89 protein-coding genes (1 of these 89 only partly in view) are annotated in these 115,343 nt (G+C 72.9%); 55 read left to right on the top strand and 34 right to left on the bottom strand.

The window, feature by feature from the left end; translation table 11 throughout:
- The first annotated feature begins 607 nt into the window (after positions 1-607).
- Entirely contained in the window at positions 608-4,873 is a 4,266-nt protein-coding gene (locus tag ACGFI9_RS04270) for a carboxypeptidase regulatory-like domain-containing protein (RefSeq protein ID WP_393174724.1), read from the top strand.
- A 106-nt stretch (positions 4,874-4,979) separates the two neighbouring features.
- Here the strand turns inward: ACGFI9_RS04270 and ACGFI9_RS04265 are convergent, their stop codons facing one another.
- From ACGFI9_RS04265 to ACGFI9_RS04215, 11 genes are all read right to left on the bottom strand, one after another.
- The gene (locus tag ACGFI9_RS04265) at positions 4,980-6,044 is read right to left on the bottom strand and encodes an LLM class flavin-dependent oxidoreductase (RefSeq protein ID WP_393174722.1); all 1,065 of its coding nucleotides are present in this window, start codon (positions 6,042-6,044) and stop codon (positions 4,980-4,982) included.
- A gap of 107 nt (positions 6,045-6,151) precedes the next feature.
- Entirely contained in the window at positions 6,152-6,685 is a 534-nt protein-coding gene (locus ACGFI9_RS04260; protein WP_393174720.1) for an NAD(P)H-dependent oxidoreductase, read from the bottom strand.
- A complete protein-coding gene (locus ACGFI9_RS04255) occupies positions 6,682-7,746 on the bottom strand; it encodes an aldo/keto reductase (RefSeq protein ID WP_393174718.1) in 1,065 nt (354 codons plus the stop codon). The genes ACGFI9_RS04260 and ACGFI9_RS04255 overlap by 4 nt, the downstream gene beginning before the upstream one ends.
- 19 nt (positions 7,747-7,765) lie before the next feature.
- Positions 7,766-9,097, bottom strand: coding sequence for an LLM class flavin-dependent oxidoreductase (locus tag ACGFI9_RS04250; protein WP_393174716.1), 1,332 nt, complete (start codon positions 9,095-9,097; stop codon positions 7,766-7,768).
- A gap of 2 nt (positions 9,098-9,099) precedes the next feature.
- Complete coding sequence (locus tag ACGFI9_RS04245; RefSeq protein ID WP_393174714.1) at positions 9,100-9,837, bottom strand: ABC transporter ATP-binding protein; 738 nt, start codon at positions 9,835-9,837, stop codon at positions 9,100-9,102.
- Positions 9,813-10,649 (bottom strand): ABC transporter permease, encoded by an 837-nt coding sequence (locus tag ACGFI9_RS04240; RefSeq protein ID WP_393174712.1) that lies wholly within the window; start codon positions 10,647-10,649, stop codon positions 9,813-9,815. The genes ACGFI9_RS04245 and ACGFI9_RS04240 overlap by 25 nt, the downstream gene beginning before the upstream one ends.
- Complete coding sequence (locus tag ACGFI9_RS04235; RefSeq protein WP_393174710.1) at positions 10,646-11,710, bottom strand: ABC transporter substrate-binding protein; 1,065 nt, start codon at positions 11,708-11,710, stop codon at positions 10,646-10,648. Before ACGFI9_RS04235 ends, ACGFI9_RS04240 begins: the two co-directional genes overlap by 4 nt.
- The gene (locus ACGFI9_RS04230; RefSeq protein WP_393174708.1) at positions 11,711-12,223 is read right to left on the bottom strand and encodes a flavin reductase family protein; all 513 of its coding nucleotides are present in this window, start codon (positions 12,221-12,223) and stop codon (positions 11,711-11,713) included.
- A gap of 369 nt (positions 12,224-12,592) precedes the next feature.
- Positions 12,593-14,356, bottom strand: a complete 1,764-nt coding sequence (locus ACGFI9_RS04225; protein WP_393174706.1) for an FtsX-like permease family protein — start codon at positions 14,354-14,356, stop codon at positions 12,593-12,595.
- Position 14,357: 1 nt separating this feature from the next.
- Positions 14,358-15,080: an ABC transporter ATP-binding protein gene (locus tag ACGFI9_RS04220; RefSeq protein WP_393174705.1), complete on the bottom strand. Its 723-nt coding sequence runs from the start codon at positions 15,078-15,080 to the stop codon at positions 14,358-14,360.
- Positions 15,077-15,652 carry a PadR family transcriptional regulator gene (locus tag ACGFI9_RS04215; protein WP_393174703.1) on the bottom strand — a complete coding sequence of 192 codons (576 nt, stop codon included), beginning with the start codon at positions 15,650-15,652 and terminating at the stop codon, positions 15,077-15,079. Before ACGFI9_RS04215 ends, ACGFI9_RS04220 begins: the two co-directional genes overlap by 4 nt.
- A 262-nt stretch (positions 15,653-15,914) precedes the next feature.
- Between ACGFI9_RS04215 and ACGFI9_RS04210 the strand changes: the two genes are divergently transcribed.
- Genes ACGFI9_RS04210 through ACGFI9_RS04190 form a run of 5 tightly spaced genes read left to right on the top strand, consistent with a single transcriptional unit; the run spans position 15,915 to position 23,033 of the window.
- Positions 15,915-19,616, top strand: a complete 3,702-nt coding sequence (locus tag ACGFI9_RS04210) for a nitrate reductase subunit alpha (RefSeq protein WP_393174701.1) — start codon at positions 15,915-15,917, stop codon at positions 19,614-19,616.
- On the top strand, positions 19,616-21,235 hold the full coding sequence (gene narH, locus ACGFI9_RS04205) for a nitrate reductase subunit beta (protein WP_393174699.1): 1,620 nt from the start codon (positions 19,616-19,618) through the stop codon (positions 21,233-21,235). Before ACGFI9_RS04210 ends, narH begins: the two co-directional genes overlap by 1 nt.
- Positions 21,232-21,903, top strand: a complete 672-nt coding sequence (narJ, locus tag ACGFI9_RS04200; protein WP_393174697.1) for a nitrate reductase molybdenum cofactor assembly chaperone — start codon at positions 21,232-21,234, stop codon at positions 21,901-21,903. The genes narH and narJ overlap by 4 nt, the downstream gene beginning before the upstream one ends.
- The gene (gene narI, locus ACGFI9_RS04195) at positions 21,900-22,649 is read left to right on the top strand and encodes a respiratory nitrate reductase subunit gamma (RefSeq protein WP_393174695.1); all 750 of its coding nucleotides are present in this window, start codon (positions 21,900-21,902) and stop codon (positions 22,647-22,649) included. The genes narJ and narI overlap by 4 nt, the downstream gene beginning before the upstream one ends.
- 54 nt (positions 22,650-22,703) lie before the next feature.
- Complete coding sequence (locus tag ACGFI9_RS04190; RefSeq protein ID WP_393174693.1) at positions 22,704-23,033, top strand: carboxymuconolactone decarboxylase family protein; 330 nt, start codon at positions 22,704-22,706, stop codon at positions 23,031-23,033.
- Positions 23,034-23,185: 152 nt separating this feature from the next.
- Here the strand turns inward: ACGFI9_RS04190 and ACGFI9_RS04185 are convergent, their stop codons facing one another.
- Together ACGFI9_RS04185 and ACGFI9_RS04180 are read right to left on the bottom strand one after the other, a co-directional pair.
- Complete coding sequence (locus tag ACGFI9_RS04185; RefSeq protein ID WP_393174691.1) at positions 23,186-24,379, bottom strand: molybdopterin molybdotransferase MoeA; 1,194 nt, start codon at positions 24,377-24,379, stop codon at positions 23,186-23,188.
- Positions 24,376-24,615 carry a DUF6457 domain-containing protein gene (locus ACGFI9_RS04180; protein ID WP_393174689.1) on the bottom strand — a complete coding sequence of 80 codons (240 nt, stop codon included), beginning with the start codon at positions 24,613-24,615 and terminating at the stop codon, positions 24,376-24,378. Before ACGFI9_RS04180 ends, ACGFI9_RS04185 begins: the two co-directional genes overlap by 4 nt.
- Positions 24,616-24,716: 101 nt before the next feature.
- Here ACGFI9_RS04180 and ACGFI9_RS04175 point away from each other — a divergent pair, with 101 nt between their 5' ends.
- The gene (locus tag ACGFI9_RS04175) at positions 24,717-25,853 is read left to right on the top strand and encodes an RNA-guided endonuclease InsQ/TnpB family protein (protein ID WP_393174687.1); all 1,137 of its coding nucleotides are present in this window, start codon (positions 24,717-24,719) and stop codon (positions 25,851-25,853) included.
- A 140-nt stretch (positions 25,854-25,993) separates the two neighbouring features.
- Here ACGFI9_RS04175 and ACGFI9_RS04170 read toward each other — a convergent pair whose 3' ends face one another.
- A complete protein-coding gene (locus tag ACGFI9_RS04170; protein ID WP_393174685.1) occupies positions 25,994-26,284 on the bottom strand; it encodes a MoaD/ThiS family protein in 291 nt (96 codons plus the stop codon).
- A 296-nt stretch (positions 26,285-26,580) separates the two neighbouring features.
- On the opposite strand from ACGFI9_RS04170, the gene ACGFI9_RS04165 reads away from it, so the two are divergent.
- The 4 genes from ACGFI9_RS04165 to ACGFI9_RS04150 all read left to right on the top strand — a co-directional run bounded on the left by ACGFI9_RS04165 (position 26,581) and on the right by ACGFI9_RS04150 (position 30,425).
- Positions 26,581-27,747, top strand: a complete 1,167-nt coding sequence (locus ACGFI9_RS04165; protein ID WP_393175231.1) for a TIGR04053 family radical SAM/SPASM domain-containing protein — start codon at positions 26,581-26,583, stop codon at positions 27,745-27,747.
- Positions 27,748-27,825: 78 nt separating this feature from the next.
- Positions 27,826-29,421, top strand: coding sequence for a benzoylformate decarboxylase (mdlC, locus tag ACGFI9_RS04160; RefSeq protein ID WP_393174683.1), 1,596 nt, complete (start codon positions 27,826-27,828; stop codon positions 29,419-29,421).
- Between the two features lie 13 nt (positions 29,422-29,434).
- The gene (locus tag ACGFI9_RS04155) at positions 29,435-29,941 is read left to right on the top strand and encodes a putative zinc-binding protein (RefSeq protein WP_393174681.1); all 507 of its coding nucleotides are present in this window, start codon (positions 29,435-29,437) and stop codon (positions 29,939-29,941) included.
- 22 nt (positions 29,942-29,963) lie between these two features.
- Complete coding sequence (locus ACGFI9_RS04150; RefSeq protein ID WP_393174679.1) at positions 29,964-30,425, top strand: hypothetical protein; 462 nt, start codon at positions 29,964-29,966, stop codon at positions 30,423-30,425.
- 298 nt (positions 30,426-30,723) lie between these two features.
- Here the strand turns inward: ACGFI9_RS04150 and ACGFI9_RS04145 are convergent, their stop codons facing one another.
- Complete coding sequence (locus ACGFI9_RS04145) at positions 30,724-31,164, bottom strand: hemerythrin domain-containing protein (protein WP_393174677.1); 441 nt, start codon at positions 31,162-31,164, stop codon at positions 30,724-30,726.
- A gap of 124 nt (positions 31,165-31,288) precedes the next feature.
- Positions 31,289-32,086: a DUF2249 domain-containing protein gene (locus tag ACGFI9_RS04140; RefSeq protein WP_393174675.1), complete on the bottom strand. Its 798-nt coding sequence runs from the start codon at positions 32,084-32,086 to the stop codon at positions 31,289-31,291.
- Positions 32,087-32,169: 83 nt separating this feature from the next.
- Between ACGFI9_RS04140 and ACGFI9_RS04135 the strand changes: the two genes are divergently transcribed.
- The 6 genes from ACGFI9_RS04135 to ACGFI9_RS04110 all read left to right on the top strand — a co-directional run bounded on the left by ACGFI9_RS04135 (position 32,170) and on the right by ACGFI9_RS04110 (position 37,821).
- Complete coding sequence (locus ACGFI9_RS04135; RefSeq protein WP_393174673.1) at positions 32,170-32,874, top strand: helix-turn-helix transcriptional regulator; 705 nt, start codon at positions 32,170-32,172, stop codon at positions 32,872-32,874.
- Positions 32,871-33,998 carry a hypothetical protein gene (locus tag ACGFI9_RS04130; protein WP_393174671.1) on the top strand — a complete coding sequence of 376 codons (1,128 nt, stop codon included), beginning with the start codon at positions 32,871-32,873 and terminating at the stop codon, positions 33,996-33,998. The genes ACGFI9_RS04135 and ACGFI9_RS04130 overlap by 4 nt, the downstream gene beginning before the upstream one ends.
- Positions 33,998-35,278, top strand: a complete 1,281-nt coding sequence (locus ACGFI9_RS04125) for a hypothetical protein (protein ID WP_393174669.1) — start codon at positions 33,998-34,000, stop codon at positions 35,276-35,278. Before ACGFI9_RS04130 ends, ACGFI9_RS04125 begins: the two co-directional genes overlap by 1 nt.
- Positions 35,279-35,287: 9 nt before the next feature.
- Positions 35,288-36,628, top strand: coding sequence for a multicopper oxidase domain-containing protein (locus ACGFI9_RS04120; RefSeq protein ID WP_393174667.1), 1,341 nt, complete (start codon positions 35,288-35,290; stop codon positions 36,626-36,628).
- A 193-nt stretch (positions 36,629-36,821) separates the two neighbouring features.
- Entirely contained in the window at positions 36,822-37,247 is a 426-nt protein-coding gene (locus tag ACGFI9_RS04115) for a VOC family protein (protein WP_393174665.1), read from the top strand.
- A 10-nt stretch (positions 37,248-37,257) separates the two neighbouring features.
- Positions 37,258-37,821 (top strand): GNAT family N-acetyltransferase, encoded by a 564-nt coding sequence (locus ACGFI9_RS04110; protein WP_393174663.1) that lies wholly within the window; start codon positions 37,258-37,260, stop codon positions 37,819-37,821.
- Between the two features lie 43 nt (positions 37,822-37,864).
- Here the strand turns inward: ACGFI9_RS04110 and ACGFI9_RS04105 are convergent, their stop codons facing one another.
- From ACGFI9_RS04105 to ACGFI9_RS04090, 4 genes are all read right to left on the bottom strand, one after another.
- Positions 37,865-43,327 (bottom strand): carboxyl transferase domain-containing protein, encoded by a 5,463-nt coding sequence (locus tag ACGFI9_RS04105; RefSeq protein WP_393174661.1) that lies wholly within the window; start codon positions 43,325-43,327, stop codon positions 37,865-37,867.
- Positions 43,328-43,545: 218 nt separating this feature from the next.
- Positions 43,546-44,511 (bottom strand): ROK family protein, encoded by a 966-nt coding sequence (locus ACGFI9_RS04100; protein ID WP_393174659.1) that lies wholly within the window; start codon positions 44,509-44,511, stop codon positions 43,546-43,548.
- 4 nt (positions 44,512-44,515) lie between these two features.
- Positions 44,516-45,985 (bottom strand): M81 family metallopeptidase, encoded by a 1,470-nt coding sequence (locus tag ACGFI9_RS04095; protein ID WP_393174657.1) that lies wholly within the window; start codon positions 45,983-45,985, stop codon positions 44,516-44,518.
- Between the two features lie 12 nt (positions 45,986-45,997).
- On the bottom strand, positions 45,998-47,143 hold the full coding sequence (locus tag ACGFI9_RS04090) for an ROK family protein (protein WP_393174655.1): 1,146 nt from the start codon (positions 47,141-47,143) through the stop codon (positions 45,998-46,000).
- Between the two features lie 292 nt (positions 47,144-47,435).
- Here ACGFI9_RS04090 and ACGFI9_RS04085 point away from each other — a divergent pair, with 292 nt between their 5' ends.
- The 5 genes from ACGFI9_RS04085 to ACGFI9_RS04065 all read left to right on the top strand — a co-directional run bounded on the left by ACGFI9_RS04085 (position 47,436) and on the right by ACGFI9_RS04065 (position 54,030).
- A complete protein-coding gene (locus tag ACGFI9_RS04085; protein ID WP_393174653.1) occupies positions 47,436-49,241 on the top strand; it encodes a peptide ABC transporter substrate-binding protein in 1,806 nt (601 codons plus the stop codon).
- 77 nt (positions 49,242-49,318) lie between these two features.
- On the top strand, positions 49,319-50,278 hold the full coding sequence (locus tag ACGFI9_RS04080) for an ABC transporter permease (protein ID WP_393174651.1): 960 nt from the start codon (positions 49,319-49,321) through the stop codon (positions 50,276-50,278).
- Positions 50,275-51,198 carry an ABC transporter permease gene (locus ACGFI9_RS04075; RefSeq protein WP_393174649.1) on the top strand — a complete coding sequence of 308 codons (924 nt, stop codon included), beginning with the start codon at positions 50,275-50,277 and terminating at the stop codon, positions 51,196-51,198. The genes ACGFI9_RS04080 and ACGFI9_RS04075 overlap by 4 nt, the downstream gene beginning before the upstream one ends.
- A gap of 13 nt (positions 51,199-51,211) precedes the next feature.
- Positions 51,212-53,335 (top strand): dipeptide ABC transporter ATP-binding protein, encoded by a 2,124-nt coding sequence (locus ACGFI9_RS04070; protein ID WP_393174647.1) that lies wholly within the window; start codon positions 51,212-51,214, stop codon positions 53,333-53,335.
- Positions 53,332-54,030: a copper homeostasis protein CutC gene (locus ACGFI9_RS04065; protein ID WP_393174645.1), complete on the top strand. Its 699-nt coding sequence runs from the start codon at positions 53,332-53,334 to the stop codon at positions 54,028-54,030. Before ACGFI9_RS04070 ends, ACGFI9_RS04065 begins: the two co-directional genes overlap by 4 nt.
- 54 nt (positions 54,031-54,084) lie before the next feature.
- Here the strand turns inward: ACGFI9_RS04065 and ACGFI9_RS04060 are convergent, their stop codons facing one another.
- The 3 genes from ACGFI9_RS04060 to ACGFI9_RS04050 form a co-directional block, all read right to left on the bottom strand.
- Positions 54,085-54,816, bottom strand: a complete 732-nt coding sequence (locus tag ACGFI9_RS04060) for a DedA family protein (RefSeq protein WP_393174643.1) — start codon at positions 54,814-54,816, stop codon at positions 54,085-54,087.
- Between the two features lie 80 nt (positions 54,817-54,896).
- Entirely contained in the window at positions 54,897-55,595 is a 699-nt protein-coding gene (locus ACGFI9_RS04055; protein ID WP_393174641.1) for a response regulator, read from the bottom strand.
- Entirely contained in the window at positions 55,592-56,767 is a 1,176-nt protein-coding gene (locus ACGFI9_RS04050) for a sensor histidine kinase (RefSeq protein WP_393174639.1), read from the bottom strand. Before ACGFI9_RS04050 ends, ACGFI9_RS04055 begins: the two co-directional genes overlap by 4 nt.
- Before the next feature lie 131 nt (positions 56,768-56,898).
- Here ACGFI9_RS04050 and ACGFI9_RS04045 point away from each other — a divergent pair, with 131 nt between their 5' ends.
- The gene (locus tag ACGFI9_RS04045; RefSeq protein WP_393174637.1) at positions 56,899-57,597 is read left to right on the top strand and encodes a class I SAM-dependent methyltransferase; all 699 of its coding nucleotides are present in this window, start codon (positions 56,899-56,901) and stop codon (positions 57,595-57,597) included.
- On the opposite strand, the gene ACGFI9_RS04040 is transcribed toward ACGFI9_RS04045, so the two are convergent.
- Positions 57,523-59,955, bottom strand: a complete 2,433-nt coding sequence (locus ACGFI9_RS04040) for a low temperature requirement protein A (protein ID WP_393174635.1) — start codon at positions 59,953-59,955, stop codon at positions 57,523-57,525. The two genes, ACGFI9_RS04045 and ACGFI9_RS04040, sit on opposite strands and share 75 nt — an antisense overlap.
- Positions 59,956-60,150: 195 nt before the next feature.
- Here ACGFI9_RS04040 and ACGFI9_RS04035 point away from each other — a divergent pair, with 195 nt between their 5' ends.
- On the top strand, positions 60,151-61,578 hold the full coding sequence (locus tag ACGFI9_RS04035; RefSeq protein WP_393174633.1) for a sugar porter family MFS transporter: 1,428 nt from the start codon (positions 60,151-60,153) through the stop codon (positions 61,576-61,578).
- Between the two features lie 57 nt (positions 61,579-61,635).
- Here ACGFI9_RS04035 and ACGFI9_RS04030 read toward each other — a convergent pair whose 3' ends face one another.
- On the bottom strand, positions 61,636-62,232 hold the full coding sequence (locus ACGFI9_RS04030; protein WP_393174631.1) for a TetR/AcrR family transcriptional regulator: 597 nt from the start codon (positions 62,230-62,232) through the stop codon (positions 61,636-61,638).
- A gap of 203 nt (positions 62,233-62,435) precedes the next feature.
- On the opposite strand from ACGFI9_RS04030, the gene ACGFI9_RS04025 reads away from it, so the two are divergent.
- The 10 genes from ACGFI9_RS04025 (at position 62,436) to ACGFI9_RS03980 (ending at position 74,008) form a co-directional block, all read left to right on the top strand.
- Positions 62,436-63,218 (top strand): SDR family oxidoreductase, encoded by a 783-nt coding sequence (locus tag ACGFI9_RS04025; RefSeq protein ID WP_393174629.1) that lies wholly within the window; start codon positions 62,436-62,438, stop codon positions 63,216-63,218.
- Positions 63,218-64,000 carry an SDR family oxidoreductase gene (locus ACGFI9_RS04020; protein WP_393174627.1) on the top strand — a complete coding sequence of 261 codons (783 nt, stop codon included), beginning with the start codon at positions 63,218-63,220 and terminating at the stop codon, positions 63,998-64,000. The genes ACGFI9_RS04025 and ACGFI9_RS04020 overlap by 1 nt, the downstream gene beginning before the upstream one ends.
- The gene (locus tag ACGFI9_RS04015) at positions 63,997-64,980 is read left to right on the top strand and encodes an NADPH:quinone oxidoreductase family protein (RefSeq protein ID WP_393174625.1); all 984 of its coding nucleotides are present in this window, start codon (positions 63,997-63,999) and stop codon (positions 64,978-64,980) included. The genes ACGFI9_RS04020 and ACGFI9_RS04015 overlap by 4 nt, the downstream gene beginning before the upstream one ends.
- The gene (locus tag ACGFI9_RS04010) at positions 64,977-65,636 is read left to right on the top strand and encodes an HAD family hydrolase (protein WP_393174623.1); all 660 of its coding nucleotides are present in this window, start codon (positions 64,977-64,979) and stop codon (positions 65,634-65,636) included. The genes ACGFI9_RS04015 and ACGFI9_RS04010 overlap by 4 nt, the downstream gene beginning before the upstream one ends.
- A gap of 35 nt (positions 65,637-65,671) precedes the next feature.
- On the top strand, positions 65,672-66,427 hold the full coding sequence (fabG, locus tag ACGFI9_RS04005) for a 3-oxoacyl-ACP reductase FabG (protein ID WP_393174621.1): 756 nt from the start codon (positions 65,672-65,674) through the stop codon (positions 66,425-66,427).
- A gap of 17 nt (positions 66,428-66,444) precedes the next feature.
- A complete protein-coding gene (locus tag ACGFI9_RS04000; protein ID WP_393174619.1) occupies positions 66,445-66,897 on the top strand; it encodes a MaoC family dehydratase in 453 nt (150 codons plus the stop codon).
- On the top strand, positions 66,894-67,925 hold the full coding sequence (locus ACGFI9_RS03995) for a phosphotransferase family protein (protein WP_393174617.1): 1,032 nt from the start codon (positions 66,894-66,896) through the stop codon (positions 67,923-67,925). The genes ACGFI9_RS04000 and ACGFI9_RS03995 overlap by 4 nt, the downstream gene beginning before the upstream one ends.
- On the top strand, positions 67,925-69,160 hold the full coding sequence (locus tag ACGFI9_RS03990) for an acyl-CoA dehydrogenase family protein (RefSeq protein WP_393174615.1): 1,236 nt from the start codon (positions 67,925-67,927) through the stop codon (positions 69,158-69,160). The genes ACGFI9_RS03995 and ACGFI9_RS03990 overlap by 1 nt, the downstream gene beginning before the upstream one ends.
- 95 nt (positions 69,161-69,255) lie before the next feature.
- Complete coding sequence (locus ACGFI9_RS03985) at positions 69,256-70,437, top strand: aromatic acid exporter family protein (RefSeq protein WP_393174613.1); 1,182 nt, start codon at positions 69,256-69,258, stop codon at positions 70,435-70,437.
- Between the two features lie 289 nt (positions 70,438-70,726).
- Positions 70,727-74,008, top strand: a complete 3,282-nt coding sequence (locus ACGFI9_RS03980; protein WP_393174611.1) for an NACHT domain-containing protein — start codon at positions 70,727-70,729, stop codon at positions 74,006-74,008.
- Between the two features lie 7 nt (positions 74,009-74,015).
- On the opposite strand, the gene ACGFI9_RS03975 is transcribed toward ACGFI9_RS03980, so the two are convergent.
- From ACGFI9_RS03975 to ACGFI9_RS03960, 4 genes are all read right to left on the bottom strand, one after another.
- Positions 74,016-77,165 carry a patatin-like protein gene (locus ACGFI9_RS03975; protein WP_393174609.1) on the bottom strand — a complete coding sequence of 1,050 codons (3,150 nt, stop codon included), beginning with the start codon at positions 77,163-77,165 and terminating at the stop codon, positions 74,016-74,018.
- A 180-nt stretch (positions 77,166-77,345) separates the two neighbouring features.
- Positions 77,346-79,355, bottom strand: a complete 2,010-nt coding sequence (locus ACGFI9_RS03970) for a hypothetical protein (protein WP_393174607.1) — start codon at positions 79,353-79,355, stop codon at positions 77,346-77,348.
- A gap of 75 nt (positions 79,356-79,430) precedes the next feature.
- On the bottom strand, positions 79,431-79,631 hold the full coding sequence (locus tag ACGFI9_RS03965) for a hypothetical protein (protein WP_393174605.1): 201 nt from the start codon (positions 79,629-79,631) through the stop codon (positions 79,431-79,433).
- 199 nt (positions 79,632-79,830) lie between these two features.
- Positions 79,831-81,189 carry a GH25 family lysozyme gene (locus ACGFI9_RS03960; RefSeq protein ID WP_393174603.1) on the bottom strand — a complete coding sequence of 453 codons (1,359 nt, stop codon included), beginning with the start codon at positions 81,187-81,189 and terminating at the stop codon, positions 79,831-79,833.
- 369 nt (positions 81,190-81,558) lie between these two features.
- On the opposite strand from ACGFI9_RS03960, the gene ACGFI9_RS03955 reads away from it, so the two are divergent.
- The 3 genes from ACGFI9_RS03955 to ACGFI9_RS03945 all read left to right on the top strand — a co-directional run bounded on the left by ACGFI9_RS03955 (position 81,559) and on the right by ACGFI9_RS03945 (position 92,972).
- A complete protein-coding gene (locus ACGFI9_RS03955; protein WP_393174601.1) occupies positions 81,559-84,366 on the top strand; it encodes a family 78 glycoside hydrolase catalytic domain in 2,808 nt (935 codons plus the stop codon).
- Between the two features lie 74 nt (positions 84,367-84,440).
- Positions 84,441-89,090 carry a family 78 glycoside hydrolase catalytic domain gene (locus ACGFI9_RS03950; RefSeq protein WP_393174599.1) on the top strand — a complete coding sequence of 1,550 codons (4,650 nt, stop codon included), beginning with the start codon at positions 84,441-84,443 and terminating at the stop codon, positions 89,088-89,090.
- A 33-nt stretch (positions 89,091-89,123) separates the two neighbouring features.
- Positions 89,124-92,972 carry a family 78 glycoside hydrolase catalytic domain gene (locus ACGFI9_RS03945; protein ID WP_393174597.1) on the top strand — a complete coding sequence of 1,283 codons (3,849 nt, stop codon included), beginning with the start codon at positions 89,124-89,126 and terminating at the stop codon, positions 92,970-92,972.
- Between the two features lie 61 nt (positions 92,973-93,033).
- On the opposite strand, the gene ACGFI9_RS03940 is transcribed toward ACGFI9_RS03945, so the two are convergent.
- A complete protein-coding gene (locus ACGFI9_RS03940) occupies positions 93,034-94,065 on the bottom strand; it encodes a LacI family DNA-binding transcriptional regulator (protein WP_393174595.1) in 1,032 nt (343 codons plus the stop codon).
- 325 nt (positions 94,066-94,390) lie between these two features.
- Here ACGFI9_RS03940 and ACGFI9_RS03935 point away from each other — a divergent pair, with 325 nt between their 5' ends.
- The 14 genes from ACGFI9_RS03935 to ACGFI9_RS03870 all read left to right on the top strand — a co-directional run bounded on the left by ACGFI9_RS03935 (position 94,391) and on the right by ACGFI9_RS03870 (position 109,243).
- Positions 94,391-95,914: a sugar ABC transporter ATP-binding protein gene (locus tag ACGFI9_RS03935; RefSeq protein WP_393174593.1), complete on the top strand. Its 1,524-nt coding sequence runs from the start codon at positions 94,391-94,393 to the stop codon at positions 95,912-95,914.
- Complete coding sequence (locus ACGFI9_RS03930) at positions 95,911-96,972, top strand: ABC transporter permease (RefSeq protein WP_393174591.1); 1,062 nt, start codon at positions 95,911-95,913, stop codon at positions 96,970-96,972. The genes ACGFI9_RS03935 and ACGFI9_RS03930 overlap by 4 nt, the downstream gene beginning before the upstream one ends.
- Complete coding sequence (locus ACGFI9_RS03925) at positions 96,962-98,023, top strand: ABC transporter permease (protein WP_393174589.1); 1,062 nt, start codon at positions 96,962-96,964, stop codon at positions 98,021-98,023. The genes ACGFI9_RS03930 and ACGFI9_RS03925 overlap by 11 nt, the downstream gene beginning before the upstream one ends.
- Before the next feature lie 38 nt (positions 98,024-98,061).
- Positions 98,062-99,144 (top strand): rhamnose ABC transporter substrate-binding protein, encoded by a 1,083-nt coding sequence (rhaS, locus tag ACGFI9_RS03920; RefSeq protein WP_393174587.1) that lies wholly within the window; start codon positions 98,062-98,064, stop codon positions 99,142-99,144.
- A gap of 63 nt (positions 99,145-99,207) precedes the next feature.
- Complete coding sequence (locus ACGFI9_RS03915) at positions 99,208-99,561, top strand: L-rhamnose mutarotase (RefSeq protein ID WP_393174585.1); 354 nt, start codon at positions 99,208-99,210, stop codon at positions 99,559-99,561.
- Positions 99,558-100,739, top strand: coding sequence for an L-rhamnose isomerase (gene rhaI / locus ACGFI9_RS03910; RefSeq protein WP_393174583.1), 1,182 nt, complete (start codon positions 99,558-99,560; stop codon positions 100,737-100,739). Before ACGFI9_RS03915 ends, rhaI begins: the two co-directional genes overlap by 4 nt.
- 36 nt (positions 100,740-100,775) lie before the next feature.
- Complete coding sequence (locus ACGFI9_RS03905) at positions 100,776-102,809, top strand: bifunctional aldolase/short-chain dehydrogenase (RefSeq protein ID WP_393174581.1); 2,034 nt, start codon at positions 100,776-100,778, stop codon at positions 102,807-102,809.
- Positions 102,810-102,837: 28 nt separating this feature from the next.
- A complete protein-coding gene (locus ACGFI9_RS03900) occupies positions 102,838-103,044 on the top strand; it encodes a helix-turn-helix domain-containing protein (RefSeq protein ID WP_393174579.1) in 207 nt (68 codons plus the stop codon).
- Complete coding sequence (locus ACGFI9_RS03895) at positions 103,041-104,471, top strand: rhamnulokinase family protein (RefSeq protein ID WP_393174577.1); 1,431 nt, start codon at positions 103,041-103,043, stop codon at positions 104,469-104,471. The genes ACGFI9_RS03900 and ACGFI9_RS03895 overlap by 4 nt, the downstream gene beginning before the upstream one ends.
- Before the next feature lie 2 nt (positions 104,472-104,473).
- Entirely contained in the window at positions 104,474-105,247 is a 774-nt protein-coding gene (locus ACGFI9_RS03890) for a (Fe-S)-binding protein (RefSeq protein WP_393174575.1), read from the top strand.
- 109 nt (positions 105,248-105,356) lie between these two features.
- Entirely contained in the window at positions 105,357-106,757 is a 1,401-nt protein-coding gene (locus ACGFI9_RS03885) for a lactate utilization protein B (RefSeq protein WP_393174573.1), read from the top strand.
- The gene (locus ACGFI9_RS03880; RefSeq protein WP_393174571.1) at positions 106,754-107,383 is read left to right on the top strand and encodes a lactate utilization protein C; all 630 of its coding nucleotides are present in this window, start codon (positions 106,754-106,756) and stop codon (positions 107,381-107,383) included. Before ACGFI9_RS03885 ends, ACGFI9_RS03880 begins: the two co-directional genes overlap by 4 nt.
- Before the next feature lie 118 nt (positions 107,384-107,501).
- The gene (locus ACGFI9_RS03875) at positions 107,502-108,356 is read left to right on the top strand and encodes an alpha/beta fold hydrolase (RefSeq protein WP_393174569.1); all 855 of its coding nucleotides are present in this window, start codon (positions 107,502-107,504) and stop codon (positions 108,354-108,356) included.
- A gap of 95 nt (positions 108,357-108,451) precedes the next feature.
- Positions 108,452-109,243: a GNAT family N-acetyltransferase gene (locus tag ACGFI9_RS03870; protein ID WP_393174567.1), complete on the top strand. Its 792-nt coding sequence runs from the start codon at positions 108,452-108,454 to the stop codon at positions 109,241-109,243.
- A 41-nt stretch (positions 109,244-109,284) separates the two neighbouring features.
- Here the strand turns inward: ACGFI9_RS03870 and ACGFI9_RS03865 are convergent, their stop codons facing one another.
- The 3 genes from ACGFI9_RS03865 to ACGFI9_RS03855 form a co-directional block, all read right to left on the bottom strand.
- Positions 109,285-110,166 (bottom strand): redoxin, encoded by an 882-nt coding sequence (locus ACGFI9_RS03865; protein ID WP_393174565.1) that lies wholly within the window; start codon positions 110,164-110,166, stop codon positions 109,285-109,287.
- Between the two features lie 157 nt (positions 110,167-110,323).
- On the bottom strand, positions 110,324-111,100 hold the full coding sequence (locus ACGFI9_RS03860) for a nucleotidyltransferase domain-containing protein (RefSeq protein ID WP_393174563.1): 777 nt from the start codon (positions 111,098-111,100) through the stop codon (positions 110,324-110,326).
- Positions 111,097-111,654 carry a GNAT family N-acetyltransferase gene (locus ACGFI9_RS03855; RefSeq protein ID WP_393174561.1) on the bottom strand — a complete coding sequence of 186 codons (558 nt, stop codon included), beginning with the start codon at positions 111,652-111,654 and terminating at the stop codon, positions 111,097-111,099. The genes ACGFI9_RS03860 and ACGFI9_RS03855 overlap by 4 nt, the downstream gene beginning before the upstream one ends.
- Positions 111,655-111,804: 150 nt before the next feature.
- On the opposite strand from ACGFI9_RS03855, the gene ACGFI9_RS03850 reads away from it, so the two are divergent.
- A complete protein-coding gene (locus tag ACGFI9_RS03850) occupies positions 111,805-112,176 on the top strand; it encodes a nuclear transport factor 2 family protein (RefSeq protein WP_393174559.1) in 372 nt (123 codons plus the stop codon).
- A 99-nt stretch (positions 112,177-112,275) separates the two neighbouring features.
- On the opposite strand, the gene ACGFI9_RS03845 is transcribed toward ACGFI9_RS03850, so the two are convergent.
- Positions 112,276-112,617, bottom strand: a complete 342-nt coding sequence (locus tag ACGFI9_RS03845) for a universal stress protein (protein WP_393174557.1) — start codon at positions 112,615-112,617, stop codon at positions 112,276-112,278.
- Here ACGFI9_RS03845 and ACGFI9_RS03840 point away from each other — a divergent pair.
- The 3 genes from ACGFI9_RS03840 to ACGFI9_RS03830 all read left to right on the top strand — a co-directional run.
- Positions 112,526-113,005, top strand: a complete 480-nt coding sequence (locus ACGFI9_RS03840; RefSeq protein ID WP_393174555.1) for an FAD-binding oxidoreductase — start codon at positions 112,526-112,528, stop codon at positions 113,003-113,005. The genes ACGFI9_RS03845 and ACGFI9_RS03840 overlap by 92 nt on opposite strands.
- Positions 113,006-113,482: 477 nt before the next feature.
- Positions 113,483-114,232 (top strand): SDR family NAD(P)-dependent oxidoreductase, encoded by a 750-nt coding sequence (locus ACGFI9_RS03835; RefSeq protein ID WP_393174553.1) that lies wholly within the window; start codon positions 113,483-113,485, stop codon positions 114,230-114,232.
- A 135-nt stretch (positions 114,233-114,367) separates the two neighbouring features.
- Positions 114,368-115,343, top strand: partial view of a S8 family peptidase gene (locus tag ACGFI9_RS03830; RefSeq protein WP_393174551.1) — the 5' portion only. It continues 83 nt past the right edge of the window; the window shows 976 of its 1,059 coding nt (coding positions 1-976); it begins with the start codon at positions 114,368-114,370; its stop codon lies beyond the right edge, outside the window.

Here is a 115,343-nt window from a genome sequence, read left to right as displayed (position 1 = left end):
CCGTTTGCTGCGATCGGCGGTCACGCAGAGTATGACTGGCTGCCCATCAAATTCCCCCCGGGAACTGCCCATGGGAGAAGGAAAGCAACTTGCACAACGCAGGTCAATATCAAATGCTTGATCATTCAAAGATGAAGCTCGATATTGGCCCGATTTTGCCTCATACCTGCCCACCTTCTGCGCTTGAGAGAAGATCGCGACCCATCGACGATGATCACGGGAAGTCGCCTACCTGCGGTTTCCTCGCCCTGCGTCACTCGGCGGGTCCACCACACGTGGCCGCCGTCAGCTAGGAGGTCGTCGCCTGATGCACAAAACGCGAAATGGCCTGCGGAGAGCCGGACCGGTCGCCGTACTGGCCGCCGCCGCCCTGCTCCTTGGCGGTCTACCAGCGGCCGCTCAACCCCTCGATCCCGAACCCGCCGCTCCCGCACTTCCGGCCGCAAAGGCCGAAGTGCGTCAAGCCGCCAAACATGACCTGTCTCGGAAACTGCGCGAAATAGCTCCGAAACAAAAGGCCGGACAGGAATCGACAAGTGCGGTACAGCCCGCTCGATCGCTCAACCGGCAGGCGGCGGAGCTGACCGCCGAGGCAGGAAGCGATGCCGTGCAGCGAGGCTTCACCGCTTCTCAGGTACCTGAATTCGCCGCCAACTTCGAGGGCGTCGGCAACATCGACGGCGTGCTGCCGCCGGACACCAACGGCGACGTGGGGCCCAACCACTACGTGCAGATGGTGAACCTGCACTACGCCGTCTACAGCAAGACCGGCAGCCTGCTGCTCGGTCCGCTGCCCGGCAACGCCATCTGGGCCGGCTTCGGCGGGCCGTGCGAGACCCGCAACGACGGCGACCCCGTCGTGCTCTACGACGAGGCGGCCGACCGGTGGATGCTCACCCAGTTCGCCCTGCCCGGCGGGTCGTCGGGCATGCACCAGTGCATTGCCATCTCGCAGACCGGTGACCCGACCGGCGCCTTCTACCGGTACGACTTCCTGTACCACCAGACCCGGATGAACGACTACCCGAAGTTCGGGATCTGGCCGGATGCCTACTACATGACGGCCAACGAGTTCGCCCCGTCGTTCGTCGGGGCGGGCGCGGTGGCGTTCGAGCGGGAGAAGATGCTCTCCGGCCAGGCGGCCCGGATGGTGTACTTCCACCTCGGACCGGACTTCGGTGGCCTGCTGCCGTCCGACGCGGAGGGTCTCGCCCCGCCGGCCGGGGCGCCGAACCCGTTCGTCATGTTCGACGACGACGCGTGGGGCATCTCGCCCACCGACCGGCTCCTGATGTGGGACTTCAAGGTCGACTGGACCAACCCCGCGAACTCCACCTTCGGCAACAACCTCGCCCCGAGCCGATTCCTGGAGACAGCGCCGTTCGACTCGAACATGTGCAACTATGCCCGCACCTGCGTCCCCCAGCAGGGCACCTCGGCGAGGCTGGACGCGATCGCGGACCGGTTGATGAACCGGGCCGCCTACCGGAACTTCGGCGACCACGCCTCGATCGTGCTGAACCACACGGTCGACGCCGACGGCACGGACCACGGCGGCGTGCGGTGGTACGAGCTGCAGAGCACCGCGCCCACCGCCTGGCGCATCAACCAGCAGGGCACCTACGCCCCCGATGCCGAGCATCGCTGGATGGCCAGCGGGGCGATCGACGTCTCCGGCAACATCGCGTTCGGCTACTCGGCGTCGAGCAGCACCTCGTTCCCGTCCATCCGGATGGCCGGCCGGCTCTCCGGTGACCCGCTCGGCCAGCTCGGCCAGAGCGAGCGGACGCTGATCGCCGGAACGGGAGCGCAGACCCACTCGGCGGCCCGCTGGGGCGACTACAGCTCGATGTCGGTGGACCCGACCGACGGCTGCACCTTCTGGTTCACCTCCGAGTACCTGACCACCACCAGCTCCGCCACGTGGCACACCCGGGTCGGCGCGATGAAGTTCCCCAACTGCGTCGCCGGGCCGCACGGTGAGGTCACCGGCAAGGTCACCAAGTCCGACGGCGCGCCGATCGCCGGCGCTACCGTGCGCGTCGGCGGCAGCGGCACCGTCACCGACGACCAGGGCGGCTACAAGATGTCCCTGCCGGCCGGGCAGCACGAGCTGACCGCGTCGGCGTTCGGCTTCGCGCCGAAGACCCAGACGGTCACCGTCACCGACAGCGGCAGCGTGACCGCGAACTTCACCCTCGACGCCGTGCCGACGCGCAAGGTCTCCGGTGTGGTGAAGGACGGCTCCGGGCACGGTTGGCCGCTGTACGCGCGGATCGACGTGGCCGGCAGGCCGGGCGGACCGGTGTTCACCGATCCCGCCACCGGCGCGTACTCCGTCGACCTGCCCGGCGGCGAGTACGGGCTGACCGTCAAGGCGATGTACCCGGCCTACCAGCAGGGCACCGCCCAGATCACCGTCGGTGACGGCGACCAGGTGAAGGACTTCGACCTGGCCGTCCAGAACAGCTGCACCGCCGCCGGCTACAGGTTCAACTACGGCGCCCCGGTGCTCACCGAGGCGTTCGACTCCGGTACGACCCCGGAGGGTTGGAGCGTGGTCAACCGGACCACCAGCGGTGGCTGGGTGTTCACCGACCCGCGCAACCGGGGCAACCTCACCGGCGGCACCGGCAAGTACGCGATCGCGGACAGCGACGCGGCCGGCTCCGGCACGACCATCGACACCGATCTGATCACTCCCGCTCTGGACCTGTCCGCCGTACCGTCGCCGGTGCTGCGGTTCAACAGCGACTACCGGGCGCTCAACGGGTTCGCCAACGTCGAGGTCAGCATCGACGGCGGCACCACCTGGGTGACCGCCGCGAACTGGACGACCGCCAGCCGGCGCGGTCCGGTGCTCGAGGAGGTCCCGATCCCGCAGGCCGGCGGCCACGCCGACGTGCGGGTCCGGTTCCACTACCGGGGCAGCTTCGCCTGGTGGTGGGAGGTCGACAACGTCTCCCTCGTCAACCGGTCCTGTGACCCGGTTCCCGGCGGCCTGGTCGTCGGGCAGGTGCTGGACAGCAACACCTCGACGGGCCTCAACGGCGCCACCGTCACCAGCGCGGACAAGCCCGCCGAGAAGGCCACCACCGGGCCGACGCCGGACGACGGCAACCTTGGTGACGGCTTCTACTGGCTGTTCTCCTCGTTGACCGGGGAGCACCCCTTCACGGGGGCGAGCAGCAACTACGGGTCGGTCACCGCCACGGTGAACGTCGCGGCCGACGGGACCACCCGAGCGGACTTCTCGCTCAAGGCCGGCCGGTTGACCATCACCCCGCCGTCGCTGACCGGCACCCAGACGCTGGGCCAGGAGTCGACGGCGAGGACGACGATCACCAACACGGGCAACGCGCCGGCCAGCGTGGAGTTGTCCGAGCGGCGCGGCGGCTTCGAGATCCTCGGGCCGCGCGGCGCGCCGCTGCAGAACAACCTGGTCAAGGGCAGTGGCACCTCGATCGCCTGGCGGGGCGACAGCACGGCCGGCGACCCGGTCGAGCCGTCACCCTACGCGCCGCCGTGGGTCGACACCGCCAACTACCCGATCTCCGTGATGGACAACGCCGTCGCCGCGTACGACGGCAAGGTGTACTCGGTCGGCGGCGCCTCCGCCTCCGCCAACCTCGCCAACAGCTACGTCTACGACCCGGCCACGAACGTGTGGACCCGGATCGCGGACCTGCCCGCGGCGCTGGAGAAGCCGGCGGCGGCGTTCGTCGACGGCAAGCTGTACGTGTTCGGCGGCTGGGACTCGGCCGGCAACCCGTCCAGCAAGGTGTACGCCTACGACCCCACCACCAACGCCTGGCAGACCCGGGCCGCAGTCAACCCGGCGCCCCGGGCAGCCCCCGGCATCGCGGTGGCCGACGGCCAGATCTACCTGGTCGGCGGGTGCGTGGACGGAAGCTGCGCCAAGTCGAACGCGGTCGTCCGATACAACCCGGGAGCCGACTCGTTCACCACCGTCGCACCGTATCCGGTCGCCGTCGCCTGGCAGGGCTGTGGCGGGATCAACGGCACGGTCTACTGCGCCGGCGGCAACGGGCCGACGACCCTGAAGAGCACCTACGGCTACAACCCGGCCAGCAACACCTGGACCCAGCTGGCCGACCTGCCGGTCGACTTCTGGGGCGTGGCCGCCGACACCGCCAACGGGCTGCTCCTGCTGTCCACCGGTGTCATCAACAACTCCACCATCGTCACCAACCAGGGCTGGGCGTACGACCCGGCGGCCAATTCCTGGTCGGCGCTGCCCAACGCCAACTACGCCCGCTACCGGGCCGGGGCGGCGTGCGGGTTCGTGAAGGTCGGTGGATCGACCGGTGGCTTCACCCCGACGCCGCAGAGCGAGATGCTGCCCGGCTTCGACCAGTGCGCCACCGTCACCGACGTGCCGTGGCTGTCCGCGTCCCCGACCACGGCGACGCTGCAGCCCGGGGAGAGCGCCACGGTGACGGTCACGCTCGACGCCACCTCGGCGGCGGGCGTTGCCCAGCCCGGCACCTACACCGCACAACTCGGGGTCAGGTCCAACACCCCGTACGCGGTGGCGCCGATCGACGTGACGATGGTGGTGCAGCCGCCCAAGGACTGGGGCAAGCTGGCCGGCACCGTCACCGGGATCAACTGCCAGGGCAGCAGCGCCGCCCTGCGCGGGGCCACCGTCCAGGTCACCGGCAAGGGTGGCTGGACGTTCACCCTGAAGACCGACGCCAACGGCACGTACGCCATCTGGGCGCCGTCGGGCGCCAACTCGTTCGAGGTGATCGTGGCCCGGGACGGGTGGATCCCGCAGACCCAGAAGGTGAGCATCAAGGCGGGCAAGACGGTGACCACCGATTTCGCCCTCCGACCCGACACATGCTGACGGGTAGTTGAGCACCCGGACCCGCGCCGATCCGTCGGCGCGGGTCCGGCCCGTTCTTCAGACCTCCGGGACCGCCGTGGACAGCCGGCCTGCGCTCGCCCCACCCTCACCCGCGCAGCAGCGGCAGAAGCTGGTCGCCCTGGCGGCTGATCTCCGGCAGGTAGGGCGTGTCGGAGAGCACGAAGTGGGTGATGCCCAGCCCCTGGTACCTGCGCAGCGACCGCGCCACGTCGTCGGCGGAGCCGACCAGCCAGGTGGTGCCCGCTCCACCGCCGCCGAACCTGCCCGGAGCGGTGTAGAGGTTGTCGTCGAGCACCTCTCCGCGGGCGGCGAGGTCGAGCAGCCGCCGCTGACCGACGGCGGCCTGCCAGTTCTGGTCCCGCGCGGCGACGCCGATGCCCTTCGCCATCTCCGCCACCTTGGCTTCGGCGTCGGCCCAGGCCTGGTCGGTGGTGTCCCGCACCACCGTGGTGACCCGCAGCCCGAACTCCAGCGGGGCGTGCTCGCGTCCCAGCTTCTCGCCGAGCTGCTTGAGCCGCTCGATCCGCTCGGCCACGCCGTCGAGCGGCTCGCCCCAGAAGAGCTGGACGTCGGCCTCGGTGGCGGCCACCTCCTCGGCGGCGGGGGAGGCGCCGCCGAAGTAGAGCCGAGGGTGCCGGCGTTCGCCGCGGACGACCGGCCGGAGCGCCACCGTGGAGCCGGTGACGCTGAAGTGCTCGCCCTGGTAGGTGACGTTCTCCTCGGTCCACAGCCGGCGCACGATCTGGAGGAACTCCCGGGTGCGGGCGTAGCGGTGGGCCTGGTCGCCCTCACCGTCGCCGTACGCCGCCAGGTTGTCCTTGCCCGACACGATGTTGACCAGCACTCGTCCGCCGCTGAGGTGGTCGAGCGTCGCGGCGGCGGAGGCGAAGTTGGCGGGCCGCCAGTAGCCGGGGCGGATCGCGATCAGCGGCTGGAATGTCGTCGTCCGGGCGGCCAGCGCGGTGGCGACCGTGAAGGTGTCGGGCCGTCCCCAGCCGGTCCCGAGGAGCGCGCCGCCCCACCCGTGCTCCTCCAGGGCCCGGGCGTGGCTGGTGAGGGTCTGCAGGCTGTTGTGGTGCTCGACGACGTCGTCGCCGCGGTGGCCGGGCTGGACCTGATTGGGGATGTACCAGAGGAACTCCGGGCTCATCGGTGGTGCCTTCCTGCTCGATTGGGGAGGTGGCGGGAACGGGCGTTGCCCGCGGGGCGGAACGGTGACCCGGCCCGCTCCGCGCGTGCCTTGGTCACGCGATGGGGTCAGGCCGTCGTGACTGGGCGGTGGGCGATGGCGGCGGCGTGCCGGTCGGCCCATCGCGCGGCGATCTCGCGCGCGTCCGCCAGCCGCGACTCGGGCACGGCCAGCGGCGGCGCCGGGACCCGTGCGCCCAGTTCGACCAGCACGTCGCGCAGGGCCGACGCCGCCGCGTCGGCGTGCGCCGGCGAGGCGGCCACGGCCACCGGCACTGCGATCACGTCGGCCAGATCCCGGTGCCCGAACTGGTCGAGGAAGACCTTCAACAGCCCGGTGTAGCTGCCCTTGTACGCGGGCGTCGCGACGACCAGCAGCCGCGCCGACCGTACCGCCGCGAACGGGTCAGGGCCGGTCGTCGCCCCGTACGCCGGCTCCGGCCCGAACGACACTCCGACGACCTCGGCCAGCTCCAGCACCTGGACAGCGCCGGGCGACCCGCCCAGCCGATCCAGCAGCGCCCCGGTCACGGCTTCGGCGAGTCCTCGGGTACGCGACCCGGCGCGCGGGTTGCCCACCAGCACGACGACACCCGCGCTCACCGAGCTGCCCCGGCGGGGTGTGGCGCCGGCCCACCGCGTCGGCGCTGCGCCGGGTCGGCCAGCGACGGCGGCTGGTAGCCGGCGTCGGCGGGGTTCAGCGTGGTGCCCGGTGGCACGATGGCGTCGATGCGGTCCAGCACGTCCCGGGACAGCGTCACCTTGGCGGCTCCGAGCTGCGACTCCAGGTGCGCCAGGGTGCGTGGCCCGATGATCGCCGAGGTGACCGCCGGGTGCTCCAGGACGAACGCGATCGCCAGATGGATCAGCGACAGCCCGGCCTCGTCGGCGAGGGCGGCCAGCTCGTCGACGGCGGCCAGCTTGGCGGCGTTGGCCGGCAGGGCCGGGTCGAACCGGGCCGGGAACCGGCCGGCCCGGCGGGAGATCGGGGCCTCGAGCCCCGCGTGGTAGCGACCGGACAGCCAGCCGCCGGCCAGTGGGCTCCACGGGATCACCGCCAGCCCGTACCGCTGGGCCACGGGCAGCACCTCGCGTTCCACCCCCCGGGCCAGGATCGAGTACGGCGGCTGCTCGCTGACCACCCGCTCCCGCCCGCGCCGCTGCGCGATCCACTGGCCCTCCACGATGGCCGACGGCTCGAACGTGGAGGTGCCGAGGTAGCGGATCTTGCCCTCGCGCACGAGGTCGGTGAGCGTGCCCAGGGTCTCGTCGAAGTCGGTGTCCGGCTCCGGCCGGTGCGCCTGGTACAGGTCGATCCAGTCGGTGCGCAGCCGGCGCAGGCTGTTCTCCACCGCGCGGACGATCCAGCGGCGGGAGTTGCCCCGGTGCTGCGGGTTGTCGCCGACCTGGCCGTGGAACTTGGTGGCCAGGAAGACGTCGTCACGCCGTCCGCCGGCGAGGGCCTTGCCCACGATCTCCTCCGACTCGCCGTCGGAGTAGACGTCGGCGGTGTCGATGGCGGTGATGCCCTCGTCGAGCGCCCGGTGGATGATCCGGATGCTGTCCTCGTGGTCCGGGTTGCCCCGTTGCCCGAAGTTCATCGCCCCGAGCGTCAGCGAGCTGATCCGGACGCCGGTGCGCCCGAAGGGCCGGTTGTCGACCATGGATTCTCCGTTCCAGGGATCAGCGGGCGGTGGCCGCGAGCTGCCGGGTGAACTGGTTGGCGGGGCGGGGCAGCCCGTAGTGGTCGCGCAGGGTCGTCCCGGTGTACTCGGTGCGGAACAGCCCCCGGCGCTGCAGGACGGGCACGACGTGGTCGACGAAGGTCTCCAGCCCGGACGGCAGCACCGGCGGCATGATGTTGAAGCCGTCCGCCGCGCCGCTGCGATACCACTCCTCGATGGCGTCGGCGACCTGCTCCGGGGTGCCGGCGAAGGTGCGGTGCCCGCGCCCGCCGCCGAGCCGGCCGATCAACTGGCGTACGGTCAGCCGTTCCCGCCGGGCCAGGGTGACGATCAGCGTGTACCGGCTCTTGGCGCCCTCGATCTCGTCCTCGCTGGGCAGGTCCGCGGGGAGCTCCTTGTCCAGGTCGAGGTCCTCCGGCGCGACCCGCAACGTGGTGGCGAGCTGCTGCCGGGCGTACTCGGGCTTGATCAACCGGTCCAGCTCGTCCTCCAGCGCGCGGGCCTCGGCCTCGGTGGCGCCGATCGCCGGCACGATGCCCGGCAGGATCTTGATGGTGTCCGGATCGCGACCCGCCTGCGCGGCCCGTTGCTTGAGGTCGCGGTAGAACGCCTGGGCCTCGGGGAGCGTCTGCTGGGCGGTGAAGACGGCCTCGGCGTACCGGGCGGCCAGCTCCTTGCCGTCCTCGGACGACCCGGCCTGCACCAGCAGCGGGTAGCCCTGCGGCGAGCGGGGGACGTTCAGCGGGCCGGCCACCCGGAAGTACCGCCCGACGTGCTCCGGCGGGTAGAGCAGGTCGTCGTCGCCCCACCGGCCGGCGTCCTTGTCGCCGAGCGGCGCGGCGTCGTCCCAGCTGTCCCAGAGCTTCAGCGACACCTCGACGAACTCGGCGGCCCGCTCGTACCGGTCGCGGTGGGCGGGCAGCTCGTCCAGGTTGAAGTTGCGGGCCGCCTTCTCGCCGGCCGTGGTGACGATGTTCCAGCCGGCCCGGCCGCCGCTGATGTGGTCCAGCGACGCGAACCGGCGGGCCAGGTTGAACGGCTCGTTGTACGTCGTGGAGGCGGTCGCGATCAGCCCGATGTGGCTGGTCGCGCCGGCCAGGGCGGTCAGCAGCACGGTGGGTTCCAGGGTGCCGCCCGGCCGCCGGCCGATGCTGTTCCACAGCACCGGGCTGTCGGCGAGGAAGAGCGAGTCGAGCTTGCCGCGCTCGGCGATGCGGGCCAACCGGGTGAAGTGCGCGACGTCGGTCTGTGCGAACGGGTCGCTCGCCGGCAGCCGCCAGGCCGCCTCGTGGTGGCCGACGCCCATCAGGAACGCGTTGAGGTGCAGCATGGTCATCCTTCCGTCGGGTCGAGGCCGAGCGCCCGCAGCAGGGACTCCCGGTAGGCGAGGAACTGCGGTTGCCGGTGCGAACGCGGCGCCGGCAGGTCGATGGCGAGGTCGACCGCGATGCGGCCCGCGTCGAGCAGCAGCACCCGGTCGGCCAGCGTGACGGCCTCGTCGACGTCGTGCGTGACGAGCAGCACCGCGGGCCGGTGCCGGGCGCACAGCTCGCGCAGCAGGTCGTGCATGCGCAGCCGGGTCAGCGCGTCCAGCGCGCCGAAGGGCTCGTCGGCCAACAGCAGCTCCGGCTCGGACACCAGGGCCCGGGCCAGCGCCACCCGCTGCTGCTCACCGCCGGACAGCTCACTGGGCCAGGCCCGCTCGCGTCCGGCCAGTCCGACCTCGGCGAGGGCCGCCCGGCCGCGCTCGGGCGCGTCCGACCCGCGCAGGCCGAGGACGACGTTGCCCAGGACGCGCTGCCACGGCAGCAGCCGGGCGTCCTGGAAGACGACCGAGGAGTTCTCCGGTACGTCGACCAGGCCCGAGCCCGTGACGTCGCCGTCCAGGCCGGCGAGCGCCCGCAGCAGAGTGCTCTTGCCCGAGCCGCTGCGGCCCAGCAGCGCGACGAATTCCCCCGCGCCGACCTCCAGGTCGAGGCCGTCCAGGACGGTCCGGTCACCGAAGCCGCGCACCAGTCCCTGGACCCGTACGGGGCGGGTGGCGGTCAGTCCGCCAGCGTGCGTCGCCACGACAGCGCCCTCCTCTGCACGAGTCGGACGGCGCCGTCGGACAGCAGCCCGAGCAGCCCGTACAGCACGAGCCCGACGATGATCACGTCGGTCTGGCCGTACTGGCGGGCCAGCTCCATCATGTAGCCGATGCCGCTGGTCGAGTTGATCTGCTCGACCACCACCAGGGCCAGCCACGCGCCCACCACCGCGAACCGCATGCCGAGCAGGAAGCCGGGCAGCGCGCCGGGCAGCACGATCCGGCGGAGGAAGACGCCCCGCCGCAGCCGCAGCGACTCGCCCAGTTCGACGTACCGGCTGTCGATGCTGCGCAACCCGTTGTGGGTGTGGATGTAGACGGGTACGAGCACGCCCAGCGTGATGGTGGTGACCTTCATCTGCTCGCCGATGCCGAGCCAGAGGATGAGCAGCGGCACCAGCGCGAGGGCCGGGATGGCCCGTTTGATCTGGATCGGGCCGTCGAGGATGGCCTCACCCCACCGGCTCAGCCCCGCGACCAGGGCGAGCACCGTGCCGATGACGGTGCCGATGGCGAGGCCCAGGGCGGCCCGCTGCGCCGAGACGGCCAGGTTGTCCGGCAGGCGGCCGTCCGCGATGAGGTCGCCCGCCGTCGTCACCACGGTCCAGGGTGCCGAGAGGGTACGGGAGTCGAGCCAGCCGGTCGCCGAGCCGAGCGCCCACGCCGCCAGCAGCAGGAGCGGGCCGGCCGCCGCCCCGAACGGGATGGGGCGGCCCGGCTTGAGCCGGCGTCGCGGCTTGCGGGCGGGCGCGGCCGCCGCCGCCCGGGGCCGGGTGAGGACGGAGGCGGTCACCGGGCACCTCCCGCGGCGAGGGCGTCCGCGGCGACGGATTCGTACCGCCGGTCGTACAGGTCCTCGGCCTTGAGTGGCCTGTTCCCGGTCTCCTTCGCCAGCAGGTCGATGGTCTCCTGGTGCCGGGCGATGGCCTCGGTCCAGCTGGCCGGGATGTCGGCCACGCCGGCGTTCTCGACCAGCCACCTGCCGTCGTCGGCGCTGAGGCCCTGGTCCTTGACGTAGTACCGCTCGATCCACTCGTCCGGGTTGGCCTCCCGCCACCGCCAGGCCCGCGCCCACGCCCGCACGTACTCGCGGATCGCGGCCGCCTTCGCCGGGTCGGCCAGCACGCTGACCGGCGCGTACAGGTGGCCGGGATCGTCCCGCAGGCCGTGCGCGATCGTGGTGGCGCCGTCCCGGCCGTACTTGGCCTCGTAACGCCTGATCTGCACGCCCCCGATCGGGGCGACCTCGACCTGGCGGCTGGCGAGCGCGGTCGCGTAGACGTCGCCGGTGCTCGGCAGCTCGATCAGCGTGACGTCCTGCTTGGTCAGTCCGGCCTTGTGCAGGACCCGCAGCACCAGCGCGCCCTGTGCCTGCCCCGGGCTGTACGCGATCTTCTTGCCGCGGATGTCGGAGAGCGTGGCGACGGCGACGCCGGGCGCGATGCCGAGCCGGTAGATGGCGTGGTTCAGCGGGTCCTGCCGGAACTTCGACGCGACGATCTTCGTGGGAATGCCGGTCCAGTGGGAGTGGATCGGCGGGATGTCCGCGACCGACCCGAGGTCCAGGGCGTCGGCCCGGAACGCCTCCAGCGTCTGCGGGCCGCCGCTGATGTTGGCGAACTCCACCTGGAAGGTGAACTTCTCCACCTCGCCGGAGAACTCGAGCGCCTTCTGGTGCTCCTTGTCGCCCACCACGAGCTTGGTGCCCTTCGGGACGGACTCCGGCAGCGGCGCGCCGGCGGCCAGCACCGCGTCGGGCGTTTCGTCGCCGGCGCAGGCGGTCAGGCCCAGCGCGACGGCGCCGAGGGTGGCGGACAGGAACGCCCGGCGATCGAAGAGGGGTGACGACTTCACTTACGACTCCTTCGTGGATGGCTGCAGGGCGGCGTACCGCCCCATGTGGTAGAGCAGCGGGGCGCCCTCGCCGTGGCGGCCGGTCAGCGGCTCGGCGAGCACGATCGCGTGGTCGCCGGCGAGCACGCGCTCGGTCACCCGGCACAGCAGCCAGGCGACCGGCTCGTCCAGCAGCGGCACCCCGTACGGGCCGGGGCGCCAGCCGGGGTGCGCGGCGAACCGGTCGATACCGCTGGTGGCGAACGTCCGCGCGACCTCGCGCTGGTCCTCGCCGAGCAGGTGCACCGCGACGTGCTCCGCGCCGGCCACGGTCGGCCAACTCGACGACGACCGGGCCAGACAGAACGACACCAGCGGCGGGTGCAGGGACACCGAGGTGAACGAGGTCGCGGTGAACCCCACCGGCGGGTCGCCGGCGGCGGTGACCACCGCGACCGACGCGGCCTGCCGGCGTAGCAGGGCACGGAACGTGTCCGGGTCGACCGGCGCGAGCGGTTCGTCGATGACGGTCATGACGTTCCTCCTGATCGAGAACGACGGGTGTGCGCCGGCCCGCCCAGGTGGGTGCGGGGCGGCGTCGAGCGGCCGTTGATCGGGTAGCGGACACGCGGCGGCTCGTCGTCGAGCCGGTGGCGTGGCGACAGGGGAGAAGTCAGGGATGCGCGCTCAGCGGCAACAGCCGCGCGCGGTGGTCCAGCCACGGCAACAGCCCCGGGACACCGCGACCGCGGTGCCGTCGAGGGGGCTCACCTGGCTGATCATGGCTCCCACGCTAACCCACAATCCCTACGGGGTAAATAGGGTTTCAGACACTGGGACGCACCACTCGGACCCGGAAGCGGAGCTGCCGGAGCGTCGAAGAGATCGGGCCGTCGACGGCCGTCAGGTCGGTGTGGACTGGAGGGTGTCCGCGACCGGGCGCCGGGCGGCGGCCGTGGCGGGGATGGCGGTGAGCACGGCGATGGCGAGCAGGACTCCGAGTGCGGTGGCGAGCAGCCAGGAACCGGGTGGGTGCTGGACCTCGTCGGTGCTGAGTGACGCAACAAGCCCGATGCCGGTCGGGATCCCCACGGCGACGCCGGGTATGGCGGGAAGCAGTTGCGCTGCCGCCAGGCCCACCCCGGTCTGCGCGGGCGTGGCACCGAGCGTCCGTGCGACGGCCAGCGGCTGCCGGGCGTCGAGTACCACGGTCCACGTGCTCACGACGGCGTTGATGAGCGCAAGGACGCACAGCACGACGGTGAGCAGGAGCATGGCCTGCTCGCCCCGTTCCCACCGGGGATTGGCGAGTTGCGTGTAGCCGAGATCGAAGTGCACTACACGGGTGTTTTCCATGAGTATGGCGACGAGCGTGGTCGTGGTGATCAGGGTGTTCACCATGACGAGTCGGGCTCGGCGCGGCCGGCGCGCGTTGATGCGCACTCCGATCAGCAGGGCGGTGGGCAGCCGGCGCGACAGCCAGATGCGCCACCGCCGGCGCTGCGGCGGCGTTGCGGCGTCGGCCAGTGCGTGAACGGTGCTGGTGGCGGCGGCGCGCACCACCGGTATCAGAGTCGCCGCCACAGCGATCGTGAGGGCGAGGGCCGTGACGGCGATCACTATGCGCAGCGCGGGGGGTTGGGCGTTGACGGAGCCGATGAGTCCGGCGCTGGGGCGGATCAGCACGGGTGCGGCGAACCAGCCGGCGGCCAGGCCCGTGGCAGCGGCGGCGAGCCCGATGACGAGGTATTCGGCGAGGTGGACGGCGGCGATCATGGCTGGTCCGGCGCCGACGGCCTTGAGCAGCCCCACCCGGCGGCGCTGGCCGATGATCCGGCCCGCGACGATGCCGGCGACGCCGGCCAGCGCAAGGCCGGTGAGCAGCCAGCTGCCGACGAGCAGCACCGTCCGCGCGTCGCTGTACAGGCGACCGTTGAGGTAGCTGATCTCCTGCCAGGTGGTGAGTTGGTCGCTGACGGTGTACGTGGTGCTGGCCGCCGGCTCGGCGAGTTTGAGGTTCAGGGTGTAGGACAGCGGCTGGCTGCCCGCGAGCGTGGCGATGTCGCTGTGGTCGACCCAGACCAGGCCGCCGCGCTCGACCAAAATGCTGCCGGAGTAGTGCCACCCGGCGTACGGATATGTCGCTCTCGCGGCGGTGACCGCAGTCCCGATCACGCGCAGCGGATGGCCGTCGATGTTGACCGTGTCGCCGATGCGGATGCCAAGGGCGTCGGCGAAGGCGCGCTCGACGACCACGCCGCCGGGGCGTACCCAGGTGCCGTCGGTCACGGCGGGCCGGTCGGTCGACACGGGTGTGGTGTCCCGGCCCTCGACGACGGCGTGCGCGGACTTGCCGCGGGCCGTCATCGTCAGGTAGGCGATCGGGAAGGGCCCGCTGTGGTCGGTGACGCCGGCCGCGGTGGTCAGCGATGCGAGTTCGTCCAAGGCGGCCTGGCCGGTGGCCCGGGGTGTCACGATCACGTCCGGGCCGGCGGTGGCGGTCCGGGTCTGCTGGTACGGCCGGTCGGCGATTTCGTTGAGGGTGAGGCCGAGGGTCAGCGTCGCGGTGGCGGCGGTGATGGCGAGCAGGAGCAGTACGGTCTCGGTGCGCCGCCGGCGCAGGTCACGCACCAGCAGCCGGCAGACGAGCAGCAGGCGGCCGGCCACGTCAGCGCCACCCGCCGTAGACCGTGCCGGTGACGGCGAGCTGGCTGTCGTCGGCGAACGCCCCGTCCCGCATGGAGATCACCCGGTCGGCGACCGCGGCGATGCGCGCATCGTGGGTGACCACCACCAGCGTCTGCCCCGTCGTACGCAGCTCCTCGAACAGCCGCAGCACCTCCAGGGTGGCGGCGCTGTCCAGGTTCCCGGTCGGTTCGTCGGCCAGCACGACCAGCGGCTCGTTGCTCAACGCGCGGGCTATGGCGACCCGCTGACGCTGGCCGCCGGACAGCGCCGACGGCAGGTGCGCGGCGCGGTCGGCGAGCCCGACCCGGTCCAGCAGGTCCAGGGCGCGCCGGCGGGCCCGGCGGGGCGGCTGACCGGCCAGCAACGCGGCCAGCTCGACGTTCTCCACCGCGGTGAGTTCGTCCATGAGGTGGAAGGACTGGAAGATGAAGCCGACGTGGTGGCGCCGTAGTCGGGCCAGGGCCCGCTCGCTCATCCCGTCGATCCGGTGCTCGGCCAGCCAGATCTCGCCGTCGGTGGGGCGTTGCAGCCCGCCCAGCAGGTGCAACAGGGTCGACTTCCCGCAGCCACTGGGACCCATGATCGCCAGCGTCTGCCCGGCGGGCACGTCCAAGTCGACCTCGTCGACCGCGCGGACCAGCGCACTTCCCCGGCCGTACCACCTGGTCACCCCGCGCGCCCGCAGCAGCGCCGATCCGCTCACGCGGCATCACCAGGCCGGCCCTCGCTGCGCTCGCTCATGGGTGCCTTCCGTCCGGTCCGGTCGCGATCGGTCCACATGCGTTCGCACGCCTCCAGCCACTCCAGGTCGGCCCGCAGCCGCAGCACGACCCCCTCCAACAACAACCCGACGACCGGATCCACCGACCGCTCCAGAGCCGCCCGCTGGGCATCCCGCAACCGGCGCAGCACCTCACGCCGCTGCGCATCGACCAGCGCCACCGGATCGGCCAGCCGGCCAGCAGCAGCGGCCACCAGCTTGAGATGGAATTCGCTGAGGTCCGGCTTCGGCCAGCTCACCTCGGCCAGCCACGCGGCGACCCGTTGCTGCCCGGCCGGAGTCAGCGCGTAAACGCGCCGGTCGGGCCGGTCCGGCAGACCCTCGGCCCGCTCCGACGTCACCAGCCCCGCCTTCGCCAGCCGGGTCAGCGTCACGTAGATCTGCCCGGCGTTCATCGACTCGCCGAGCGGGCCGAGCGCGCCACGCATCCGGCTACGCAGCTCGTAGCCGTACGCCGGCTCCTTCGCCAGCATGGCCAGCACCACATCCTGCACCCGGGAACACCTCCGTCGACCGACATTAGATAACCGTTAGCCATAGCCTTGTCAAGCAAGACGGAAGGGGCGCGGCGGACCACAGCCGGCTGCCGTCCGCCGCCGCGCTGGCTCGGCGCCGGGACTTTGGTCCCGGTACCTCGGGACCGCAGCCTCCCGATCTTCGGGTTGATATCGCGGACGCTGGTCGGCAAGGCACGCTGCCGCGTGCCGTCGACGGCTCCCGGGTTGTCGTCCGCGCCACACCGAAGGAGTGACCGACGTGTCACCGCACCGCCTGCCAGACGCCGCCCGCACCCCTGCGACGGACCAGGTACCCGGTGCGGCGCCGCTGCTGGCCGCCCGTCGGTTCCTGACCAGGGAGACCGTCGGCGACCACGGCCGGACGCTACACCAGGTCGACGGCAACGAGTGGGATCACTTCTACCGGGACCGGTGGCGGTACGACCGGGTGGTGCGCTCCACCCACGGCGTCAACTGCACGGGCTCGTGCTCGTGGAACGTCTTCGTCAAGGACGGCCTGATCACCTGGGAGCACCAGGCCACCGACTACCCGACCACCGGCCCGGACTCGCCGGACTACGAGCCGCGCGGCTGCCCCCGAGGGGCGTCCTTCTCCTGGTACGAGTACTCGCCGTCACGGGTGCGCCACCCGTACGTGCGGGGCGTGCTGGCCGAGATGTTCCGCGACGGCCTGCGGCGCCTGGGTGACCCGGTGGCGGCCTGGGCCGAGATCGTGGAGAACCCGCTCAAGGCCCGCGCGTACAAGACCCAGCGGGGACGGGGTGGCTTCGTGCGCGCCAGCTGGGACGAGGTGATCACGATGGTCGCCGCCGCCCACGTCTACACGACCAGGACGTACGGGCCGGACCGCGTCGTGGGCTTCTCGCCGATCCCGGCGATGTCGATGGCGTCCTTCGCCGCCGGCACCCGCTACCACGCCCTGCTCGGCGGCACCCTGTTGAGCTTCTACGACTGGTACGCCGACCTGCCGGTCGCCTCGCCGCAGATCTGGGGCGACCAGACCGACGTGCCCGAGGCCGGCGACTGGTGGAACTCCACCTACCTGATGATGTGGGGCTCGAACATCCCGGTGACCCGCACCCCGGACGCCCACTTCCTGGCCGAGGCCCGCTACCGCGGCACCAAGGTGGTCGCGGTCAGCCCCGACTACGCCGACAACGTCAAGTTCGCCGACGACTGGCTGGCGCCGCATCCGGGCACCGACGGGGCGCTGGCGATGGCCATGGGCCACGTCGTGCTCACCGAGTTCTTCCGGGACCGCACGGTGCCCTACTTCGTCGACTACGTGCGCCGCTACACCGACCTGCCCTTCCTGGTCACCCTTCGCCGGTCCGGGAGCGGCGCGTGGGCCGCGGACCGCTTTCTCACCGCGTCCGACCTGGGTGAGGCCGACGGCGCGCACAAGACCGTCCTGGTCGACGAGCGCACGGGTGAGCTGGTCGTCCCGAACGGGTCGCTGGGCTTCCGGTACGGCGAGGCCGGCGAGGGCCGCTGGAACCTCGACCTCGGCGACGTGGTCCCGGCGCTGGGGCTGCTCGACCTCACCGACGAGGCGGTCGAGATCGACCTGGCCCGGTTCGACGTCGGCGACACCGAGGGCGGCGCCACCATGCGCCGCGGCGTGCCCGTCATGCACGTCGGCGAGCACCTGGTCACCTCGGTCCACGACCTGGTCATGGCCCAGTACGGGGTCCGCCGTGGCGACCTGCCGGGCGAGTGGCCCACCGGGTACGACGACGCGGACGCGCCGAACACGCCGGCCTGGCAGGAACGGATCACCGGCGTGCCGGCGGCGCTGGCCGCGCGCATCGGCCGGGAGTTCGCCCGCAACGCCGAGCGCAGCCGAGGCCGGTCGCTGATCGTCCTGGGCGCCGGCGCCAACCAGTGGTTCCACTCCGACATGACCTACCGGGCATTCATCTCCCTGGTCACCCTGACCGGCTGCCAGGGCGTCAACGGTGGCGGCTGGGCGCACTACGTCGGGCAGGAGAAGGCCCGACCGATCACCGGCCAGCAGCACATGTCCTTCGCGTTCGACTGGCAGCGCCCGATGCGGCACCAGGCCAGCACCCCGTTCTGGTACCTGCACACCGACCAGTGGCGCTACGAGCGGGTGCCGGCCGACGAGTTGTCCTCGCCGCTGGGCACCGGCCGGTTCGCCGGTATGTCCTTCGCGGACACCGTCGCCGCCGCGCAGCGGATGGGCTGGAGCCCCGGCCATCCGGCGTTCAACCGTAACCCCCTCGACCTGACCGACGAGGCGGCGGCGGCCGGCGTGCCGGTGCGGGAGCACATCGTCGCCGAGCTGAAGGCGGGCCGGCTGCGCGGCGTGGCCGAGGACCCGGACGACCCGGCGAACTTCCCGCGCTGCCTGACCCTGTGGCGGGCCAACCTGCTGGGCTCGTCCGGCAAGGGCAACGAGTACTTCCTGCGGCACCTGCTCGGGGTGGACTCGTCGGCCAGCGCCGAGGAGTGCGACCCCGACCACCGGCCGCGCGACGTGGTCTGGCGCGAGGAGGCGCCGACCGGCAAGCTCGACCTGCTCACCGCGATCGACTTCCGGATGACCAACACCGGCCTGCACGCCGACGTGGTGCTGCCCGCCGCCACCTGGTACGAGAAGCACGACATCTCCACCACGGACATGCACCCGTTCGTGCACGCGTTCAGCCCGGCCGTCGACCCGCCCGCCGACGCGCACACCGACTACGACACCTTCCTCGCCCTGGCCGACAAGGTCAGCGAGCTGGCCGTCACCCACCTCGGGGTGCGCCGCGACGTGCTGGCCGTGCCGCTGCAGCACGACACCCCGGACGAGCTGGCCATGCCGGGCGGCCGGGTGCGGGACTGGAAGGCGGGCGACTGCGAGCCGGTGCCGGGCGCCACCATGCCGAAGCTCATCGAGATCGAGCGGGACTACCGGCAGATCGGCGCGAAGATGCGGGCCCTCGGCCCGCTGCTCGACACGCTGGGCACCACCACCAAGGCGCTCACCGTCGACGTCACCGCCGAAGTGGAGTACCTGCGGCACCAGAACGGGGTGGTCACCGACGGGCCCTTCGCCGGACGGCCGTCGCTGGCCACCGCCGACCGCATGTGCGAGGCGATCCTGGCCCTGTCGGGCACCACCAACGGTCGGGTGGCCGCAGCCGGCTTCGACGCGCTGGAGAAGCGGACCGGCCAGCCGTTCGCGGACCTGATCGCCGGGCACGAGCACGACCGGATCACATACCCGGACACCCAGCGGTCGCCGCAGCCGGTCTTCACCAGCCCGGAATGGTCCGGCTCGGAGAAGGGCGGCCGCCGCTACTCGCCGTTCACCCTCAACGTGGAGCGGCTCAAGCCCTGGCACACGATCACCGGCCGGCAGCACTTCTTCGTCGAACACGACTGGGTGGCCGAGCTGGGGGAGCAGCTGCCGGCCTTCCGCCCGCCGCTGAACATGGCCCGGCACTTCGGCAGGCCGGGCGAGCTGGTCGACGGCGGGTTGACCGTACGCTTCCTGACCCCGCACGCGAAGTGGTCGATCCACTCGATGTACCACGACAACGAGCTGATGCTGGCGCTGTCCCGGGGCGGGCCGGTGATCTGGATGAGCGTGCCGGACGCCGCCAAGATCGGCGTACGGGACAACGACTGGATCGAGGCGCACAACCGCAACGGCGTCGTGGTGGCCCGGGCCGTGGTCAGCCACCGGATGCCCGAGGGCACCGTCTTCCAGTACCACTCGCCCGAGCGCACGGTCAACGTACCCAAGGCGGAGAAGAGCGGCCGCCGGGGCGGCTACCACAACTCGATGACCCGGCTGCTGGTCAAGCCCACCCACCTCGCCGGTGGACACGCCCAGCTCACCTACGCCTTCAACTACTACGGCCCGATCGGCAGCCAGCGCGACGAGATCACCGTGATCCGCCGCCGCGCGCAGGAGGTGGAGTACTGATGAAGATCCGTGCGCAGGTCGCCATGGTGATGAACCTGGACAAGTGCATCGGTTGCCACACCTGCTCCGTCACCTGCAAGCAGACCTGGACCAACCGGGAGGGCACCGAGTACGTCTGGTTCAACAACGTCGAGACCAAGCCGGGCATCGGCTACCCGAAGCACTACGAGGACCAGGACCGCTGGCACGGCGGCTGGCAGCTCGACGACAAGGGCCGACTGAAGCTGCGCTCCGGCGGCCGGATCAAGCGGCTCAGCCGACTGTTCGCCAACCCGGACCTGCCGTCGATCGACGACTACTACGAGCCGGTGACCTTCGACAAGGACATCCTGGTCAACGCGCCCGCCGGCCTGAAGGACACCCCGGTCAAGCGGCCCCACTCGGCGCTGACCGGCGAGCCGGTGGCGGTCAACTGGGGTGCCAACTGGGAGGACAGCCTGGGCGGAGCGCACGAGCACGCGGGCGGAGATCCCAACCTCGCCCGGATGCCGGGCGAGGCGGCGGCGAAGGTCAAGTTCGAGTTCGAGAAGACCTTCATGTTCCACCTGCCCCGCATCTGCGAGCACTGCCTCAACCCGGCGTGCGTGTCGGCCTGCCCCTCGGGCGCGATGTACAAGCGCGAGGAGGACGGCATCGTCCTCGTCGACCAGGACCGCTGCCGGGGCTGGCGGATGTGCGTGTCGGCCTGCCCCTACAAGAAGGTGTACGTCAACCACGCCACCGGCAAGGCGGAGAAGTGCACCTTCTGCTTCCCCCGGATCGAGGCGGGACAGCCGACCATCTGCTCGGAAACCTGCGTGGGCCGGCTGCGGTACCTGGGCATCGTCCTGTACGACGAGGACGCCGTGCTCGCCGCCGCCTCGGTGGCCGACGAGCGTGACCTGCTCGACGCCCAGCGCGCCGTGTTCCTCGACCCCGCCGACCCGGCCGTGCGGCAGGCCGCCCGGGAGGCCGGCATGCCGCAGGACTGGCTGGACGCCGCCGAACGGTCCCCGGTCTGGCGGCTGATCAGCGAGTACCAGGTGGCCCTGCCGCTGCACCCGGAGTACCGGACGCTGCCCATGGTCTGGTACATCCCGCCGCTGTCGCCGGTGCTCGACGCCGTCGGCGAGGCCGGGCGGGACGACACCGACGCCGACGACGTCTTCCACACCATCCGCGAGCTGCGCATCCCGGTGGAGTACCTGGCCGAGCTGTTCACCGCCGGCGACGTCGAGGCGGTCGCCGGCGTCCTGATGAAGCTCGCCGCCATGCGCTCCTACATGCGCGCCCGCACCCTCGACGGCACGGTCGCGACCGACCTGCTCGACGGCATCGGCATGACCGCGGACCAGGTGGAGGCCATGTACCGGCTGCTGGCCGTCGCCAAGTACGACGAGCGCTACGTCATCCCCGTCGCCCACACCAAGGACGCCGCCGCCCTCGAGGCCCAGGCCGCCGCCCAGCCCGACTGCGCGCTCGACTGCGCGGGCGGCCCGGGGATGACCACCGAAGCCGCCGTGCAGCGCTTCCACCTGGTCGACGGCGACGAGGTGCGCCCCGGACGCCCTGGCGTCCTCGGCCGCCGCGCCGACGGCCGACTCGGCCTCACCATCAACCCGCTGGGAGGCCGCTCATGACCGCCCCGACCGACCGGGCCCGCATCTTCGAGCTGGTCTCGCTGCTGCTCACGTACCCCGATGACGAGCTGCTGGGCGCGGGCGCCGAGCTTCGCGCGGCGGCCGCCCGGGTCGCGGACGAGACCGTACGCGGGCAGCTCGAGGAGTTCCTCGACTGGCTGCTGCACGCCACCCCGATCGAGGCGCAGCGGCACTACGTGCAGACCTTCGACCTGCGCCGCCGCTCCGGTCTCTACCTCACGTACTACCTGCACGGGGACACCCGCAAGCGGGGGATGGCGCTGCTGGTGCTCAAGCAGCGGTACCGGGCGCACGGCCTGCGGCTCGCCGACGGGGAGCTGCCCGACCTGCTGCCGGTGGTGCTCGAGTTCGCCGCGACGGTGGGCCCGGGCGACGGCGAGGCGCCGCTGCGCGAGCACCGGCAGGGCATCGAGCTGCTCCGCGCCGCGCTGGCCGAGTCCGGCACCCCGTACCGGTTGCTGCTGGACGCCGTCTGTGCCGTGCTGCCCGAACTCACCGACGCGGACCGGGCCGCCGTCGCGGCGCTCGCGGTCGACGGACCGCCGGTGGAGACCGTCGGCCTGGAGTCCCTCGGCCACGGTCCCGACCTGCACGCCGCCGCGCTCGCCCCCTACCCCGCCTGCTCCCCGTCGGAGGTCGCACGATGAGCACCCTCGTCTGGATCGTCCTGCCGTACCTGTGCCTCGCGGTCTTCGTCGCCGGCCACGTCTGGCGCTGGCGTCACGACCAGTTCGGCTGGACCACGCACACCAGCCAACTGCTGGAGAGCCGGCTGCTGCGGCTCGGCTCGCCGCTGTTCCACCTGGGCGCCTTCGGCGTCATCGGCGGGCACGCCATGGGTCTGGTCGTGCCCGCGTCGGTGACCGGGAAGGTCGGGATCAGCGAGCACGTCTACCACCTCACCGCGGTGTGGGGCGGCACGGTGACCGGCGTGATGCTGGTCGCCGGCCTGGCGCTGCTGATCGCCCGGCGCTTCGTCAACGGGCGGGTCCGCCACGCCACCACCACCATGGACAAGGTGCTCTACGCCGCGCTGGCCGCCATGGTGGCGCTCGGCATGACCGCCACGGTGGGCACGAACCTGCTCGGCGAGGGCTACGACTACCGGGAGACGATCGCCGTCTGGTTCCGGGGGATCTTCTGGTTCCAGCCCGACCCGGCGCTGATGAGCGAGGCACCGCTGGTCTACCAGCTGCACGCGATCGGCGGCTTCCTGTTCCTGGCGCTGTGGCCGTTCACCCGGCTGGTGCACGTCTGGTCCGCGCCGCTGGCGTACCTGTGGCGTCCGTACGTCGTCTACCGCGCCCGGCGGGGCGCGGTGCCCCCGGCGCAGCCCTCCCCGGCCGCGCTGCGCGACGCCGCCCGCCTGCCCATCTCGAGCGGCCGGCCCTGATCCCCGAGCCGGCCGTCGTACGGTGTGAGGGTCGACAGCGGTGGTGGAGGTGACATGGAAGAGGACTACCTGCCCGGCATCTACGTGCAGTTCCTGGAGCGCTTCCCGGAGGTCGCGGAGGCGCAGGGCGCGCTGGCGCGCACGATCCGCGAGCGGAACCCGTTCGACGACCGGACCGACCGGCTGATCAAGCTGGCGATGGCGATCGGCGCCGAGGCCGAAGGCGCGGTCCGGTCCAACGTCCGTAAGGCCATGGCCCACGGGGCGAGCCTGGACGAGGTACGTGCCGTCGCCCTCGCCGCCATCACCACCTGCGGCTTCCCGACCGCCATCGCGGCGCTGAACTGGATCGAGGACGTCACGGCGGCAGCCGCTGACTCCTGACGACGGCGGGGTCCCGGACCGGCCCCTCCTGAACCCCACCCGATGGTGGCGGCGGCCGGAACCCCCCTCCGGCCGCCGCCACCGCAGGTACGCGAGTGGTTCGGCCCCGGCACTCGCCGAGTGCCGGGGCCGAGCGGAGTCGCGGGCTGTGCTCACCGCCCCAGGCGGAGCAGTCCCACCGGAGCCGTGCCCCGCCAACCGGTCGGCACCACGGCGAAGGCGTCCGCGCCGGCGGCGCCGCTCAGTTGGCCGGACTGGCCGCCCTCGACGACGTGCAGGACCTGCGCCGACCGTCGGACCGGCAGGATCCGGGTGTGCCGCTCATCGGCCGGCGGCGCACCGACGAGCGTCCCGGTCTCCAGTTCGGTCAGCGGCAACCCGGTGAGCCCGGCCAGCAGCGGTTCCACCAGGGTGAGCGCCGCGACGAGCGCGGCGTACGGGTTGCCGGGCAGCCCGACGATCCACTTCTGTCCCACCTGGGCGAGCACCTGCGGGTGGCCCGGCCGGCATGCGACGCCGTCGATGTGCACCGTGGCGCGGAGATCGTGCAACGCATCGTGCAGTCCGTCCGCGGGCCCGACCGACGAGGCGCCGCACACGATCGTCACGTCCGCGTCGCTGGTGCTGTCGGCGACCGCGGCGGCGAACCAGTCGGGCTCGTCGCCGACCATGCGGGAGTCGAGCAGCTCTGCCCGCCATGACGTCAGCAGCGGCGGCAGCATCGGACCGATCGCGTCCCGGACCTGTCCCCAGCGGGGCGGTCCGGCGGCCACCAGCTCGTTCCCGCTGACCACCATCCGTACTCTCGGCCGGGCGCGCACGGTGAGCGTGTCGAGACCGACGCTGGCGGCCAGGCCCAGCGCCGGCGCCGTGATGGCGCTGCCCGCGGGAAGGAGCTCCTGCCCCCGGCGGGCGTACTCGCCGCGGCGCCGGACATGCGGGCGGTCGCCCGGCGGCGCCCACACCGTGTCACCGCGGCGCTCCGCGGTCTCGTAGGGCACCACACGCTCCGTCCCCTCGGGTACGGGAGCGCCGGTGGCGACCTCGACGGCGGTCTGCGCGGCCAGCGGCGGCGGGACGTGGGTGTGGCCGGCGAGCACCCGGGCGACGACCCGCCACGGACCGGGGCCGCGCACGGCGTACCCGTCCATGGCGGCGTTGTCGAAGCCCGGTGACGGCACCTCCGCGCGAAGCGGTGCCGCCAGGGCGCGGCCGGCCGCCGACGCCAGCGGCACCTCCTCCGCGGGCAGGGGAGAGGGCAGGTCGTGGGCGAGGCGGCGCGCCTCCGCCCACCCGGTGCTCCGGGCCCGCTGCTCCTTGGGCCGCGGCGCGGCGGCGGTGGTCACCGCGTCTCCGGCCGAACCAGGGCGGCGACGGCGACCCGCGCCACGTCCGGGTCCGCGCCGCGCCCGACGGCCACCCCGATCAGGTACGCGGCCAGTGGCGCCGCCGGCCGGCAGACGCCGTGCGCGGTGTCCCGGACCAGGTCCAGGACCGCCCGGCACTCGTCGGTCGAGGGGGCCGGCAGGTCGAGCGCCGCCGCGGCGGTGGTGAGCCAGTCGGTCAGCTTCGGGTCGCTCATCGGAATTGCGGCGTGGAAGCCCGGCCGTTTAGGGCAGGAAGGACACGCCGCCGCCTCCCCTCGATGCTTGTCTTACATGGACGGTCGCTAGACTGTGAGGCATGGGTGAGGTGGTGAAGCGGGCTTACAAGTACCGCTTCTACCCGACCCCTGAACAGGCGGGGCAGTTGAACCGGACCTTCGGGTGCGTGCGTCTGGTATACAACCGGGCGTTGGAGGCCCGCACTCGGGCGTGGGGGGTTGACCGTCAGCGCACCACGTACGTTCAGTCGTCGGCGTGGCTGACGGAGTGGAAGCGCACCGATGACCTGGCGTTCCTGAACGAGGTGTCGTCGGTGCCGTTGCAGCAGACGTTGCGGCATCTGCAGGCCGGGTTCGCGGCGTTCTGGGACAAGCGGTCCCGGTACCCGAGGTTCAAGTCCAAGCGCAAGTCGCGGGCGTCGGCGGAGTACACCCGCTCCGCGTTCCGCTGGCGTGACGGTCAGCTCACTTTGGCCAAGATGGACGCCCCGCTGAACATCGTCTGGTCGCGGCCCCTGCCCGAGGGGGCGGAGCCCTCCACGGTCACCGTGTCCCGCGACGCCGCCGGCCGGTGGTTCGTGTCCCTGCTGGTCGAGGACCCGACGGTGAAGACGCTGCCGCCGGTCACGGCCGAGGTTGGAGTGGACGCGGGCATCACCAGTCTGCTCACCCTGTCCCACCCTCTTGCCGGAATGAGCGACGAGCAGGGCAAGGTGGCCAACCCGCGTTACGGGCAGGCCGACCGGCGCAAGCTGGCCAAGGCGCAGCGGAACCTGGCCCGCAAACAGGACGGCTCCGCGAACCGGGCGAAGGCCCGGCTCAAGGTGGCCCGGATTCATGCCGGTATCGCCGACCGGCGGCGGGACCACCTGCACAAGCTGACCACCCGACTCGTCCGTGAGACCCAAACGGTCGTGATCGAAGACCTCAGCGTGCGTAACATGCTCCGCAACCGCCGCCTGGCCCGCGTCATCTCCGACGCGGCCTGGTCCCAGTTCCGCAGCATGCTGGAGTACAAAGCCCAGTGGTACGGGCGTGAGGTGATCCCCGTCGACCGGTGGTACCCGTCGTCCAAGACCTGCTCGGCATGCGGGCGAATCAACACCACGCTCGCCCTCAACGTGCGCACCTGGACGTGCCCGGGCTGCGGGGTCGAGCACGACCGGGACATCAACGCTGCACGCAACATCCTCGCCGCCGGGCTGGCGGAGAGGTAAAACGCCTGCGGAGCTGATGTAAGACCTCAAGGGAAACCTCCCGGAAAGGCAGTCGGCGACGAAACAGGAAACCTCACGGGCGACCGTAGGAATCCCGGCCCCTTCAGGGCCGGGAGGATGTCAACGAATCTCCTTGCGGGTCAGCCGCCGGCGAACGGCGGAAGCACGTCGACCGTGGCCGGTGACGGCAGAACGGCGTGCCGGTCACGCCACTGGGTGCCGTTCACGAGGAAGCTGCAGGTTCGCAGTGCGGCCCGCAGCCTCGGCCCGTGTGCCTCACCCATCCGGTCGAGCAGCTCTGCCAGGGTGCTCGCCGGGTGGTCCTCCTCCGACGTTCCGGCGGCGGCACGGGTGCCGCCGAAGTACCGCACCCGGATGCCGGTCACCGGGCCCGCGTCGTGCCGGTCACCCGGCTCGTAGCTCGTCGACATACGCACTCCCACAGACAGCATCGAGGTCCGCGCCGGCCGGTCCCAGGGACACGTCGCCGGAGGTCGCCCCAGCCAGCCTGCCGGCGCGCTACGCCGCCGGACCGGGCCGAAGGTCCCGAGATGGTGGGGCGTTTCTGCCCCTGGTCGGTCCCGGCCCGGGACAGCTGGGGCCAGGTGGCCCGCCGACCCGGGTCACCGGTCCCTGGCCCGTGGCGTTCCCGCGAGGCAGCGTCCCGGTCGTGACACACGCGATCACGGCGAGCGAACCGCAGCGCCCGGAGCGGGCGGGCAGGTCCGTGCGGCTACCCCGGCAGGACGTGCGGGAGCGGCCCTTCATCGTCATCTGGGAGGCCAGTCAGGCGTGTCCGCTGGCCTGCCTGCACTGCCGCGCCTCGGCGCGCCCGCTGCGTGACCCCGCCGAACTCGACACCGAGGAGGCCACCACGCTCATGGCCCAGGTGGCGGCCTTCGGCCGCCCGGCACCGCTGTTCGTGATCACCGGTGGTGACCCGTTCCAGCGACCGGACCTGGCGGAACTCGTGCGCCGGGGCACCGACCTGGGCCTGCCGGTCTCCGTCTCACCTTCCGGTACCCCGACCCTCACCCGGGCCGCCCTGGCCGGCCTCCGGGACGCCGGCGCCCGGGCCATCTCGCTGAGCGTGGACGCGGCCACCGCCGCCGGGCACGACGGCTTCCGGGGCGTGCCCGGTGTCTGGCAGCTCACCAACCGGGCCTGGCACGACGCGCTCGACCTGGGGCTCAAGGTCCAGATCAACACCACCGTCACCCGCGACACCGTGCCCGACCTGCCCGCGATCGCCGCCCACGTACGCGAGCGGGGAGCGTTGTTGTGGAGCGTCTTCTTCCTCGTGCCCACGGGGCGGGGCCGGGCGCTGGCCGGCCTGGACGCGGCGCAGACCGAGGACGTGCTGAACGTGCTCTACGACCTCGGCGAGACGGTGCCGGTGAAGACCACGGAGGCGCACCACTTCCGACGAGTCTGCCTGCAGCGTGACACGCTCGCGCGGCGCGGGGAGGACCACGTGGCGGCGCTCGGGTTGGGGCCGATGTATCGGGACCTGCGCGCCCGACTGCGGGAGCACGGACTGGTCGGCCGGGCCGACCGGGTGCGTCGGGCGCCGCTGCGGGTCAGCGCCGGCAACGGCTTCGTCTTCGTCTCGCACCGCGGGGACGTCCACCCCAGCGGGTTCCTCCCGGTGCCGGCCGGCAACGTACGGCAGCGGTCGCTGGTGGACATCTACCGCGACTCCGAGCTGTTCACCGGTCTGCGCGACCCGGGACGGCTGCGGGGCCGCTGCGGTGCCTGCGAGTTCCGGGCCGTCTGCGGAGGGTCCCGCGCCCGGGCGTACGCGATGACCGGCGACGTCTGGGGCGAGGACCCGTCGTGCGGCTACCGGCCCGGGACGTTCCCCGGCGCGGACGGGCTCGCCCTCGATACCTGAGCCGCCACGGCCGTCCGGCCCGTTCCGGCCGGGCCTTCCGCCGCTGCCGACGGCGGTTCCACCGGGCCACGCTCAGCCATGATCTCCGTACGAGAGGCGGCCTTCGACGTCTTCCGGTCGCATCACCTGACCACCGTGTTCGGCAATCCCGGCTCGACCGAGCTACCCATGATCGCCGACCTTCCCCCGGACTTCCGCTACGTCCTCGGCCTGCAGGAGGGTGTGGTGGTCGGGATGGCCGACGGCTACGCGCAGGCCACCGGGCGCCCCGCGCTGGTCAACCTGCACAGCGCGCCGGGCGTGGCGACCGCGATGGGTGCGCTGGTGAACGCCGCCGCGGCCCGCACCCCGCTGGTGCTGACCGCCGGGCAGCAGGTTCGGGCCCTGCTCACCGGGCCCGCGCTGCTGACCAACCCGGAGCCGACCGTGCTGCCCCGGCCCCTGGTGAAGTGGAGCGTCGAGCCGCCCCGGCCGCAGGACGTCCCCGCTGCCCTGGCCCGGGCCGCGCACCTGGCCGCCCTGCCGCCGCGCGGGCCCGTGCTGGTCTCGCTGCCGATGGACGACTGGACGGCGGAGGTCGAGGTCGACCGGGTACGCGTGCTCGCCGAGCGGCGTGTCATCGTCGGCGGCGGCGTCGACGTCGACCTCGTCCGACACCTCGCCGCCCGGCTGGCCGCCGCCCGCTCGCCGGTGCTCCTCGTCGGCGCGGGCCTGGACAGCCCGGCGGGGTGGGCGGCGGCGGTCCGGCTGGCGGACCGGTGCCGGCTGCCGGTCCACTGGGCGCCGCTGGAGCCGCGGTGCGGCTTCCCCACCACTCACCCGGCGTTCCAGGGCGTCCTACCGGCGACCGAGGCCGGCGTGGGCAAGGCGCTGCGCGGGCACGACCTCGTCCTGGTGGCGGGGGCCAGCGCGTTCCGCTACTACCTCTACTTGCCGGGCCAGCTGTTGGGACCCGACGCCGAGCTGGTGCTGCTCACCGACGACCCGGACGAGGCGGCACGCGCGAGCCTCGGGCAGGCGGTGCTGACCGATCCGGTGGCCGTGCTGGCGATGCTGGCCGAGCAGGCCGGTGCGCGGACCGCGCCCCGCGTTCCGGGGCCCCGCCCGCAGCCGGTCGAGGACCCGGCCGGTCGGCTGAGCGCCGCCGGCGCCTACGCGGCCGTCGCCCGCGTGCTGTCGCCGGACGGTGTGCTGGTCTGCGAGTCCGTGTCGAACATGCGTGACTGCCAGGATCAGATCCGCCTGCGCCGCCCCGGCAGCTACTACAGCCCGGCCGGGGCGAGCCTCGGCTTCGGCGTTCCCGCCGCGATCGGCGTGCAAATGGCGCAGCCGGACCGGCCGGTGACGGCCGTGGTCGGTGACGGGGCGTTCCAGTACGCGCTGCCGGCGCTCTGGACCGCCGTCCGGTACGACGTGCCGGTGACCGTCGTCGTGCTGCGCAACGACCGTTACGCGGTGCTGGAGGACTACCGGGACTTCCTCGGGCTGGGCGAGGTGCCCGGTCTGCGGGTGCCCGGCATCGACACCGTGGCCCTGGCCCGGGCGTACGGGGTGACGGCACGGCGGGCGGCGGACGGCGGAGAGCTGGCGGCCGCCCTGCGGGAGGGCCTGGACCGGCCCGGCCCGACCTTGATCGAGGTGCCGATCGACGGCGCCGCGGAGAAGCACTGGTGAGAAGGGAAGCCCTGTGACGCAGCCGAGTGATTCCCGGACGGAGACCGACGATCCCGGGGGCGGCCGGGACCGCGAGTCCCGTCGCCGGTCGCGGCGTGACCTGCCGGTCGTGTACTCGTGTTCCGGATGTTCGAGCGCCGCGCAGCTCGCCAATGCCCTCGCCGTCCGTCTCGACCGGTCCGGTCTGGCCGAGATGTCGTGCGTCGCCGGCCTCGGCGGCGACGTGGCGCCGCTGCTGCGGTTGGCCCGCTCCGGCCGTCCCCTCCTGGCGCTGGACGGCTGCCCGCTGGTCTGCGTGGCCGCGACCCTGCGTCGGCACGGGCTCACCCCGGACGGGCACGTCGTGCTCAGCGACCACGGGGTACGCAAGCGCCGGCACGTCGACCCCGACGACGCGGACCTGCGTCGGTTGTGGCCGCTGGTCACCGACGCGGCGCGGGGCTGCGCGTCGTCGAAACCCGACCGGCCGGGACCTGGGTCCCGATCGATGTCGGGACCTGCTGCCCTCCCGGGCGGCTGATCGCACGGAGCAAGGTCTTCGTATGATCACCCTCCTCACCCTCGCCGGCGTGCTGCTGCTGGTCGCCGGACCGTTCATGATCGCCCAGGGCGTCCTCGGCCGGCGCGGCGTCGCCCACGAGCTGACCAGTCAGCGGATCGCCTTTCCGGCCACCGGCCTGCCGGCGCCGCTCGCCCGGTACGCCCGTTCCCCGGTGCGCACGGGGATCCAGGCCCGCGCCTACTCGGAGCTCATCGCCGACCACGTGGCCCAGGCCACCGGCGGCCGGACGTACGCGGAGATCGCCGAGGAGTGCATGGGCGCGGGCCGCGGGGACCAGCGGCTCGACCGGCTGCGGCAGACCGCCTTCATGGGGGAGACCCTGCGTGGGGCGTTGCTCGGGGCCTACCAGGCGTGGCAGGTGGCCGCCCTGGTCACGGGGTTGGGCGCGCTGGTGATGCTGATCGGGGCGGTCTTCCTCGTCCTCGCCGCCCACCTGCGCTGATCCGCGGTCCCGGCCCGGGTGGGGCCGGGACCCCAGCCACGTCAGGCAGGCGGACGCGGGCGGCGGGAACAGCGGGGTTCCCGGGCAGGGGAGGGGCCGGCGCCACGGCGACCGGCCCCTCGGGCAGGACCGGCGGGCGGGCGCGGCCACCTCGCCCGCTCCGGCGAGGTGGCGGGAGCGCCGGGTCAGGCGGGGCGACCCGGTTGGTGGAAGGCGTATCGGACGTGGCCGCCCGCCATCGGTACGGCGAGCCGGCTCCGAGCCCGGACGTGCCGGGTTCGCCGGTGCGGGCTCGCGCTCACCGGGCGTCCGTCCCGGCCGGGGTGATCCGGTCCCAGGCGGGAATGGGCAGCGCGATCACCGCGGCGGGGAACAGCCCGTGCTCCTCGTTGTCGATGTGCCGGTGCAGCCGGTCCAGCGCGGCGAGCATCGCCGGCCAGTCCGGCGCGGCGCGGTCGATGCCGCCGAGCACCTCGTGGATGTCCCGGTGCTCGGCGCACAGCTGGGTGACCGCCTCGGCGAGGCTGCCCTCGGCGCGCAGCTCGGCGAAGAGCCCGTCCTCCTCGGTGGTGGTGTGCGGCAGCAGCAGGGCAAGCAGCTCGTCGAGCGCGGCCAGGGCGGCCGGCGTGCCGGAACCGATGGCGGTGCGCAGGCGGCCGGCGGCGTTGGCGATCGCCTCGTGCTCGGCGGAGAGCCGGCCGATCAGCGGAAAGTCCCGGCAACCGCAGTAGTTGCACACGAACCCCACCTCCCCTCGACCGTGTCCAGGCTGCCCGGCGGGAACCGCTCGGAACAGGGTCGAAGGACCCGGCGGGCCGGGACGGCGGGCCCTGACCACACCGTCCCGGCACCGGCAGACTTGCTCAGGCCGGGACCGGCTGCCGGGACAGCCGGACCTGCCAGGTGTCCGGGCCGTCCTGGAGCCACTCGGCGAGCATGCCGCCCCGGTAGCGGACCTCGATCTCGGCGAGCAGCGGTCGGGGTGCGTGCGGGGCGACGAGCACCAGCGCCCCGCCGACCGGCAGCGCGTCCAGCGCGGCCAGCACGGTCGCGTGCCGGCGGTCGTGCGGCAGCAGCCGGACGTCCAGCCGGGGGTCGATGCTCAACAGCGGCGCCGGGGCGTCCGCCGGGGCGCGGTCGCCACCGCACCCGCAGGTCCCGCCGCAGCCACCCGCCGAATCCGAGGAGCCCAGCAGATCGTGCATGCCGTCGAGCAGCGTCGCCAGGGACACGTCGGCGGCGTCCACCAGCAGCGGGACGATCAGATCGTTCTCCTTGGCGAGGTGGACGGCGAGGACGCCGGCGAGGGCGCGCGCCGTGGCGGCCAGCCGTACCGGCTCCTGCGTGGCGTCGAGTTCGGCCACCAGGTCGCCGATTGCCGCGTGCTCCGCCCGCATGCCCCGGATCAGCAGCGCGGCTTCGGCTCGATCGGCGGCCACCGGGTACAGCGCGGTCTCCTCCGCGTTCGCGTGGGGCAGCAGCTCCTCGCGCAGCCAGCCGAGCAGGTCCGCGCGGGCGGCCTGCGTCCGTACGTCGTCTCCGTTCTCCGCTGCCGTCAGGAGCCGGCGGACGTGCCGGTCGAGCACGGCCGCGAGCTGGGCGTGGTGGCGGACCACGGCCTGGGCGGCGGTCCGGTCGGCGGTGGTGCGTGAGTGGGACATGAGGACTCCCCGGAGTTTTCACTACGAACGACGTTGTAACGTTAACTACCGTGGAAACCACGAGAACAGGGCCGATCGGCGAAATGATCGACACGCAGCGGCATCGGGCGCTGGGCACCGCGAGCCGGGTCTCCATCCTCGACATCGTCAGGGCCTCCGACGGTGGCGTGACCATCGCCGAGGTGGGGGAGCGGACCGGCCTGCACCCGTCTACCGCCCGCGCCCACCTCGATCGGCTGGTCGACGCCGGACTGCTCGTGAAGGCCCGGGCCAGCGGCGGCCAGCCGGGCAGGCCGGCCTGGCGCTACCGGATCGCCATCGCGGAGGCGCCGGCGCCCGCGCCGTACCGGGCCCTGGCCGCCGCCCTGCTCGACCACCTGTCCCGCCGCACCGGAGGTGACGTACGGGCCGAGGCCACCCGGGCCGGGCAGGACTGGGGCCGGCACCTGGCCGCGGCCACCCCACCCGGCGGGGACCCGACCGACGTCCTCCTCGGCGTGCTGCGCGGCCTCGGCTTCAGCCCCCGCGTGCACCACACCGACGCCGGCCGGACCGAGATCCACCTGCACACCTGTCCCTTCCTCGAACTGGTCAACCGCAACCCCGACGCGATCTGCAACCTGCACGTCGGAGTCGTGCGGGGGGCTCTCGAACACGCCGGAGCCCCGCCCGCCGGTGCCGTGGTCGAGCCGTTCGGCGCGCCGGACGCCTGCGTGGTCCGCCTGACCATGCCGGAGGTCAACCCCCGGGCCCGGCGCCGGCCGCCCGTCGACGCGGACCCCCGATGACCGCCCGGCCGGGCCGGCTGCGCTGGCGGGCCCCCGTCCTCGCCACCGGCGGATTCGCCCTGCTGACCGGCCTGTACGCCGCACTGCTGCTGCTCGACCTGCCGCTGCCCGCCCCGTCGGCGCCGCTGGAGCAGGTGCACGGCCCGCTGATGGTGCTCGGCTTCGTCGGCACCCTGGTGGCCCTGGAGCGGGCCGTGGCGCTCGGCTCTCGGTGGGCACTGCTCGCGCCGGCCTGCTCCGGGGTGGCCGCCCTCACTCTCGTCCTGACCGGTCCGACCCTGGCCGCGCGACTGCTGCTCATGCTCGCCGCGGTGCTGCTCCTGCTGATCTACCGCCGGCTCTGGCAGCGGCAGCCCGGTCCCGCGCTCCTGGCCCAGGGCCTCGGCGCGTTCGCCTGGTACGCCGCCACCCTCCTGTGGCTCGCCGGCGCCACGGTGCCGGAGTTCGTCCCGTGGCTGGCCACCTTCGTGGTGGCGACCATCGCCGGGGAACGCCTGGAACTGGCCCACCTCGCCCTACCCCGGTACGGCGTCCCCTGGTTCGGCGCCGCACTAGGCGCGCTCACCGCCGGGGTCACCGCGAGCACCCTCTGGCCCGGCGTCGGGGCGCAACTGTTCGGCGTCGGCCTGCTCGCCACCGTCGGGTGGCTGGTGGTCCACGACGTCGCCCGCCGCACCGCGCGCTCCGTTGGCCTGCCCCGCTACGTCGCGGTCGGGCTGCTGGCCGGGTACGCCTGGCTGGCGCTGGCCGGCCTGCTGTGGGCCGGTGCCGGCCCGGCCACCACCGGCCCCCGCTACGACGCCACCCTGCACGCCGTCTTCCTCGGTTTCACCATGTCGATGATCTTCGTGCACGCGCCGGTCATCCTGCCCGCGGTGCTGCGGCGGCCGTTGCCCTACCACCCCTGGCTGTACGCGCCGCTGGCCCTCCTGCACGCCAGCCTGCTGGCGCGGGTCGTCGTCGGTGACGCGCTGGGCGTACGACCGGTCTGGGTCGTCGCCGGCGTGCTCAACGTGCTGTCCGTGCTCGCCTTCCTCGCCTGCGTCCTGATCGGCGCCGGGAGCGCGGGTCGCGCCCGGCCCCGATCCGTCGCCCCCGCCGCGCCGGCCCTGGCGGGGCGTTGATGGACGTCCTCCCCTCGCGCCCGAGGACGCCGGACCCGGCGGCCGGGCGCATCCCACCGGCCACCCCCGCCGTCGGCGACGGCCAGGCTCGGGCCGCCGGGCGGTCGGCCTGGCACCGTCGGGCCGGACTCCTGCCGCTGGCGTACCTGGCGGGGCTCGTGGGCCTGGGATTCGTCCACCCGTTCCTGCCCATCTGGCGCTGGCTGGCGATCCACCTGCTCCTGCTCGGCGCCGTGACCAACGCGATCGTCATCTGGTCGGCGCACTTCAGCACGGCACTGCTGCGTACGCCGCCGCCCGCCCGCCGCCGGGGCGAGGCCCTCCGGCTGGCCGCGTTGAACGTCGGCGTGCTGGCCGTCCTGACCGGCGGGGCGGGCGACCGGCCGTGGCTCGGGGTGTCCGGCGCCGCCCTGGTCTTCGCCGCGCTGGTCGGGCACCTGGCCTGGCTCGCCGGCCACCTGCGCCGGGCGCTGCCCTCCCGCTTCCGGGTGACCGTCCACTACTACCTGGTCGCCGGCCTGGCGCTGCTCACCGGCATTCCGGTCGGCGCCGGGATGCTGGTGAGCGACGGCAGCCACCAGGCCCGACTGCTGCTGTTCCACGCCCACGTCAACCTGCTGGGCTGGATCACCCTCACGGTCCTCGGCACGCTGCTGACCCTCTGGCCGACCATGCTGCGCACCCGGATGGCCGACACCGCCGTGCGGGACGCCGTCCGGGCGCTGCCGCTGGCCGCCCTCGGGCTGGCGCTCCTCGGACTCGGCCTGCTCACCTGGTGGCGGATGGTCACCGCCGTGGGACTGGCGCTGTTCCTGCTCGGCGTGCTGGTGGCGGTGCGGCCGGCGGTGGCGGTGGCCCGCACCCGTCCCCCGTACGCCTTCGCGAGCTGGTCGCTGGCGGCCGCCACCGGATGGCTCCTGGTCGCCCTGGCGGTCGAGGCGGCCACCCTGCTGCCGGCCGCCGACGCCACCACGGCGGCGGACAACTTCGGCGTGGTGCTCGTTCCGCTGCTGGTGGGCTTCGTCGGACAGGTCCTCGTCGGATCGTTGAGCCACCTGCTGCCGGTGGTCCTGGGCGGCGGCCCCGGCCCGGCCCGAACCCGCGCCGCCCTGCTGGACCGGCACGGTCCGCAGCGGGTCGCGATGACCAACGCCGCCCTCGCGGTCTTCGCGCTGCCCAGCCCGCCGTACGTCCGCATCACCACGTCCCTGCTGATCCTCGCCGCGCTGGTGCAGTTCCTCGTGCCGGCCGCCCGGGTCCTGCTCACCACCCGGAGGTGACCCGTGTCCGTGTCGAGCACGCCCGGCCGATCCCTCGCCGGTGCCACCACCGGCATCGCCCTCGTCCTGATCGCCGTGCTGGTCGGGGTGGCCGCCCAGCGCGTCACCACCGGCCCCGCCGAGCAGCGATCGACGGCTGCCGGTGCCGTCCGGCCGACCGGACACACCACGACGGTGGACGTGGTCGCCGAGGGCATGCGCTTCCATCCCGCCCGGATCGAGGTGCCGCCCGGTGACCGCCTCGTCGTGCGGCTGACCAACCGGGACCACCGCCGCCACGACCTCGTCCTGGGCAACGGCGCCCACACCGGGCTGATCGGCAACGGCGAGTCGGCCCGCCTCGACGCGGGCGTCATCGGCGGGGTCACCGAGGGTTGGTGCTCACTGCCGGGCCACCGGCAGGCGGGCATGACGCTCGAGGTCGTGCCGACCGGCGCGGTAGCGGCGCCGGCCACCGCCGGCGCCGCCGCGCCCGACCGGCCGGTCGACGTCATGGCCGACCCCGGCCCGGCCTTCACCGCCCGGGACGCCGCCGCCCCACCCGCCCCGCCGGGCCGGCTGCACCGGCGGGAACTGCACGTCCGGGAGGTGGTCCGGGAGGTCGCGCCGGGGGTACGGCAGCGGCTCTGGACGTTCGACGGGACCGTGCCCGGGCCGGTGCTGCGGGGCCGGGTCGGCGACACGTTCGAGATCACCCTGGTCAACGACGGCACCCTGGACCACGGCATCGACTTCCACGCCGGCGCCGTCGCCCCCGACGAGGTGATGCGCCCGATCGACCCGGGGCAGCGGCTCACCTACCGCTTCACCGCCACCCGGGCCGGCATCTGGATGTACCACTGCTCGACCATGCCGATGCTGCACCACATCGGCAACGGCATGTACGGGGCGGTGATCATCGACCCGCCCGACCTGCCCCCGGTGCAGCGGGAGTACGTCCTGGTGCAGTCCGAACTCTACCTGGGCCCGGACGGGCAACCGGGCGACCTGGCGAAGATGCAGGCGGAGCGGCCCGACGCCGTGGTGTTCAACGGCTACGTCGCCCAGTACGCCCACCGCCCGCTGCCCGCCCGGGTCGGCGAGCGCGTCCGGGTCTGGCTGCTCGACGCCGGCCCGAACCGGGACACGTCCTTCCACGTGGTGGGCGCGCAGTTCGACACCGTCTATCGCGAGGGCCGCTGGGAGAGCCGGCCGACCGACCCCGGTGGGGCCCAGGTGCTGTCGCTCAGCCCCGCCGCCGGCGGTTTCGTCGAGTTGACGTTCCCGGGCCCCGGGCACTACCCGTTCGTCAGCCACTCCATGGTGGACGCGGAGCGCGGCGCGCGCGGCATGTTCGAGGTGCGGTCCTGACCACCACAACCACCGGCACGGGTCGTGGGCGCCGCGGGCCCGCGGTGCGGCCGGCGGTGGGACGCCCCTTGTGCGGCCGGGCCCACCCTGGTTAGAAGGAAGGGCGACGCCCCACCGGGTGCGGCAGCGGCCGGCCCGTTGCCGCATCCAGGAGCACGTGCCCACCGACGCCGGTCATGAGAAGGAGCAGTCGATGCCGACCCGTCCCGGCTTCCACCTCGCGATACCGGTCGATGACCTGACGCGGGCCCGCGCCTTCTACGGCGGCGTACTCGGGCTCGCCGAGGGGCGCTCGGCCGGCGCCTGGGTCGACTGGAACTTCTACGGCCACCAGGTGGTGACCCACGTGGTATCGGCGGCGCGGTCGGGCGACGCCGGCCGCAACCCGGTCGACGGACACGACGTACCGGTGCCGCACTTCGGGCTCATCCTGTCGATCGAGGACTTCCACGCCCTGGCGGAGCGGATCCGCGCCGCCGGCGCCGAGTTCGTGATCGAACCGTACCTGCGGTTCGCCGGCGAACCGGGGGAGCAGTGGACCATGTTCTTCCGCGACCCGGCCGGCAACGCCCTGGAGTTCAAGGCGTTCCGGGACGAGTCGCAGATCTTCGCCGCGTAGTGGGGACGACGTGGACAACGCCGAGGTGGCCGACATGACTGAGCTCGGACCCGTCGCCTGGCCGCCTGAGCCGATCCGGACCGAGAGGCTCGTGCTCCGTGAGTCCGAGGCGCGGGACCGTTCGGCGTTCATCGAGCTGCTGGCGTCGCCAGAGGTGCACACCTACCTCGGCGGCCCCCGGCCGCGTGACGAGCTTGAGCGTGAGATGCCCGGGGTGCCCGAGCGGTGGCCCGGGAGTTTCGTCGTTGATCTCGACGGGGCGATGATCGGCCAGATCCTGCTCAGGAGAGCAACGGGGCACCGTCGCCCGGCTGCCGCGGGGAAGGCCGATCTCGGTTACCTGTTCCTGCCGGAGGCGTGGGGATTCGGGTACGCCGCCGAGGCGTGCGCGGCGGCACTCGACTGGTTCGACGGCGTCCTTCCCGGCGAGCCGGTGGTGCTCACCACCCAAACCGCCAACGTGGGCTCGATGCGCCTCGCGGCAAAGCTGGGGTTCACCGAGGTGGAGCGGTTCCAGGCCTGGGACGCCGAGCAGTGGCTCGGCCTGCGGTCCCCGGTCAGGCCGTCGCGCTGATCGACGACGGCCTGACCGGGCGCTTGCTGATCGCCCCGGCCGGTCAGCCCAGACGGGACTCGATGGCCTCGATGATCCGCGGGCGGAGTTCGGCGGCGCTGATGACGGCGTCCACTGAGCCGACCTCGACCGCGCGCTGGATGTTGTGCACCCGGTCGAACTCCGTGGCGACCTCGCCGAGCTTCTCCGCGCGGACCGACGCGCGGAGCTCGTCGAGTTCGGCGGTCAACGCGGCCCGCTCGGCGCCGGAGGCGGCCGCGACGCGGGCCTCCAGGTCCCGCACCCGGGGGTCGGCCGCGGTGCGGGCGTTGACGTCGCCGGAGAACACCACCGCGGCGGCGGGCGCGCCGCCGAGCACCGAGGCGAACGAGCCCTCCAGCGCCAGCACGGTCATGTTGGGGTTCAGCGCCTTCGAGAACACCACGAACGCGCCGCCGTGGTACCGCGAGATCACGCAGAACACGATGGGCCCGCGGAAGTTCACGATCGCGCGGCCGATCTCGGCCCCGTACTCCAGTTGCAGCTTGCGCATCGACTCGGGTGAGCCGTCGAAGCCCGACAGGTTCGCCAGCACCACCAGCGGCCGGTTGCCGCTGGCCGCGTTGATCGCCCGCGCGGCCTTCTTCGACGACCGCGGGAACAGCGTGCCCGCGGTGTAGGTGTCCGGGCCGTCGGTGGGCGGGAAGCCGCGCCGCGGCACCGACCGCGACTCGATGCCGAGCAGGCAGACCGGGATGCCGCCCAGGTGCACGTCCTGCACCACCGCGGTCTCCGCGTCGGCCATGCCCGCCCAGCGTTCCAGCACCGGGTGGTCCTGGTCGGAGAGCGCCCGCATCACGGTCCGGATGTCGAACGGCTTCTTGCGGTCCGGGTTGGCCGTGGCGGAGAAGATCTCGCCGACGGTGGTGAAGTCGCTGCCGGCCACGGCGTGCGGGAAGGCGGAGATGTCCCGGTCGATCGGATCGGTGGTGGTCGCCCGTCGCGGCGCGTCCTCCCCGGGCGCGACGTACGTGTGGTCGTAGTGCGCCATCAGCACGTCCCGCGCGGCGGGCAGGTCCGGCGCCCAGTACTGCGCCTGGCCGTTCGGGCCCATCACCCGGTCGTAGCCGCCGATGCCGAAGTTGTCCTCGGCGGACACACCACCGGAGAAGTCGAGCGACTGCTTGCCGGTGAGCACCATCGCCGAGTCCGGCGTCATCACCAGGATGCCCTTGGTGTGCATGAGCATCGTCGCCTCGGCGTTCCAGTACGGCTGGGCGCCGACGTTGATGCCCGCGACCACGATGTTGATCTCACCACCGGCCTGGGTGAACTCGACGATCCGCTTGAGCGCCGCGGCCACCCAGTCCATGTTCTCCGTGCCCGAGGTCATGGAGATCCGGGCGCCGGCGGAGAGCGCGTACCACTCCAGCGGCACCCGCATCCGCTCGGCCAGGTCCAGCGCGGCGATCACCCGACGGCACTCCGGCTCCGACAGGGCACCCAGCGACTTCGTGGGGTCGCCGAGCAGCACGACCCGGGTGACCCCCTGCGGGTGCCGCGGGGTCGGCGTGGTGACCACGCCGGCGACGATCGCCGCGCTGTTGCGCCCCTTGGGCCGGTCGACCGGCACCAGCGCGTGGTCGGCGTCGAGGTCGTGCTCGACGAACTCGCCGAGCAGGCCGGTCAGCTCGTACGGGTACACGGTGTTGCGGCTGCTCGCGCGCAGCACCTTGAGCCGGTAGTCGTCGAGCGGCTCGACCGGTTCGACCGGCGGCTCGCCGATGGTGAGCCGGGCGGTGCCGGTGGCGTCGAAGGAGATCCGTACCGCGATCTTGGTCAGCTCGCCGGTCGCGCGGTCGCGCTGGCGCGCGATGAACAGGATCTCCTCCAGGCCGGCGCCCGCCGTCGTCGGGCGTACCCGCCCGGCGATCATCTCCATCTCCTCGCGGGTCAGTTCGCTCGGCGGCCAGACGTAGATCACGATCCGGTTGGTGTTGAACCGGGTCTTGGACGGACGGCGCGACTGCGCGCGGCGGATCGAGTCGAGGCACGCCGCGACCGTGTCCTCGGTCGTCGGCAGCGCGACCAGTCGCCCGTCCTGCTCGCGCAGCTCGGTCAGGTCGCGCACCTGGGCGAACGCCACGAGACGCTGGTCCGACGGGTTCTCCCGGGCCACGCACTGGAAGAGGTAGACCTCCTCGTCCGCGGACGGCAGCCGGGTCAGGTCGAACTTGTGCAGCCGCTCCAGCTGCATCCGCTGCGCGATGTACGGGTGCAGACCGCGGATCAGCCGCTCCTCGGTCATCCCGCCGCTCGCCGGGCGGAACGTGAAGTGGTGGTGCATCACCGCGCCGCCGCGACCTGCGACGGTGGTGGTGAGCCGGCGGACCTGGTGCGGCAGCGGGTGCGCGTTGATGACCTCCAGCAGCGCGGCCACCATCGCGTCGTAGTCCTCCGGCTGGTTCTCCCAGGCGAGGTAGATGTCGGCGTCGAGGGGGTCCTCGCCGCCGGCCAGTTCGGCGAGCCCGCGCAGCGCGCCGCCCAGCGCGTCGAAGCGCACCGCGGCGGAGACCACGCTCGAGTCGGCGCGCTCGGCGACCACGAAGGTGCAGCCGGCGACCCGCCGGGTACGGACGGCGGTGAGCGCCTTGTTGCCGTAGTACCGCCGGGTCAGCACCTCCAGCATGACCGCGTTGTCGAGGTGGTCACGGACGAGCCGCTGGCCGAGCAGCCGGACCAACGGTTCGGTGCTGCGCACCATCTCCCCGATGCGTTCGGCGCGGTCCGGCGCGTCCGGGTGCGCGTCCAGGTGGCGCAGGTGCTGGCGGACCTCGGCGTAGACGCGGGCGCGGTTGCGGCGCAGCAGCGGCTGGGCGAACCAGGCGAACACCACGCCGCGGGCGAGGTCGGCGACCACAGGGAAGCGGACCTGCGTCGCGGCCACCAGCCGCTCCAGTACGAGACCGGCGGGCTCGCGCAGCGTCTCGTCCGGCGGCGGCTCCTGCAGCCACGCCCGCAGCAGCGCCGCGACGACCGTGGCGTCGGCGGACGCGCGTTGCTGGGCGAGGAAGATCCGGAACACCGCGGCTTCGAGCTCCGGGGAGCGCTCCAGGTCGGTGACCCCGTAGTGCCCGAGCGCCTTGGCGAGCCGGGCCTGGAACGCGCTCGGCAGCCCGGCCCGCTCGACGTCGAGGCTCTGCAGGTAGGTGTGGAAGTACTCGCGGGCGCTGTGGATGTGGCCGGCGCCGCCGTCCTCCCCCGTCGGCCGGTTGCGGCTCAGCTCGGCGAGGTCGGCGAAGACGTTGACGAGTGCGAGCTCCTCGACCAGCGGCCGGTGGCCGTCCTCGGTGGCCGCCCGCCGCGCGGTCAGGTAGTCGTCGAGCACCCGGCGGTCGTCGTGCGGGTCGACGTCGAAGCCGAGCAGCAGGCCGCGCAGGTCCTCCTGGCCGCGCGCGGCGCGCTCCCGCGCCGGGATCCGCTCGGGCGCGGCGGGCAGGTCCAGCTCGACGGAGGCGCCGGCCGGGTCGTCGGCGGCCTCGTCGGCCTCGTCGGCGAGCGGCTCCAGCCGCAGCAGCGGCGCGCCGGCCTCCACCTGGCTGCCCACGGAGACGGCGCATTCCTTCAGCCGTGCCCTGAACGGCGCCCGCAGCACGGTCTCCATCTTCATGGCTTCCAGCACCAGCACCGGCGCGCCCGCCTCCACCTCGGCGCCGATCTCCAGCGGCGTGGCGACGACCAGCGCGGGCATGGGGGAGCGGAGGACGCCGCCCTCGTCGCGGCTGACCCGGTGCGTGACGCCGTCCACCTCGACCAGGTGGATCGGCCCGTGGGTGCCGGTGAGCAGGCGGTACCGGGCGCCGTTGACGACGATCTGCCCGGTGTGCCGGTCGAAGCGGTCGAGCGTCACGTCGGCGGTGCGGACGTCGCCGCCCGCTTCGATGCCGACCCGGAACCGGTGCGCGCCGACCCGCGCCACGCGCATGCGGTAGCCGACGCCCCGCAGCTTCAGGTCCAGCGGCCGGCCGCTCTTGTGCTGCACCTGCGGACGCCCACCCGACGCCGTCGACAGCAGCCGCTGCCGCTCGACGCGTTCCTCCTCCTCGTACGCCTCGATCGCGGCGGCCGCCAGCGCGACGGCGGAGTGCCGGTGCCCGACCAGCCGGCCCTCGGCGCGGACGCGGTCGATCCAGCCGGTGTCCGCGCTGGCGTCGATCACCTCGGGCTGGTCGAGCAGGTCGAGCACGAAGCTCTTGTTCGTCGCGCCGCCCTCGATGATCACCGTGGTGTTCGCCATCGCCCGGCGCAGCTTGCCGAGCGCCTCGTCGCGGTCGCGGCCGTAGGCGATGATCTTCGCGATCATCGAGTCGAAGTCGGCGGGGATGGTGTCGCCCTCGCTGACGCCGGTGTCGACCCGGATGCCCGGACCGGCGGGCAGGTCCAGCCGCGCGATGCGACCCGGGGAGGGCGCGAAGTCGCGGTCGGGGTCCTCGGCGTTCAGCCGGGCCTCGATGGCGTGCCCGCGCTCCACCGGCGGGGCGCCTTCCAGCCGACCGCCCGACGCCACGTGCAGCTGCGCCTTGACCAGGTCGAACCCGGTGGTCAGCTCGGTGATCGGGTGCTCGACCTGCAGGCGGGTGTTGACCTCGAGGAACGCGAACAGCCGGTCGCCCGGGTGGTAGAGGAACTCGACGGTCGCCGCACCCCGGTAGCCGACCGCGACGGCCAGCCGCTCGGCCGACGCCTTGAGCTCGGCCGCCTGCGCCGGGCTGAGCACCGGCGACGCCGACTCCTCGATGACCTTCTGGTTGCGCCGCTGCACGGAGCAGTCGCGGACGCCGAGCGCCCACGCGGTGCCCTGGCCGTCGGCGATCACCTGGACCTCGACGTGCCGGGCGCCGGTGACCAGGCGCTCCAGGAACACGATGCCGCTGCCGAACGCCCGCGCCGCCTCCTGGCTGGTGCGCTCGTACGCGTCGGCGAGTTCGGCGTCGTTCGTGATCACGCGGATGCCGCGCCCGCCGCCGCCGGCGGTCGCCTTCAACATCAGCGGGTAGCCGATCTCGGTCGCCGCCGCCAGGGCGGCGTCCAGGGTCTCGACGGCGCCGCGGCTCCACGGCGCGACCGGCACGCCGACCTCCTCGGCGATCAGCTTCGCGCCGATCTTGTCACCGAGCTGGCGCATGGCCTCCGCGCTCGGCCCGACGAAGGTGACCCCGACCTTCTCGCACAGCTCCGCGAACGCCGGGTCCTCGGCGACGAAGCCCCAACCGACCCACGCGGCGTCGGCCCCGGTCTCCACCAGCGCGCGTTCCAGCACCTTCAGATCGAGGTACGGGCGCGCGGACGCGGGACCGAGATCGTAGGCGATGTCCGCTTCGCGGACGAACGTCGCGGTGCGATCGACGTCGGTGTACAGGGCGACGGTCTCGATCCGCGTTCCGGTCTCCGCGGCCAGTTCTCGGACCGCGTGGATGAGCCGCATCGCGGCCTCACCACGGTTGACGATGGCGACTCGGCTGAACACCCGACCGACCCCTCCGGTAGACCCACGACGTACCCGCCGAGGGACGAACAGCCCCCGGCAGAGATCCACCCTTCCGCCTGCCGGCGGGCAGCGCCATGTCGTAACCACCGAACCCTGGGCGGCACGGTTTGTAGGAACCCCACAAAACTTTTTGGCCGCCACCGCCTCCGATGAGAGGCGGTGGCGGCCGACGAATGACCGGGATGCGGCTGCCGGCGTCAGGCGACCGAGGGCAGGGGCTCGGGTGCGCCCCAACCGTCGGGAACGGGCAGGCCGGCCTCCCGGCGGGCCAGGACGGCAGCCCCGACCTGTGCGGCCTGGGCGCCGAAGGCCGAGCGCAGCACCGGGGGCGGGGTCCGCCAGACCAGCGCCGCGCGCAGGGCGGAGCGTACCGGGTCGAAGAACAGCGCGCCCGCGTCGGCGAGGCCACCGCCGAGCACGATGCGGGCCGGGTCGAGGGTCAGGGTGAGGGTGGCCAGGGCCGTCCCCAGCGCCTGGGTCGCGTCGTCCCAGACGGCGCGGGCCACCGGATCGGTGCCCACCGCGTCGGCGATGGCTCGGCTGTCCAGCCCCGGCGTGCCGCCCCGCCGGGCATACCGCCGGGCCAGCCCGCCGGCGGAGGCGTACACCTCCAGGCAGCCCCGCTGCCCGCAACTGCACGGCTCCCCGCCGGGGTAGACCGGCATGTGGCCGACCTCGCCGGCCGAGCAGGTCGCGCCCGTCACCGGCGCGCCGTGCACCACCACGGCGGCGGCGATGCCGGTACCCAGCGGGAGCAGCAGGAAGTTGTCCAGTCCACCGGCCGCTCCGGCCACCGCCTCGGCGACGCCGGCCGCCCGCGCATCGTGCCCGACCGCCACGGGCAGGCCGAGGTCGGCGCCGATGAGGGCGCGCAGCGGCACGTCCCGGAACCGGAGGTTGGCCGCGTACCGCACCACGCCGTCGGCCTCGTCCACGATGCCGGGGGTGACCACGCCGATCGCGGCGGGCGCGGCGCCGAGGGTCAGGGCGTCGTCGCGCAACCGGCGGCACAGGGCCCGTACCGCTCTGACCGGGTCGTCGTCCGCCCGCGACGGCACGACCAGCGAGTGCCGGAACCGGCCGTCCGCGCCGACCACGGCCCCCTTGATGGTCGTCCCCCCGACGTCGACGGCGAGGACGGACCGGCCTTCGGGCTGCGTCACGCGATCACCCGGTCACCACGGCGAGGTCCGCGGTGAAGTCGCGGTCCAGCGGAAACACCGGCCGCAGCACCTTCTGGTACGGCAGCCGCACGAGGTCCTGGTCGACACCGCCGGGCGTCAGCGCGAGCAGCCAGTCCCCGGCCGCGTCGAACAGTTCGGGCTCGAGATAGCCGATCTTCACCACGACGAGATCGACCGCGTCGACCTCGATACCGAGCCGCTGGTAGGACTCCAGCAGGCGGTACTGCATCCGGCGGGACGTGACCAGGACGCTCAGCCCGCCGACCCGTACGCTGACGCACCGCCCGCCGTCGGGATCGTCGGCGACCGCCTCCAGGATCCCGTCGAGGGGGAGCGGGCCCGGGTCCCGGGAGTCGATCCGCCCGCCGACCGTGACCCGTACCGGTGAGCCGAGCGGCTGGTCGGCGACCTGCGCCACGGCCTGCGGGTCGACCAGCGAGGCGAAGACGGCCCGGCAGGAGCCGTCGCGGATCTCGGGGCGGGCCAGCATCCGCTCGAGGGCGAAGGTGACGTCGTCGGCGCCGCCGGCGCCGGGATTGTCGCCCGAGTCGCTGATGAAGAACGGTCGCCGGGCCGGGTCGGCGACCGCGGCCAGGGCGGTGTCGAGGCACTCGTCCATCGAGCCGGTGGGGGCGACGAAGGCGAACTCGTCGCGCGCCGCCCAGAAGTGCCCACCCAGCTCACGCGCCGCCTCCGTGGCGGCGGTGGCGTCGGTGCCGGTGACCACGACCGCCCCCCGGCAGCGCGGCTGGTCGGCCCAGGCGAACCCGATCCAGATCGCCGCGTCGACGACGCCGTCCCGGGCCTCGATCTCGGGGATCCGTGCGTAGAGTCCCCGGGCCGGCTCCTCGCGGGTGCTGGTCATCTCGCCCGGCAGCAGGATCGGCACGTGCACCAGGGCCTTGTGCGGACGCCGCCCGCGGCGCAGCGCCTCGACCAGGTTCCGGGCGGCGCGCTCACGGGTCTCCCACACGTCGACGTGCGGGGCGGTGCGGTAGCAGGTGAGCAGGTCGCAGGCGTCGAAGAGCACCTGCGAGACGTTGCCGTGCAGATCCATCGCCGCGGAGATGAACGGCTCCGGCCCGAGCACCGACCGGATGGCGGTGACCAGTTCGCCCTCCGCGTCGTCGCTGCCGACGACGCTCATCGCACCGTGGAAGTCCAGCAGCATGCCGTCCAGCGGTCCGGCCGCGGCGAGCTGCTCCACGATCTCCGCGGCCCAGGCCCGGTACGCCGCCGGGTCCACCGCCCCGCCGGGCAGCGCGCGGGCGTGTACGAGCGGGGTCCACTCGACGTCGACGGCCCAGGGCCGGGCGGGGGAGAGCCAGTCGTATCGCGCCAGCAGCGCCTCGCCCCGGGTGACCTCGAAGTCGTCGGCGGTGCTCAGGTGGGGCGAGAACGTGCTGGATTCGATGTGGATGCCGCCGATGGCGACGCGGAGGGGACGGGGCACGGGTGTTGCTCCTCAGGAGGGTCGTACGTCGGCCGTGGTGCGCAGCAGGTGCCCGAGGCCGACCAGGGCCGCATCGGGGCCCGCGACGCTGGCTTCGATGGACAGGGACTGGGTCATGGACGGTAGGCAGCGCTCGTAGAGCATGCCGCGGGTCGCGGCCACGTATACGTCCAGGCTGGACAGCGCGCCGCCGATGACGACGGCGTCGGGGTTGAGGAAGTTGACCAGGCCGGACAGGGCCACCCCGAGCAGCCGGCCGGCATGGCGGACCATCGTCACCACGGTCGGGTCGGCGTCGCTGACCGCCGCGACGATGTCGCGGACGGTGGTCGCCGACGAACCCTGCTCGGCCAGCTGGCGGGCCAGGGCGGCGCCGCTGGCGACGGTCTCCAGGCAGCCCCGGCTGCCGCAGGAACACTCCCGCTCGCCGCTGTCCGCCACGCGTACGTGGGTGACGTCGCCGCTGAGGCCGCGACCGCCGCGGTAGATGTGTCCGTCGCTGACCAGGGAGGCGCCGATGCCGGTGCCGGCCTTGACGTAGATCATGTCGCCGGACTCCTGGCTCCGGGTGACGTACTCGCCGATCGCCGCCGCCTTGGCGTCGTTCTCGACGACCACCGGCACCTGGAAGCGCTCGGCGAGGTGGGGTCTCGCGTCGACGCCGCTCCAACCGGGCATCCGGGCCGGGCCGACCAGCCGCCCACCGGGGAACTCGACCGGGCCCGGCAGCGCGACGCCCACCCCGAGCAGCGCCTGGTCGGGCGCGGTCGCGGCCTGGAGCCGCGCGAAGGTCGCCGCGACGACGTCGAAGACCTCCTCGGGCCCGGCGGCGATGTCGATCGCCACCTCCTCGGTGGTGCGCAGCCCTCCGCCGGGCGCGCAGAGCCCCACCCGGGCGTGCCGGCCGCCCAGCTCCGCGACGCCGAGGACGCCCTTGGTCTCCCGCAGGCGCAGGATCCGGGGGCGTCGTCCCCCGGTGGACCGACCCATCCCCTCCTCCACGATCACGCCGTCCTCGAGCAGCCGGCGTACCACCGTGGTGACGGTCGACGGGGCGACCTGCAACGCCTCGATCAGGTCGGCGCGGGAGGTGGCCGCGCCGCTGGACAGCAGGCTGAGGGTCTGCTCGCGCAGCGTGGCGGAGATCGATGGTTCCAAGATGGCTCTCCTTGTTCAGGCGGTCCTCCGGCGCCGCCTCAGTGTGTCGCAGTGCCACGGCCGCGGTGCGCTCCGGAGTCCACGCGAAGAGTATCGGTCGATCCTTCGCCGGCTTAGATCGTACCCCGTCCAAAGTTAGCGAATAAAGAGGGTAATTTTCGTTGACTCAACACTTCGGCGCGGATACATTCTCCGCGTCGAACGTCGAGGAGCAGCACCAGGCGGCTGGACGCGCGGCACCGCCGCTAGCGCCCGGAGACGCGGGGCACCTGCACGTCAATCGAGGAGATTCATGAGGAGCAGATTTCCCGGGCGCGCCCTCCGGGGCGTGGTGGCGGTGGCCGGCGCGGTCGCCCTCGGAGCCGGCCTGGTCGCCTGCGGCGGCGGTAGCGGCTCGTCGAAGGCCGGCGGCAGTCAGGGCAAGGACGCCGTCACCGTCGCCTTCCGTACCCCCAACTGGATCCTGCCGATCTCGGCGCCCGGCTTCACGCAGGGCGAGAACGCCATCTTCGGCCAGGCCCTGTACCGGTCCCTCTACCAGTACAAGCTGGACGGGACCGCGCAGTACAACATCGACCCGCAGCGCTCGATGGCGGAGCCGCCGGTGGTGAGCGACGGCGGCAAGACGCTGACCATCACGCTGAAGGACAACACCTGGTCCGACGGCAAGCCGGTCACCACCAAGGACATCCAGTTCTGGTATGACCTGGTCACCGCGAACAAGGACAAGTGGGCGTCCTACCGGGCCGGCGGCTTCCCGGACAACATCGCGAAGTGGTCGGTCAAGGACGACAAGACCTTCTCGATCACGACCACGAAGGTCTACAACACCGCGTGGTTCGTCGACAACCAGCTCAACAAGATCACCCCGATGCCGCAGCACGCCTGGGACAAGGACTCCGCCACCGGGGCCGTGAGCGACCTGGCCAGCACGCCGCAGGGCGCCCGGAAGGTCTTCGACTTCCTCACCGCCGCGGCCAAGGACCCCAAGACGTACGACTCCAACGAGCTGTGGAAGGTCAACAGCGGCCCCTGGAAGCTGGCGAAGTACGTGCCGAACGGCGAGGTGACCCTCGCCGCCCAGCCGAACTACTCGGGCGCGGACAAGCCGAAGCTGGCCAAGATCGTGCTGCGGCCGTTCACCGGCGACGACTCCGAGTTCAACGTGCTGCGCGCCGGTGACATCGACTACGGCTACGTGCCGGCGGCCAACCTGTCCCAGAAGGACTACCTCACGTCCAAGGGCTACACGGTCTCCCCGTGGTACGGCTGGTCCGTCACCTACCTGCAGCTGAACTTCAACAACCCGAAGACCGGGGTGCTGTTCAAGCAGCCATACCTGCGGCAGTCGATGCAGATGCTCATCGACCAGCCCACGATCAGCAAGGTGATCTGGTCCGGCACCGCCGCGCCGACCTGCGGCCCGGTGCCGGCCAAGCCGGGCACCAACGGCACCGACGCCGCCGGCTGCGTGTACTCGTTCGACCCGGCCAAGGCCAAGGAACTGCTGGAGAGCCACGGCTGGAAGGTGACCCCGGACGGGCAGACCACCTGCCAGGCGCCGGGCACCGGGCCGAACCAGTGCGGCGACGGCATCGCCGCCGGCACGCCGCTGAACTTCACCGTCACCAGCCAGACCGGCTTCGCCGCCACCACCAAGATGTTCGCCGAGATCAAGTCGCAGATGGCCAAGCTCGGCATCCAGCTGACCATCAAGGAGGTGCCCGACTCGGTCGCGGTCACCCCGGCCTGCAAGCCGACCGAGGCGACGTGCTCGTGGGACATGTCCTTCTTCGGCTCCCAGGGCAGCTGGTACTACCCGGCCTTCGCCAGCGGTGAGCGGCTCTTCGCCACCGGCGCCCCGGTGAACCTGGGCAGCTACAGCAACCCGGAGGCCGACAAGCTCATCGAGGCCACGCAGTTCTCCGGCGACGAGGGCGCGCTCAAGGCGTACAACGACTTCCTCGCCAAGGACCTGCCGGTGCTCTGGATGCCGAACCCGGTGTTCCAGGTCTCCGCGTACCGGTCCGGTCTGCAGGGAGTCGAGCCGCAGGACCCGATGAACTTCATGTACTTCCAGGACTGGTCCTGGAAGTGACCGATCACTGATCGTCCCGGCCCCGGCGGCGCGCACCGCGCCGCCGGGGCCCCGACCGGGGAGGAGGAACCGTCCAGGTGGTCCGGTACCTCATCACGCGCCTGGGTCAGGCCCTCGTCGTCGTCGTGCTCGTCACCGTGATCGCGTTCCTCATCCTGCACCTGCTGCCGGGGGGCGCGGCGCGAGCCACCCTCGGCAAGGAGGCGACGCTGGAGCAGTTGGCGGCGTTCAACCACGACATGGGTTACGACCGGCCCTGGATCCAGCAGTACGGCATGTACGTGCAGCGCCTGCTGCGCGGCGATCTCGGCTACTCGTACCAGCTCAACCAGTCGGTCGTCGAGGCGATCAGCCAGCGGCTGCCGAAGACCATGGTGCTGTCGCTGCTGTCGACCCTGCTCGCCATCGTGCTGGCCATCCCGCTCGGGGTGATCCAGGCGGTACGCCGCAACCGCTGGCCCGACTACGCGATCACCTCGCTGTCGCTGCTGGCGTACGCCACGCCCATCTTCTTCATGGGCCTCATGATGATCATCCTCTTCTCGCAGGTCTGGCCGATCCTGCCGCCGGAGGCGCCGCAGGGGTTCACGGTGGCCGAGGTGCTCGCCGATCCGGCCGGGCTGGTTCTGCCCACGGTCACCCTGGCCATCGTCACCATCGCGGTCTACTCGCGGTACGTGCGCTCCTCGATGGTCGACAACCTCAACGAGAACTACGTCCGCACCGCCCGCAGCAAGGGACTCTCGGAGCGGCGGGTGGTGCTGCGGCACACCCTGCGCAACGGGTTGTTCCCGGTCATCACGCTGCTCGGCATGTACCTGCCCGCGCTGTTCAGCGGGGCGCTGGTCGTCGAGTCGCTGTTCAACTTCCCCGGCATGGGGCAGCTGTTCTGGCAGGCGGCGCTGAAGCGTGACTTCCCGATCCTGCTCGGGGTCACCGTCATCATCTCGATCGCGACGGTCGTCGGCGCGCTCGTCGCCGACCTGCTGTACGCCGCCGTCGATCCCCGGGTCCGACTTCGCGGGAGCGCGTCATGAGCACACTCTCCGAGGCGGTCCGGCCCGGTGCCGCCGCCGACCAGCCGGCCGAGGCGGCCGAGGCGCCGGTGCGCGGCCTCTGGCGGCAGGGGCTGATCGTCTTCTGCGAGAACCGGCTCGCCCTGGTGGGCCTGGGCCTGTTCGTCCTGCTGGCCGGGATCTGCTTCCTCGGCCCGCTCTTCTACCACACCGACCAGGTGCACACGGACCTCACCGCCGTGCACCTGGCCCCGGGCGAGCAGGGGCACCCGCTCGGCACCGACGGGGTCGGCTACGACCAGCTGGGGCGGCTGATGCTCGGCGGGCAGACGTCGATCATCGTCGGGCTCGCGGCCGGGATCCTCGCCACCGCCCTGGGCACGCTCTGGGGCGCCGTCGCCGGGTTCGTCGGCGGCTGGCTGGACGCGGCGATGATGCGGGTGGTCGACGCCCTGATGTCGATCCCGTCGCTGTTCCTCTTCATGCTGCTCGCCGCCATCGTCACCCCGAGCGTGCCGATGCTCATCGTCATCATCGGCGCGTTCGCCTGGCTGGGGCCGGCCCGGCTGGTCCGGGGCGAGGCACTGACCCTGCGCTCCCGCGAGTACGTCCACGCCATGCGGGGGATGGGTGGCACCGGCGGCCGGGCGGTACGCCGGCACATCGTGCCGAACGCCATCGGGACCGTGATCGTCAACGCGACCTTCCAGGTCGCCGACGCGATCCTCTACGTCGCGTACCTGTCCTTCCTCGGCCTCGGCGTGCCGCCGCCGGCGGCGAACTGGGGCGGGATGCTCTCCGACGGCCTCGCGGACACCTACAGCGGCCACTGGTGGCTGCTGTACCCGCCCGGCATCGCCATCATCCTCATCGTCCTCGCCTTCAACTTCATCGGCGACGGGCTGAGGGACGCCTTCGAGGTCCGCCTCCGGCGGCGGTAGCAGGAGCAGGAAAATGAGCGAATCGACCGATCCGACCGTCCGCAACTCCTCGGCGGCAGCGCCCCGGCCCCTGCTGGAACTGCGCGATCTGGACACGGACATCGCGCTGCGGCGCGGTACGGTGCACGCCCTCGACGGGGTCAGCCTGGAGGTCATGCCGGGGGAGACCCTCGGCGTGGTGGGGGAATCGGGCAGCGGCAAGACCATGACCGCGCTGTCGATCATGGGTCTGCTGCCGCCCGGCGGCCGGGTGTCCGGGGGGCAGATCCTCTTCGAGGGCCGGGACCTGCGATCGTTGCCCCCCGACGAGGTACGCCGGATCCGTGGGGTCCGGATGGGCATGGTCTTCCAGGACCCGCTCACCTCGCTCAACCCGACCATGCGGATCGGGGCCCAGGTCGCCGAACCGCTGCGGGTGCACGAGGGCGTCGGCCGGGCGGAGGCGCGGGAGCGGACCGTCGAGATCCTGCGCCGGGTCGGGATGCCGCGTCCGGACCGGATCGTCGACAACTACCCGCACGAGCTCTCCGGCGGGATGCGGCAACGGGTCGCCATCGCGATGGCGCTGGTCTGCTCCCCGCGCCTGCTCATCGCCGACGAGCCGACCACGGCGCTCGACGTCACCACGCAGCGGCAGATCCTCGAACTCATCGACGACCTGCGGGAAGAGTTCGGGATGGCCGTCATCCTGGTCACCCACGACCTCGGGGTGATCGCCGGCCGCGCCGACCGGGTCGCCGTCATGTACGCCGGACGGGTCGTGGAGACCGCCGCGACCGGGCAGCTGTTCCGCTCGCCCCGGCACCGCTACACCGAGGCGCTGCTGGAGGCGCTCCCCGAGTCGGCGATCCGGGAGGCCGGTCGGCACGCCCGGCTCTACAGCATCCCGGGACTGCCGCCGGACCTGTCCCGGCCGCTGACCGGCTGCCGGTTCGCGCCCCGCTGCCGGCACGTCACCGACGAGTGCCGGACCGGCGAGATCCCCCTGTCGGCCGGCGCGCACCAGCACGCCTGCCTGCACCCGGTGCCCGCGGCGCCCGCCCAACCGGTCACCGTGGCCGCTCCGGCGCGGGTCGAGCCGGCGCCGGCGGACCCGGCGGCGGCCCCGGCCCGGGACGAGCCGGCGGCGACGCCCGTCCTGTCGGTGCGGGACCTGGTCAAGAACTACGCGGCGCACGGCCGTGGGCTCGTGCGCCGCGGCGCCGGGCAGGTGAGCGCCGTGGCCGGCGTCTCCTTCGAGGTCGGCCCGGGGGAGACCTTCGGGCTGGTCGGCGAGTCCGGCTGTGGCAAGTCCACGGTGGGACGGCTGGCCGTCGGCCTGGAACGGCCGAGCGCCGGGCAGATCCTGCTGGACGGCACGGACATCGCCGGCCTGACCGGGCGGGAGCGCCGCCGGATGCACCGGCAGGTCCAGCTCATGTTCCAGGACAGCTACGCCGCGATGAACCCGCGGATGCGCGTCGACGCCATCCTCGCCGAACCGCTCGAGATCCAGAAGGTGGGCGACGGGGCGGCCCGGCGGGCGCGGATCGCCACCCTGCTCGACCAGGTGGGGCTGTCGCGGCGGGTGCTGGAGCGCTATCCCCACGAGTTCTCCGGCGGCCAGTTGCAGCGCATCGGGCTGGCCCGGTCGCTGGCCCTGCAACCCCGGCTGATCGTCGGCGACGAGCCGGTGAGCGCGCTGGACGTGTCGATCCAGGCGCAGGTGCTCAACCTCATGCGGGACCTGCAGCGCGAGCTCGGCCTGGCGTACGTCTTCATCAGCCACGACCTGTCCGTGGTCGACTACATGGCGGACCGGATCGGCGTCATGTACCTCGGCAAGCTTGTCGAGGTCGGGCCCGCCCGGGAGGTGGTCCGGGCCGCCCGGCACCCGTACACGCAGGCGCTCATCGACGCGGTCCCCTCCATCACGCCGAACGCGGCGACCGCGCGCGAGGGCATCACCATCCGGGGCGAGCTGCCCAGCGCGCTGAACCCGCCCACCGGGTGCCGGTTCCGGACCCGCTGCCCCCTCGCCCAGGAGATCTGCGAGACGGAGCCGCCGCTGGCCGGCGACGGGCACCAGGTCGCCTGCCACTTCCCGCTGCGTCCCGAGTCGACCGCGGCGTCCGCGCGGGCCGGGGCGGCCGCATGACCACGGTGGAGATCTGCGTCAGCGACGTGCCGACCGCGCTGGTGGCCGAGGCGGCCGGCGCCGACCGGCTGGAGCTCTGCGCCGACCTCGGCCAGGGCGGCACCACCCCCAGCCTGGGGACGGTGGCGGTCGCCCTGCGGACGCTGCACCGGGTGGGCGTACGGGTCATGGTGCGGCCCCGGGGCGGCGACTTCCGGGTGAGCGAGGTCGAGGAGCAGGTCATGCTCGCCGACATCGCGGCCATCCGCGGCCTGCCCAATCCGCACGGCATCGAGGTCGGGGTGGTGGTCGGCGCCCTCACCGCTGGCAGCCGCCTCGATCTGGCCGTGCTACGGCGCCTGATCGAGGCGGCGGGGCCGCTGCCGGTGACCGTGCACAAGGCCTTCGACGAGGTCGACGACCAGCTCGGGGCGATCGAGGAGCTCATCGGCCTCGGGGCCGACGCGGTGCTCACCTCGGGTGCCGCGCCCACCGCGCTGGCCGGCGCCGGCCGGATCACCGCGCTGCGGCAGCGGGCCGGCGACCGGTTGCGGGTCGTCGTCGGCGGCGGCGTCCGATCGCACAACGTCCGGCAGGTGCTCGCGGAGACCGGGGCGCGGGAGGTGCACCTGCGGGCACCGGTGCGGCGCGACGGACGCGAGGCCACGGACGGCGACGAGGTACGCCGGGTCGTCGCCGCCACGCGGACCCGCTGACGGCGGCTCCAGGTTCGACCGACTCCCGGGTCGGGCCGTACGGGGCCCGGCGCCTCAGGACCGGTCCACACCGCCTCGGCCAGCCGGCGCGCTCTGGTCCGGCCGGCGGGAGCCACCGCGCCGGAGAACGGACCGGCGGCGGCCGCGAACCGGCCCGGGACAGCCCCGCGCCGGCGGCCGTGGGCGGCCCGTCCGGCGTACCCGGAACCGGTGGCCGCCGAGCGCGGCGGCGACCGCCGCGACGACCAGCACCCCCGCGGCGGCCGGTAGCGCGGCCGGCACCCCGCCGGCCGCCCAGCCGAGCAGCACCGTGCCCGGCACCCACACCGCCACCGCCAGGGCGTCGAAGAGCACGAACCGCCGGTACGGCAGCCCGGCCGCCCCGGCCACCCTGGGCACCAGGGTGCGCACGAACGCGGTCCACCGGCCGAGCAGCACCGCCGGCCCGCCCCGGGCGGCGACCAGGGTCTCGGCCCGCCGCCAGCGGTGCTCGCCCACCCACCGGCCCAGCCGGCCCCGCCGCAGCCGCGGCCCGAGCAGCCGCCCTTCCAGGTAGCCGAGCTGGTCCCCGGCGAACGCCGCGAGCGTGGTGACGGTGAGCGCGACGCCCAGGTCGAGCCGACCGGCCCGGGCCAGCAGGCCGACCGTCAACATGGTGGTGGCGGCCGGCAGCACCAGGCCGACCAGCAGGCCCACCTCGGCGGCGAGCACGGCCGCGGCGGCCAGCAGGACGTAGCCCGGCGGCAGGGCGTCGAGACGGTCCACCAGGGAATCCAGGAAGGTCACCTCCCCAGCGTGCCGCAGCGGGGCGACCCCGCCGTCCTTCCGCAGGCCGGTCCGGATCCTCCCGGCGGCCGAGCAAACCCCTAGGGTTCGCCCGGACCCCGCACCGGATTGAAGTCGTCGTCGACCAGGCCGAGCCGGTTCGCGAGCACCGCCGCCTGCACCCGGTTGCGCAGCGCCAGCTTCTCCATCGCGGCGGACACGTGCGTCTTGACGGTGGTCACCCCCAGGTGCAGCCGGGCGCCGATCTCCGCGTTCGACAGTCCGGCGCCCACCAGGGCCAGCACCTCCCGCTCCCGGGCGCTGAGCAGTCGCAGGCCCGCGGCGCGCCCATCCGGGTGGGGCCGCCGTTCCCGGTCGTGCGCGGCGAGCGCCCGGCCCAGGACGCGGGCCAGCACCGGCGGTGCCAGCAGCGCCTCCCCCCGCGCCGCCCGCCGCACCGCGTCCACCAGCTCCTCCGGGGCGCCGTCCTTGACCAGGTAGCCGAGCGCGCCGGCGCCGAGCGCGCCGTACACGTTGGCGTCGTCGGCGAACGTGGTCAGCACCAGCACCCGGGCCGACGGCTGGCGGTCCAGGATCCGCCGGGTCGCCTCGATGCCGTCCATCCGGGGCATCCGCAGGTCCATCAGGATCACGTCCGGCCGTAGCCGTTCGGCGAGCCGCACCGCCTCGTGACCGTCCCCCGCCTCGCCCACCACCTCGAAACCCCCGGCCGTCCGCAGCAGCAGGCCGACCCCGGCCCGGACGAGCGTCTGGTCGTCGACCACGAGCACCCTGATCATGCGTTCTCCCTGATCGGCAGCCGTGCGCGCAGCCGCCAGCCACCGCTGTCCGTGGCCGCCGCGGTGAGCGTGCCACCGAGCAGGCCGACCCGCTCCCGCATCCCGTTCAACCCGTACCCGGACGCGGGCAGCGCCGGACGCCGCCGCACCGGCCCGCTGTCCAGCACCTCCAGCAGCAGCGCGCCGTCGGCCACCCGGACGTCCACCGAGGCGACCGCCCCCGGCCCGGCGTGCTTGAGGGTGTTGGTCAGCGCCTCCTGGACCACCCGGGCTGCCGTCGTACCCACCACCAGCGGCACCCGGCCCAGCGCCGCCGGGACGGTCACCTGGACCGCCACGCCCGCCTCGCGTACCCGCCGGGCGGCGTCCCGGATCACCTGCGCCGGCTCCACCTGAGGCTCGGCCGGCTCGACCGCCTCCGGGTCCCGGAGCACCTCCAGCAGCTCCCGCAGCTCGTCCAGCACCTGCCCGGCCGTGTCGCGCAGCTCGCCGAGGGCGGACACCGCCTCCTCGGTCCGGCCGGTGTGCTGCACGGCGTACCGGGCCGCGCCGGCGCGCAGGGCGACCGCCGCGATGTGGTGGGCGACGATGTCGTGCAGGTCCCGAGCGATGGCCGCCCGCTCGGCGAGGCGGGCTGCCCGGTTCTCCGCCGCGCGGCGTTCCTCCACCTCCCGGGCCCGCTCCTCGGCCGCCGCCGCGGCGTGCCGCACCCCTCGCAGGTAGCGGCCGAACGCCACCGGCGCGGCGGCGACCCCCGCCAGCATGACCAGACGGATCAGCCCCGGGCCGCCAGAGAGGACCCCGGCATCGCCCTGCCGCAGGACGTCCACCAGCGTCACCCCCAGGAACAGGGCGTACCCCGCCGCCGTCGCCGACCGGCCGCACCGGCACGCGACGTAGCCCAGCGCGACCGCCCCGGCGAGCTGCGGCGTGCCCGCCCCGGCCGGCGCCACCGCGTCGGCGACGAGCAGCAGCGCCGACTCCGCGACCAGGACCGGCCCGGGCCATCGGCCTACGGCCATCAGGGCGAGCCCGGCGAGAACCGGGAAGACCCCCGCCCACTCCTGGCGAGCCGACCCGGGCCGGGCGAGCCAGGTACCGGCCAGCCCCAGGCCGGCCGCGACCAGCCCGAGCAGCGGCTCCCGCCACCAGTCGCGTCGCCCACCCGTCACCTGGCCAACCATACGGAGGGCCGGTGCCCCCACCGGCCCTCCCATCGGCCGCCGCGCCTCCTCCGGGTGGCCGGTACGCCGCCCGCCGGCACGAGGTCCGCGCCGCCGTCGCGCGCCTAGCGTCGACCGGCATGATCAGCGACGCGCCGACCTTCCTCGCCCAGTTCATCCGGCACCCGCTCGCCACCGGCGCGGTGCTGCCCAGCGGGTCGACGCTGGCCCGGGACATCACCGCGGCGGTGCCCCGGCTGGGCCAGCCCCTCGTGGTCGAGCTCGGGCCCGGGACCGGGGCGTTCACCCGGGCGATCCAGCGGCGGCTGGCCGGCCGTGGCCACCACCTGGCGGTCGAGCTCAACCCCACCTTCGCCGCCGGCCTGACCCGCCGGCATCCCACCGTCGAGGTGGTCCGCGCCGACGCCGCCACGCTGGGGGAGTTGCTGGCGGAGCGCCGCCTGGCGTCCGCCGACGTGGTGGTCAGCGGGCTGCCCTGGGCCGCGTTTCCCGCCGGACGGCAGCGGGCGATCCTCGACGCCGTGGTCGGGGCGCTCGGCGCGGGCGGGGTCTTCACCACCTTCGCGTACCGGCACGCGCTGCCGACCCGCCCGGCGCGGCGCTTCCACCGGCTGCTGACCACCGTCTTTGACGAGGTGACCACGGGTCGGACGGTCTGGACCAACCTGCCGCCGGCCCTGGTCTACCACTGCCGCCGCCCGCTCCGCCTCGACCCCTGGCCCGCCGGGCCGCCCACTCCCGGGTCAGCCGAAGGGCTTGAGCGGTCGGGCATCGGCCAGGATGGCCGAGGGTCGTGGTTCGCGCAGCTGTCGCCGTAGCTCGACGGCCCGCCGGGAGTCGATCACCAGGACGGCGGCGGTGACGCCGGCCAGGATGGTGAGCACCCAGAGCGGCGGCAGCGGGCTGGTGATCGGCGCGAGGGCCGCGATGACCAGGATCCCGAAGCTCCGCACCCGGCGGATGCCGTGCCGGACGCGCCACCAGAATGCCTGGTCGGCCAGGAGATAGAGGACGACTCCGGTGAAGAGGGCCAGGTGCCCGAGCCGGAGGTGCGCACCTGGCGGGTGGCTGATCGCCCCCAGGAACTCGTGCAGGCCGAAGGCGAGCAGGATCAGTCCGGCGATCATGGGCAGGTGCAGGTAGGTGTAGGCGTCCCGGGCCAGCGCCGCGCGCTGCAGGCCGGGCAGGGCCTGCACCGTCCGGTGCCCGACGACCGCATCGGTGTCGAAGTACGCCCACCAGAGGCTGGACAACAGGACCATGCTGACCGCGATGGCGGCGATGACCGACCAGGAGATCGGACGACCGAACACGGCCACGCCGATCGATATGATGGCCTCGCCCAGCGCGATGAGGACGATGAGTTCGTACCGATCGGTCCAGTGCCGTGCGGAACCGATCTGCCAGAACCTCGCCCCGCCGAGGTAACCGCTGGAGAAATCCACGACAACGGCCGCGATCCAGAGGGCGGCTTCGAGCTGATCGGCCCCGTGTGGTCGCGAGACGGCCAGCGCGGCGAGCAGCAACAGGATCAGCGCCGTCACCGTCGGGACGCCGACCCGCCACAGCTGGGCGCGTAGCGCCGCGCCGGCGACCCGACGGAGCGCGGCCAGGTGCAGCACCCGGAGCGCGACGTAGCAGAGCACAACGATCATGGGGCCCGGCAGGCCGCCCGGCACGCGGTCGAACGCCTGCGGGGTGGCGATGCCGATCGTCAGGGTCAGCGCCACGATCAGCAGGACGCTCAGCCGGGTGAGGATGGACTCGCTGCGCAGGGCGTTCCCGAGCCCCGCGTAGGTGCACCAGGCCGCCCACAGCAGAGCGAGTACCGCCAGCCCCTGGGCGACCCCGAGCGCGGAGGGATGCCGGGCGATCAGCACGGTGACCTGGATGAACGCGTACACGACCACCAGGTCGAGGAAGAGTTCCTTCGGCGTGACGCCGGTGCCGGCGGCGCGGGCCGCAACCCGCGCGACCGTGTCGTGCAGTGCGCGGTGGCGTCGGCGGAACACGGAGAGGTCGACCAGCACCATGCTGACGAGCACGGCGGCGAGCAGTCCCACCACGGCCACCGCCGGCAACTGGAGCGCCACCGGCACCAGGGCGATGACCAGGACGATGCCCAGCAGGGGGCTGCGACCGAGCAGGCCGATGGTGCGGCGCTCGAGGGCCGTCAGGCTGAGGAGGTAGAGGAGGGCACCTCCGTAGAGAACGAACACGCTCAGCCGGTCCCACCGGTGCGCGGTGGCGGGCTCGACCGCACTCAACGCGCGTTTGAGGCCGAGCGCGAGCAGGACCAGCCCGACGATCATGGGTGCGTGCAGCAGGCTGTACGCGTCCCGCCCCAGCGCCGATCTCCGGCCTGCCGATCCCTGCTCCAACGCCTGTTCGGCGGCGAGCCCGGCGATGTCGAAGTAGCGCCACCACAGCACCGCCACGATGACGAGGCTCAGCGCCGACCCGGTGATGACGGCCCAGGTGATCGGTGGGCCCCCGTTCAGGCCCCGGCTGGTGCCGATCGAGATGATCGTCTCGCCGAGGGCGATGAGCACGATCAGCCGGTGCCGCTCGGTCCAGTGCCGCACCGACACGATCCGCAGGGCGCCCACCCCGATCGCCCGGACGCCGATGAAGTCGATCACCGCGGCGATGAGGAAGAAGGCCAGCCGCACCACCCCACCGTCCACCCCCGCGGGCAGGTGATGCGGCAGCAGGGCGCCGCACAGCAGCAGCGCCGCGCTGGCGCCCAACGGCAGCCACATCCCCAGCGCCAACCGCCGCATGTCCTGAGTGCCCCAGGCCGTGTAGGTCAGGATCAGCGCCGCCACCAGCCGAGCCAGCACGACGGCGACCACGAAGATCAGTGGTCCGAAGAGCGCCCCCGGCCGATCGACGAAGGCCACCGGCGTCGCGATACCGATCAGCAGGATGGTCGCGGCCACCCCGAACATGATCGGCCGGATGATTCCCCACCGGACCCGGACGACGTTGCCGACCAGGGTGTACGAGGTCCACGCCCGCCACAGCAGCAGGAGCACCACCACGCCCCGCAGCAGGCCCTCGAGCTGGAACGTCTCCGCCATCAGGTCCGTCACGCTCAGGAACGCGGACACGAACACCAGGTCGAGGAACAGTTCCAGCCGGGTCACCCCGGAGCTCGCGGTCCTGAACTCCACCTGCCCGGGGAGTCGCGCGCGGCGCCGCCCCGACCTCCCTCGCCGCCCGCCGCCGATCACCCACCCACTCTGCCAACCGGGCTACGGCCGGACCGGCAGTTCGACGGGGCTCGCCCGGCGGGTTCGGCCGGGCGTGGGTGCCTGGGTTGCCGCAAACGGGGACATTCGCGATTCGGCTTCGGCAGGATGAACCGCATGGACCGACGGGGCGTCCCGTCCGACGACGCCTCCGACCCACCCACCCGGAAGCGTGGCGGGGCGATGCTGGTGGCCGCGGCGGCAGCCATCGGCGGTTTCCTCTTCGGCTACGACACCGCGGTGGTCAACGGTGCGGTGGACGCGATCCGGGAGTCGTTCCGCCTGTCGGCGCTGGTGCTGGGGGCCGCCGTCTCCGCAGCCCTGCTGGGCGGTGCGATCGGTGCGTGGTTCGCCGGTCCCCTGGCCGACCGGATCGGTCGGGTGCGGGTCATGCAGCTCACGGCGGTCGTGTTCGCGGTCAGCGCCGTCGGCGCGGCGCTCGCGGTCGGCCCGATCAGCCTGACCGCCTGGCGGGCCGTCGCCGGCATGGCGGTCGGTGCGGCCAGCGTGATAGTGCCCGCCTACATCGCCGAGATCGCGCCGGCCGACAAGCGCGGCCGGTTCGGCTCCCTGCAGCAACTCGCCATCGTGACGGGGATCTTCGCGGCGTTGCTCGTCGACTTCGCCCTGGCCACCTCGGCGGGTGGCGCCAGTGGCGACGTGCCGTGGGGCGGGACGGCGTGGCGCTGGATGTTCGCCTCGGCCGCCCTGCCCGCGGCGCTCTACGGCCTGTTGGCGCTGCGGATGCCCGAGTCTCCGCGCTACCTGGTCCGGCGCGGGCGCACGGCGCAGGCACGCGAGGTGCTGGAGCGGTACGTCGGCGACGGGGTCCGCCTCGGCGAGATCGACCGGTCCCTGGCCGGTACGAAGCAGACCATGAACCTGTCCGATCTGCGCGGCGCGACAGCTCAGGAGCGCCGGTTCGGCCTGCTGCCGATCGTCTGGACCGGCATCATCCTGGCGGCGCTGCAGCAACTCGTCGGCATCAACGTGATCTTCTACTACTCCACCACGCTCTGGCGCGCCGTGGGCTTCGCCGAGAGCGACGCGCTCGTGACCAGCGTGATCACGAGCGTGATCAACATCGCGGGCACGCTGCTCGCGATCGCCCTCATCGACCGGGTCGGGCGCAAGCCGTTGCTGACCGTCGGTGCCATCGGCATGGCCGTCACCCTGGCCACCCTTGCCTGGTGCTTCAGCCGGGCCAGCGGGACGGGCGACAACCTGACCCTTCCGCCCGGTGTCGGTGTCGTCGCTCTCCTCGCGGCCAACCTCTACGTCGTGTTCTTCGCGGCGAGTTGGGGACCGGCCCTGTGGGTGCTGCTCGGCGAGATGTTCAACAACCGGATCCGGGTCACCGCCGTGGCGGTCGCCGGGTCCGCGCAGTGGATCGCCAACTGGCTGGTCACGATCTCGTTCCCCAGCCTCGCCGGCATCAGCCTTCCCCTCGCCTACGGCATCTACACGGCCTTCGCGGCCCTCTCCCTCGTCTTCGTCCGACGCTTCGTCCGCGAGACCAAGGGACGGGAACTGGAGACGATGTGACCGCCCGCCGGCGTCGTCGTCCCGGCCGGCGGTGCCCGTCGTTCGGGGCGCTGGGCCTCAGCGGGCGCCGACGATGCGCAGCGCCATCTCGGCGTACCGGGCGGCGATGTGCTCGGGGCTCCAGCCGCCGTCGTCCCGGTACCACCGGCCGAGGTCGATGCCGAGGGACAGCAGGGCGGCGCCCGCCATCCGCGGGTCAGGGGTGTCGAAGACCCCCGCGGCGACGCCGCGCTCCACGAGCTGGCGGATCGCCTGCTCGATCTGGTGGCGGAGTTCGCGGATCTCGGCCAGATGCTCGGGGCTGAGGGCGGCCAACTCGTAGTTCACGACCCGGGTGCCGGTGTGGTCGCGGGCGTGGAAGACCACGAAGTCGTGCACTACCCGGCGCAGCGCCGTGGCCGGGTCGTCGGAGGACGCGATCGCGTCGCGCACCAGCCGCAGCACGTGGTCGTGTCCGGACCGGGAGATCAGGTAGAGGAGTTCCTCCTTCGACCTGTGGTGCACGTAGAGCGCCGCCGGGCTCAGCCCGGCCGCGGCGGCGATGTCGCGGGTCGTCGTGCCGTGGAAGCCCTTCTCGGCGAACGCGCTGACGGCCGCGTCGAGCAGCCGGGCGCGGGTCGCGTCGGCGCGGGAGTGCTCGGCGGTGTCGGTCAACGGTCCGTCCTTCCTTCCTGAGCCCGGTCGGGGGCATTGGTATCACAGCGCCGGTGGCGGGCGGTGGGCGCGGAGCCGCCAGGCCGCATCTGTTGACGGCCGGCGGTCCCCTGCCGCACACTCCATCGAATGTATCCTAAGCAAGCGCTTAGTAACCTCGGAACGGAAGGTCGGCCCATGGTCTTGACGCGGGAGCGCCAGTCGTGACCACACCGAGCAACGCACCGGACTCGATGCCCGCCAGGTTCCGCGGCCGGACGGCCGTCGTCACCGGCGCCAGCCGGGGGATCGGCCTCGCCATCGCCGAACGGCTGGTCGCCGAGGGGGCCAACGTCGTCATCACCGCGCGCAAGCGGGAGGCGCTCGACCAGGCGGTCGCCCGGCTGGGCCCGGAGCGGGCGCTCGGCGTCGCCGGCCACGCCGACGACGTCGACCACCAGGCCGAGGTGGTCGCACGCGCCATCGACACCTTCGGCAGCGCGGACCTGCTGGTCAACAACACCGGCATCAACCCGACGTACGGGCCGCTGGTCGACCTGGACCTGACGGCGGCCCGCAAGATCTTCGAGGTGAACTGCCTCGCCGCCCTGTCCTGGGTGCAGCAGGTGCACCGGGCCTGGATGAAGGCACACGGCGGGGCCGTCGTCAACGTCTCCTCGATCGCCGGCGTCCGGCCCGCGCCCGGCATCGGCTTCTACGGCGCCAGCAAGGCGATGCTCACCCACATCACCCAGGAGCTCGCCGTCGAACTCGGCCCGGGCATCCGGGTGAACGCCGTCGCCCCGGGCGTGGTGAAGACGAGGTTCGCGACCGCGCTCTACGAGGGGCGGGAGGAGCAGGTCGCGGCGGCGTACCCGCTCAAGCGGCTCGGCGTGTCCGAGGACATCGGCGGCGTCGTCGCGTTCCTGCTCTCCGCGGACGCCGCCTGGATCACCGGTCAGCTGGTGGTCGTGGACGGCGGCGTCACCCTGACCGGAGGTGTCTGATGCCGGTACGGGACAAGGGCGTCGTGGTCACCGGCGCCGGCCACGGCATCGGCCGCGCGCTGGCCACCCGACTCGCCGGTGAGGGAGCGCGGGTGGTCGTCAACGATCTCGACGCCGAGGCGGCCGGCCGGGTGGCCGAGGAGATCGGTGGCTACGCCGCGCCGGGCGACGCCGCCGGCGAGCAGGGCGTCGCCGCGCTGGTCGACGCGGCCCGTCGTCACCTGGGCGGCATCGACATCTGGTTCGCCAACGCCGGGATCGACCGGGGCAGGGGGCTGGAGGCCACCGAGGCGGATTGGGCCGCCACCCACGAGGTGAACGTGATGGCGCACGTGCGCGCCGCGCGGCTGCTGGTGCCCGGATGGGTGGAGCGGGGGTCGGGCCGGTTCGTCGTGACCGCGTCCGCGGCCGGGCTGCTCACGATGCTCGGCAGCCCGTCGTACTCGGTCAGCAAGCACGCCTGCGTGGCGTTCGCGGAGTGGCTGTCGGCGACCTACCGGCACCGGGGAGTCGTGGTGCAGGCGATCTGCCCGCAGGGCGTACGGACCCGGATGCTCGACGACGCCGGGCCGCTGCAGGAACTGCTCAGCCACGACCCGGCGGTCGCGCCCGAGGACGTCGCCGAGGCGACGTGGCAGGCCCTGCACGACGACCGGTTCCTCATCCTCCCGCACCCCCAGGTGACCAGCTACTACCTGCACCGGGCGGCGGACACGGACCGCTGGCTGCACGGCATGAACAAGCTCCAGCGGCGACTCGAGGAGCAGGAGGCGATCCGATGAGGGCCTGGCGGGTGGCCGAGCTCGGCGAGCCCCGCGACGTGCTGCGGCTCGTCGACGTGCCCGACCCGGAGCCGGGTCCCGGGCAGCTCGTGGTGAAGGTGCTGGCCGCTCCGGCCAACTTCCCCGACGTCCTGATGTGTCGCGGTGCGTACCAGGTCAGGCCGGAGCTGCCGTTCACCCCCGGGGTCGAGCTGTGCGGCGAGGTCGTCGCGCTCGGCGCGGGCGTCGACGGCTTCGCCGTCGGCGACCGCGTGCTCGGTGGCAGCGTGCTGCCGTTCGGCGGATTCGCCGAGCTGGCGTTGCTGGACGCGGCGACCACGTTCCCCGCGCCCCCGCAGCTCGACGACGCCGAGGCGGCCTCGCTCTACATCGGGTACCAGACCGGCTGGTTCGGCCTGCACCGCCGGGCCGGGCTGCGCGCCGGCGAGACGCTGCTGGTGCACGCCGCGGCCGGGGGTGTCGGCAGTGCCGCCGTCCAGTTGGGCAAGGCGGCCGGCGCCCGGGTGATCGGGGTCGTGGGCGGCCCGGACAAGGCGGCGGTCGCCCGCGCACTGGGCGCCGACGTCGTCGTGGACCGCCGCGAGACGGACTTCGTAGAGGTGGTCAAGGCCGAGACCGGCGGCCGCGGCGCCGACGTCGTCTACGACCCGGTCGGCGGCGACACCTACCAGCGCTCGACCAAGTGCGTCGCCTTCGAGGGCCGGATCCTCGTGGTCGGCTTCGCCGGTGGCCAGATCCAGTCGGCCGCGCTGAACCACGCCCTGGTCAAGAACTACTCGATCGTGGGCCTGCACTGGGGCCTTTACCACCGGTACGACCCGGCAGCGGTCGCCGAGTGCCACCGTGCGCTCACCGCGCTGGCCGCCCAGGGCGCCGTCCGGCCCCTGGTCAGCGACCGCCTCGCCCTCGACGAGGTGGCCGCCGGGGTGCAGGGGCTCGCCGACGGCGCCACCGTCGGCCGGGTGGTGTACGTCTCGTGACCGCCACGAACCAGGTGCAAGCGGTGGTCTTCGACTACGGCGGCGTGCTCACCGGGCCGGTCCGGGCCTCCATCGCCGCGTGGCTGCGGACCGACCGCATCGAGCCGGCGTCGTTCTCGCGCACCCTCAAGGCGTGGCTGTCCCGCGACGCCCCGGACGGCACCCCGATCCACCGGCTGGAGACCGGGGCGCTGACCGTCGAGGAGTTCGACGCGCTGCTCGCCTCCGAACTCACCACCCTCGACGGACGCGCGGTGGACCCGGTGGGCGTCCTGGACCGGCTGTTCGCCGGGCTGCGCCCCGACCCGGCGATGTTCGCGCTCGCCGGGCAGTTGCGCGACCTCGGCGTACGGGTCGGGCTGCTCTCCAACAGCTGGGGCAACAGCTACCCGCCCGACATCCATGCGCTCTTCGATCCGGTGGTGATCTCCGGCGAGGTCGGTCTGCGCAAGCCGCTCGCCGCGATCTACGCGCTCACCCTGGACCGGCTCGGCCTGCCGGCGGACCGGGTGCTGTTCATCGACGACGCCGAGCCGCACGTGCTCGGCGCCCGCGCGGTCGGCATGCGGGCGCTGTGGCACACCGACGCCCGGAGCACCCGGGAGGCGCTCGCCGAGTTCTTCCCCACCCTGCCCCCGGCCGCACCCCACGACTGATCCGCCCCGTTCCCACCATCGAGGAGTTGACCCCCATGACCATCACCCGCACCGCCGTCGTCACCGGAGCGGCCCGTGGCATCGGCGCCGCCGTCGCGAAGCGGCTCGCCCGGGACGGCTTCGCCGTCGCCGTCGTCGACCTGGACGAAGCGGCGGGCAAGCCGGTCGTCGCGGAGATCGAGGCCGGCGGCGGGCGGGCCCTCGCCGTCGGGGCCGACGTCGCCGACGAGCAGGCGGTGCAGGCCGCCGTGGACCGGATCGCCGCCGAACTGGGCGAGCCCGCCGTGCTGGTCAACAACGCCGGCATCACCCGGGACAACCTGCTGTTCAAGATGACCGCCGACGACTGGGACGCGGTCATGGACGTGCACCTGCGCGGTGCGTTCCTGATGACCCGGGCCGTGCAGGGCTACCTGACCAAGGCCGGTTGGGGACGGATCGTCAACCTCTCCAGCACCTCGGCGCTGGGCAACCGCGGCCAGGCCAACTACGCCGCCGCCAAGGCCGGCCTGCAGGGCTTCACCAAGACGCTCGCCCTGGAGCTGGGCAAGTTCGGGGTCACCGCGAACGCCATCGCCCCCGGCTTCATCGAGACCGAGATGACCGCCGCCACCGCGGCCCGGCTCGGCATCGGGTTCGACGACTTCAAGCAGGCCGCCGCGGCGCAGATCCCGGTGGCCCGTACCGGCCGGCCGGAGGACATCGCGCACGCCGTCTCGTTCTTCGTCAGCGACGGCGCCGGCTTCGTCTCCGGCCAGGTGCTGTACGTCGCCGGCGGGCCGAAGGCCTGAGCGGGGAGGGCGAGCCGATGAAGATATTCCAGGGCATCGAGGAGCTGACCCGGGCGGTCGGCACCCACCTCGGCTACTCCGACTGGCACACCATCACGCAGCGACAGATCGACGCCTTCGCCGAGGCGACCGGTGACCGCCAGTGGATCCACGTCGATCCGGCCAGGGCGGCGCACGGGCCGTTCGGCGCTACCATCGCGCACGGTTACCTCACGCTGTCGCTGGTACCGATGCTGGTCTGGCAGGTGTACCAGGTGGAGGGGGTGCGGATGGGCGTGAACTACGGCGCCAACAAGCTGCGCTTCCCCGCGCCGGTCCCCGTCGACTCCCAGGTACGCGCCGGAGTGGAGTTGCTGTCGCTGGTGCCTGGCGGCGGTGGCTACCAGCTGACGGCGAAGGTGACCATCGAGCGGGCGGGCGCCGAGAAGCCCGCCTGCGTGGTCGAGACCGTCAGCATCCTGGTCCCGTGACCGCCGCCGCCGTACCCCAGGACCCGCCGGGCCTCGACCTGGGCCGGCTGTCCGACTGGTTCGCCGCCTCGGTGCCCGGTGCCGGGGCGCACCTGACCGCCCGGCTGATCGCCGGCGGAAAGTCCAACCTCACCTACGAGGTCGGTGACGGGCGGACCACGTGGGTGGTCCGGCGGCCGCCGCTGGGGCACGTGCTGGCGACCGCGCACGACATGGCCCGGGAGTACCGGGTCATGTCGGCGCTGCGCGCCACCGACGTGCCGGTGCCGACGACCTACGCCCTCTGCACCGACGCCGACGTGCTGGGCGCCCCGTTCTACGTGATGGAGCGGGTCGCCGGCACGGCGTACCGGCACGCGGCCGAACTCGGGCGGCTCGGCCCGGAACGCACCCGGGTCATCTCGACCGGGCTGGTCGACACCCTGGCCGCCCTGCACGCGGTCGACCCGGCGGCGGTGGGGCTGGCCGACTTCGGCCGACCCGACGGTTTCCTGGCCCGGCAGGTGCGGCGCTGGAAGACGCAGCTGGACGCGTCGTACTGCCGGGACCTGCCGGCCGCCGACGAGCTGCACGCCCGCCTGGTGTCCGGCGTGCCGGCCGAGTCGGCGCCGGGCATCGTGCACGGCGACTACCGCCTCGACAACGTCCTCACCGACGACCGGGACCGCCTCGCCGCCGTCATCGACTGGGAGATGGCCACCCTCGGCGACCCGCTGACCGACCTGGCGCTGCTGGTGCTCTACCAGCGTCTCGGCCGGCTGGCCGGCGTGGCGGTGGCCGACGCCTCGTCCGCGCCCGGCTTCCTGACCGAGGACGAGATCCTCCAGCGGTACGCCGCGCGCAGCACCCGCGAGCTGCCGCGGTTCGGCTTCTACCTCGGCCTGGCGGCCTTCAAGCTGGCCGCGATCCTCGAGGGCATCCACTACCGCCACCTGCGCGGCCAGACCGTCGGCTCCGGGTTCGAGCGCCTCGGCGAGGTCACCGAGCTGCTGCTCGACGCGGGCCTGACCTACCTCAAGGAGCACTGATGGACTTCACCCTGGACCCGAGGACCGAGGGCCTGCGCGACAACCTCCTCGACTTCATGGACAGCCACATCCACCCCGCCGAGCAGGTCTTCCGCGAGCAGCTCGGGCAACTCGGGAACCGCTGGGCCTGGGACTCGGTGCCGGTCCTCGCGGAGCTGCGCGCCGCCGCCCGGAAGCGCGGGCTGTGGAACCTCTTCCTGCCCGGCGAGCACGGGGCGGGCCTGACCAACCTGCAGTACGCCCCGCTCGCGGAGATCACCGGGCGCAGCCACCTGGCTCCCGCCGCGCTGAACTGCGCCGCGCCGGACACCGGCAACATGGAGGTGCTGGCGATGTTCGGCACCGAGCAGCAGCGCAAGCAGTGGCTGGAGCCGCTGCTGGACGGGGAGATCCGCTCGTCGTTCGCCATGACGGAACCGGACGTGGCCTCGTCGGACGCCACCAACATCGCCACCCGGATGGAGCGCGACGGCGACCACTATGTGGTCAACGGCCGGAAGTGGTGGATCACCGGCGCGATGAACCCGAACGCCCGGATCTTCATCGTCATGGGCAAGACCGACCCGGGCGCCGAGCGGCACCGCCAGCAGTCCATGCTGCTGGTGCCGCGGGACACCCCGGGCCTGGAGATCAAGCGCGGCATGGCGGTGCTGGGCTACGACGACCACGACCACGGCGGGCACGCCGAGCTGGAGTTCCACGACGTCCGCGTGCCGGTCGGGAACCTGATCGGCGCCGAGGGCGACGGTTTCGCGATCGCCCAGGCCCGGCTCGGTCCCGGCCGCATCCACCACTGCATGCGCTCCATCGGCCTGGCCGAGCAGGCCATCGAGCTGATGTGCGCCCGGGCCGAGCAGCGGGTCGCGTTCGGCAAGCCGTTGGCCGAGCAGGGGGTGATCCGGGACTGGATCGCCGAGTCACGGGTGCGGATCGAGCAGCTGCGCCTGCTGGTGCTCAAGACGGCCTGGCTGATGGACACGGTCGGCAACAAGGGCGCGCACACCGAGATCCAGGCGATCAAGATCGCCACCCCCGCGACCGTCCAGTGGATCCTCGACAAGGCGATCCAGGTGCACGGCGCCGCCGGCCTCTCCCAGGACTTCCCGCTCGCGGCCGCCTACGCCGGCATCCGTACCCTGCGCTTCGCCGACGGTCCCGACGAGGTGCACAAGAACGCCCTGGCCCGCCATGAGCTTCGTCGCCAGGCGGCGGCGAGACAGCAGCGGCAGGTCTGAGCAGCCACTGTTCCCGGACCGGGCGACACGGACCAGGAGTGGAACCGGACGGCCCGCGGAGGATTGAAGGAGGCGCGGCGGGGTAGCCGCCGGCCATGGTCGGTGCCGGTCCGCCCGGTGGCCGGGGAGGGCGACGCCGGGGCCGCGACAGAGTGGCCCAGCTGCTCGGTCGCTCCGAGCTGACCGTCAGGGATCGGCTGCGTCGGATGCGGGCCGGTCTCGGGCTGGCGGCACAGGCCGGCCTCGCCGCCGGCCTGTCCTGGTGGGTGGCCGCCAGCCTGCTGCACATCCCGCAACCGGTGTTCGCGCCGATCTCCGCGGTCGTGACGCTGGCCGCGTCGGTGGGCCAGCGGCTGCGCCGTACCGTCGAGCTGGTCATCGCGGTGGCCATCGGGATCGGCGTCGGCGACCTCCTGCTCTACCTGCTCGGCACGGGTCCGTGGCAACTCGGCCTGATCGTGGTGCTGGCGGTGCTGGTGGCCGCGTTCATCGGCCGCAGTCCCGCGCTGGTCGTGCAGGCGGCGGCGACGGCGGTGCTCATCGGCACGCTGACGCCGTCGATGCCGAACGTGGAGGCCCCGCGCCTGGTCGACGCACTGATCGGCGGGGCGGCGGCGCTCGTGGTGACGGCGGTGCTGCCGCTGAGCCCGCTCAAGGTGATCAACCGGGCCGCCCGACCCGCGCTGGATCTCCTGGCCGACCAGCTCGACGCCACTGCCGCCGCGCTGGAGCGCCGGGACGCCACCCGCGTTCAGGCGGCTCTCGACCGGTTGCGGAACAACAAGAAGGAGCTCGGTGCGTTCAGCGAGGCGGCGCAGGGCGCCCAGGAAGCGACCGTGCTCTCCCCGCTGCACTGGGACAGCCGGGACGACTCGTTGGGTCGCTACGCCCGCGCCGTGGATCCGGTGGACCGGGCCATGCGCAACAGCGGTACGTTGATCCGCCGCGCCGTGACCCTGATCCAGGACGAGGAATCCATCCCGCCGCCCATGCCGGCGGCGGTTTCCGCCCTTGCCGAGGCGGTCCGGACGCTGCGCGGCGAGTTCACCCGCGGCGTGGCGCCGGACCAGGCCCGCCGGCAGGCGTTGCGGGCGGTCTGCGAGGCCGGCCATGCCTACCGGGCGGGGGTGGGCTTCTCCGGAGCGGTCGTGGTCGCCCAGGTCCGCACGGCGGTCAGCGATCTGCTGGTGGCCAGCGGCGTCGCACAGGACGACGCGAACTCGATGGTCCGCCGAGCGTTCGGCCCGCTCCGGACCGCCGCACCGCAGGGCGGGTGACAGTCGCCGGGGAGTCGAGCCGATGTCCACGGCGCCCTGATACCTGGAGTCGCCGCACGGCTCCCGCCTGGGACGGGCCGCCGGCGGCCGTGACGCGGAGGGGCCACCTCGCGGCCCGACGGGCCGACTTCGCCGCGACTGGTCGGAGCTGTCCGGTTCCGCCGTCCGCGCCGGGACGGTGGACGGCCGGAGAACGCCGAACGCGCTCGACCCGACGGTGCGGCGCACTAGCGTGACCCGTGGGCGAGGAGGCGGGCTCGTCTCCGATCGTGGCGATCATGGGGGTGTCGTGCGCCGGCCGAAACGGGGTGCCCTCTTCGCGGCCGGGCTGTTGCTGCGGCAGCGCCGCCGCCGGTGGCGTACCCGGCGGGAGCGCCACGCCGAGCGGACCGTCCGGCGCCACGGGGACCGGCGGGCCGACCGGCGGCTGGCCTGGCGGTACCGGCGGCGGGTGCGGTGGACGATCATCTCCCTCGCCGGCCTCCTGGTGCTCTGGACGATCTACTCCGCGGTGCTGGCCCGGCTGCAGAAGGAACCGGACGCCTTTCCGATCTCCGACTGGTGCGCGGGCGACCAGCCGCGGGCGTACTACTGCGGCCAGGTGCAGGACTTCGTCAAGGGCCCCCTGGTGATCGCGCTCGGTCTCGCCCTCTTCCTCGTCTGGCGGTACTTCCGGGTACGTCGCTGGTACCGCAGCCATGCCCGGGCCGACCGGCAGATGGTGATCCCCACCGCCGAGCGGGACATCACGGACGCGCGGGTGGTCGGCCGCGACGAGCTGTGCGACCTGATGATCCAGCGGCTGCGCGACCAGCAGACCCGCCGGCCGCTGGTGCTGGTCGGCGGGATCGGCACCGGCAAGACCGCCACCCTGGTCCGGCTGGCCGAAAAGCTGATGGCGGTCAAGGTGGTGCCGATCGGGGTGGAGCTGCGCAGCGTCTCCGACCCCGAGAAGCTGAACTTCCACCAGCTCGCCCGGGAGCAGTTCCAGCGCACCATCGACACCGAGCTGCACGCCGAGGGCGAGGCGGACAAGGTGTGGCGGCAGCTGTGGCTGGAGAACCGGGTGGTGGTCCTCGCCGACGGGCTGGAGGAGGTGCTGGCCGACGCCGCCCAGCCCGCCGACCGGGACAGCGTGCTGCGCGAGGCGGTCCGCAACGCGGTACGGGAACGCCTCTCCCTGGTCATCGCGTCCCGGCCGGACGACCCGCTCCGCGGCCTCGACGCGCTGATGCTCCAGCTGGAGCCGCTGGCCGTCGGGGCCGGCGTGGAGTACGTCCGGGCCCGGAGCGGGGGGCCCGAGCGGGGCACCCGGTGGGGCCTGATCACCGACCTGGTCAAGGCGGCCGACGTGGCCGAGTCGCCGTTCTACCTGCGGGTCATCGGGCAGCTGTACGAGGTCGAGCGGCTGGAGATCGTGTCGCCGCCGTACCCGGACCGGCCCTCGGTGCGCTGGCGGCTGCTGGAGGAGTGGTGCCGGGCGCTGGTCGCCGGCGACCTGTACGAGGACTACGGTCTGCCGTCCACCGAACGCGGTGACGCCCTGGAGGTGCTGTCCGCCCTGGCCTGCCTCGGGCTGCGCGACAACCAGCAGCGGGTGCGCACCCGGGACCTCACGGCGCCGGGCGGCCCGGACCCGGGGCGGCGGTGGATCCTCGCCGAGCTGCGGTCCCGGCTGCACAAGCTCAACGCCGACAACCCGCAGGACCTCGGGCTCGCCGAGACCACCGGCGGCGAGCTCGACATCGTGGTGAAACAGCAGGACGGGGTGCGCTTCCAGCACGGTGTCGTCCAGGCGTACCTCGGTGCCCGGTTTCTGACCGCGGCGCTGCGCGACAAGGGTTTCCTCGAGTACGCCCTGAGCCACCACCACGGGCCCGGGCGGGAGCTGCTGGCCGCCCTCACCCTCTACGCGCGCAGCGGCGGCACCTTCGAACGGCTCGACGGCCGCCGCCGGCAACCGCCCGAGCGCCGCCTGCACCGGCTGGGCGCGGCGGCCCTGCGGTTCGTGGCCCGCGAGCCGGTCGGAGACGACGCCGAGGTCACCCGGCAACGCACGACGGCGCTGGTCGACCGGCTGCTGCGGGCGGCCGTCGAGACGGACAACCGGACCCGGGCACTGGAGATGTTCGCCGCCGCCCTGGAGATGGACGCGGCCGGTGGGCACCCGGCCCACGAACGGCTCGCGGCGGCGATCCGGGCCGCCTGGCCGCGCTACCAGGGGGACGGATCGGTCACCGACCGGCCGCTGGAGGACGCCAAGATCGCCCTGGTGCACCGGTTCGGCGCTGCCGCCCGCCTGCTGCACGCGGGGCCTACGGCCGCCACGTGCCGGCGGCCGGCGCCCGTCCCGCAGTACCGCCGGCTGTTCCGCCTGCTCGGCGAGGAGTCGTCGTACCTGCCCCGGCTCAACGGCGTGCGGGAACTGGCCGCCGGCGGCAACGCCGCCGTACGCGAGCTGCGAGACCTGCTCGGCGAGCCGCCGGACCAGACCGACCGGCCGGATGACCCGCGCGGCGACTGGATCCGGCAGGTGCGCACCTGGCTCGCGCCACCGCTGTTCCTGTTCAGCGACGCCGACCACGCCGACGGCGAGCCGAACTGGCTGGAGGTCGCTCGGGGAAACCTGCGCCGGTGGGTCGACCGGCTGGCCACCGACGCCCGGGGCGGGGCGCGCGTCTACGAACTCACCCTGGCCCAGGGCTTCCGGATGGCCGCCAACTGCCGCCACTACCCGGCACACCGGGCGGTGCTGCGCGAGGAGGCCGAACGCGCGCTGCGGCATTCCCGGTTCTGGTACTCCCACCTGGTGCTCCTGCAGACGCTGACCATCCTCGCCCTGCCCCGGCATCCCGCGGAGGGCCTGCGCGACCGGGGCAACGGGTCCGACCCGCGCGGCCTGGTCGGCTACTGGCTCGGCATCGCCGGGGCCGGCGACCGCGCCCCCGAGCCGGGCAGCGGATCGTCGCATCCGCTGGTGGTCCAGGTGGCGGACCTGTGCGTCGAGGCACTGATCGACCGGCATCCCGAACGGCACCTGTGGATCGACGAGCGGGAGATCGTCGGCCGGGTGGGCTCCGCCAGCCCTGATCCGGGGATCCGCAACCTGGAGGACTCCTGGCTGCCGCCGTCGCACGGCTGGGGAGTGCTGTCGCCGGGGGCGCAACGCCTGCTCGCCGACGTGATGCTGCTGCTCAACCTGGCCGACCGGGGTCGCGACGACACCGAACGGTCCCGGCGGCTGGACCGGGCCAGCCGCCCCGAGCTGCCGCCCTGCCTGACCATCGACCGCAGCGCGCTGCGGGTCACCCTCAGCCGCCGCCAAGCGGACGACGTGCAACCGGGTTCCACCTGCATCGACGACTGTCCGTTCCGGCTGTGCCCGCTGCCGCCCAAGGGCGACGAACTGCCGTACCAGATGGACGAGGCGTTCTGCGCCCGGCAGATCGACCTCGTCGGCCACTGGTACCGGGAACCGGGGCGGGCGGACTGGCAGGCGGTCAACCGGCACGACCTGCGGGAGTTCTGGCGGCAGATGTCCGAGCGGATGGCGCCCGCCTGGCGGAAGTGAGGAGCGCTCAGCGGCGACCGGGCCGCCGGGGTTGTGCGCGGGCGACCCACCAGCCGAGCAGGACGACGAGCAGCGAGACCCCGAGCTTGATCGACAGACTCCAGATCAGCGCCGCCGAGCCGTTGCGGGACCAGTCCCAGAAGAGGACGCCGCCGAGAGCGAGCAGGACGACGAGCGCCGCGGCCGCCAGGCGCACGCCGACCGGCCTGGTCCGGGGCGAGAGCAGGGCAGCGGACGAGAACCCGGCCACCAGCAGCAGGACCGCGAGCAGGGTCAGCGCGATCGGGACCGCGGGCACCAGCAGGGTGACGGCCAGGAGGACCCCGCCCGCCGCCACCGCGATCTCCACCGCGCGGGTGCCCACCGCGCTGCGACGGGTGAGCAGGACCACCATCGCCCAGACGGCGAGGGTGTAGCCGCGGAAGGCGGAGAGGACCGCCGCCAGCGGCCTGGTGCGAGCCGTGTCGCCGGCGACGCCGGCGAGAACGGCGGCGGTCTGTGACACGGTCCGCGCGAAGGTGTCACTCCCGGCGTCGCCGCCGATCCGTTCCTCGCCGATCGTCGCGGCCTCCTCCCACAACCGCCACAGGTACGGTGCCGGCATCGCCGGACCGGCCTTCCGGTCGGCCGCGTCGTAGGACGCCAACCAGGTGGTGCTGGTGGTGGCCCGGTCGTCTCCCTCCGCGCGTACCGCGTTGGCGAGGCCGGGCAGGTCCTCCCGGAGCACGGCGGTCTGGATCGGTCGGGCGATGGCCCGCGCACAGGCGCACAGTGACGGCGTGTCCGGGCCGGTGAGGATCTGCCGTACCTCGCGTTCGCACGCCGCCCGGTCCTGCGCCCACCGCGCGGCGAGCCACTCCCGGTCCGGCGACCGGTCGGGGACCGCGCATCGTTCGAGGGTCTCCGTCAGCCGGGCCACCGCCTCGGCGTGGGCCGCCTGGTCACCGCCGGAGGCCGTCGATCCGGGTGTCAGCAGGCACTGCCGCAGTCGCTCCGGTGCCAGCAGGATGCGGATGAGCTCTTCGACGGCGTCGATACGGCCGTGCAGCCAGTCGTTGATCCGCCAGGAGCCGCGGTAGAAGGCACCGAAGTGGTGCAGTTGGATGCCGGTCAACCGGTCCGGGTGCAGCGCCGAGACCTTGGCCAGTTCCACCTCCTGCTCCGGGTCCTGGCTGGCGCTGGTGAACGCGAGCTGTACGACGTCGAGGCGCAGCATGTTACGTAGCACCGTCTCGTCGGTCACCGACTCCTCGGCACCACCGAGGACGGTGGGCTGCGTCGGGACGAGGAACCGGTGGAGCGCGGCGAGCCGTTGTGCCCACTCGCCATCGGGGTCGAGCACGTCGTTGCCGGCGGCGCTCACGGCGCGCAGGGCGGGGGCGACCGCGCGGAGGTTCCGGGCCAGGTCGAGCGCCTGCCGGTAGAGGCGGGCGCGGCGGACGACGTCACCGGGGACCGGTAGCGCGTCCCAGGCCACCAGCGCGGCCGCGAGCCAGCGTTCGAGTTCGGGGACGTTGTCGGCCGTCTGGTTCATCGCGCCCCGGCGCGCGGGCATCGGGTCGAGGCCGTACCGCGCCGGCCCGGTGGGCGCGAGCGACCAGTAACGGTTGAGTTCCTCCCGGTCGGCGTGGATCTCCTTCAGCGTGGCGGCGACCTGCTCGCGGCAGCGCACGATGGCCGCCCGCTCCGGTGAACCGAGGTGGGCCAGCCACACCGCGCGTTTGAGCAGGTCAACGGTGATGTCGGCCAGCCGCTGGACGGTCGTCTGGCCCCAGTCCCAGCGCGCGCCGGCCCGCCCGAGCGCTTCGGTGCAGGAGCCTTTCGGGAGGAACGACATCGGTAGCCGCCGAAGCGTGGCGAGCAACTCCTGGGCGCTCCACTGCTCGGCGGGTCGGCCGCGCTGCCCGGCCAGCAACAGGGGTGCGATGGTCCGGGCCGCGTTCTCGACGCGGACCTCCTGGTACGCCGGCCACGCCTGATCGGACAGCTGATCGGTCACCCCGATCATCGCCGTCGCGAACCGGTCCCGCGCGCGGCGGCGCTTGCGTACGTCGGTGTTGCGGCGGCGGATCTCGGTGAGTTCCCGGGAGACGGAATCCGTCGCGCGCAGCCGGGTGAGGACTCCGAGCAGCACCTCGCGGGCCGACGGCAGCGGCGGGCCGGGGGTGGGGGTGGCGGGCCCGGCCGGCGGTTCGGCTGCGGGGGAGGGGCAGAGCCGCTCGCCGGGGTCCGGGGCGACGTACGCGAGCACGCGGCGCACCTGGAAACCGGCGGTCTGCCGGTACACCGCCTCCAGCGCGGGGCGGATCGGCTTGTTGAGCAGCACTCCGCCGTCCACCACGTGCTGCGCGTCCCGGAAGTTGGACCGGCCCGCCGTGGACTCCCACCGCAGGTCGCCGCCCGGGTCCCCGGGGCGCACCCGGACGAAGTGCGGCTCGAACGCGCCCGGGAAGGAGGAGGTGCACCGCGCCGCCGCGGCCAGTTCGTCGAGCACCGCGTCGGCGGCGAGGTCACCGCTGGCCGGCCGGCCGTCCTGGTAGCCGGCCCGCAGGTCCGCGAACCGGAAGGTGGCGTCATGGTCGGTCTCGGTGATCGCGACACCCAGGTCGTCGGTGAACGACGTGGACCGCCCCTGCCAGAGGGTCCCGGTCAGCACCAACTCGATCGGCGCGTGTTGGTCGTCGGTGGGCCGGGCGGGCGAGCCGCCGGGCGCGATGACCTTCTCCAACGCCTCTCTCACCTTGGGCAGGAAGTAGTCGTCCCCCTGGAGCAGGGACTTCGGGTCGCGGGTCAGCGGGTCGCGCAGCAGCCGGTCCAGGCTCCCGTGCTCGTGCCACAGGTCCCGCATGACGGACAGCTCCCCGCCCCGGGCCAGGCCCAGCGCGAGGAAGGCCCCGTTGAGGCCGCCCGCCGAGGTCCCCGAGATCACATCGACGCGTACGTCGGCCCGGAGCAGATCCAGCAGCGGGGAATACGGCGATCCGGCGTCCGTGCGAGCCGTGGCCAGGCGGAAGATCTCCAGGGTGACGCCGCTGATCCACACCGCCAGGCTGACACCACCGGTCATCACCACGGCGAGGCGGATGTCCTGCCGGTCGGCGCTGTCGGTGGTGGAGGTCGAGGGCTGCGACGCCCGATCCTCAGCTGTCTCCGCCATCGGCTACCCGGCGATGGCGACGGTCAGCGGGGATTCGAAAATTCGGGTGAACCGGGCAGACATGCGCATTATGGTACGCCAACCCTGCGCCTTCAACGCTCGAAGTTGCTGCCCGGCTACCAACGATGGGGCGCAACGAGTAGCCGTTCGGTCGGGCGAGCGTCTCCGACGTCATCTGCGCTATGCCGGATAGAAGCCGTCCCCGTATCCCGATACCTGGACTGGTCGGAAGTGCTGCGATACGAGCTCGTCGAATGCATGCTGATATCCGTTCGCGTCCAGCCCGTGTCGTGCCTGCCACGGGGCCGACTGCTCGTGCCGCCAGACGGCGGCGTAGCGGGCGATCCCGGTGTCGCTGTAGCCGCTAACGCAGGTGAGTCGATGGCCCGAGCTGACAAGCTCGTCGAACGTCTTCTGATATTCGCTTCCTGTCAGACCGTGCCGGGCCTCGAACGTGACGCCCTCCTCCTTCTCCCAGATCCCGGCGAAGAGCACGTCCACGTTGACGCGATAGCCGCTGACCTGACGGAGCACGAATCCCTGGCGGGTGAGCTCGTCAAACTCCTGCTGGTATTGCGCCCTCGTAAGACCGTGCCTGGCCTGCCACTCCGGTCCCTCACGTTGCTCCCAGATCGCGGCATAACGGGCCTCGCCACCGACTGCGTATCCGCTGACCGTGGTCAACCGGAAGCCCTGTCGGGTCAGACTGTCGAACGTGGCCTGGTACTCGTCGGCCTTGAGGCCATGTCTCGCTTCCCAAGCCGGACCGCTCCGCTGTTGCCAGATCGCGTTGAACCGCGCGTCGCGGCCTTCGCTATACCCGCAGACCGACGTCAGCCGGAAGCCCTGAGCAACCAGTTCATCGAAGGTCCTCTGGTAGGTGTCGCCGTCGATCCCGTGCCGAGCCTGCCACGCGAAGGCCCCGTCGTCCGTCTCGAACAGAGCCGCAAATCTCGTGGTGAACCGCGACATCGACACCGGCGCGGTCGCAGACGATCCGGACACGTTGTAGATATCCGAAAAGTCAAGACTGACATCAATCTGGGTGCCGCTGAGCGTGCCCGGCGCGGTGGGCGCAGTGCCTGGAGCCAGAAACAGGCGCAGGTGTGAGCCGCCCTCCAGAAAGGTGCCGTTGACGTCGTGGCGTCCATCACCAAGGTAGGCCGAACCAAGCCGGGTGGGCGTTCCCGGCGCAACGAAGTCCTCGGAGCGGCGGAGCAGGACCCGGAAGGTGTCACCGCCGATCGTCAGCCACCAGTTGCCGAGCCAACAGGCCTCGTTCTGGACAAACGCCGGATCGACTACGTCCTTGATGTACCACCCCGTGTCGATGCTCCAGTTCGGATCGTTTTCGTACTTGATCTCGATGAAGGCATTCTCGCCCCAGTGGTTCTTGGCGAAAAAGACTCGGCGGTTGCGATCGAACCCGATTAGTAGCAGGACGTGGCCGCCCTGCGGCGGCGTCTTGTGGGTCACGTCGCAAACGACCTCATGGTTGGCCAGCAGCGTGTTCTCGAGCGCTTCGATGGTCGGTCCTCGGCCCAGCGACGCCCAGTCTGAGGCGCGGTATCTGGCGTTGACCCGGGCGAGCAGGGGAATGTGCTGTTCGCAAAATTCAACGGCGTCGAAGTCCTCCTGGCTCGTCAGCGACTGCTGGTTCGGAAAGCCGAGGACCGGCAGGATGTCGAGCAGTGCCTGCTGTGTAGGAAGACAGGGGGCTGTGCTTTCGGGCGGAGCGGCGTTCTCGGACAACTTCTTGACGATGTCGCCGCTGCCCTGAAACCCGGTCAGCGACGAGTTGTTCTCGACCGGCTGCACGACGTTGCCTTGAGCGTCGCGATTGAGCGCGAACGCCTTGCCCATATGGAAGATGTATTCCTCGGAGACGTCGATCAGTGTGCCGAACTTACGACGGTACGCCGCCTCGAGGGCTGCCGCTCCCGCGAAGGCCCAGCACGTGCCGCGGTCATTCTGCTGCTTGAACGGAGACTGAAACTGCTCCAAGGTGAACACGCCGTCGGTCGGAACGACGTTGACTGGCTTGGCCGCCCCGACCTTGTCGAGCGCCACCGCGAGGTTGACGGCTTTGGCGACCGCTTTGGCTTGAGCGTCCAGATTGAGGACTGGCGATTCGAGGCGCCGAGACCTCGGCGGTGGCGTTGCCAGGGCCGACTCATCGTTCGGTGGCATCAGCCTTCCCTTTCGTGGATCATGACTGGTACGTCGGTTCGCCACCCGTGGGCGGCAGTGAGCAGAGCGGCAGCATCACTCGGTTCTGCCTGCAGTTATCGAGCTCTGCGCGGTGTTCGTCGCCGCCCGGATGCCGAAATAGGCTGTTGTCATAGTGCTGATCGCTGTGAAGGCGCTGGTCAGTATCGCCACGGATTGAGCGTCTGCTGAAGCATCCAAGGCGAGGATGCCGACAATTGACGCCGCGATGATCGCCGCGTCGCCGAGCACCACCACCAGGAGTCCCGCTATCGCGCGGGCCCGCTGAACCTCAGAAGCCTTGCTCGTGGACTCGAGGCGGGCGCTTCGCTGGGATTGGTCGCCGGCCGGAGCCGCTCCTGGCGCCTCCTGGCCGGGTGACTCAGCCGTGTTCTCGGACAATGCATCTCCAGACCTTTGCGTATCGGCGTCGCCGATGGCGCTGGTGCCGTACGAGCTAGTGGAGGATCTTCTCCTTCGCGAGGGTGAACTCCTCGGCGGTGAGTGCACCTGAACTCCGCAGCTCGCTCAGCCCGCGCAGCGCGGCTGCCAGCCCGTCTTCGCTGGGCGTGACGCCCCTCGCGGGTGCCGCGACGGGCATCGGCGGTGCCGGCCGCGACGCGTCGTGGCTTCCGGTCAGGTTGATCAGGTCGGCCAGGGAACCTGCAAATCTGTTCGCGTCAGTCGTCGGCTGGGTGCCCGTCACCGCGTCGCTGGCGAACTGAAGGATGGTGGGCTTCCGGCCGCTGTACGCCTGCCAGGACGCGGCCGGCACGCCCTTGTACTGCTCCTTGAATGGGCGCGGTGCCCCGCTGCCGGTGTAGTCGCTCGCCCAGAGGTCGTACGGGAATGGCTTGAGGGAATCGCCGTACAGCCAGCGTGGCGCGTACGCGATGAAATACCCCTTGCCGTTGGCGAGTCGTCTCATCTCGTCCAGGAAGTCGATTATTTCCTGACGGTTGGGTGCCCGGACCATGTTGTCGAACTTCTCCGCGTCGCACTGCCAGATCATCGGCACCGTGTCGTGCCACGGCGTTTGTGCCGCGACGGTGTCGAAGAAGAACCTCGCCTGGCTCTTGGCGTCACCCGGGTAGAGCACGTGGTAGGCGCCGACGACCGGAATCCGGGCAGCCCGGGCGCGCTCCATGGCCTCCTTGTAGTGGCTGTCCAGCCAGTCCGATCCCTCCGACACCTTGTGCGTGAAGAAGCTGATGCCGGCGGCACGGGCGGCTTTCAGGTCCATCGGGCCGCGGCCCCAGTCGTGGTTGCTGGCGTCCCAGCCCCACACTTCCGCGCCAGCAGCGGCTGCGGTGGCTGTGGGGGCGGGCCCCACCTCGACGCCGGCGGCAGCCACCGGGGTGCCCGCGGGGGCCTGCGGGCCGGCGGCCCCGAGCTTGGCGAGGATGCGATCGGCACTCGCGTCGGACATCGCCACGTGCACGTGGTTCAGGTGCGCGGCCATGGTGGCCTGATCGAAGTTGTGCCACACCCCGTTCTGAAGGTAGAAACCGTTGTCGTCCGGGTACGGCGTGGTGTGGATCAGCTCGGCGAGGTCCCCCCGGAAGTTGTCGAGGAGCCACTTCGCGAAATCCCGCATGTCCGCCTGATCTTTCGAATTCGGCTCCGGATCGTCGTATGCGCCAAAGTCGAGCGCCGCAGTCGGCGACCCGTTCCAGAAAAGTCCGTTGTGGTGTGAGCCGGGCTCATTGCGGAAGCCGCTCGTCACGTACAGCTCATTGGCTTTCGGGTACTTCTCCGCGACGGCGAGTATCTTCCGTCCGACCGGACCGATCGTCACACCCGGATTGACCTTCATCCCCCCGCTCCTTCGGCGTGCGTCAGGAGAGCGCCGGTCGGATTGCGACCACGACCGGCTCCCCTGCCAGGCTAAGCCTTATCGGTGGCCGAGGGTGTCGAATCGGACTTTTCGCGCGGCTCCCGACAGATTGATCCGAGACGAGCTCCGCCGCCGGGTGAAAGAGCCGTGCACCGCTGTGTACGCAATTTTTCGATACTTAAGTAGACGGGGCGCACACGTTAGGTATCTCTTGGCCGGGATCCACTGTCATCCGGAGGGGTTGGGCGGTCGGCTTCGTGGCCGGATCCGGCCACGAAGGATGTCTTCACAGGACGAACATCAGCACGTAGCCTGCCTGAAACGATTCACTACGGCGCGGAGGCAGGCGTGACACCTCAGGCTCCCGGATCCCAGCCGCTCGCCGGACGTCGGCCCACGGTGCTCCTGGCCGCGGCGGCCACCGTCGCCACGGTCGTCGCCGGCGCCCCACCGGCGCTGGCCGACCCGGGACACGCCCCGGCCGCGCCGGCCGCGCTGACGGTCGACGACCGGACCCTCCCGCTCAACGTCGAGGGCACCCCGCGCTTCGGCTGGCTGCCGCAGGACGCCGACCCGGGGGAGACCCAGACCGCCTACCGGATCACCGTCACGGCGGCCGGCGGCGACCTGGTCTGGGACTCCGGCAAGGTCGCCTCCGACCAGCAGTCCTATGTGCCCTACGGCGGGCCTGCCCTGCAGGCCGGCGCGGCCTACGAGTGGACGGTCCGGACCTGGGACCGCACCGACCAGCAGTCCGCACCCGGCACCGGCGCCTTCGAGACGGGCATCTCCGACAGCCAGTGGGAGGGTGCCAGCTGGATCCGCCGCGCCACCACCGAGGCCGACGACTACACCCTGGCCCGCACCGAGGTACGCCCCGGCGCCAGCCCGGTGGTCCGGGCCCGCGCCTACACCGCCGCCGACCACACCTACGAGCTGTACCTCAACGGCACCCGCGCCGACCGGGGCACCTCCTTCGGCTACCCCGGCGAGGACTACTACCAGGCAGCCGACGTCACCGACCTGGTGACCGCCGGCGAGCCCCTGGCCATTGGGGTGCGCTACCACTGGTACGGCAGCGGTCAGGGCCGCCCCGCCGGCGCCCGTGGCCTGCTGATGAAGCTGGTGGTCGAGCACGTCGACGGCACCCGGGAGGTGTTCGTCACCGACGGATCGTGGCGGGTCGCCCGGGACACGCAGTTCGTCGCGAACGCGGAGCGCCGCAACGGCGAGGGCGACCGGGTCGAGCGGCAGGACGCCCGCGCCGAGGTGACCGGCTGGACCCGGCCCGGGTACGACGACAGCGTCGCGCCGTTCACCGCCGCACAGGTGGTCGGGGCGCATCCGAACGCGGCGTACCCGCACCTGATCGGCCAGGAGACCCGGCTGGCCGAGAGCACCGTCGCCCCGGTCGCGCTGCGTACCGCCGACGACGGCACGGTGGTCGCCGACTTCGGCGTGGTCATCCCGGCCCGCCCGGTCGTACGGTTCGACGCCGGCCAGGCCGGGCGCACCGTCCCGATCCGCGCCGGCTACACCCTCACCGACACCGGCCGGGTCGCCACGTCCACCCTGCAGTCGCAGGGCACCAACATGAGCTTCCCCTACCTGCAGAAGGACGGCCCGCAGGAGTTCCGGGCCTTCACCCACCTCGGCTTCCGCTACCTGGAGATCCCCGACGCGGGTGAGGACATCGCGCCCGGGGACATCTCCGCCGTCGTCGTGCACACCGACGTGCCCGCCGGGCAGGAAGCCACCTTCAGCAGCTCGGACGCCACCCTGGACGCGGTGTGGACGATGCTGAAGCGCTCCGCGCTCTACTCGGTGCAGGAGGGGTTCGTCGACACGCCCACCCGGGAGAAGGGTCAGTTCCTCGGCGACGCCGCGAACATCTCGTACGCCACCATGAGCGCCTTCGGCGAGCGCGACGCCACCCAGCAGGCCATCCGCGAGTTCCTCCGCTCCGCCGCCCGCTACTGGACCACCGGCGACGACCGAGGCCGCTACAACGCCGTCTACCCCAACGGCGACGGCAAGCGGGACATCCCCGACTACTCGCTGATGTTCGTCGACTGGGTGTGGCGGTACTGGACCGAGACCGGTGACCGCGCACTGCTGGCCGAGGCGTACCCGGCCATCCGGGACACCGCCGACTACGTGCTGCGTCACATCCCGGCCACCGGCCCGACCGCCGGACTGGTCACCGACCTGGCCGGCGGCAGCGGCGCCTACCGGTACGGCATCGTCGACTGGCCCGAGCCCGGCCGGTTCGGCTACGACATGACCGCCGCCGCCCGGACCACCATCAACGCCCAGGGCGTCGACGTGCTGCGCACCACCGCCCGGATGGCCGAGGCCCTCGGCCGTCCCGCCGCCGAGGTCGCCGCGTACGACGGGCGGGCCGCCGGACTCACCGACACGATGAACGCCAGGCTGCGCCGCGCCGACGGCAGCTACGTCGACGGGCTCTCCGCCACCGGCGAGCAGAGCGGCCACGCCGGCCAGCACGCCACCTCGTACGCCGTCGCCCACGGCGTGGCCCCGCGCGGCGACCTGCCCGCGCTGGCCGACCACCTCGCGGCCATGGGCATGAAGCAGGGGCCGATGACCGCGCACTGGCTGCTGCGGGCGCTCGCCGACGCCGGCCGGCCCGACGCGGTGCTGCGGCTGCTGACCAACCCGGACGACCTGGGCTGGGCGAACATCCTCGCCCAGGGCGGCACCTTCACCTGGGAGGCGTGGACCCTCGACCCCGGCAGCAACTTCAGCCAGTCCCACGGCTGGGGCGCGCAGGCGGCCGTCGACGTGCAGGAGACCCTGCTCGGCGTCCGCACCGCCACCCCGGGCGCCGCCCTGGTCGACGTGGCCCCGCCCGCCGTCGGGCTGGACCACGCGGCCGGCACCGTGCCCACCCAGCGCGGCCCGGTCCGCCTCGACTGGCGGCGTACCGGCGCCGGCCTCCAGGTCGAGCTCGAGGTGCCGGTCAACGTCACCGCCCGGGTCGCGCTGCCGGTCACCGACGGCACCTCCTACCGGGCGGCCGGCCCCAGCAAGGCCACCTTCGTCGGGATCCAGGACGGCCGCGCCGTGTTCGAGGTGGGCTCCGGCCGGTCCAGCTTCCACCCGGTCGCCGACACCGCCGCCCAGCCCCGCTGATCCCCGTCCCGGCCCGCCGGCCGGGACACCGTCCAGCACGTCGGTGCGGACCGCCGCACAGAAGGGTGAGGACAATGACGCTCACGACGCGGCGCCGACCCGTGCTCGCCACGGTCGTCGCCCTGCTGCTCGGGCTCACGCCGACGGCGGTGCCGGCCGGCCCGGCGGCCGCCACCGAACCGGAGGCCCCCGGGCTCGCGGCGGTCGGCCTGACCACCGAACGGGCCACCGACCCGATCGGGCTGGACGTGGCGCAGCCCCGCCTCGGCTGGCGGATCGAGTCCGCCGCGCGAGGCGTGCTCCAGGAGTCCTACCAGGTACGGGTCGCCACCAGCCCGGCCCGGCTCGACGACGCCGACGTCTGGGACAGCGGCCGGGTCCGGTCGCGGCAGAGCACCCTGGTCCCGTACGCCGGCCCGGCGCTGCGACCACGCACCCGCTACGTCTGGCAGGTCCGGGTCTGGGACACGGCGGGCCGCACCTCCGGGTGGAGCGCCCCCGCCTCCTGGGAGACCGGCGTACGGGGCGCCGAGGGCTGGCGCGGCGACTGGATCGGGCTGCCGCCGCCCACCGAGACCTGGACCGACTACACGGTGCAGACGACGGTGCGCCTGGAACGGGACGCGGCGGGGATCTTCCTGCGCGCCCACGGCCCGGCCAACGCCTACATGTGGCAGTTCTCGATCGTCGGCGGGACCGCGAAGCTGCGCCCGCACGTACGGGTCGACGGCGCCTGGAGCGTGCTCAAGGAGGTGCCGCTCGGCGCGGTCGTGCCGGCCGACAGGCTGACCGCCCCGCACACCCTGCGCATCGCCGCCGCCGGTGACACCATCACCACCTGGGTCGACGGCACCCAGGTCGACGTCACCCGCAACGCCGCGCACGCCGGCGGCTCGGTCGGCCTGCGCACCGACGGAGCCGAGACCGGCGTCTTCTCCGACTTCTCCGTGACCCGCGGCGGCGACTCCCTCTTCGCCGCCCCGCTGACCGACGGGGAGAACCCGTTCGGCGGCGGCACCCCCACGGCGGGCGGCCTGCGGGTCACCGGCAACACCGAGGCGATGCTCACCGCGCTGGACGCGAACCCGCTGCTGCGCCGGGGATTCCGGGTCGACGGGGAGATCGCCCGCGCCCGGATCCACGCCACCGCGCTCGGGGTCTACCAGTTGTCGCTCAACGGCCGGCGGGTCGGCGACCACGAACTCGCCCCCGGCTGGACCGACTACCGCAGGCGGGTGCAGTACCAGACGTACGACGTGACCGGGCAGCTCCGGCAGGGCGACAACGCCCTCGGCGCCATGCTGGGCGACGGCTGGTACGCCGGCACCATCGCCTCCTTCGGCACCGACCACTACGGCTCCCGCCCGCACCTGAGCGCGCAACTGGTCATCGACTACACCGACGGCCGCACCGAGACGGTCGCCACCGACGGCTCCTGGCGAGCCACCCCGGGGCCGTTCCTGCAGAGCGACCTGATCCATGGCGAGACGTACGACGCGCGGCGGCTGCCGGCCGGCTGGGACGCACCCGGCTTCGACGACGCCGGCTGGTCACCGGCCACCGTCGACGACCCGGGGGCCACCGGCCCGATCGTCGCCCAGGTCGACCCGCCGGTGCGGGTGGTGCAGGAGCTGCCGGCCCGGGCCCTGACCCAGCCCACCCCCGGCACCTGGATCTTCGACCTCGGCCAGAACATGGTGGGCAAGGTCCGGCTGAAGGTCGACGGCCCCGCCGGAGCCACGGTGCGTATCCGGCATGCCGAGGTGCTCAACCCCGACGGCACCGCCTACACCGCCAACCTCCGTTCGGCCCGGGCCACCGACCTCTACACCCTGCGCGGCGGCGGCGCGGAGATCTACCAGCCGACGTTCACCTTTCACGGCTTCCGCTACGTGGAGCTGACCGGCTTCCCGGGCACCCCCTCCCTCGACACCGTCAGCGGCCTGGTGATGCACACCGACGGGGCGCTCACCAGCGAGTTCGAGACCTCGAACGCGATGGTGAACCAGTTGCACAGCAATATCACCTGGGGTCAGCGCGGCAACTTCCTGTCCATCCCCACCGACACCCCGGCCCGGGACGAGCGGCTCGGCTGGACCGGCGACATCAACGTGTTCGCCGAGACCGCGACCTTCAACATGGACAGCCTGACCTTCCTCAGCAAGTGGCTGCAGGACCTGCGCGACGCGCAGTCGGCCAACGGGGCCTACCCGGACGTCGCGCCACGCGCCTGCTGCGGCGACGGGGCGACCGGCTGGGCGGACGCCGGCATCACCGTCCCGTACACCCTCTGGCAACGCTACGGGGACACCCGGGTCATCGAGGACCACTACCCGTCGATGGTGCGGTACGCGTCCTGGCTGCAGAGCACCAGCTCGGGCAACCGGCGCACCAACGCCGGCCCGTACCTGGACTGGCTCAACCTCGACGACCCGACCCCCGCCGGGGTCATCGGCACCGCCTACTACGCGTACAGCATCCGCCTGCTGGGCGAGATGGCCGCCGCCATCGGCAAGGACGCCGACGCGGCCCGCTACGCGGCGCTGGCCCGGGACATCGCCCAGGCCTTCGTGGACACGTACGTCGCCGCCGACGGCACCGTGCAGGGCGACAGCCAGACCGGATACGTGCTGGCCATCGGCATGAACCTGCTGCCCGAGCCGCTGCGCGCCAAGGCCGCCGACCGGCTCGTGGCGAACGTGCGCCGGCACGACTGGCACCTGTCCACCGGCTTCCTCGGCACCCCGGACCTGCTGCCGGCGCTGAGCGACACCGGACACCTGGACGTCGCCTACCGGCTGCTGCTCAACGACACCTACCCGTCGTGGGGCTACGAGATCGGCAAGGGCGCCACCACGGTCTGGGAACGCTGGAACTCGATCATGCCGGACGGCAGCTTCGGCGACGTGTCGATGAACTCGTTCAACCACTACGCCTACGGCGCGGTGGGGGACTGGATGTACCGGACCGTCGCCGGCATCCAGCCCGACCCCGGCAACCCCGGCTACGCCCACCTCACCTTCGCGCCCCAGCCGGGCGGCGGCCTCACCTCGGCCCGGGCGTCGTACCGCGCCGCGCAGGGGGTCATCGGCAGCGACTGGGACCTCGACGCCCGGGGCGACCTGCGGTTGCGCCTCACCGTGCCGGGGAACACCACCGCGACCGTCCGGATCCCGGCACCCGGCCGGCACGCGGTCACCGAGGGCGGCCGGCCGGCGGACGAGGCCGACGGCGTACGCTTCGTCCGGATGGACGGCGCGGTCGCCGTCTTCGAGATCGGCTCCGGCTCCTACTCCTTCGCCGTCGACCGGGTGCTCGGTGACCTCGGCGACGCCGCCGACGCGGGGCAGGGGCTGACCGCGCTGACCGACGAGCTCGCGGACGACCTGGGCCCGGCGGTGGTCGCGCACCTGCGCGCCCAGCTCGGGAAGCTCGCCGACGAGACGGGCGCGGCGCGGACGGCGTACCTGGCCGGCGACAGCGCTGCCGCCGCCGGCGCGGCGCACCACGCCCTGGCCACCGGGGCCGACCTGGACCGTTGGCTACGTACCCAGGTCGGCGTGAAGCGGGTCGACCCGGCGCACGCCGACCGGTTCACCGCCCTGCTGACCCGGGTCGACCAGCGGCTCTCCGCAGCGTCCTCGACCCTGATCGGCGCGGTGGTCAAGCTCGACCTGCCGGTCGGTGAGCGGCTGCCCGGCGACGTCGTGGCCGCCAGCGTCGTCGTCGCCAACGGGGGTACCGAACCGCTGACCGGGGTGACCACCACTCTGCGCGTACCCGACGGCTGGACGCTGACTCCGGTCGGCGACCTGGCCGGCACGGTCGCCCCCGGCGCCACCGTCAGCCACCGCTACGAGCTGCGGATCCCCGCCGGGCAGTCACCGGCGAGCGTGTCCCTCGACGGGTCCGCCAGCTACCGCCACCAGGGCGGCACCGCGACGCTGCCCGTCGCGGGCACGGTCACCACCGCGCCCGCGGTGGTCATCGTGTCGGCCGCCGCGACCCCCGCCGCCGTGGCGCCCGGCGCCGCGACGACCGTCAACGCCGTGCTGCGCAACCGCGCCGCCGTACCGGTCAGCGGACGGCTCACCGTCACCGCGCCGGACGGCTGGCGCGCGGCACCCGGCGCGGCCGGGTACGACCTCGCCCCCGGCGCGGAGACCACCGTGTCGGCCGTCCTCACCGCCCCGGTCGCGGTGACCGAGGGGCCGGTGCAGGTCACCCTCGCCACCGGCGACACGGAAGCCGAACGCCGCGCGCTCGCGGTCCCGGTCCGGTTCACCAACCCGCCGGCGGACGCGTACGACCACGTCGACCTCGGCGACCCGGCCTCCGAGCAGGCGCACCATCTGGCCGCGTCGACCCACTCGGGCACGAACACCGAGGCCGGGCTGACCCGGCGGTACACCAACGTCAGCTACCCCGGCGGCTGGTTCGAGTTCGACCTCGCCGTCGCGCCCGGCCAACCGTTCGTGCTGCGCGCCGTCGAGACCTACGACCAGGCGCAGCTGAAGGACTACGAGGTCGTCGTCGACGGGGTGGTGGCGCACAGCCGCTCCTGGCGGCGCACCGAGGGCGGCGTCGGCACGGTCAGCTACCAGTTCGTCGTCGACCTGCCGGACGCCACCCGCGACGGCGTGGTCCGGGTGCGCTTCCGGGACACCGGCGACGGCTACGACCCGTCCATCGCCGACGTCTGGTCCGCCCCCCTCCCGTCCTGACCCACCCCACCATCGCCTCGAGGAGAAACGTCCATGGCGCAGACACCACCACCGGTCCCGCCAGCGGGGGCGGAACTCAGCCGCCGGTCCCTGCTCGGCTGGGGCGTCGCCGGCGCGGGCGCCGTGGCGCTCGGCGCGACCACCGCCGCGCCGGCCGCGGCGGCCGCCCCGGACCCCGGCACCGGCGCGGGCCCGCTCGCGGTCGGCCACCCCCGCACGGAGTACGCCGACCAGCTTCTCGGCACCGACGTGACCGAGCCCCGCTTCTCCTGGACCGGCACCGCCCTCGGCCACGGCGCGACGCAGAGCGCGTACCAGGTGCTGGTGGCCAGCAGCCCGGAGCGGCTCACCCCGGGCGCGGCCGACGTCTGGGACTCCGGCCGGGTGGCCTCGGCACGCTCGGTCGGCGTGCCGTACGCCGGACCGCGCCTGGCCCCGCGCACCCGCTACCACTGGACGGTACGGCTGTGGGACGGCGCCGGTCGGGAGGGCGAGTGGAGCGCCCCGACCTGGTTCGAGACCGGCCTGCTCGACGAGGGCTTCGGCGCGGCCCGCTGGGTCGGGGCGCAGCCGGACCTCGAGCAGGCCCCGCTGGACTTCGCCGGCGCCTCGTGGATCTGGTCCCCGGGTGCCACCGCCGGCAACGCGCCGGCCGGCACCCGCTGGTTCCGGGGCCGGCTCGCGATCCCCGCCGGCGTCGAGATCGCGGCCGCGTACCTCGTCGTCACCGCCGACGACGACTACACCGCCTACCTCGACGGACGGCAGGTGCTGCACGCCCCGCAGCAGACCGACGGCTGGAAGAGCGCCGAGCTCGCCGACGTCACCGAACTGGCCCGGGCCGCCGCCGGCGGCACGCTCACCCTGGCCGCGGTGGCCACCAACCGGCCCGGACCGTCGGTCAACCCGGCCGGCCTGCTGGGCAAGCTGGTGGTGACGACCACCGCCGGCGAGCGGCTCCTGGTGGTCACCGACGGCACCTGGCGCAGCACCGACACCGAGCACTCCGGCTGGCAGGAGGCCGGGTACGACGACACCGGCTGGGCGGGCGTGGCCGTGCTGGCCCCGTACGGTCAGGGACCGTGGGGCGGCAACGTCACCGTGCCCCAGCCGCGGGCCCTGGACCTGGCCGGCGCGTCCTGGGTGTGGGGACCGGGCGCCACGGTGAACAACGCGCCCGTCGGCCCGCGCTGGTTCCGGGGCCGGCTGGCCCTGCCCGCGGGGCTCGACATCGCCTCCGCCCGGCTGATCATGAGCGCCGACGACGACTTCACCGCGTACCTCGCCGGGCAGCTCACCCTGTCGGCCCCCCAGCAGACCGACGGCTGGCGCACCGCCCGGGTCGCGGACGTCACCGAACCGGCCCGCCGGGCCGTCGGCGGGGAACTGGTGCTGGCCGCGGTCGCCACCAACCGGCCCGGCGCGTCGGTCAACCCGGGCGGCCTCATCGCGAAGCTCGTCGTGCGCACCACCGACAGTCGCGAGCTGGTGCTGGTCACCGACGCCGGCTGGCGGACCACCGGCGCCGTCGAGGCCGGCTGGGAGCAGCCGGGTCACGACGACGCGGCCTGGTCGCCGGTGGTGGTGCTCGCCCCGTACGGGCAGGGACCGTGGGGCAGCGGCATCGAACCGCCGGTGGAGGAGCGGCCCGCGCCGCTGCTGCGCCGCGCGTTCCAGCTGACCAAGCCGGTGGCCCGCGCCCGGCTGTACGCCAGCGGCCTCGCCTACCAGGTGCTGCACCTCAACGGGCAGCGGGTCGGCACCGCGGTGCTGGACCCGGGCTTCACCGACTACGACGACACCGTCCTGTACGTGACGCACGACGTCACCGACCTGCTCGCCGAGGGGCGGAACGTGCTCGGCGCCGAGCTGGGGCGCGGCTTCTACGGCATGACCACCCGCAACGTGTGGCGCTGGCACCAGCCGCCCTGGCACGGCGAGCCCCGCCTGCTCGCCCGCCTCGTCGTCGACCACCCCGACGGGTCGCACACCGAGATCGTCAGCGACGACGCCTGGCGGATCACCGCCGGCCCCACCCTGTCCAACTCGCTGTACGCGGGGGAGACCTACGACGCCCGGCAGGAGCAGGCGGGCTGGTCGACGGCCGGGTTCGACGACTCCGACTGGGCCCGGGCGAGCGTGCTGGACGCCCCGGCCGGCACGCTGCGCGCGCAGGAGCACGAGCCGATCAGGGTGGTGGAATCCGTCGCCCCGGTCAAGCTCACCTCGCCGCGCGGTGGGGTGTGGGTCGCCGACTTCGGCCGGACCACCGCCGGCTGGGTGCGCCTGCGGGTCACCGCCCCAGCCGGCACCACCATCCGCATCCTGTACGGGGAGAAGCTGCGCGCCGACGGCACCGTCGAGGCGGCCAACGGCAACGTGCAGAGCGCCCGGTTCCAGCAGGACGAGTACGTCGCCCGGGGCGGCGGCGAGGAGGTGTGGGAGCCGCGCTTCTCCTACAAGGGCTTCCGGTACGTCCAGCTCGACGGCCTGCCCGCCGCGCCGACCACGGACACCGTCACCATGCGGGTGGTGCACTCCGACGTCCGGGACGTCGGCGAATTCCGGTGCAGCGAACCGCTGTTCGAGCAGTTCGAGCGGATGATGCGCCGTACGGTGCGCAACAACCTGCACGGCATCCCCACCGACACCCCGATGTACGAGAAGAACGGCTGGACCGGTGACGCGCAGGTGGCCGCGCCCACCATGGCGGGCCTGCTCGACCTGTCCCGGTTCTTCACCAAGTGGCTCGGCGACCTGCGCGACAGCCAGGTCACCTCGGGGCAGGTGCCGGTGATCGTGCCCAGCGGCGGCTGGGGCTACCAGGAGCTGGCCCCGGCGCCGGAGTGGACGACCGTCTACCCGTTCCTGCTGCGCGAGATGCACCGCTGGTACGGCGACGACCGGCTGCTGCGGCAGCACTGGCAGCCGGTGGTCGACTACCTGGAGTGGGAGCTGGGCCGGCTGCGCGACGGGCTGGCCGTGACCGCGCTCGGGGACTACCTGTCGCCGGGCACCGGCGGCAACCCGCCCGAGGACACCCGGCTCACCGCCACCGCGTACCTGCACCGGGCGCTGGTGGCGACCGCCGAGGTCGGCGAGCTGACCGGCCAGGAGGCGCAGGCCGCCCGGTTCCGGACCGCGGCCGACGGGCTGCGGAACCGGCTCAACGAGACCTTCCTGGACCGGGCGCGCGGCCTGTACCGCACCTCCCGCGACCCCGGCTACCGGCAGACGTCCAACGCCGTGCCGCTGGCGTTCGGGCTGGTGCCCGACGACCTGGTCGGCGCGGTGGTGGACAACCTGGTGGCCGACATCCGCGACCGGGGCTGGCACCTCAACACCGGCTGCCTCGGCACCAGCGTCCTGCTGCCGGTGCTGACCGCGCACGGCCACGCCGACGTGGCGGCCCGGGTGGCGCTGCAGCGGACCTACCCGAGCTGGGGCTACTGGGCGGAGAACGACGCCGACACGATGTGGGAGATGTGGCCGACGTCGACGCGCTCGCGCCAGCACTACTTCCACGGCACCGTGGTGCAGTGGCTCTACGAGCACGTGGCCGGCCTGCGCGCGGTCGCCGACGGCGGGGGCCGCATCGTGGTGCGCCCGGACGCCCGCGCCGAGGTGTCGGCCGCGTCGGCGGCGGTGGACACGGTCCGTGGCCGGGCGTCGTCGGCCTGGCGGCTGGCGGACGGCACGTTCGAACTGACCGTGCGGGTGCCGGTGGGCGCCACCGCCGAGGTGCACGTGCCCGCGGCGCGCGCCGAGGACGTCGAGGCGTCGCCCGGCGGGCTGGTGACCGCCCGGCGGATGGCGGACGGCTACCTGGTGCACACGGTCGGCTCGGGCACCTGGCGGTTCGTCAGCAGTTCCGCCGCCTGAGCACGCCGACGACGCCGGCCGCGCGGGAACCGCGGGGCCGGCGTCGTCGCGTGCGCCGTGGTCAGCGCCGGGGCCGCCGGGGCTGCTCGCTGGAGCGGCGGACGACCAGCTCCGGCTGGAACACCACGTGCCGGTGCCGGTGCTTCTCGCCGGCCGAGGAGGCCTCCTCCAGCAGCAGTTGAGCCGCGGTCCGGCCGAGCTGCTCGCGGGGTTGGCGCACCGACGACAGCGGCACCGCCGCCGCGCCGGCGAACTCGATGTCGTCGTAGCCGACGATGGCCACGTCGGCGGGCACCCGCAGGCCCCGCGCGGTCACCTCCTGCAGCACCCCGAGCGCGATCAGGTCGTTGGCGCAGAAGACGGCCGTCGGCCGCTGTCGGGCGGGCAGGGCCAGCAGCTCCTCGGCGGCGCGCCGCCCGGCGGCGACGGTCAGGCTGGTGGTGGTGGCCACCCGCAGGTCGGCGCCGCCGCGTTCGTCGAGCGCGGCCGCGGCCCCGGCGTGCCGTTCGGCGACCTGGGCGATGGAGAACGGGCCGCCGAGGTACGCGATGCGCCGGTGGCCCTGGTCCAGCAGGTGGTCCATGGCCAGCCGGCCGCCGAGCACGTCGTCCACGGCCACCGAGCAGCGGCTGGCCCGGCCCGAGCCCCGGTCGACGAGCACCACCGGGATGCCGCGGTCGATGAGCTTGTCCAGGTTCGGTTGGGGGCCGTGGCCGACCGGGGTGATGAGCACGCCCCGGACCCGCTGTTCCTCCAGCAGTTCCAGGTGCCGGCGTTCCCGGGCGCTGTCCTCGCCGCTGTTGCAGACGACGAGCATGGCCCCGGCCTCCTCGACCACCTGTTCGGCGCCGCGCACCACGTCGGTGAAGAACGGGTTGGCCACGTCGAGCACGACGATGGCGACGGTGCGGCTGTGCCCGGCCCGCAGCTGGCGGGCGGAGTCGTTGCGGACGTAGCCGAGTTCGGTGATGGCGTCGAGCACCCGCTGCCGGGTGGCGGGGGAGACCGTGTCGGGGCGGTTGAGCACGTTGCTCACCGTGCCGAGGGATACGCCGGCGTGCCGGGCCACCTCCTTGATGTTCGCCGCTGCCATGGCTCCCTCGACGTCTGGTGCGGTGGATGGTTGCGGCCCGCTCTCGGGGGCGGGCGCGGCCGCCGCGCGGCCGTGGCCGTACGGGTCGCCGGTCGGACAGTTCCGGCCGGCTGATGACGGGCAGTGTATAGCGCCTAAAACGTTTCATCCAGCCGGGCCCGGGTGTCCGGCGCGCCCTGATCGGGAGGCGGTAGCGGAGTTCCGCAGCCGGCCGGGGGGTCCGCTCCGGCAACAGGCAAGAAATCGGCGGGAAACTCTTGACGCTCGCGAATGGCTGCCCCTACCGTCCATGCACAACCGATGAAACGATTCAGGAGGGGATCGGATGAGCCCCGGCGCACCGGGCGCGGACGGCGCTCCGCTGCTGGAACTGGACGGCGTGACGAAGTCCTTCGGGGCCGTCGCCGCGCTGCGCGGGGTGCACCTGGCGCTGCACCCCGGAGAAGCCCACGCCCTCGTCGGGGAGAACGGGGCCGGCAAGTCCACCCTGGTGAAGACCCTGGCCGGCGCGCACGCCCCGGACTCCGGCCGGATGACCCTCGATGGCCGCCCGCTGGAGCTGCGCGGCCCCGCCGACGCCCGCGCCGCCGGCATCGCCGTCATCTACCAGGAACCGACCCTGTTCCCGGACCTGTCGGTCGCGGAGAACATCTTCATGGGGCGGCAACCCCTGCGCGGCCTGCGCCGCATCGACACCCGCGCGATGAACCGCGACGCCGAGCGGCTGTTCGAGCGCCTCGGCGTGCGGATCGACCCCGCCCGCCCCGCGCGCGGACTGTCCATCGCCGACCAGCAGCTCGTCGAGATCGCCAAGGCGCTCTCCTTCGACGCCCGGATCCTGGTCATGGACGAACCGACCGCCGCGCTCTCCGGCGTCGAGGTGGAACGGCTCTTCGGCGTCGCCCGGTCGCTGTGCGAGCGCGGCGCGGCCGTGCTGTTCATCTCGCACCGCTTCGACGAGGTCTTCGACCTGTGCCAGCGGATCACCGTGCTGCGCGACGGGGCCTGGGTCTCCAGCGATCGGACCGCCGACCTCACCGTCGACGAGGTGGTGCGGCGCATGGTCGGCCGCGAGGTGTCCTCGCTCTACCCGAAACAGGACGCCCCGCTGCGCGACACCCTGCTGGAGGTGCGCGGGCTCAGCCGCGCCGGCGTCTTCTCCGACGTGTCCTTCTCCGTCCGGGGCGGCGAGATCGTCGCCCTGGCCGGGCTGGTCGGCGCCGGACGCAGCGAGGTGGCCCGGGCCGTCTTCGGCGTCGACCGCTACGACGCCGGCGAGGTTCGCGTCGCCGGTCGGCCCCTGCCGCCGGGCAACCCGCGCAAGGCGATCGCCGCCGGCATGGCCCTCGTGCCCGAGGACCGTCGCCAGCAGGGCCTGGTCATGGAGCTGTCGGTGGAGCGCAACGCCACCCTCGCCCGTCGCCGGGCGCTGAGCCGCCTCGGCCTGCTCCTCGGCGGCGCCGAACGGGCCGAGGCCCGCCGCTGGACCCGCCGCCTGCAGGTCAAGGCCGCCCGGCTCGGCGCCCCGGTGGCCACCCTCTCCGGCGGCAACCAGCAGAAGGTCGTCCTCGCCAAGTGGCTGGCCACCGAACCCCGGATCCTGATCATCGACGAACCCACCCGCGGCATCGACGTCGGCACCAAGGCCGAGGTCCACCGACTGCTGTCCGAACTGGCCGGCGAGGGGCTGGCCATCCTGATGATCAGCAGCGAGCTGCCCGAGGTGCTCGGCATGGCCGACCGCGTGCTGGTCATGCACGAGGGACGGGTGGTCCGCGAACTGCCCCGGGCCGAGGCCGACGAGACCTCCGTGATGTTCGCCGCGACCGGCCAAGGAGCGACCGCATGAGCCTCACTGACACCGGAACGCCCGAACGGGTGGCCGACAAACGGCCCCTGGGCGCCGGCCGGCCGCGCCGCGGCCTCACCGAGCGGCTGCTCGCCGTACGCGAGTTGAGCCTGCTGCTCGCGCTCGGCGCGCTGATCCTGGTCACCACGCTGCGCAACGACCGCTTCCTCAGCGCGCAGAGCATCAAGGACCTGCTGCTGGGCTGCGCGATCCTGGTGATCCTCGCGGTCGGCCAGACCCTGGTCATCGTCACCCGCAACGTCGACCTGTCCGTCGGGTCGATCCTCGGGCTGGTCGCCTTCGCCACCGGCGAGCTCTTCCTCGCCGCGCCCGGCACTCCTTGGCCGGTCGCCCTCCTGCTCGGCGTCGCGCTGGGTGCGGTGTGCGGCGCGGTCAACGGCGGCCTGATCGCGGTCGCCAAGGTGCCGGCGCTGGTCATCACGCTCGGCACCCTCTACGCCTTCCGCGGCGTCGACTACTACTGGGCCGCCGGGCGGCAGATCAACGCCGCCGACATGCCCCGGTCGTTCCTGCGCCTGGGCAACCAGACGGTGCTCGGCGTACCGGTGCTCTTCCTGGTCGCGCTCGTCGTGGTCGCCGCGGTCGGTTTCTACCTGCACTCCTACCGCAGCGGTCGCGAGCTGTACGCCATCGGCTCCGAGCCGGCCGCGGCCCGGCTCTCCGGCATCCCGGTCGGCCGCCGGGTGTTCGCCGTCTTCGTCGCGAACGGCGCGCTCGCCGGCCTCGCCGGCGTGCTCTACGCCGCCCGGTTCGGCACCCTCGACGCGGCCGCCGGCTCCGGCCTGGAACTCCAGGTCGTCGCCGCCGCAGTGGTCGGCGGGGTGGCCATCTTCGGCGGCAGCGGCAGCGCGTACGGCGCGGCGCTCGGCGCCGTCCTGCTCACCACGATCGGCAGCTCGCTGGCCGTCCTGCGCATCGACCCGTTCTGGCAGCAGGCCGTGGTCGGCGCGCTCATCCTCGCCGCCATCGGCCTGGACCGGCTCCTGGCCCTCCGGATGGCGGCCCGGCTCCGAGGGAGAAGCGTTCATGGCGCATGACAGCCTGTACGCCGCGCCGCCGTCCGGCGCGGACACCGAGCGGGAGGCGGGCCGCCTGGCCGGGCTGCGTGGCGCGCTCGGCACCTGGGACACGGCGATCGTGGCCGCCCTGGTGGTCGCCGTGCTGCTGGCCGGCCTGTCGGTGGAGAACTTCGCCACCGGCCGCAACGTCCAGTTCCTGCTGCTCGACCTGGTGCCGCTGGCCCTGCTCGCGCTGCCCATGACGCTGATCGTCATCACCGGCGAGATCGACCTGTCGGTGGCCAGCACGGTCGGCCTGAGCAGCACCCTGATGGGGCAGATGTGGCTGTCCAGCGGGCTGTCCCTGGAGCTGATCTGCGTCCTCGTGGTGCTGATCGGCGCCGTGCTCGGCGCGGTCAACGGGGTGTTCATCACCGGGTTCGGCCTGCCGTCGCTGGCCGTCACCATCGGCACCCTCGCCCTCTACCGGGGCCTGTCGTTCGTCGTGCTCGGCGACCAGGCGGTGGCCGACTTCCCGGCCAGCTGGACCGCCGCCGCCGTACAGACCATTCCCGGCACGTCGATCCCCGCCGCGGTCGTCCCGGTGCTGCTGCTGGCGCTGGTGTTCGGCGTCGTGCTGCACGCCACGCCGGTCGGGCGGGCGCTGTACGCCATGGGCAACAACGACGAGGCCGCCACCTTCGCCGGCGTGTCGGTGGCCCGGACCAAGTTCTGGCTCTTCGTGGTCTCCGGGGCCGTCGGCGGGCTGGTCGGGATCTTCTGGACCCTGCGCTACGCCAGCGCCCGGGGAGACAACGCCACCGGCCTGGAATTGACCGTGGTGACCGCCGTGCTGCTGGGCGGCGTGTCCATCTTCGGCGGGCGCGGCGGGCTGCTCGGCGTGGTGGCGGGCGTCCTGCTCCTCGGGGTCCTGCGCAACGCGCTGCAACTCGCCGACGTCGACGCCAACGCGCTGACCATCGTCACCGGAACCCTGCTGATCGTCTCCGTGGTACTGCCCAACGCCGTCGCGGACGTCCGCGCGCGGCTGCACCGCCGACGGCGACGCGCGCAGCTCAGCGCGTCGTGATCGGTCCCGCTTCCCCCACCACCCTCGAGAGGATATCGATGTCCACGTACAGACGGCTCCGCGCCGGGGCCACCGCCCTCACCCTCGCCGCGCTGCTGCTCAGCTCCGCCGCCTGCGGCGGCACCACCCGCGAGAACTCCGGCAACGACACCGGCGGCGGCGCGCAGGCCAGCGGCGCCGCCAACCCGGACGCCAAGCTCAAGGAAGGGCTCAAGATCGCCTTCCTGCCGAAGCAGGTGAACAACCCCTACTTCACCACCAGCGACAACGGTGGCAAGGAGGCGGTCACCGAGATCAAGGGCGAGTTCAAGGAGGTCGGCCCGTCCGAGGCCAGCGCCTCGTCCCAGGTCAGCTACATCAACACCCTGTCCCAGCAGGGCATGGACGTCATCGTAACCTCGGCCAACGACCCCAACGCGATCTGCGGTGCGCTGAACCAGGCGAAGGCGGCGGGCGCCAAGATCGTCACGTTCGACTCCGACACCAAGCCGGAGTGCCGGCAGATCTTCGTCAACCAGGTCACCGCCGAGGGCATCGCCGAGAACCAGGTCAAGCTCATCTCCCAGCAGATCGGTGGCGAGGGCGAGATCGCCATCCTGTCCGCCACCGCCAACGCGACCAACCAGAACGCCTGGATCGCGCTGATGAAGGAGGAGCTGAAGAAGCCCGAGTACAGCAAGCTCAAGCTGGTCACGGTGGCGTACGGCAACGACGACGACCAGAAGTCGTTCCAGGAGACCCAGGGTCTGCTGCAGTCGTACCCGAACCTCAAGGGCATCATCTCGCCGACCACCGTCGGTGTCGCGGCGGCCGCCCGCTACCTCAGCGGCTCCCAGTACAAGGGCAAGGTCAAGCTGACCGGCCTGGGCACCCCGAACCAGATGCGCGAGTTCGTCAAGGACGGCACCGTCGACGCGTTCGCCCTGTGGAACCCGGCCGACCTCGGCTACCTCGCCGCGTACGCCGGCGCGGCGCTCGCCTCCGGCCAGATCACCGGCGCCGAGGGCGACAAGTTCACCGCCGGCAAGCTCGGCGAGTTCACCGTCGGCAAGGACGGCGTCGTGGTCCTCGGCCCGCCGACCGTCTTCGACAAGAGCAACATCGACCAGTTCAAGTTCTGACGCGCCGCCCGGCCGGTGCCGGCGCCCGTCGCGGGCACCGGCCGGGGCGCCGACGGGAGAACCATGCCCCGCATCTGTTTCACCCTGCAGGTCGACCCGGCCCGCCTGGACGAGTACCGCGCCCGCCACGAGCGGGTCTGGCCGGAGATGCTCACCGCCCTCGCCGAGTGCGGCTGGCGGGACTACTCGCTCTTCCTCCGCGAGGACGGCCTGCTCGTGGGGTTCCTGGTGACCGACGACTTCGCGGCGGCCCGGGCCGCCATGCAGACCCGCGACGTCAACACCCGCTGGCAGGCGGAGATGGCGTCCTTCTTCCTCGACCTCGACCAGGGCACGGCGGACCGCGCCATGCGGCCGTTGGACGAGGTCTTCAACCTCGAGGCGCAGCTCGCCGCCCAGACGGGAGAACCACGATGACCCAGACCGACGCGCCGACCCGCGACCGGGTCAAGCAGGCCCTTCGCACCCAGCGCATCGAGACCCCGTCCTGGGCGTACGCGAACTCCGGCACCCGGTTCAAGGTCTTCGCGCAGGAGGGCGTGCCGCGCGACCCGTACGAGAAGATCGCCGACGCCGCGGTGGTGCACCGGCTCACCGGGGTGGCGCCGACGGTGGCCCTGCACATCCCGTGGGACCGGGTCGACGACTACGCCGACCTGGCCCGGTACGCCGCCGACCAGGGGGTGGCGCTGGGCGCCATCAACGCCAACGTGTTCCAGGACAACGACTACAAGCTCGGCAGCGTCACCAACCCGGACCCGGGGGTCCGCCGCAAGGCGATCGACCACCTGCTCGAGTGCGTGGACATCATGGACCGCACCGGCTCCCGCGACCTCAAGCTCTGGTTCTCCGACGGCACGAACTACCCGGGGCAGGACGACATCCGGGCGCGCCAGGACCGGCTCGCCACCGCGCTGCGCGAGACGTACGACCGGCTCGGCGACGACCAGCGGCTGCTGCTGGAGTACAAGCTGTTCGAGCCCGCCTTCTACACCACCGACGTGCCCGACTGGGGCACCGCGTACGCGCACTGCCTGGAGCTGGGTCCGAAGGCGCAGGTCGTCATCGACACCGGGCACCACGCGCCCGGCACCAACATCGAGTTCATCGTGGCGTTCCTGCTGCGGGTCGGGAAGCTGGGCGCGTTCGACTTCAACTCCCGCTTCTACGCCGACGACGACCTGATGGTCGGCGCCGCGGACCCGTTCCAGCTGTTCCGCATCATGCACGAGATCGTCCGCGGGGACGCCCTGGGTCCCGAGGCCGGCATCGCGTTCATGCTCGACCAGTGCCACAACATCGAGCCGAAGATCCCGGCGATCATCCGTTCGGTGCTGAACGTGCAGGAGGCCACCGCCAAGGCGCTGCTCGTCGACGCCGCGGCGCTCGCCGCCGCACAGCGGGCCGGTGACGTGCTCGGCGCGAACGCGGTGCTGATGGACGCGTACCACACCGACGTGCGGCCGCTGCTCGCCGAGCTCCGCGCCGACCTGGGCCTGGACCCGGACCCGATGGCCGCCTACGCCCGCTCCGGCTACTTCGAGCGCATCCGTGCCGAACGCGTCGGCGGCCAGCAGGCCGGCTGGGGCGCCTGACCGCCACCGAGAACGCACACAGGAGACGTGAGGACGATGCATCCCGAGGTTCAGGCGCTCATCGCGCGCAGCAACCGGCTCGGCGCCGACCCGACCACGACCAACTACGCCGGCGGCAACACCTCCGCCAAGGGCGAGGCCACCGACCCGGTGACCGGCGGCCCCGTCGAGCTGCTGTGGGTCAAGGGCTCCGGGGGCGACCTCGGCACGCTCACCGAGGCCGGTCTCGCCGTGCTCCGGCTCGACCGGCTGCGCGCCCTCGCCGACGTCTACCCGGGTGTCGAGCGGGAGGACGAGATGGTCGCCGCGTTCGACTACTGCCTGCACGGGCGGGGCGGGGCGGCGCCGTCGATCGACACCGCCATGCACGGTCTGGTCGACGCCGCCCATGTCGACCACCTGCACCCCGACGCCGGCATCGCGATCGCCACCGCCGCCGACGGGCCGGAGCTGACCAAGGAGATCTTCGGCGACCGGGTGCTGTGGGTCCCGTGGCGGCGACCCGGCTTCCAGCTCGGCCTCGACATCGCCGCCGTCGCGCAGGCCAACCCGCAGGCGATCGGCGTCATCCTCGGCGGGCACGGCATCACCGCCTGGGGCGCCACCAGCGAGGAGTGCGAGCGCAACTCGCTGGAGATCATCCGCACCGCGCAGGCGTACCTCGAGGAGCGGGGCCGGCCCGAGCCGTTCGGCCCGGTGATCCCCGGCTACGAGCCGCTGCCGCCCGACCAGCGGCGCGCCCGGGCCGCGGCGCTGGCGCCGGTGATCCGGGGCCTGGCGTCCACCGACCGGCCGCAGGTCGGACACTTCACCGACAGCGACGTGGTGCTGGACTTCGTCGCCCGCGAACGGCACCCCGCGCTCGCCGCGCTCGGCACCTCCTGCCCGGACCACTTCCTGCGGACCAAGGTCCGCCCGATGGTGCTCGACCTGCCGCCGACCGCACCGCTCGACGAGACCGTCACCCGCCTCAAGGAACTGCACGCCGCCTACCGGGACGACTACCGCGCCTACTACGAGCGGCACGCCACCCCGGACAGCCCGGCGATGCGCGGCGCCGATCCGGCCGTCGTCCTCGTACCGGGTGTCGGCATGTTCAGCTTCGGGGCCAACAAGCAGACCGCCCGGGTCGCCGGCGAGTTCTACGTCAACGCCATCAACGTCATGCGCGGCGCCGAGTCCGTGTCGCGGTACGCGCCGATCGACGAGGCCGAGAAGTTCCGCATCGAGTACTGGGCGCTCGAAGAGGCCAAGCTGGCCCGGATGCCCAGGCCGAAGCCCCTCGCGACCCGGATCGCCCTGGTCACCGGCGCCGGGTCGGGCATCGGCCGGGCCATCGCCCACCGGCTCGCGGCCGAGGGCGCCTGCGTCGTCGTCACCGACCGGGACACCGCCGCCGCCGAACGGGTCGCCGGGGAGCTGGGCGGCCCGGACGTCGCGGTGGCCGTACCGCTGGACGTGACCGACGCCGCGGCGGTGGCCGCCGCGGTGCGCGCGGCCGTCCTCGCGTACGGCGGCCTGGACCTGGTGGTCAACAACGCCGGGCTGTCGCTGTCCAAGTCGCTGCTGGACACCACCGAGGCGGACTGGGACGTGCAGCACGACGTGATGGCCAAGGGCTCCTTCCTGGTCTCGCGCGAGACCGCCCGGGTCCTCATCGACCAGGGGATGGGCGGCGACATCGTCTACATCTCCAGCAAGAACTCCCTGTTCGCCGGCCCGAACAACGTGGCGTACGGCGCGGCCAAGGCCGACCAGGCGCACCAGGTCCGGCTGCTGGCCGCCGAACTCGGCGGCCACGGCATCCGGGTCAACGGCGTCAATCCCGACGGGGTGGTGCGCGGCTCCGGCATCTTCGCCGGCGGCTGGGGCGCCCAGCGCGCCGCCGTCTACGGCGTGCCGGAGGAGAAGCTGGGCGAGTTCTACGCCCAGCGCACCCTGCTCAAGCGGGAGGTGCTGCCCGAGCACGTGGCCAACGCCGTCTTCGCGCTCACCGGCGGGGAACTGTCCCACACGACGGGCCTGCACGTACCGGTGGACGCCGGCGTCGCCGCGGCCTTCCTCCGCTGACCCGGCCCGGTGCGGGATGAGGACCAAGATGCGCGTGGAGAGTCCGGTGCTCGACGAGGAGGACCTGCGGCTGTTGCGGCTGCTGGCGACGGGGGCGCCGCTGGAGACGGTGGCGCGCCGGTCGGGCATGTCCGAACGGACCGTACGCCGGCGGATCCGGGCCATCTGCGACCGGCTCGGCGTGACCGCCCCGATCCAGGCGGTGGTGTGGGCGGCCCGGCGGGGGATGCTGTGAGCGCAGTTCACCTCGCCGCCGTGGACCTGGGCGCCTCCAGCGGCCGGGTCATGCGCGGGCACGTCGGACCGGGCCACCTGGAGCTGACCGAGGTGCACCGGTTCCCCAACGAACCGGTACGCGTCGGCGGCACCCTGCACTGGGACATCCTCGCCCTCTACCGGGGCATCCTCGACGGCCTGCGGGCCGCCGGCCCGGTGACCAGCATCGGCGTCGACTCCTGGGCAGTCGACTACGGGCTGCTCGACGCCTCCGGGGCGCTGCTCGGCAACCCCGTGCACTACCGGGACGGCCGCACCGACGGGGTCGCCGAGCGGGTCGCCAAACAGCTGGGCGAGGAGCGGCTCTACACGACCACCGGTCTGCAGCAGTTGCCGTTCAACACGCTGTACCAGCTCGCCGCCGCGGGCGGCACACCGCAGTTGGACATCGCCCACCGGCTGTTGCTGATCCCGGACCTCATCGCGTACTGGCTCACCGGTCAGCTCGGCGCCGAGCTCACCAACGCCTCGACGACCCAGCTGTACGACCTGCGCCGGCGGGCCTGGGCGACCGGACTGATGGCCGACGCGGGCATCCGCAGCGAGCTGTTCCCGCCGCTGCGCGAGCCGGGCACCCGGATCGGCCCGGTCCGGTCCGAACTGGGTCTGCCCGGCTCGCCGCAGGTGGTGGCGGTGGGCTCGCACGACACCGCCTCGGCCGTGGTGGGGGTGCCGGCGGCCGGAGAGCATTTCGCCTACATCTCCTGCGGCACCTGGTCGCTGGTCGGAGTCGAACTCGACGCACCGGTGCTCACCGAGGCGAGCCGGCAGGCCAACTTCACCAACGAGTCCGGCGTCGACGGCACGATCCGCTACCTGCGCAACGTGATGGGCCTGTGGCTGCTGCAGGAGTCGCTGCGCGCCTGGGGCAGTCCCGATCTGCCCGAGCTGCTGCGGCGGGCGGCCCAAGAACCGGCGTTCCGCTCCGTCGTGGACCCGGACGATCCGGCGTTCCTGCCGCCAGGTGACATGCCGGCGCGGATCGCCGATGCCTGCCGGCGGGCGGGCGAGCCGGTGCCCGCGACTCCGGCGGCCACCGTCCGCTGCATCGTCGACAGCCTCGCGCTGGCACACCGGCGGGCGGTACGCCAGGCACAACAGCTCTCCGGCCGGCACGTCGACGCCGTGCACGTCGTCGGCGGCGGCGCCCGCAACGAGCTGCTGTGCCAGCTCACCGCCGACGTCTGCGGACTGCCGGTGCTCGCCGGGCCGGTCGAGGCCACCGCGCTGGGCAACGTCCTCGTGCAGGCCCGCGCCGCCGGGGTCATCGGCGGTGACCTGGCCGCCCTGCGGGCGGTCCTGCGCGAGACCCAGCACATCGTGCGGTACGAGCCGCGCGGAGACGAGGCGGTCTGGCGGGCCGCCGAGACCCGGATGGGTGGCTGAGCATGCGGATCGCGCTGTTCGTGACGTGTCTTGCTGACGCGTTGTTTCCGGAGGCGGCGAAGGCGACGGTGCGGTTGTTGGAGCGGCTGGGTCATGAGGTGGTGTTTCCGGCTGAGCAGTCGTGTTGTGGGCAGATGCATGTGAACTCGGGTTATCCGGGTGAGGCGTTGCGGTTGGTGCGTCGGCATGTGCGGGTGTTCGCGCCGTTTGATGTGGTGGTCGCGCCGTCGGGGTCGTGTGTGGGGTCGGTGCGGCATCAGCATGCGATGGTGGCCCGGCGGGCGGGGGACGAGCGGCTGGCCGGCCGGGCCGAGGAGGTCGGGCGGCGCACCTACGAGCTGTCGGAGCTGTTGGTGGACGTGCTCGGGGTGACGGATGTGGGGGCGTACTTCCCGCATCGGGTCACCTACCACCCGACGTGTCACTCGCTGCGGATGATCCGGGTGGGAGACAAGCCGTTGCGGCTGTTGCGGCAGGTGCGGGGGTTGGATCTGGTGGAGTTGCCGCAGGCGGAGCAGTGTTGCGGGTTCGGGGGGACGTTCGCGGTGAAGAACGCGGACACCTCCACGGCGATGCTGGCCGACAAGATGCGTCAGGTGTTGGCGACGCGGGCGGAGGTGTGCACGGCGGGAGACTCCTCGTGTCTGATGCACATCGGCGGTGGGCTGTCGCGGTTGCGGACGGGGGTGCGCACGGTGCATCTGGCGGAGATCCTGGCCAGCACGGAAGCCGCGGACACCGCCGGCGAACGCGACCGGCTGGGGGTGAGGTCGTGACCGCCTCGGGTGGGCCGGCGGGTGCGGCCGGCGGCGGACGTGATCGGCTGGGGGTGAGGTGGTGACCGGCTCGGGTGGGTCGGCCGGGCGGCGGGCGACGTTTCTGGGTATGCCCACCACGGCACCGCGCGGGGTGGGGCATCTGCGGGAGCGGGAGCCGTTCCCGGTCGCGGCCCGTCGGTCGCTCGCTGATGCGCAGTTGCGGCGGAATTTGCGGCATGCGACCAGCACGATCCGCGCCAAGTCCGGGGCGGTGATCGGTGAGGTGCCGGACTGGCAGCAGTTGCGGGCCGTGGGGGCGGCGATCAAGGCCGACACGATGGCCCGGCTGCCGGAGTTGCTGGAGCAGTTGGAGGCGGCGGTCACCGCGGCCGGCGGCAGCGTGCACTGGGCGGCGGACGCGGTGGAGGCGAACCGGATCGTCACCGACCTGGTGGCCGCGGCCGGCGCGGATCGGGTGATGAAGGTCAAGTCGATGGCCACCCAGGAGATCGGCCTCAACGAAGCCCTCGAAGCCGCCGGGATCACCCCGGTGGAGACCGACCTGGCGGAGCTGATCGTGCAGCTGGGCCACGACCGGCCCAGCCACATCCTGGTACCGGCGATCCACCGCAACCGGGCCGAGATCCGGGAGATCTTCCTACGCGAGATGCCCGGCGTCGACCCCAACCTCACCGACGAACCCGCGGCCCTCGCGGCGGCGGCCCGCCAACATTTGCGCCAGACGTTCCTGAACACGCGGGTGGCGGTCTCCGGGGCGAACTTCGCCGTCGCGCAGACCGGCACCCTGGCGGTGGTGGAGTCCGAAGGCAACGGCCGGATGTGCCTGACCCTCCCCGACATGTTGATCACCGTGATGGGCATCGAGAAAGTCATCCCCACCTGGCAAGACCTCGGCGTGTTCCTGCAACTGCTGCCCCGCGCCTCCACCGGGGAACGGATGAACCCCTACACGTCCCTGTGGACCGGCGTCACCCCCGGCGACGGCCCCCAACAGGTGCACCTGGTGCTGCTGGACAACGGCCGCAGCGCCGTGCTCGCCGACGAGACCGGCCGGCAGGCGTTGCACTGCATCCGCTGCTCGGCCTGCCTCAACGTGTGCCCCGTCTACGAACGCACCGGCGGACACGCCTACGGCTCGGTCTACCCCGGCCCCATCGGCGCCGTGCTGTCCCCCCAACTGACCGGCCCCACCGACAACCCCACCCTCCCCTACGCCTCCTCCCTCTGCGGCGCCTGCTACGACGCCTGCCCCGTGAAAATCAACATCCCCGAACTCCTCGTCCACCTGCGCGCCCACACCCCCCACCCCCGCGCCGAAGCCACCGCCATGGCCGCCGCCGCGTACACCATGGACCACCCGCTGCTGTACGCGGCCGCGCAACGCGCCACCCGCCTCACCAAGATCACCGGCCGCGCCCTACCCCCACCACTGAACGCCTGGACCACCAGCCGCGACCTACCACCCCCACCCCCACAAACCTTCCGCCAATGGTGGGCCGAGCGGTGACCGGACGCGAAGTCGTCCTCGGCCGGATCCGCGCCGCCCTCGGCGACACCCCGGCGGCACCGGTCGACGCGCGACGTGACCACCGGCCCGCCGGCTCCGCCGCCGTCGACCTCGACCTGCTGGTCCACCGGCTCACCGACTACCGGGCCACCGTCCACCGATGCGCCGACGGCGAGGTCGCGCCGGTCGTCGACAGCATCCTCGGCGGCCGGCGCGTGGTGGTCCCGCCCGGACTGCCCCGGAACTGGCTGCCGGACACCGTCGCCGTGGTGACCGACGACAACCTCACCGCGGAGCAGATCGCCGCCGTCGACGGGGTCGTCACGGCGGCCGCCGTGGCCGTCGCCGAAACCGGCACCATCGTGCTCGACGCCGGCCCGGACCAGGGCCGCCGGATCATCAGCCTCCTGCCTGACGTGCACGTCTGCGTGCTGCGGGCCGACCAGGTCGTCGCCGGCGTGCCGCACGCCCTCAACCGGGTCGATCCGCGGCGGCCGCTCACCTGGATCAGCGGGCCCTCCGCCACCAGCGACATCGAACTCAACCGGGTCGAGGGCGTCCACGGACCCCGGAACCTGCACGTGATCATCACCGGGGCCGGTGAGCACCCGGCACCTGCCGGCTGAGGCGGCGGACGCCATCGGATGACCGGCCGGGAAGTTGCCCGATCGACCGGTGCTCCGCCACCGGGGCGACGAGACTGGTGTCACGTGCACCCGCCGCGCTTCCCGGCGAAGGAGGACCATGGGCTCGCCAGCGCCTCCGGACGTGTCCACCCGCTGGGTTCCGCGTCCCGGCGGCCGGATCCACGTGGAGGTGGCCGCCGGTTCGGGGCCGCCCGTGGTGCTCCTGCACGGGTTTCCCGACAACCTGCACCTGTACGACGACCTGATGCCCCATCTGGCGGGGCGCTCGGTGGTCCGGTTCGACTTTCTGGGCTGGGGTGCCTCCGACAAGCCGACGGGCTACCCGTACACGGCGGACAACCAGACCGGGGACATCGCCGCCGTCCTTGATCACCTCGACCTGGGCCAGGTGGTGCTGGTCGCGCACGACGCGTCCGGGCCGCCGGCGATCGACTGGGCGCTGACCCACCCGCACCGGGTCGCGGCCCTGGTGCTGCTCAACACCTACTACCACTTCAGCCCGGCGCTCCGGCGCCCACCGGCGATCGCCTTGTACTCCACGCCGCTCGTGCGGGCCGCCGCCCGCAGGGTGGCCCACCGCTGGCCGGCCGCGGATCGTGCGCTGTACCGCTGGCAGGTCGGCCGGTTCATCCAGGACCGGCGGCGGCGGGCCACCGTCGTCGACACCCTGCACCGCCAGTTCCCGGCGTCCGAGCCCGCGTTCTGGCGGCTCAACGACGACCTGCTCGGCACCCTGCTGGCCCGACGTCGCCGCGTGGGGGATCTGCGTCGCTTCGACCGGCCGGTCCGGGTCGTCTTCGGCGCCCGGGACCGCTACCTGAACCCCCGGGTGGCCCGGCAGTTCGCCGCCCTGTTCCCGCACGCACACCTCGAGCTGGTCGAGAACGCGAGCCACTACATCCAGATCGACGCTCCGGCGCGTACCGCCCGGGCGATCCTGTCCGCCGGCTGACCCGTCGCCGGCGGGATGCCTGTTTCCCGCATCGGTGCTGCTGCAGCAGGGTCGGTAGAGTCTCGACACCTGCCGGGACGGGGAAAGGGGTGGGCGTGTCGGCGCCGTCCGTCGCCACCAGCGCGGCGATGATCAGGGGCTTGCAGGAGAGAGCCGCCCGGGCCCTGCCCGCCGAACGCGTCGAGCACGCGGCGGGATGGTGGCTGCGCCACGCCCCCCGGTGCGCCTGGTGGACGGGGACCGTGCTGCCGCATCGCGATGCGGGACCGGGCGATTTGGTGCGCCGGATCCGCGGCGCGGAGAGGTTCTACGCCGCTCACGGTGCGGTCACCCGGTTCCAGATCAGCCCCGGAGCATGCCCGAGAGAGCTGGACACGGTGCTGGCAGAGCGCGGCTACCGCCGGGAGAGTCCGGTGTCGTTGCGGGTGGCCCCGACCGCGCACGTCGTGGATCGGCTGCCGGCGGGGGCGATGCGTGTCGACGTGGACGACCGCCCGTCCCGGGCGTGGTTCGACAGCTGGCACGCCGTGCAGGGACATGGCGGCGACGCGCGTGCCGAGTGGGACATGCTCGAACGTGTGGAGCAGCCGGCCGGCTACGCCCGCGCCACCATCGGGAACGAGGTCGTCGCGGTGGGCCGCGTGGTCGCCGACACCGGCTGGGCAGGAGTGTTCGGCATGGCGACGCTTCCCGGGGCGCGGGGGAAAGGCGCCGCCCGCGCCGTGCTGGCCGCCCTGGCCGGGTGGGCGGGCGCCCACCGGGCCGACCACATGTATCTCCAGGTCGAGCGGGGCAACACCCCGGCCGTGCGGCTGTACGAGCGGGCGGGCTTCACCGAGCTGTGCGGTTACCACTACCGCACCGCGTGGCGACCGCCGGCTGGGTGACGCCGCTTCGCGTCAGGCGCGGATGAACCGGCGCGGGCGAGCTACGGGCCGAAGGTGAAGGCGAACGCGCGGAGGCCGGGCCGGCCGGCGACGAGGGTCAGCAGGTGATCGTCCCGGGACGCGCCGGCGACGAGTCGACTCATCGCCGCCCGGTCGAGGTGCGCCACCGCGTCCGGGCCGACGTCGGCGCCGCGCTCGTCACCGATCGGCGCGCCGTCGAGCAGCACCGTGACCGCGGCCTCGCCGGAGGGCCCGGGATCGACGACGAGGTTCACCTCGCCGGCGTTGAAGGGAAGGTGGATCTCGCCGCTGTCGCCGGCGAGTTCGACGTACTCGCCGCTGCTGTGCCAGTCGCCGGTCAGGTCGAAGCTGCCCGGCTCCCGCCGGTCGGCGCCGAGGTACGTCTCGGGCGTCACGCCGAGGTGGGAGGGTTGGCTGGTCGTGGCGAACGTGGTCGCTTCGGGGGTGACCGGCGGCAGTTGGACTCCGGGCGCCGCAGCGACGAGCAGCCGCCGGATCTCCGACTCCAGGCGGTCGTAGTCGCCCTCGCCGATCCACCGGTCGACGAACCTGCCCCCGGCGTCGAAGAGGTACCTGGCCGGCCAGGCGATGTTGCCGAGGGCCCGCCAGAACGTGAAGTCGTTGTCGAGGGCGATCGGGTAGCTGAGCCCGTGGTCGCGGATCGCCCGGTCGATGTTCTCGGCGCGCTTGCCGAACTCGAACTCGGGCGCGTGCACGCCGATGACGACCAGGCCCGCGTCGGTGTAGTCGCGGTGCCACGCCTTGACGTAGGGCGACGTGCGAATCCAGTTGATGCAGGTGTACTCCCAGATGTCGATCAGCACCACCTTGCCGTGCAGGGCGTCGGGGGTCAGCGGCGGCGAGTTCACCCACCGCTCGACACTGAATTGAGGGACAGCCATGGTCATCCCTTCGAGCCAGAGCCCCAGCGAGGAGTCCCCGTGGCGCGATGTCGCGCTCCGTGCCGATCTCGTCCTCAGCCTAGGTCCGCGGCCGCGACCTGCGCGCCCGGAACGCCAAGTTCGTCCCGAACCTGCGCCGGTCCCGCGGCGACGTGGATCAGTTCCCGAAGCGACGCCACGCGTCGTCGGCCACCGCATTCACGCTCTCGCCCGCGATGACGACGTCTGTCGCCGTGAACGCCTCCCGAGCGCCCGCCCGCCAGCGGACCGCTCGCTGCGCGAGGTCGGCGTACTCGGGCAACAGCTGCGCCAGGTATCCGCCGGCCGCGGCCTTGGAGATGATGTCACCGTGGGCCAACGTGTAGTGCAACCGCGCGGGTCCGAGCACGAACCAGGGGACGATCTCGCCGTCCATCACCGCGTCGGGGGCCACGCCGGCCAGCTCCGACGGGAACCTGGCCACCGCCGCCTGCCAGTAGTGCCGCAGGTTGTCCAGGTTGTAGCGGCGCAGCTGCTCCGGGTCGACCCGTACCCCCAGCGCCTCGACGGCTGGGCCGCGAACCCGGATGCCGTACCGCCGCAAGGTCAACCACAGCACCGGCGTGAGCTCGCCGCAGGGCCTGTCGGTCGTGAACTCGCCGTTGACCACGAACGGCACGACCGGCCGGTCGGCCGGCCAGGACCGCGCCAGCGCGGGCTCGAGGTAGACCCCGTCGAAGTGGGGTGATCGAGGTAGCTCGGCATGGATCTTCGCGAGTTGGGCGAGGTCGTCGCCGGTCGCCGGGCGCGCCGTCATGATCACCGTGTCGACGTCGCTGGCACCGGGCTGCCAGGCGCCGAGCGCGGCGGACCCGACGACGTAGAGGCCGCGTACGTAGCCGGGGAGCGCCCGGTCAACCGCTTCCAGATACCGTAGCGTCAGCTCGTCGATCATCGACGTGACCGCCATTCGTGGGCCAGGACGGCGAAGACGAGCTGGTCGGCCCACTCTCCCCGGAACAGGTAGCTCTCGACGTGGTGCGCCTCCTGCCGCATGCCGAGCCGGGCCATCAGGCGGGCGGACGCGTCGTTCCGGCCGTGACACCGCGCGTAGATCCGGTGCAGCCCGAACTCGTCGAACCCCCAGTCCAGGAGCGCCGAAACGGCCTCCGTGGCCAGCCCGCGACCGCCGTGGTCGGGGTGGAAGACGTACCCGACCTCAGCCGTGCGGTCGACCTGGCTGCGCCAGACCAGCTCCACGGTCCCGATCACCCCGGCGTCGGTGGTCACGGCCAAGGTCAGGCAGTCGCCCTCCGCGCGCAGCGCGTCCTCGCCTGCCATGGCCACCACCGAGACCCGCGACTGCTCCCGGGTACGCGGCCCGGCGCCGAGCATCCAGCGGACGACGTCGGGCCGGCGTTGGTAGGCGTACACGTCGTCGAGGTCGTCCAGCGTGACCGGGCGCAACGTCAGCCGCGCGGTGCGGATCGGGTACGTCGGCCGGAACATCAGGCGATCCTAGGGCAGCCCGTGCCGACGTCCACGGACGACCGACGCCCGACGCCACGTCTCGGAGGGATGGCGGGGACGGGTGACCGGCCTCGGCGGGGGTGGCCGACTTCCGCCGCGCGGCGTTCGGTCACCTGGCAGGCTGGACCGGTGGACAGGGAGCGGGTGACGGGTTGGCTCGCGGCCTACGAGGAGGCGTGGCGGACGCCGGGGACAGGCGCGCTCGACGGGATCTTCACCGCCGAGGCGCGCTATCTGCAGGGGCCCTACCGGACACCGGTCGTCGGCCTGCCGGCCATCGCCCGGATGTGGGAGAGCGAGCGCGACGGCCCCGACGAGGTGTTCGAGATGAGCAGCGAGATCGTCGCGGTCGAGGGTGACACCGCGGTGGCGCGCGTGGAGGTCCGGTACGGCGATCCGGTGGTCCAGGAGTACCGCGACCTGTGGATCATGCGGTTCGCCGAGGACGGGCGTTGCAGGTCGTTCGAGGAGTGGCCCTTCTCGCCGCCGCGGTCGACCTGACTCGGGTCGCCGGCTCGCCACGTCGTCGCCGACCGAGCGGCGCGGGTCGACCTCCGGGACCGGGCCACGGCCGCGCGGCCGCCGGCCCGGGCCTCGGCGTCAGGGCTTGACGGCCAGGACGGGCCGGTCGGCGTCGAGCAGGATGCGCTGTGCGGCGCTGCCCAGGAACAACTTGCCGACCGGCGAGCGGCGGCGCAGGCCGATCACGATCACCGAGGCGTCCACCTGGTCGGCGACCCGTACCACCTCCTCGGCGACGTCCCCGGTGTGGGCGTCCTGCCGGATCTCGATCTCCACGCCGGCCGCCGTCGCGCGCTGGACCAGGGTCTGGACCGCTGCCTCGCCGGCGGTGGTCGCCTCCAGCCCGGCGCAGTCCGCCGCCCTCTGGGCGCTGCGCGAAGGGATCTCCGAGGCGCAGAACCACGAGGGCCCCAGCCTCAAGCACGACGTCAGCGTCCCGGTCAGCCGCATCCCGGCATTCGTCGAACGCACCGATAAGGCCCTCGAGAAGGTCGTTCCGGGCGTCCGGATCGTGGCGTACGGCCACGTCGGCGACGGCAACCTGCACTACAACCTCAGCAAACCCGAGGGCAGCGGCGACGACGAGTTCCGGGCGCGCGCCGCTGACCTCGCCCGCGTCATCTACGACTCGACCCGCGCGTGCGACGGCAGCATCAGTGCCGAGCACGGGCTGGGGCAGTCGAAGCGCGGGATCATCGCCGACTACAAGAACAGCCACGAGCTGGACCTCATGCGCGGACTCAAGCAGCTGTTCGATCCGCGGGGGTTGATGAACCCTGGCAAGCTCCTGCCGTGCTCGGGTCACTGAGCAGGCCGAACGGGCAGCTACCGAAACGGCTTCAGTCTGTAGTTTTCCCTGGTCAGCCGCTAGTCTGGCGACAGTCGCAGGGTCCATCACCGCCTCCGTGACGCGTCCTGAGCCGCGGGAGGATCCGGGTCGCGATCCCGTGCCAGGACGCCGGTGCGCAGCGCCGCTCACCGCAGCGTCCGAGTACCACCGCAGGTGCCGCACCATCCCGTACGCCGACATCCACACCGAACCGCGCGCCGCTCACCGGCTCGGCCAAGCCGGCTCCGCTTCGTCCGCCGGCACAGCCAGGAACCGTTGCTCGGCACCGGCCAGGTCGAGCTGTCCGCCGGCGGGCCGGCGGGGTCCGCATCGGCGGTACGGCGTCGAGGACGGCGGCGACCCCGGCCCGCGTGCGCAGGACTTGCGCCGCCGTGCTGTCCACGCGGCCGCCACCACCGGTTCCGGTGCGCGGCCCCGAGGGGAGAAGAGGAAGACATGACCGGTCAACTTGCCGGCAGGAACGTCATCGTCACCGGAGGGGCCCGGGGAATCGGTCGGGGCATCACCCTCCGACTGGCCACCGCGGGAGCGAACGTGGTCGTCTGCTACCGGACCGAGGGCCCGCACCTCGAGGCGCTCGCCCGGCAACTCGCGGACACCCCGGGCCGCCACCGCCTGGTCCGGGCCGACGTGACCGACGCCGGAGACGTCGAGCGGCTCGTCGGCGACGCCCGGAGCAGCCACCGGACGGTGCACGGACTGGTGCACAACGCGGGGGTGATCAGCACCGTGCCGTTCGGCGAGCTGACGCCGCAGGAGTGGCACCGGGTGGTGGACACCAGCCTCACGGCGGCCTACCTCGTCGTCAACAAGACGCTGCCGCTCATGACGGCGGGCGCCTCGGTGGTGGCGATCGGGTCCCGGGCGGCCACCGTCGGGATCCCGCTGCGGGCGCACTACACCGCGGCGAAGGCCGGACTCGTCGGGCTGATGCGCTCGCTGAGCAAGGAACTGAGCCCGCAGGGCGTCCGGGTGAACGTCGTGGTTCCGGGCATGATCGAAACCGAGGAGGCGGTGCGGGCCGGGAACGAACAGCGGCGGGCCTTCGTCGAGAACCACTCCCACCGGATCCCGTTGGGGCGCTACGGCCGGCCGGAAGAGGTGGCCAACGCGGTGACCTTTCTGCTCAGCGACCAGTCCTCCTACATCACCGGGGAAACACTCCACGTCGACGGCGGCATCTGAGACACCCTCCGCGCCGGCCCGGCCCGCGTTCGACGGCGCGCTCTGCCCTCCTCCGGAATCCTGCGGACCTGTTACGTCTGGTGCCGGGGCACCGATCCATAGATGTAGCGCTTTCGCAGCCGGAGGAGAGGTCTCATGTCATTCGCCCGGTTACTCGGCGGTGCCGCCGTAGCCACCGCCCTCGTCGCCGTCGCGGCGACTCCCGCACAGGCGGCCGTCAACGATCCGTTGTACGACAAGCAGTGGGGCCTGCGGCAGATCCATGCCGAACAGGCGTGGGCAACGAGCAGGGGAGCCGGGGTGGTGATCGCGGTCGTGGACACCGGTGTGGACCTCAACCATCCGGATCTTCAGGCCAAGCTGGTGCCCGGGGCGACCTTCGTGGATTGCGGAACGGCCTCGTGCGGCAACGGTGACTGGCGCGGCCCAGACGGCGTGCCTGACGACGGCGACGAGCACGGCACCCACGTGGCGGGCATCGCCGCCGCGGCCACCGGCAACGGTGTCGGGGTGGCCGGCGTCGCCCCCGACGCGAAGATCATGCCGGTCAAGGTGCTCGAGGCGGGCAGCGGCAGCTTCGCCGACATCGCCGCGGGCATCCGCTACGCGGTCGACCACGGCGCCAAGGTGGTCAACCTCAGTCTCGGCGCGCTGCCGGGCTCCCAGGCACTCACCCTCACCGGTCTCGAGTCGGACGCCACCGAGGCGATCGCGTACGCGCAGGCGAAGGGGGTTGCGGTCATCGCCGCCGCCGGCAACGAGACCGCCCCGCTGTGTGACACCCCGTCCTGGGAAGCGGGCGCCCTCTGCGTCACCGCCACCGACCGCAACGAGGTGAAGGCCTGGTATTCCAACCTGGGGGTGAAGACCGACCTGAAGGCGGTCGCCGCCCCCGGCGGCGCCGGCCTGGTCAACTGTGACGACGACGTGTGGTCCAGCGTCCCGGTGGGCAGCGGCTCCGCCGCGTGTGGGCAGGGCGACTACGACGCGTACGCCGGCACCTCGATGGCGACGCCGGCCGTGTCGGGAGTCGCGGCCCTGCTCTTCGCCCAGGGGCGCAGCCTCGACAACGTGTACTCGGTGCTGATGTCGACCGCCCGTACCCCGGTCA

Source organism: Micromonospora sp. NPDC048930, from assembly GCF_043197935.1.
Classification (GTDB): Bacteria; Actinomycetota; Actinomycetes; order Mycobacteriales; family Micromonosporaceae; genus Micromonospora.
This window is presented reverse-complemented; position numbering and strand designations above follow the sequence as displayed.

Bases quoted from the DNA above. Each gene is read 5' to 3' on its own strand.
- ACGFI9_RS03865 (WP_393174565.1), bottom strand. From the start codon at position 110,166: ATGGCTGTCCCTCAATTCAGTGTCGAGCGGTGGGTGAACTCGCCGCCG.
- ACGFI9_RS04170 (WP_393174685.1), bottom strand. From the start codon at position 26,284: ATGTCGACGAGCTACGAGCCGGGTGACCGGCACGACGCGGGCCCGGTG.
- ACGFI9_RS04000 (WP_393174619.1), top strand. From the start codon at position 66,445: ATGAAGATATTCCAGGGCATCGAGGAGCTGACCCGGGCGGTCGGCACC.
- ACGFI9_RS04230 (WP_393174708.1), bottom strand. From the start codon at position 12,223: ATGACCGTCATCGACGAACCGCTCGCGCCGGTCGACCCGGACACGTTC.
- ACGFI9_RS04140 (WP_393174675.1), bottom strand. From the start codon at position 32,086: ATGTCCCACTCACGCACCACCGCCGACCGGACCGCCGCCCAGGCCGTG.
- ACGFI9_RS03940 (WP_393174595.1), bottom strand. From the start codon at position 94,065: ATGGCAGCGGCGAACATCAAGGAGGTGGCCCGGCACGCCGGCGTATCC.
- ACGFI9_RS03950 (WP_393174599.1), top strand. From the start codon at position 84,441: ATGACGCTCACGACGCGGCGCCGACCCGTGCTCGCCACGGTCGTCGCC.
- ACGFI9_RS03915 (WP_393174585.1), top strand. From the start codon at position 99,208: ATGCCCCGCATCTGTTTCACCCTGCAGGTCGACCCGGCCCGCCTGGAC.
- narI (WP_393174695.1), top strand. From the start codon at position 21,900: ATGAGCACCCTCGTCTGGATCGTCCTGCCGTACCTGTGCCTCGCGGTC.
- ACGFI9_RS04055 (WP_393174641.1), bottom strand. From the start codon at position 55,595: ATGATCAGGGTGCTCGTGGTCGACGACCAGACGCTCGTCCGGGCCGGG.
- ACGFI9_RS03930 (WP_393174591.1), top strand. From the start codon at position 95,911: ATGAGCCTCACTGACACCGGAACGCCCGAACGGGTGGCCGACAAACGG.
- ACGFI9_RS04065 (WP_393174645.1), top strand. From the start codon at position 53,332: ATGACCACGGTGGAGATCTGCGTCAGCGACGTGCCGACCGCGCTGGTG.
- ACGFI9_RS03860 (WP_393174563.1), bottom strand. From the start codon at position 111,100: ATGATCGACGAGCTGACGCTACGGTATCTGGAAGCGGTTGACCGGGCG.
- ACGFI9_RS03885 (WP_393174573.1), top strand. From the start codon at position 105,357: ATGCCCACCACGGCACCGCGCGGGGTGGGGCATCTGCGGGAGCGGGAG.
- ACGFI9_RS03855 (WP_393174561.1), bottom strand. From the start codon at position 111,654: ATGTTCCGGCCGACGTACCCGATCCGCACCGCGCGGCTGACGTTGCGC.
- ACGFI9_RS04115 (WP_393174665.1), top strand. From the start codon at position 36,822: ATGCCGACCCGTCCCGGCTTCCACCTCGCGATACCGGTCGATGACCTG.
- ACGFI9_RS04135 (WP_393174673.1), top strand. From the start codon at position 32,170: ATGATCGACACGCAGCGGCATCGGGCGCTGGGCACCGCGAGCCGGGTC.
- ACGFI9_RS03875 (WP_393174569.1), top strand. From the start codon at position 107,502: ATGGGCTCGCCAGCGCCTCCGGACGTGTCCACCCGCTGGGTTCCGCGT.
- ACGFI9_RS03905 (WP_393174581.1), top strand. From the start codon at position 100,776: ATGCATCCCGAGGTTCAGGCGCTCATCGCGCGCAGCAACCGGCTCGGC.
- narJ (WP_393174697.1), top strand. From the start codon at position 21,232: ATGACCGCCCCGACCGACCGGGCCCGCATCTTCGAGCTGGTCTCGCTG.
- ACGFI9_RS03990 (WP_393174615.1), top strand. From the start codon at position 67,925: ATGGACTTCACCCTGGACCCGAGGACCGAGGGCCTGCGCGACAACCTC.
- ACGFI9_RS03835 (WP_393174553.1), top strand. From the start codon at position 113,483: ATGACCGGTCAACTTGCCGGCAGGAACGTCATCGTCACCGGAGGGGCC.
- ACGFI9_RS03945 (WP_393174597.1), top strand. From the start codon at position 89,124: ATGGCGCAGACACCACCACCGGTCCCGCCAGCGGGGGCGGAACTCAGC.
- ACGFI9_RS03900 (WP_393174579.1), top strand. From the start codon at position 102,838: ATGCGCGTGGAGAGTCCGGTGCTCGACGAGGAGGACCTGCGGCTGTTG.
- ACGFI9_RS04175 (WP_393174687.1), top strand. From the start codon at position 24,717: ATGGGTGAGGTGGTGAAGCGGGCTTACAAGTACCGCTTCTACCCGACC.
- ACGFI9_RS03890 (WP_393174575.1), top strand. From the start codon at position 104,474: ATGCGGATCGCGCTGTTCGTGACGTGTCTTGCTGACGCGTTGTTTCCG.
- ACGFI9_RS04045 (WP_393174637.1), top strand. From the start codon at position 56,899: ATGATCAGCGACGCGCCGACCTTCCTCGCCCAGTTCATCCGGCACCCG.
- ACGFI9_RS04075 (WP_393174649.1), top strand. From the start codon at position 50,275: ATGAGCACACTCTCCGAGGCGGTCCGGCCCGGTGCCGCCGCCGACCAG.
- ACGFI9_RS04035 (WP_393174633.1), top strand. From the start codon at position 60,151: ATGGACCGACGGGGCGTCCCGTCCGACGACGCCTCCGACCCACCCACC.
- ACGFI9_RS03975 (WP_393174609.1), bottom strand. From the start codon at position 77,165: ATGGCGGAGACAGCTGAGGATCGGGCGTCGCAGCCCTCGACCTCCACC.
- ACGFI9_RS04190 (WP_393174693.1), top strand. From the start codon at position 22,704: ATGGAAGAGGACTACCTGCCCGGCATCTACGTGCAGTTCCTGGAGCGC.
- ACGFI9_RS03935 (WP_393174593.1), top strand. From the start codon at position 94,391: ATGAGCCCCGGCGCACCGGGCGCGGACGGCGCTCCGCTGCTGGAACTG.
- ACGFI9_RS04150 (WP_393174679.1), top strand. From the start codon at position 29,964: ATGATCACCCTCCTCACCCTCGCCGGCGTGCTGCTGCTGGTCGCCGGA.
- rhaI (WP_393174583.1), top strand. From the start codon at position 99,558: ATGACCCAGACCGACGCGCCGACCCGCGACCGGGTCAAGCAGGCCCTT.
- ACGFI9_RS03960 (WP_393174603.1), bottom strand. From the start codon at position 81,189: ATGAAGGTCAATCCGGGTGTGACGATCGGTCCGGTCGGACGGAAGATA.
- ACGFI9_RS04180 (WP_393174689.1), bottom strand. From the start codon at position 24,615: ATGAGCGACCCGAAGCTGACCGACTGGCTCACCACCGCCGCGGCGGCG.
- ACGFI9_RS04130 (WP_393174671.1), top strand. From the start codon at position 32,871: ATGACCGCCCGGCCGGGCCGGCTGCGCTGGCGGGCCCCCGTCCTCGCC.
- rhaS (WP_393174587.1), top strand. From the start codon at position 98,062: ATGTCCACGTACAGACGGCTCCGCGCCGGGGCCACCGCCCTCACCCTC.
- ACGFI9_RS04085 (WP_393174653.1), top strand. From the start codon at position 47,436: ATGAGGAGCAGATTTCCCGGGCGCGCCCTCCGGGGCGTGGTGGCGGTG.
- mdlC (WP_393174683.1), top strand. From the start codon at position 27,826: ATGATCTCCGTACGAGAGGCGGCCTTCGACGTCTTCCGGTCGCATCAC.
- ACGFI9_RS04265 (WP_393174722.1), bottom strand. From the start codon at position 6,044: ATGAGCCCGGAGTTCCTCTGGTACATCCCCAATCAGGTCCAGCCCGGC.
- fabG (WP_393174621.1), top strand. From the start codon at position 65,672: ATGACCATCACCCGCACCGCCGTCGTCACCGGAGCGGCCCGTGGCATC.
- ACGFI9_RS03925 (WP_393174589.1), top strand. From the start codon at position 96,962: ATGGCGCATGACAGCCTGTACGCCGCGCCGCCGTCCGGCGCGGACACC.
- ACGFI9_RS04255 (WP_393174718.1), bottom strand. From the start codon at position 7,746: ATGGTCGACAACCGGCCCTTCGGGCGCACCGGCGTCCGGATCAGCTCG.
- narH (WP_393174699.1), top strand. From the start codon at position 19,616: ATGAAGATCCGTGCGCAGGTCGCCATGGTGATGAACCTGGACAAGTGC.
- ACGFI9_RS04015 (WP_393174625.1), top strand. From the start codon at position 63,997: ATGAGGGCCTGGCGGGTGGCCGAGCTCGGCGAGCCCCGCGACGTGCTG.
- ACGFI9_RS04020 (WP_393174627.1), top strand. From the start codon at position 63,218: ATGCCGGTACGGGACAAGGGCGTCGTGGTCACCGGCGCCGGCCACGGC.
- ACGFI9_RS04250 (WP_393174716.1), bottom strand. From the start codon at position 9,097: ATGCTGCACCTCAACGCGTTCCTGATGGGCGTCGGCCACCACGAGGCG.
- ACGFI9_RS03985 (WP_393174613.1), top strand. From the start codon at position 69,256: ATGGTCGGTGCCGGTCCGCCCGGTGGCCGGGGAGGGCGACGCCGGGGC.
- ACGFI9_RS04070 (WP_393174647.1), top strand. From the start codon at position 51,212: ATGAGCGAATCGACCGATCCGACCGTCCGCAACTCCTCGGCGGCAGCG.
- ACGFI9_RS03970 (WP_393174607.1), bottom strand. From the start codon at position 79,355: ATGCCACCGAACGATGAGTCGGCCCTGGCAACGCCACCGCCGAGGTCT.
- ACGFI9_RS04125 (WP_393174669.1), top strand. From the start codon at position 33,998: ATGGACGTCCTCCCCTCGCGCCCGAGGACGCCGGACCCGGCGGCCGGG.